This is a genomic window from Labrys sp. WJW, from assembly GCF_001676615.1.
GTDB classification, from domain to species: Bacteria; Pseudomonadota; Alphaproteobacteria; order Rhizobiales; family Labraceae; genus Labrys; species Labrys sedimenti.
The window spans coordinates 1-111,928 of the sequence record NZ_LYXZ01000038.1; the positions used below are offsets into that span (position 1 = coordinate 1).

Below are 111,928 nucleotides of genomic sequence, written 5' to 3' on the forward strand. Positions count from 1 at the left end.
CCCCGTATACCCACCGCCGATGACGGCGACATCGGCGGTGGCCGATCCATGGAGCGGTTCGGTTTGCGGCGCGCCGGGAGCGGTCTTTTCCCATAGGCCATGGGAGCGCAGGTCGTTCAGCACGATAGGGTCTCGCCAAGAGATACGGTTGTTGCGCAGATGCCCGATGCAGGCGCTCTCATTCGCCACAGGCATGAGACCTAGCCCTATCGCTTCCTTCTGCGCCCCGATATCCATGATTGGGCAAGAGGACATTCCGGTTTGGAATGACCGGAGTCGGCAATCCCACGATGTGGCAAGCCATCTGCCCGAGTGCCAAGTCTGCCGGCCGAAGGAGAGGGGGGCGCTGCCGCCCTCCTGATCCATGAGGTAAAGATAAGATATTAATTCCAATATCTTATCTAAATTTCTTGAAATATTTTAGGGTCCTTGCTTTCAAGTGATGGTCAGGCACTCGCCTTGGTCACGATCGGTGCCGCCTGCATCTCTTTGTCCTGAGTCAAATCCTCGAGGAAAGCGTCGCACCAGTGCGACACGTCATGCTCGAGCAGGAAGTTCATCATGTTCTGCCAGCGCTCGCGCCGCTCCTGCAGCGACATGCTCAAAGCGCGAGCGATTGCGTTAGCCGTCCCTTCGGTATCGTAGGGATTGACCAATATCGCGCCGTTGAGTTCGCGGGCAGCGCCGGCGAAGCGCGACAGCACGAGCACGCCCGGATTGTCGGGATCCTGGGCGGCGACGAATTCCTTGGCGACCAGGTTCATGCCATCGCGCAGCGGCGTGACCAGGCCAACCCTGGCGATGCGGTAGAGGCCCGCCAGGATGTGCCGGCCGACCGAACGGTTGACATAGCGGATGGGGACCCAGTCGAGCGTGCCCATGGCGCCGTTCACCCTGCCGGCCTCCTCGGCCACCATCTTCTGCATCGTCTCGTATTCAGGCACCTCCGACCGGGACTTCGGGGTGATCTGCAGATAGGTGACCTTGTTGTGATAGCCCGGATAGGCGCGCAGGAAGCGTTCGAAAGCGTCGATGCGCTGGGTCAGCCCCTTGGAATAATCCAGCCTGTCGACGCCGATGATGAGGTCTCGGCTTTCGACGCTCTGGCGCGCCTTGCGCACGGCCGTGTTGCCGATCGCAACCTGCGCCATCTGCGCGAAGGACTTGGTTTCGATGCCGATGCCATGCACGGCGGCCTTGAAATGCAGGCCGTGATATTCGAACTGGCCCGCCCCCAGGTTCCTGGCGATGCCTTCCCGAGCGAGATAGCCTGCGAAATTGTCGAGATCGTAGTCGGTCTGGAAGCCGATGAGATCGTAGTGAGACAGGCCGCGGATGATCTCCTCATGCATGGGCATGGCGGCGATCACATCCGAGGGAGGCCACGGAATGTGCAGGAAGAAGCCGATGGTGTTCTTGATGCCCATCTGCCGCAATTCAAAGGCGAGGGGGATCAGGTGATAGTCATGCACCCACAGGATATCGTCCGGCTGGATCAAGGGCGCCAGGCGATGGGCGAACAAGCGGTTGACGCGAAAATAACCCGCCATTTCCTTGCGACCATATTCGGCAAGGTCGAGGCGGTAGTGGCAAATCGGCCAGAGCACCCGATTAGCGAAGCCGTGATAATATTCCTCGACATCCGTCTCGGTCAGGTCGGTCAGCACATAGGAAATGTTGCCCTGCTGCTGGAACCGGGGGGGAGGGGGCTCGGCACCGGGGCTGGATTTCCCGGACCATCCGAACCAGATGCCACCACGCTCCTGCAAGGCAGCGTTCAGGGCAACCGCAAGGCCGCCGGCAGGGGCGTCTCCGTTGCGTGCGGGAACGGGAACTCGATTGGAAATGACGACAAGTCGACCCATGGGAACTTTCGAATATTGATGATTGAATCGAATTAAGCTGCGGTGCGAGCGATCAGGTCCCGCAGAGCTGCTGGCGATGATATGAACGCGCGAGCACGCGTTTGGGTCCCGGCCGACCCGACACGGATCGACTGACCGCCGAGGCTGTTGACGGTTTCGAACATCGCCTCGTCGGTGAGATCGTCGCCGATCGCGAGGGGAATCCTGCCTTTGAACGGCGCTTCCTGCAGGAAGGCCTCCAGCGCCTTGCCCTTGCTGGCACGCGCGGGGCGCAGTTCGACCACCATCTTGCCGTGCTGCAGCGTCCAGCCGGGAGCGATGGGCGCGAAGCGCGACATCAAGGCCTCGACATCGGGCTTGCGGTCGGTCGCCAAGCGGTAATGCACGCCAACCGCCGCGCCCTTGTCCTCGAACACGACGCCAGGCCACGCGCCGGCCTCGTCGGCGATGTCGCGCTTGAGCTGCTCGAAAGATGACGGGACGGAGAGGCTGTCCACGGCGCCGGACGCATCGCGCCGTTCGGCACCATGCAGCCCGGCAATGGGAAAAAGATGGGGGGCGAACAATTCGTCGGCGAGCACGATGTTCCGGCCGGTGACCAGCGCCATGGCGCCGCCGAGATGCCGTGACAGGGCGGCGAGGTCATCCGGCAGAGTCGGCGGGACGAAGATCGACAGCGGGGTCGCGGCAAGATCGATCAGCGTACCGTCGATATCCAGGAAAATCGCCCATTTATCGGGCTCAGATAGGGCTGACGCAAAGACCGTCTCACCAGCCGAGGGCGAATTGCCAGGGCTGTCCTGACTGTTTCTTTCCTCATACATGGCCCTTTAGGTAGGCGCGGAGTGCGGCCAGGGCAAGGAAAAAAGCCTGAGCGAGACGGAGAAGCGTGGGCAGGCCATGGTCGCTGGCGTGCGAAACCAGGCTCATTTCCGCCGTACGTAGCGCTCCAGCACAACCGCTGGCAGATATCCCTCATGCTGAACCTGGCTCCAGGGCATATGGCGGAAGGACTTGCCCTGAGGCCGAACGAAGCCGTCGAACAGGGCGCCGGCGCAATCGGGCCCGGTATTTGGATTGCCGATGGTTACCAAGGCCTTCGGGTCCTGTTCTCGCAGCAGATCGATGAGATCCGCCACAGTCATCGGTTCCGGCAAAACCGGCATTTTTTTCCCCTCTCCAACCCAGAATGTGCAAAGACACTCCAGGCGCCCCCTCGGAGGGTGTATTACAATACCTCCGAATATCGAGATGCAACTGCTCCGATACATGGCGTACCAAAAAGTCCGACGCAACTAGGATATCCTTCAGGCGCCTTGCCTGAAAGGGGAATCACAACGACAGAATTCTTCCCATCTTCTTGGCAAGAAAGGAGAAAGTGCCGTTTCATCAGCTCGGTGGATGGTGCTGCTGATACTCTTCTCAGAACAAGCCGGCCGCAGTTGCGTAGACAAGCCGGGTTTGATTATACCTCTTGTCCATCGAATCAGATTTTCGACCATATGGTCCAGACCTGAAAAGGCGCCGGTTCGCGTTAAGGCGGAGTGCTCGACTTGACCGCGCTACGATCGCTAGTCGGCACGAGTTCCGTCGCGGTATCTACCAATTCACCGGCAAGAATAGCCGCTATCGTACAATATGCCTGCGCTCAGCGCAGCACCGCGCTGGCAAGCTGCGCGCGCGAGCGGACGCCGAGCTTGTCATAGATGGCCTGGGTCTGGTTGCGGATGGTGGCAGGCGCGCTGCCCAGCATCTGTGCCGCCTGCTTGTGGGTTGCTCCGCCGGCGAGCAGATGCGCCACTTCGCGTTCGCGCGGAGAGAGGCGATCGAGCCTCGACAGCAACGAAAGTTCCAGCCTTAGGAGACTGGACTGCCGGCCCGCTTCACGATCCTTGCGGCAGTTCACCGCCACGCCCTCGTGCTCGAACAGATGGATGCCGGGGTGCAGCGCGACCTGGCGGAGCGGCCGGGGCAGGCGATCGCCGCTCCAGCCGGGCCAGATGGTCCTGAGGAAGCCTTGGGCTTGATCCAGGCCGAGATGGGCGAAGCCGGCCTCGTCGACCACAAGCGTCGCGCGCTCGCCTGGTCCAGATGCGATGCGCCGTTCGAAAGTGGCCTGCAGGGCCAGGAACAGGTGGTCGACCGCGCATTGCAGGAGCTGCAGGTCTTCCCCGTCCCAATGGGGATCGAGGCAGCGGGTGCGGTAGACCGAGACGAAGAAGGCGGTGGCAGCCCCCGGCCGATTATGCATGGCGGAGGCCCATTTGCGGATGCCGTAGCGTTCCGACAACTCGGCCATCTCGTCGGTCTGCCGAGGTTGCCCGCGGTCGTAGATGCAGACCCTGCCGCGATCCCGGCGCAGGGCGGTGGCAACGAGGTCCTGGCTGGCCATGGTCGACCAGAACGGGGCGAAGCCCTCCGGCAGACCGAGCGTGGAGGAAGCGGGCACTGTGGTGCGGTCGTCCAGGAAGCGGGCCCAGCCATACCAGGCGCAGTCGAAACCGAGGAGGGGGCGCAGCAGCTCGAGAGCATGGGCCGCCAGGTCGAGATCGGCGTCCCTGTCGGCGCGCCGGCCGGCCTGGTGAAGATCGACCACGAATTGCGAGAACATGGACAGTTTGGAGGTCACATGCGCCGGCCCGGATGGAGGGTTATGTTTTCGTCATACTAACCGTGGACGATGCTCGTCACAAGGTTGCTGCCCGCCGCCAATAGTGCATCTGCACCATTCTCCCCGCCATGGCATGCGCTAGCCTGCCTGAAAACATGCAGACGAGGGAGAATTGTGATGACCACGGGATGGGTGTGGCATGAGCGTTTCGGCTGGCACGACACCGGCACGGCGGCCGGCTTCCTGAAGGGCGAATTCATCCAGCCCCTGCAGCATGTCGAGTCGCCGGAATCCAAGGCGCGCTTCGCTTCCCTGGTGGAGGTTTCCGGCATCGCCAAGGCGCTGAAGCGCATCGAGATCACCAAGGCGAGCGACGAGGACATCCTGCGCATCCATACGAGCGAGCACCTCGACAGGATGAAGGCGCTCAGCGCCGACATCCGTGGTGGTGACATGGGTGACGGCGTCTCGCCCTTCGGTTTTGCCGGCGTGGACCTGGCCTGCCTTGCAGCCGGCGGCACCATCAGCGCATTGCGGGCCGTGGTTGAGGGCGAGGTCGCCAATGCCTATGCGCTGGTGCGTCCGCCCGGCCATCATGCCCGCCCGGAGAAGGGCATGGGCTTTTGCATGTTCGCCAATGTCGCGGTGGCGATCGCCCATGCGCGCGCCAGGCTCGGCATCGAACGCGTGGCGGTGGTCGACTGGGACGTGCATCACGGCAACGGCACCGAAGCCTGCTTCGAGGCCGATCCCGACATTCTCACCATCTCGCTGCACCAGGACGGCAATTTCCCACCTGATACCGGCAAGGTCGGTGATCGCGGCGTCGGTGCCGGCAAGGGCTCGGCCATCAACATTCCTCTGCCCGCCGGCTCGGGTGAGGGGGCCTATCTCGATGCCTTCGACCGGGTGGTGCTGCCGGCGATCGCCCGTTTCAAGCCCGACGTGATCATGGTGGCAAGCGGGTTCGATTCATCCAATGCCGACCCGCTCGGCCGCATGATGCTGGTCTCCGGTTCCTATCGCCAGATGACCCGACGCCTGATGGATCTCGCCGCTTCGATCTGCGGCGGGCGCTTGGTGATCAGCCATGAGGGCGGCTATTCGCCCTTCTATGTCCCGTTCTGCGGCCTTGCCGTGGTGGAGACTCTCAGCGGCGTCGAGACGGGGGTCGAGGATCCTTACCAGGCGTTCTGGAAGGACCTGCCCGGACAGGAACTGCAGCCGCACCAGAAAGCCTTGGTCGACGCGGTGGTCGGAGCCTGCGGCCTGTAACCCCTGTGGCACCGATCTGACGAACAAAAAGAATGGCGCGTGACGGGGCTCTGTGCAGGGGCACGGCGACGCGCCACCCACCCCCACCCAGCAGGAGAATGTCGAGATGGGAGGACGAAATGGAGAGGCAAGCGACTGACTTTGGCCGCACCCGCCGCCTTTTGCTGTGGCTCAACCTGATCATCATGTTGTTTCCGCCGATCCATCTGGCGATGGCGCGCGGCAGCATCGGCATGGCGATGCTCTTCTTCATGGGCAGCGGCCTGTTCCTGGTCGTCAGCCTGACCTATCTGCACCGGGCGAGCCCGGATCGGGAAGAGGAGTAGGGCCATGGATTTCCTGATCGGCTACGGGCTGCTGGCCCTGTTCTTCATTGGTGTCGTCGTGGTGCTGGAGCGCACCCGCCAGCAGGGCCGCGACTTCACCGACTATGCGGTGGCGGGCCGCTCCTTCGGCTCGTGGTTCCAGACCATGGCCTTCCTCAACACCTGGCTGCCAGGGACGATCTTCATCGCCTTCGCCGGGCTTTCCGCATCCGCCGGAGTGATCGGCTACTACGTGATTTCCTATTCGCTGCTGGCCGTATTGTTCATGTTCATGATGGCGCAGCGCGTGTTCGACTGGGGCAAGGCCTTCAACCTGCGCACCCAGGCCGATTTCGTTGGCATGCGCTACAATTCCACCAGCGTGCGCGTGATCGCCGCCGTGATCGGCGTGATCTCGGCTTTTCCCTGGCTGGTGCTGGCCTTCCAGTCGCTCGGCCTCGTCTTCTCCTATCTGTCCTTTGGCGCTGTCACGCCGACGACGGCGGTTTTCATCGGCATCGCGGTGCTGGCCGTCCGGCAGATCTGGACGGTGCGGCTCGGCATGCGTGGCATCGTGATCTCGGACATGATCCAGGGCGTATTCGCCTACGGCGTCGGCGGGCTGGTGGCGCTCGGCCTGATCGTCTGGCTGATGTCGCAGGGGCTGGGCTTCGCGGGCTTGCCGGAGAGCTTCGCCAGCTTGCCGGGCCTGAACAGCGAGCTTGGCCCGCTCTATTATTTCTCGCTGGTCTTCACCGGAGCGATGGGCTCGTGGTGCTGGCCCGATATCTTCGTGCGCCTGTTCACGGCCAGGAGCGCCCAGGCGGTGCGCAACTCCGCCCTTAAGGCCGCGCCGTTCATGTTCGTGTTCCTCGCCATCATGCTGACGATGAGCATGCTGGCCTCCCAGCTGCCGGAGGTGGCGAAAGCCCCGGACAATGTCTGGTTCCTGACGGCCGGGCATGGCGGGCCGTTCGTGCTGGCGCTGGCGGGCGTCGCCGTGTTCGCCGCCACGGTCGGCAATGTGAACGCCATCACGGCGGCCGTCGGCACCCATACCGCCCAGGACATCATTCATGTCGGTGGTGCCGACGAGGCGACCAACACCCGCACCGCGCGCATCACGATCATCCTCGCGACCCTGCTGGCGGTGGCCGGGGCGGTGGCGACCGCCAATGTCACGGCCGGCCTGCTCACTCTGGCGCTCGCCTCCTATCAGGGCATCGTCCAGCTCGCCCCGGCGCTCTATCTCGGCATCTTCTGGCGCCGGGGCAATGCGGCGGGCGCCGCCTGCGGCATGATCGCCGGTTTTGCAGTGGCCGTGATGCTGCAGTTCCTCTATCCCGTCGCCATTCCAGCCTTGGCCGGGATGACCTCGGGCGTGGTCGGCCTGATCGTCAACACGCTCGTCTATGTCGCACTGTCCTATGCCCTGCCGCAGGACGAGGCCGAGCGCCGGCGCATTGCCCGGCTGTTCGACGGCGTGGCAGAAGATTCGGCTGATGAGCTGCCCGTCGGGCAGACCCAGGCGCGGCCCATCTGATCCAACCGTGGTACCCCGCGCCATCTCTTCCTGGTGCGGGGACCTTATCGCGGCGCTCGTTCAAGGCTCCCGGCGGGCGGTGAGCAGGGGATCCTTGAGGGCCCTGATCCACCTGCGGCAGCGTTGCCGATCATGGCGCGGTTCGCCTCATCCCCAAGATCGAGCCTGACGCAGGTCCCGTCCGTCACCCGCCTGCGCAACGCCTCGGGATGGCTGTGGTCCAGACGAAGTCGGCCTTGGCGGTGGTTCGATTGCAGCCGTGTTCGTGACAGATTGAGTTCACGTGCCAACAGTCGATCGAGGCGGATCCCGACCGGGAGATCGACGACGAGTTCGACAAGCAGGATCGACCAGTCATCGGCTCGCTCGAGCACCTGCCTGTCGATGTCGATCTCGGTCGATTCCTCAATATGGAAGGCATGCGATCGCAAGGCCGTGAGATCGAAGGCCTGGCGACGGATCCAGGCAGATTCGTTTGCCTGCAAGGCGGCGAGAACGTCCGGTGGGATGTCCTGTACCGGCCGACGCTCGAACAGCGGTCTGTTCCAGGTCTTGTCGCAAACCGTACATTTATAGATGAGCCAGGCATCGAGCCGGCGGCCATTGGCGTTGAGCCTTGCCTTGCCGCTGCTACGGAACGGGCGGGCGATGCCGCATCCGGCGCAGGCCAGCCAGGGTTGTGGCGGGATTTGAGGCGTAATGGTCCAACGGACCTTGAGGAGATTGCACATACCGTCTCGGTCTTCCGTGAGGAAGTCCACCGGGACGGCGATCGGAGCGGCCCGTGAACGGGCGCGGCATGGCGATGTCTGCTGGGAAAGGAGTTGGGGCAGCGGTCAGTGCGCAGGGCACATTCGGACAAGCCAGACCGGTCTCGGACCACCACCCAGTGAACATGATCATCCGCCGGGCTGCCGGCTGGCTGCCCAAGTGGATGGGATGGAAAGGAAGAGACCGGTATTTACTTAGGCAAGATCGAACCTCGGCGCCCCAACGCTTGTCGATGACGTGCGTAATCGACCGGAAGCTTTCTGGCAATCTGGCAGTGATGAAAGGGCAAAAAGAAACCGCCGCACCATCCGAAGATGTGCGGCGGCTGCCCGACGTCGATTGCCGGCAAGTCCGCTGGTCAGCGCTCCGTGCCTGCGGGCAGGGGGAGCGGCTCGGCCTTGCCGACGATGAAGGCATAGGAGAACGCGCCCAGCACGGCAAAGCCGGCGGCCAAGGCAAAAGCCGGCGTGTAGTCACCGTGGAACATGTCGAGCAGGAAGCCGAACATGAAGGGGCTGATGATGCCGGCAATGTTGGAGGCGAAGTTCTGGATGCCGCCGATCGAGGCGACATGGCGCGAACTGGGCGCCACGTCGGCGGGCAGGGACCAGATCCCGGTCGCGGCGATCGCCAGGCTAGAATAGGAAATCGCCAGGAAGAACAGCGCCAGATAGATGGAGGAGGCGAAGGCGGCGGGCAGGATGGCAGCCCCGCCCAGCAGGCCGCCGACCATCACCACCTTGCGCACCTTGGTGACGTTGGCTCCACGACGGATCAGGCTATCGGCATAGGCGCCGGCAATCCAGGCGGTTACCACCGCGGCAAGGCCGGGCAACATGCCGAGCGTGCCGAGTTCCTTCAGATTGAGGCCGCGGGCATTCTTCAGATAGTCGGGAAACCAGGTCAGGAAGAAGTAGATCACGAAGTTGAGGCAGAAAAAGCCCAGCATCATGCCCCAGACCGTGCGGTAGCCGAACAACTGCGACCAACGGATCTTGGTGGCCTCGCTGTCGTCATTGGCCTCGGTACGGCCGCCATTGTCGGCGATGTACTGGCGCTCCAGGTCGTTGGCATCGCTGTGGTCGACCGGATCGCGATAATACCAGTACCAGACGAGCGCCCAGACGATGCCCAACGCGCCGAGGATTACGAAGGAATAATGCCAGGTAGCCACCAGGAGGAGGCTTGTGACGATGGGCAGCGAAAGCACGGTACCGACCCGAGAGCCTGAATCGATCACCGCGGTGGAGAAGGCACGCTCGCCCACGGGGAACCAGCGCGAGGCTGCCTTGGTGGCTGCCGGATAGGCCGGCGCCTCGCCGGCACCCAGCATGAAGCGGAAGCCGAAGAACCCCCAGAAGCCGCGGGCGAGGGGGGTGAGCGCCGTGAAGATCGACCACCAGATTGCCGCGATGGTGAAGGCCCGGCGCGAGCCCACCTTGTCGGTGAACCAGCCGGCGATCAGCATCATGCCGTCATAGGCCCAGAAGAAGGCGCCGAGGATGAGGCCCTTCTCGGTGTTGGTGAGATTGAGGCCAAGATCGGCATCGATATAGGGCAGCGCCACGCTCATATTCGCGCGGTCGAGATAGTTGATGACCAGGCCGGCGAAACACAGGGCCAGGATGATATAGCGGGTCCGAGAGGCACCAGGAGGTGCCTTCTGGCTACCGGCCCGGGCAGGCGAGCTGGCGGGTGTCGTATGCATGATCGGGGTCCTCCTCCCGTGAGCGTTTGTTGGTGGCGTTCGTCACGACCTTTCTGAGTGGCCGCAATTCATTCCGAGGGCGGTTCGCATAGGCGGCGAGCCGCGAGCAGGACCCAAGTCCTGGAGATGGAATCAAGCACGATCCGCCGGCCTGCCTGATGAAGAAGGGCGGGGGTATCTAGACGAGTGTTGAAAGGTGATCATGCTTCACGGCGCGTACAAACCGCCGACCGGCATCGAAGAGGCCCGCAACCAGCGTATATGCCGGCTTTGCCACATTTTCCTCCCGTCCCAACTTTGGTCGAAACCTTTAATGATTGCGCAATCATTTTGCAAGTTCTATCTTTATGATGGGAAACGCCATCGGGGCCCTTAATATGAAAAAACCCAAGAAACGTCTAGGTAAGAAACGCATAACATTGGTCGAGATTGCCGAGGTCGCGGGAGTTAGCGCTATCACGGTGTCGCGTGCTCTTCGCAATCCTCAATCCGTTTCTCATGAGCTCAGGCAACGCATCCAGCAAATCGTCGACGATATCGGATATGTGCCCGATCCCGCGGCAAGCGCGCTCGCCTCGGCCCGGACAAACGTCATAGGCGTGCTCATTCCTTCGGTGACCAACAATGTGTTCGCGGAGGTGATGCGCGGGATCTATGCCGAGGCAGAGACCACCACCTTTCGAGTGCAGCTGGGCAATACGCGCTATTCCCTGATCGAGGAGGAGAGATTGCTGCGCGTCTTCCTCAGTCAGCGTCCGGCGGGCCTGGTCGTGGCAGGCATCGATCAGTCGGAGGCAGCCCGTACCCAGCTCCTGCAGGCCGACTGCCCGATCGTCCAGATCATGGAGGTCGGCCATGATCCCGTTGATATGATGGTCGGCTTTTCGCATCATCGCGCCGCATTCGCTGCCACGAGGCATCTGGTCGAGCGCGGCTATCGGCGGATCGCTTTTCTGGGCGCGCGCATGGATCCGCGCACGCAGAGGCGCCTCCAGGGCTTTGTCCAGGCGCTGGACGAAGCCGATATATTCGATGAAAAGCTCATCGTCACGACGCCCCGGGCCTCCACCGTGTCGCTGGGCTGCGAGTTGATGTCCGAATTGCTGGCGCGCGCACCCGACGCCGACGCCGTGTTCTGCAACAATGACGACCTTGCGGTCGGCGTTCTCTTCGAGGCCCAGCGCCGCCGCCTTGCCGTCCCTCAGCAATTCGGCATTTGCGGCTTCAACGACCTTGAAATCATGGCAGTGGCCAATCCCGGCCTCACCAGTGTCAGGACCCATCGTGAAGAGATGGGCAGAAAGGCCATGAGAATGCTGATTGACAGGATCGGTGGAAAGCATGTCGAACCGCGGTTGATCGATCTGGGTTATGAACTGGTCGCGCGCGAGAGCACGGCCCGCAACAGGGGCGTGCCAACTCCTGCCTGAGGGCTCGATCGGCGGCTGAGCTCTTGGCCAAATAGGCTCGTGGAGCCAGCCGCTACTGCGTCAGCCGGCAAAGCGATAGTGCTGCAGGGATGCCGGTTTCATCTCGATCGAAAAGCCCGCGGCGAGGGGGGGCATATAGGCGGCGTTGCGGACGACGCAAGGCTCCTTGAAATGCTCATGCAGATGGTCGACATATTCGATCACCCGGCCTTCGCGCGTGCCCGACACGCAGACGAAATCGATCATCGACAGGTGCTGAACATATTCGCACAGGCCGACGCCGCCGGCGTGCGGGCAAACGGGGAGATCGTACTTGGCGGCCATCAGCAGGATCGCCAGGATCTCGTTGACCCCGCCCAGGCGGCAGGCGTCGATCTGCACCACGTCGATAGCGCCGCGCATGATGAACTGCTTGAACAAAATGCGGTTCTGGCACATCTCGCCGGTGGCGACCTTGACGGGTGCAACGCCCGTCCGGATCTTGCGGTGGCCCTCGACGTCATCAGGGCTGGTCGGTTCCTCGATGAACCAGGGCCTGGCGAAGGCGAGTTGCCGCACGCTGTCGATCGCCTGGTCGACTTCCCAGACCTGATTGGCGTCGATCATCAGCTGGCGATCCGGGCCAATCACTTCGCGGGCGATGCGCAGGCGGCTGATGTCATGCTCGATGTCACGGCCGACCTTGAGCTTGACGTGATTGAAGCCGGCATCGACGGCTTCCTGGCACAGCCGCCGCAGCTTGTCGTCGTCATAGCCAAGCCAGCCGGCCGAGGTGGTGTAGCAGGGGTAGCCTTCGCGCTCGAGGACGGCGATGCGCTCGGCCTTTCCGGTTTCCTTGTCGCGCAGCAAGGCGAGAGCCTCGTCCGGAGTGATGCAGTCGGTCAGGTAGCGAAAATCGATGGCGCGCACGAATTCCTCGGGCGACATGTCGGCGACCAGGCGCCAGACCGGCTTGCCGGCCATCTTGGCAATCAGATCCCAGACCGCATTGACCACCGCGCCCGTGGCCAGGTGAATGGCGCCCTTGTCCGGGCCGATCCAGCGCAGCTGGCTGTCCGAGGTGACGTGCCGCCAGAAGGCGCCGAGATCCGCGCGGACGTCTTCCAGGGACAACCCGACGACCAGATGGCGCATGGCCTTGATCGCAGCGCAGCAGATCTCGTTGCCGCGGCCGATGGTGAAGGTCAGCCCGTGCCCTTCGAGGCCTGGCCGGTCGGTCTTCAGGATGACATAGGCAGCCGAATAATCGGGATCGGGATTCATCGCATCCGACCCGTCGAGCTGCTGAGAGGTCGGGAAGCGCAGGTCGATCACTTCGATGTCGACGATCTCGGTCATTGCGTGTCCTCCGGTCGGATGATGGTCGCTACTGCAGGTCTCGACTGTCGTCGATTTCGCTCAGATCGTCACGCCGCCATCCACCAGCACGGCCTGGCCGGTGACGAAGCGGGATTCATCCGAGAGCAGGAAGACCACCATCGGCGCGATGTCGTCGACATTGGCGAGCCGGCCCATCGGCTGACGGGCGATGAAGTCTTTCTCGGCCTGGATCGGATCGGCAGAGGCTGCGATCCGTCCCGTAGCGAAGGCGTGTCGACCGTACCGGGGCAGATGGCATTGCAGCGCAGACCTTGCCGGACATGGTCGGCGGCGAGGGCCTTGGTCAGGCCGATGACGGCGGCCTTCGAAGCGCCATAGGCCAGCCGATTCGGGAAGCCCTTCACCGAGGAGGCCATCGAGGCCATGTTGAGAATGGCACTCGAGCCCGTCTCGCCCGCGCCGTGCAGAAGGCCCGGCAGCAGGGCCTTGATCAGGCGGAACATGCTCTTGACGTTGAGATCGAAGCTGAAGTCCCAATCCTCGTCGCTACATTCGGAGATGCTGCCATTGTGGACGAAGCCGGCGCAGTTGAAGAGGCCATCGAGACTGGGCACGGACCGGCCCAATTCGGCGATCGCGGCGGGATCGAGCACGTCAAGCGGGCGCATTTCGATACGGCCATCCGCCGCAGCGAGGGTTGCGAGCGCCTGCTCGTTGAGATCGGTGGCGATGACACGGGCTCCCTCGGCGGCGCAGGCGAGGGCCGAAGCGCGGCCGATGCCTTGCCCGGCAGCCGTGATCAGGATGCGTTTGCCGTCCAGACGCATGAGGCGATCTCCCGTTGAGTTCATGTCGCTGCGTGCAGCCTGTTGTTGACGGACCAAATATGAATAATATATTCATATGTCAACAAAAGAGAAGGAAACGCTTTGCCAAGGCCGCCGAGAGAGCAGGAGGAGGGTACAAGCCGGGAGGCTCTCTACCGGGCACCGGCGCTGGATAAGGGTCTGGACATCCTGGAGCTGCTGGCCAGCCGCCCCGACGCATTGACGCGAGCGGAAATCGTCAAGGAGCTCGGCCGCGGCGCCAGCGAAATCTACCGCATGCTCGAACGACTGGTGGCACGCGGCTATGTTTATCGCTCGGCCGAAGGCGACCGCTTCGCCCTGAGTATGAAGCTATTCGTGCTGGCACAACATCATCCGCCCATACGCCGGCTGACCTCGCGGGCCTTGCCCCTGATGGATCGGTTCGCCGAGGAATCCGGCCAGTCCTGTCATCTCGTCATGCGGGAACGCGACGAAGCCGTGGTGGTGGCCCACGCGGCGGCGTCCTCGGACTGGGTCTTCACCGTGCGCGTGGGCACGCCGATCGATCTGTTGACCACCGGTTCGGGCCAGCTTCTGCTGGCTTTTCAGGATCCGCTGGCCAGGGCGGAATTGCTGGTCCGGTGGAAGGGGAGCGAGAAGGCGGCTATATATGCACAGCTCGAGGCGCAGCTTTCTGCCTATCGCAAAGCTGCGTGCCGCATCGCCGAAAGCCAACAGATCTTCGGCGTCAATGATATCAGCGTGCCCATCCTGTCGGCCGAAAGACACGCCCTGGCAGTGCTCACTTGTCCGCATATCCGCCGAACGACCTCGGAGCAACTCGATGTCGAGCGCACACTCGTTCTGCTGCAACGGATGGCTGAAGCCCTCAGTTTATAGTGAAATTTTAAAAAAATTATGTAATATTCTGTAAAACAACATATTTATTAAAGTCTGTATGCTAGGTGCGGGTCGATATTCCGAGCAAGGTATCCATTCGCTGATGCTTTGTGGCGAGCCTGGCTCACTTGGCACGCTCCCTGCAGCCGATGCGGCCGACAGAGCGTGTGGACGCCGACAAATCGTTGAGGCTTCAATTTGGAACCGGCCCGGTTTGCAGGATCCGGGGCCCGTTGCCGGTCAGTGAGGTCGCGCAATGGGTCGACACATAGTCTCGCGAACCGCCGATACCGCGTCCAACGCCTGGCGTGAATCGATCCCGATCGATTTGATCTGACATTGATCATCCGGCGATCATCCGGCCCGGATCGGGCAACGAGACGCTTGCAGGAAGGGAGAAAAGCCCGGTTTATCAGGTCTTTGGGCCGGTTGGGGGATGGGTTTATGTTCCATAAGATATGTTATGCGAATAAAGTCCAGCCGTCATGGAAGGGTCGTGCCCCTCCTCATTGGACGGGTTCCCTTTTCAGAGGCGCGGCCTTGGCACGTAACAGCTTGCGAAGCGATCACCGTCGAGGCGATACAGGTCTAGGATTTGCCGGCGTCCTTGCCAAACACGAACTCACCCGTGGTGCCATCGCTCAAGGTGAAGGAGCCAGACCCGCTCATTAGACTTGGCCCATTGTGAACGGCGGCGTAGCCTTTGCGGCCATCGCTGCAAAGAACCGGAACATAGATCCGTTCCCTGACGCCCGACAGAGCATATGTACCCGAGCACGAAAACCTGCCATTGCTCACCGAATAGGAGCCTTGGGTTTGCTCTATACGGACAGATCCATGCAAAATTCCACCGAGTCCCTTGCTTATGACGGCAACAGGCAAACTTTTTACCGTTCCTGGGGAAGTTCGGATCGGAGTTGCACAGCCCCCAAGATTCGTCGCAACAAGAATCGTGGTAATAAGAAGATACGCAACGGCAGGATGAAGGCGCATGAGACCCCTCGAGCAAGAGCGAGGGTGAATTAGTACGATGACTGATATCGCAGGGGCAACTGGCTCCTATCGCATTTTGATCTGTGCCGCGCCTGAGAAGTAATGGACGCAGTTTCGAGAACGGGCGGCGCCGATGTCGCCGCCCTCGCCTGGACGGCTTATTTGCGGAGTTCGGTCCAGATCTTCTTGTAAAGCGCGTCGACCTCCGGCGGGCACATCAAAGCCACGGTGCCGTGCGCCTTGGCTTCCGCGGGAACGACGATCTCCTGAGCGTCCCTCATTTCGGCCGGCATGAATTTTTCCGAACCCGCGATGCCGTTCGCATAATGGTGGAAGACCGAGTTCAACGCGGCGTTTTCGGGATCCATGATGAAATTCTGGAACAATTTGGCGTTGTCGACATTCTTGGCCTCCTTCAGCACTGCTACATTGTCGGACCAGTAGGTAAAGCCTTCCTTGGGATAGCCGTAATGGATCTGGGGATGCGCCAGGCGCGTGCGCAGGGCCGCGCCGTTCCAGGTCAGCGAGGCCTTGAAGTCGCCTGCCCCCATCTTTTCGATGGCATTGTATTCCATGGCGATCCAGTTCGGCTTGGCAGCCGTCAGAAGGTCGCGGGCTTTCTTCAATACCTGCTTGTCGCCGGTGCATTGCTCGCCGCCGACATAGCGGATGGCGGCCGTAATGACGTCCTTCATTTCCGGAACGACGTTGACCTTGCCCTTCAGCTCGTCCGGCGTCTTGAAGATGATATCCCAGGTGTTGATATCGCCCTTGTAAGTGTCGGTGTTGACCACGACGCCGATCGTGCCCCAGGCCCAGGGCACGGAATATTTGCGGCCGGGGTCGAAATCGGGATTGGCCCATTCCGGCGTGACGTTCTTGAAATTCTCCATCTGGCCAGGATTGGTTTCCAGCAGCAGTCCCTCCTTGATCCAGATCGGCAGATATGTCTGCGAGGGCACGACGATGTCGAAGCCGGAGCCGCCCTGGCGAGCCTTGGCCAGAGCCGTATCGTTGGAGTCGTAGTCGGTGATGGTGACCTTGACCTTGTATTGCTCTTCGAACTTCTTGATGAGCTTGGGGTTGGTGTAGTTTCCCCAATTATAGATGTTGAGCTCGCCTTCAGCGTGAGCAACACCGGTGATGGCAAGAAGCACCAGCACCGATTTCGGAATGGACCATTTCAAATACACGGGGGATTCCCTCCAACACATTGCTCGACCTATCTGCCGCGAGGGCCCCGAACAGTCCAGAGGCCCAGCGCATGACTGTGAAGATATAGTCTGATCGGCTACGAACTCGACGGTCTATTGGAGCCACAAATCCGGGAGCACCGTGTCGCGTTTGCCCCAACGCGCCGCGAGCTCAAATGCCCCAGCAACCGATGCCGCGGCCAGCCTGCCACCTTCGTAGTCAGTAATTTGTTATATGAAACAAATTGTTGAATTAATTCATTGAACTGATATCTGATATTTAAAGGCGAGGAAATGGCGGAGCGGATTGCCCCTAGCGCCCAAATCCAGCCAAGGACGCATAGCCGCGTACGACGCGCTCACGCTCCTCATGGGTTGCGACGGCTTCGATGTCGTCAAAGCCGTCGGGCGCCCTGGCTTCCACCATATCGATCACGCCTTCCGGGCCGCCCCTGCGGTTCGCCAGGACGATCTTGGCGGTAACGGGCCGCCGTTCCGCATCATAGGCCGCCAAAGCCGCCTCGATTGTATCCACGGCACGGAGATGTTGCGACAAGGAGCAGGCATCGAGGATGGCCTGGCTCGCACCATTCGAGCCCACCGGATACATCGGATGGGCAGCGTCTCCGAGCAAAGTCACACGCCCGAACGACCAGCGTGGCAGCGGATCTCGATCACAATTGGGGTATTCGTAGAATGCGTCCGTACCCTGGATGATCGCGGCCGGATCGACATAATCGAGCTGGAAACGGTCGCGGACGAATGACAGGACCTCGTCGAGCAAGCCCGGCCTGCTCCAGTTCCCTAGGGAGAAGTCCTGCGTCCGGTCATGCCCCGCTCGGGCCATCACTGCCCAGTTGGTCAAGAGCGTTCCTGAATTTTGCTCATCTTTTTCAATGGGATAGAACACGAACTTGGCAAAGTTTCCCCCGGCGATCGCCATGGTGCGGCCGTCCTGCCATTTCGGCCAGGGGGTGGCCCCGCGCCAGAGCATGATGCCGCTCCAGATCGGCTGGCCCTCTCCGGGGTGGAGTGCGGCGCGCACCGCCGAATGGATACCATCGGCACCTACGAGCAAGTCGCCGATCGCGCGTGCCGGCCTGCCGGCACTATCCGATAGATGGGCCGTGACGGTATCGCCGTTCTGCTCGAATCCGTTCACGCGATATCCTGTGCGGATCACGCCCTTACCCATCCGCTCGATCACGGCTCGATGGATCAGGCCCAGCAGCTTGCCTCTGTGAATGCTGAACTGAGGCGCCGGAAGGCCCGCATCGATACCGCGCAACTCGCGCCAGACGACCTGCCCGAACCGGTTCGCGTAGATCAATTCGCGCGTCCGGATACCGGCAACATCGAGTTCGTCGATCAATCCCAGTTCCGTCAACAATTCAACGGCGTGCGGCAACATGTTGATGCCCACGCCCAGTTCACGAACCTCCTTCGAAGCCTCGAAAATTTCTACGTCGATCCCGACCCGATGAAGGAACAATGCCGTGGTCAGCCCGCCGATGCCTGCTCCCGCAATCAGTGCCTTCATCGTTCTTCTCCGTGTTGAGAATATCCATATGACAGCGGAAAACCTAACGTCTCAAGATCCAAGGTCATCGGTGGTTATCCGAGCCAGCCCGGCTTGCTCCCGCAGCAACGATCCTGGGCACAAATCTTCCCATTCTCCGCCTGTGCTTTTCTCGAAGACGAAGCGGCGCACGCTTTGCCGACATCTGGTGAGAGCTATTCTCACTCGTTTTGTGACAGAATGAATGATCCTCTTCCGTCGACGCAGGGGTAGCCAAGGGGGAGTTGGCAGGCTTCCGGCCCCCTACCCTGTTTCCCCTTTGGCCAGCATCGGTTGCCGCCTTGCGCGGCAGGATTCGGACAGGCCAGTTTGGCTTGCAAGCCGGAGGCATGACGGCATGGCATTTGCGATTAAAGCCGAGATACGGGATCCCGACGCGGCTAACTTCAGCTTCAATGCGCAGAAGACGATGTATGGTGGCAGGCATATCGCCGTGGGCGACATCATCTTCCTGTTTGCCAGCGAAAATGAAGGTGGCCGGGGGCTGTTCGCCCGCGGCATTGTGATCTCCATAGAGCCGATTGCCGGGAAACAACATGTGCCGCGACAAACCCCGCGTGTGAGCATTGTCGTGCGCCGCACGGCGTCCGCCCAAAGGCCGCTCGGGCGGCGCGAACTCAAGTCTTTCAGTACCTGGCAGGATGGCCAGCCCGGCACAGAGCTCAATTTCAAATTCTATCGGCAAGCGACGAACAAGATCGTCGGTATCTCGGACGAGGCGACGGCCTTTCTCGACCGTTTCTTTCGATACAGCGAGGAGGAGCCGAAGGACTCCTGAGATAATTGTTAAAAATCAATAGCTTGTCGAGGAGTTGTACTAATCTGGCAGCAGATGCGATGGCCTCGGAAAACTTGTGCACGCGGCTCGGCATCCAAGAATGCGTAATGACGCCCACACCGGCCGCTTCATGCTTCAGGTATGATCATCCTGTTCAGGCACTTGGCCAAAATAGGCATTGGTCAGAGCCACAACTTCTGTTCTGTTGCGGGCATTGAGGCGCTTCATGATGTTCCTGACATGCACCTTCACCGTGAACTCGCTCATCTCGAGTTCGGCGGCGATCGCCTTGTTCGGCAGCCCCTTGCGGATCAGGCCGATGACTTCAAGTTGCTTTGCCGTCACCAGATCGCGCAGCGATCTCCTGCCATCCGACAGGGGGGCGGCTGGGGTCCGAGACTGCATCACGCTGTGGGAGGGCACGAACATGCCGCCGCTACGCACCAGGCGAATGGCGGCAATGGCGACATCGACATTCGAATCCATCGCGATGAAGCCACTGGCCCCGTGCTCCAGGGCCTTCGAAACGTAGCCGGCCGATTTTGTATCGGAAATCACCACAACCCGAATGCCGGGTGCGGTGGCCAGTACTCGCCTCACCATTCGCTCGACGGCGATCGTGGTCTCCCGCGTGCCCGTGACGCACAACAAGGCGACGGAGGCCCCCTGCCCCTGCCGGCCCCACTCTTCGACGTCGGCATAGCCCTCCACGGCCAGGCCGGTTTCCGAGCCTGTGAGGCAATGCATGAGGCAGGTTCGGGTCAAGGTATTGGCGCAGATCACGACGATATGGGCACTGGCGTCCCGATAGATCTGGGCCACAGGCGCCGACGCCCCATGATCGAGCGGGAGTTCGACAGTCACGTCCTGCTTGTCGGCGACCGGCTCGATTGGCTTGCGGGACGCTGAGAAAGATAGAGTCATATAGCGCGGTCCCAGCAGAATGGTGGAGACTCAACAAAGAGCGGAATCGCCGGCCCTTGCAGTTTCGCACAGCCATCGCCTCAGCAGGGCGTGAGGTTGCTTGAACGACAGCCCAATGTCAAATCCGAATATGAAATTGACATTTTAAAGCTCGTGGGTAAAAAGTTACTTCTCAGAGACAGTATCCAAGCTTTCATGCCCAGATCCCTGCACGCCCGCCGTGTTTCGTCAGACAGCCAGGAACGTGGCGTCAAGACGCGCCAAAATCTGATCGAAACTGCCGGGCGGGTCTTTGCCGACAAGGGCTATCATGCGACGACGAGCCGGGAAATTTGCGACCTGGCCGGCGTCAATACCGCGGCGGTAAACTATTATTTCGGTGGCATCCGGCCGCTCTATGAAGCGGCGGTATCGGAGGCGCGGCGCGAGGTCGTCATCCCGCCCGAGGCCTTTGCAGCCATCCTGGAACATGAAGAGCCCCTGGATCAGCTCAAGGCCTATTATGGCTTGATGGCCCGGCGATTGCTGTCGTCCGCCGAACGCTCATGGCAGATCAGGCTGGTCACCCGTGAGATGGTGATGCCCACGATTTCCGCGCTGATCGTGGACGAGGACTTCATGGCGCCTCAGCTTCATTGGCTGCGCGACCTGCTTGCACGCATGCTCAATCGTCCGCTGGACCACCCCGATATTGGAAGGGCAGAACTGGCGCTCAATGCCCCTTTCATGGTTCTGGCAACCGTGGAACGCGGTGTACTGGAAGCCATTGCCCCAAGCCTGGCGGAGCGTGAACGGGAGATCGAACCAATGTCCCGCGCACTGGAGACATTCGCGCTTGCCGGTCTCCAGGCCCTGGCGCGCAGATGCTCCAGCCACTAGCACATTAGAGCGTTTCCGATCGGGTTGAAGGGCGCCGGCTCTCCTATAGGCCGGTTGCCGTAGCAGCTCGATTTCGACCGGACCTCTTGGCTTCATACATCGCCTTGTCGGCGGCCTCGATCAATCTTTCGGGCTGGTCGTTGCCAGCGGGAATGTGGGTTGCCCCACCAACGCTGATGGTGACTTTTTCAGCGATCGGCGAGGCTGCGTGTGGCAGCCCGAGCCCCTCGATGGCCTGCACCACCTTCTCCGCGAGAAAGGCGAGATCATCAGCCAGGGTTTGCGGCAGCACCACGGCGAATTCCTCGCCCCCCATGCGTACCGCCAGGTCCTTCGGGCGCTGGAAGGTGCTCCTCACCGCCGTCGCCACAGTTTTCAGCACCTCGTCGCCGGCAAGGTGGCCGTAGGTGTCGTTGTATTGCTTGAAGTGATCGACATCGATGATCAGCAGCGAGATCGGCTCCCTCGCGCGCATGGCCTGGCGCCATTCCGTATCGAGATATTGATCGAAATAGCGTCGGTTGCTGAGACCGGTCAGACCATCGACATTGGTCAGGCGCTGCAATTCGAGATTGGTCTCCATCAGCTCCTGCTGGCTTCGACGCAGGGCGCGATAGGCCTCGTCACGCTGGATCTGGGTCAGATAGGCAGCCGAATGGTAGCGGATACGGGCAATCAGCTCGATCCGGTCGGGCAGCTTGACGAGATAGTCATTTGCGCCGATGCGAAAGGCCTCGCTCTTGACGGTCGCCTCCTCCTCGGTCGAGAGCACGATCACGGGAATGGCCTTGGTGGCGGGATCGGAGCGATATTGGCGGACCAGCGTCAGGCCGTTCACGTTCGGCATCACCAGATCCTGCAGGATCACCGTCGGTTTCACCCGCTTGGCGACGGCGAGGGCTTCCAGCGGATTCGAGCAATAATGCAATTCGATCTCGGTCTCGTCGATCAGCGCTCTGCGAATGGCTTCGCCGACCATGAGCTGATCATCGACCAGAAGCACCATGATCGACTGGTGGATAGTGTCGAGGGAAGCGGCGCCGTGGGATTTGACATCTGCTTGCTGGCTCATGGGGCAGTTCCTCTTCTCAGGCGCGGAGAGCCGAGCAGTTCGGTCAGACGCGGGGCAATCCTGTCCAGCGGCAGAATGTCCGTCGCGGCATCCAAGGCGGCGGCCGCCTTGGGCATGCCATAGACCGCGCTCGTGGCCTGGTCCTGCGCGATAGTGTGATGTCCAAGTTCGCGGAGCGCTTTCAGGCCCCGCGCCCCGTCCGATCCCATACCAGTCAACAAGACACCGGTCACTGGACCATCCCATAGACGCGCGACGCTGTCGAAAAAGACGTCCACGGACGGCCGATAGACCTGATCGATCGGATTGGGAGTATAGCCCAATTGTCGGTTCAGCTTGAAAACCAGATGATTATCGGTGCCGGCAACCAGAACCTGGCCCGGCAGGGCGCGGTCCCCTTCGCTCGCCAGCCGGACGGGAAGGGTGGAATGCTGGCTGAGCCAATTGGCAAGCCCCGGCGCAAAACGGGCATCGACGTGCTGAACGATCACGATGCTGGCGGCAAAATTGTCGGGCAGGCTCTTCAAGACCGTTGCCAATGCGGTGGGACCACCCGCCGAGGCGCCTATCGCGACCAAATGCCGGGCCTGCGGCCGCGAATTGTCGACAGGCTTTTGCCTTGCACTGCCTTCATTGACCAGATTGGCGATCATGTCGATCTTCGCCAGGAGCGGGCGCACGCCCCACCGCGTTTCGCGCGAGGCGAGCAGCGGTGTGTCGACCGCATCGAGAGCTCCCTCCCCCATCGCCGCAAAAACGCGTGCCGCGTTGGTCTCGACATCGGCGGTCACGATCAGGATGGCGCAGGGAGACTGCGCCATGATCCGGCGGGTGGCTTCGATCCCGTCCATGCGCGGCATGATCAGGTCCATCAGCACGAGGTCGGGTCGGTCCCGGCTGCACAGCTCCACGGCCTGCACGCCGTCGGCGGCGACCCAGGCAAGCTGATGCTGGGGCGCCATGGCGAGCACCCGGCGCATCGCTTCCACTGCCAGGGGCAGATCATTGACGATCGCGATCCTCATGCAACTGCCTCGCCAATCAAGTCCACCACGGCATCGATCAGAGTATCATCCTGGAAACTGCCCTTGGTAAGATAATAATCCGCTCCGGCATCCAGGCCACGCTGTCGATCCTCCGCCCGATCCTTGTAGGATACGATCATCACAGGCAATGATTTGAGGTCCGGGTCCTGCCGGATGCGGTGGACCAGTTCGATCCCGTCGATACGCGGCATGTCGATGTCGCTGATGAGGAGATCGAAGCGGCCATTGCGCAAGGCATTCCAGCCATCCATGCCGTCGACGGCCACTTCGACCTCGTAGCCGTGATGATCGAGCAATTTGCGCTGCAGCTCACGCACGGTGAGGGAATCGTCGACCACAAGCACGCGCTTGCGCCTTTCCTCCTGCCGGCCTGCCGACTTCCGCCCGATCTGGGCGAGTTGATCGGCGGAAGAGAGCTTCTCCATGGAGCGGATGATGTCCTCGACATCGATGATCAGGAGCGGCGAACCGTCCTCCATCAGGGCGGCGGCACTGATATCCTTGATCTTGCCGAGGCGCGGATCGAGCGGCTGAACCACAAGTTCGCGACCGCCGAGGAAGCGCTCGACCACCAGGCCATACATCGCGCCGGGGCTGCCGACCACGACGATGCGCAATTCGCCGTCTGCATTGTCCGCCGGCGTGCAGCCGAGCACCTGATCCGCGCCGACCAGACCGACCAGCTGTCCATCCAGGCTGAAATGCTGCCGTCCTTCCAGGGTCTGCACCTGATCGCCAGCGATCTTGATGGCGCGCACGATATGGGCGAAGGGAAAGGCGTAGGGCTCGCCGCCGATCTCCACGATCAGAGAGCGAACCACCGAGAGCGTGAGCGGCAGTTCCAGCTTGAAGCGCGTGCCCTCGCCGAGCTCGGAGGTTACCCGCACCAGTCCACGGACCTGGCGGATCATCTCCTGCACGACGTCGAGGCCCACACCTCGCCCCGAAATGACAGTGACTTCTCCTTTCATGGAAAAGCCGGGCAGGAACAGGAATTCAAGCAATTCCTGGGTACCGAGTTTGCCTGCCGTATCAGGGTTTGCGAGGTTGCGGGCAATCACGGTTTGCCGAATCCGTTCGAGATCGACGCCACGCCCGTCGTCGGAGACGGTGATCTGCAGCGTGCCCGCACGATGCGACGCTTCCAGGCGCACGACGCCTTCGTCGGCCTTGCCGGCGGCAAGCCGCTCGCCGGCGCTTTCGATGCCATGATCGAGGGCGTTGCGCAGCAGATGGCCGAGCGGAGCATCGAGCCTGTCCAGGATGTCCCGATCCACCAGCGTGCGCTCGCCGACGATTTCAAGCCGCACTTTCTTGTCGAGTTCGCGCGCAACGTCGCGCACCATGCGAGGATAAGCCGCGATGCCGTCGGAGAAGGGACGCATGCGCATCGCCAGCGCCTGGTCGTAGAGCCGGTGGGCGAGCGTAGTGGCTTGATGGTCGGTGGTTTCCAGCTCCCCCAGGCGTTGCGACAGATGCTGCCGGCATTCCAGAAGGCGCTGCTGAGCCTTGTCGAGAGCCATCTTTGCCCGTTCGTCCAAGGTATGGGTCGGCAGGATGGTGCGCAACGACTCCAAGGCAGCAGCGGCTTCGAGCTGAAGGCGCTTGAGACGTTGCAAGGATTGGCCAAAGGGCCCCAGCCACCGCGACTCGACCAGCGACTCGCCGGCGAGGTCGAGAAGCCGGTTGAGATTTTCGGCACTGACACGCAAGGCGCGGTCGGTCGAGGCAGAGGCCGTGTCGTCGATTGCCGGCACGGGCATGGGTGCAGGCTCGGATATCGGCGCCGGCGCTGGCGTTTGCGGGCCTGCCTGCGGCGGCTGGTTGAGTTCCAGCACGAACCGGTCAGCTTCGGCTTGCCAGGCCTCGTCGCGCGAGCCACTTTCGAGATCCGGCGATCTGGCAAAAGACAGGAGCAGGTCGACGCCGCGCAGGAGCACGTCGATCCGGTCATGATCCAGTCGCGCACCGCGCTGCTGAGCCAGGACGAAAAGATCTTCCATTGCGTGCGCAATCGTTACGGCAGCATGGATCTCGACGATGCGGGCAGCCCCCTTGAGAGAATGGGCAGCTCGCATGCAGGCCTCGATTTGATCGGCCCGCATCGGGTCCTTGTCGAGCGTCAGCAAGGCCGTCGTCAGGGCTTCGGCCTGACCTTCCGCTTCGATGCGGAACAAGTCTCGCATGGAGAATTGGCTGAGATCTTGGGTCATCGTGCCAATCCTCGACCGAGAGCCTCAAACAGAGCATGCTCGTCGAGCCGGCCGACAGCCCTGTCGCGCCAGGACAGCAATCCCCGGGTGAAACCGGAGCTCGACTGGGCCACAGTGGCCGGTACCGGCTTCAAATCCGCTTCCGTGTAGAGATGGGTGTACTGAACCTCGTCGACCGGAAAGGCAAAGCGCGAACCGGCGTGGTGGGCGACGATCAGCCGGCCCTGCGGAGAATTCTGCTCCGCGCCGATGAGCAACTGGGCGATCGAGACGCAAATCACCAGTTCGCCCCGCACGTTGACCAGGCCGAGCAGCGCGGGATTGCGCCGATGCGGCAGCGAATGAATGGGGCGCAGGCCGGTCACTTCGTCCAGCACCAATGTGGGCAAAGCGAACCATTCGCTGCCCAGGCGGAAGACCAGCACCGATTGCGAATGCGACGAACGCGCGATTATGCCCGTTCCGGCTGGTGCAACGGCGGCTTCCTCTCCCACGGGAATGTCGCGATCGAGCAGCTGAGAGGCCGCTCGCGAAAACACCTCGCAATTGTGGCAATGAGCATGACGCCGGAGTTCGGGGCATGACTTGTCGCCCCGCACACCGATCCGCTGCCAGCAATTGTCGATCGCCGCAGGCGCCGCCGCGGAGGGGACGTCGAAGGCTGGGCTCGTCATCGCGCTCTCCGTTTGTCCAGACGCCGCAGGCGCTCATCAAGCAGTTTGGCACCGCTATGGTCGCCCTGTTTCTTGAGCAGGAGGGCAAGATGGCCGAGCGCCTCCGTATTGGCGGGGTCCAGATAGAGGGCTTTGCGGTAATAGCGCTCTGCCGCGCCAAGATCGTTGGAAGCATCGCTGATCAAGCCCAGCAGCGCGAGAGCATCAGGGGTGGCGCCGTCCCGACGGATCAGCGCTTCGCATCCTAGCGCGGCCTCCTGCAGCCGCCCCCTATCCGCCAGAAGGCGCAGCTCCTCGAGGTTTGGTAGTACTGCTTCCCTCTTCTCCTCGAGCCGAGGCGGTTGAGGCAGAACGGGCCTTGGCTTCGGCAACGGCGGTGGTTCCCGCCGCGGCCGGGGCACTGTCGGGGGTGGCGCGGGCTTGGCCTTGGGGGTATGTGGCTGGGCGCTTTCCTTATGAAAGGCGAACGCCATCGGAATCTTGGCCGAGGTGAAGCCGTTGGCTCCCATCAGCCCCGCCTCCGAATGGCCGACAAAGGCAATGCCATCGGGCGTAAGCAAGCGCCGGATCACGCCGACGACGTGCTTTTGCGTTGCTGCATCGAAATAGATCAGCAGGTTGCGGCAAAAGACGAAATCGTAGCTCGCCGGATCGGCATAGAAATCCGGTGCGACGATATTGCCCTGGCTGAATTGTACGAGGCCACGAACCGTATCCCGAAGCCTATGCCCATCCTTGGTAGCGTCGAAATAGCGGTCGCGGAAAGTCAGGTTTTGGCCCCGGAACGAGTTACGGCCATAGACACCCTGTCTGGCAAGGGCGAGTGAACGAGCGCTGAGATCGATGGCATCGATGCGGAATTGCCCGGCAGTCAGACCCGCGTCGAGCAACGCCATGGCGATCGTATAGGGCTCCTCTCCGCTCGAACAGGGCAGGCTGAGGAGGCGCAGGGGGCGAATGGAATCCGCCTGCGGTGCTCCGCGTGTCACCAGCCGCGCCAGGGCTGCAAAGGCTTGGGCATCGCGAAAGAACCAGGTCTCGGGAACGATGACCGCCTCGATCAACTCCTGCACTTCCTCATCGGAATTCTGCAGCAGTTCCCAATAGGCCTGGATGTCGTCGAGCTTGCATACCTTGCAGCGCGCCGTCACGGCGCGCTCGATCGCCGATGAGCCAATCGAGACCGCGTTCAGCCCGATGGCACGGCCAAGGAATTGTTCGAAGCGCGGATCGCTCATTGGCTGGTCACCGGCTGGCCGCGAATAGCCGCCAGAAGCGCGGCAGGAAGCAGGTCTTCCAGTTCCACACGCTGAACCAGGCCATGCGGGCCGGGGGCGAAAGGAGCGAATTCCGCTGGATCCAGCCTCAACATCTCCGTGGTTTTTTCCGCGATCAGACCCAGCAGCACGGTATCGTCCTGCGGATGGCGCATGACGATGATGCGGGTGCTGAGGCGCCGGCGCGCAGAGCGGCCGAGTTCAAGGGCACACAGATCGATGACCGGTACGAAGCGGCCGCGATATTCGAAGGAGCCGGCTACAGCGTCCGGCGCCCCACGCACCTTCTTCAATTCCGTCAACGGCACGACTTCGACGATCCGGTCGATCGCCATCGCAAAGCCTTCATCGCCGATCCGGAAGTAGAGGAAGAGCATTCTCGGTTCCGTCGTTCCTGGAGCAAGGTGCGCTTTGGCGAAAGCGCATGGCAGCTCCAACTCCTTGTTTCCGCGCACCTTTGTGATTGCGACGAATTCCGTTTCGCCGCAAACCGCTTATGGCCTCAGGCCATCTCGAGCTTGAAGCGTGCAATGCTCCCGCTCAGATTGCTGGCGACATGGTTGAGCTCATCGATGGCCGAGCTGGACTGGCGCAGGGATTCCACGGTCTGCTGCGTCGCTTCGGTCAGCTGGATGAGCGCCTCGCTGATCTGCTCGGCACCCGTCGCCTGCGCCTGCATGCCTTCGCTGACGGATTCATAGCGCGGTGTCAGTGCCTGCACTTGCGTGATGATTTCGGAAAGCTTGGCACCGATCTCATGGACATCCTGGAGACCGCGCCGCACTTCCTCCGAGAACTTGTCCATGCCCATGACGCTGGCCGATACGGCGGACTGGATTTCCTTCACCATCTGCTCGATGTCGTAGGTGGCAACGGCGGTCTGGTCGGCCAGGCGCCGAATTTCCGAGGACACCACGGCAAAGCCACGCCCGTATTCACCGGCCTTTTCCGCCTCGATCGCGGCGTTGAGCGACAACAGATTGGTCTGGTCGGCCACTTTGGTGATCGCAGTGACCACCTGGTTGATGTCGCTGGCCTTTTCGTTCAGCACGGCGAGCTTGGCGGTGATGGAGCCGGCAGCGCCCATCACCTGGTTCATCGTGTCCTCCATATGGGCCAGCTCGACCTTGCCCCCGGACGCGAGGTTAGCGGTATGCTCGGAGACCGTCACGACGTCGGACATCGTCCTGACCAGTTCCCTGGAGGTTGCCGCGATCTCGCGAGAGGTCGCTCCGATCTCCGTGGTGGTCGCGGCGACCTCCGAAGCCGTGGCTTGCTGCTGCTTGGACGTAGCCGCAATCTCGGTCATCGAGGTGCTGACGCGGATACCCGAGCGCTGGACCTGGCCGACGAGTTCCATCACTTCGTCGGCCATGCGGTTATAGCCTTCGCCGAGATCGCCCAGCTCGTCCCGGCGAACGATCTGCATGCGCTGGGTAAAGTCACCCTTGCGCATGGTGTCCATCAATGTCTTCAACTGCAACAGGGGCTTGGTGATGGCGCGCAGCAGCGAAAAGCCCGCGACGGCGGCGACCACCAAAGCCAATGCGAAGGCCACTATCATCGCGCTCAGCAGGGACAGGATCTCGTTGCCGACAGTGTCCGGCATGGCGAAGGCGCGTTGCTGGTTGAACGCAATCACGTCGGTAAGGTTCTTGAAGGCCGTGTTGAAGGCTGCATCGACGCCCGAAGCGGCAGAGGCTTTCGTCTCCCCATTCCCACCGGCCTGATTGAGAAAGCCCTCCTTCAAGCTCTGATAAGAATCGACCGAGTCCTTGAAGCGCGAGAAGAGCTGCCGATCGGCGTCCGCTATGATCGTATCCTCATAGCCCTTGAAAAGCTGAGCCATCTTGGTTCGGCCATCGGCAAGCTGATCTTGGGTCAAAGGCTTGGCTGTCGCCTCGCGTGACATGACGAAGGCAAGATAGTCTTGAAAAAGCCCGTCCTTGACGAAAGCGGCCTGTCGCAGCCCGGCCACGGAGTCCGACTTGAGGCTGGTGACGTGGTCATCGATCGACTTGAGCTGCCAATAGGCAAACAGTCCGATCGCCAAAACGACCAGGAGGATAATGCCGAAACTCAGCATTATACGTGCACGGATGGTTACTTGTTTCATGGAAATAGCCGCGTCATCTCAGTCTTGCAACGATCAGCACGTCGAGCATCGTAATATGGCTCGAACGTATGACGAAATCTGTAGGGAAGATTACATCGAAATCCACGATAAGTAAGGTCAGATTCCGCAAATGGAAGCATGCCGGACCAACGGACACTGGCGCCGACGCCATACATGATTCATCTCCCACCCGAGCGGCCTCTTGGCGACGCGCTCATTCGAATCGACGGATTCCCGGCTTCGTTCCTGCGATCATTGGTTCACACAGGCAACGCGACGGGACCGGAATTGCCCCTTGCGACCTTTGATCATGCTCGTCATTCGTTGTCGATGCGCACATTCAGCAGGATATGCCGGGAAAACATTAATCTCTTCATAATGAAGGACTTACTTCCGAAACATGCTTTTGCGAAGGAAGGCGCCCCATGCATGCCTGACAGATGCGGCACGTCCCGGCGAGGCTTCGTTCAAGGGGACGTGCGATGCTGGGCACGCCAAGGGTTCGAAGTGCCGTCGACCTGGGAGGCCCCATCGTCCGGATACCGTCCTCTCGGATCCCGTGTACGGCGGTGCCGGCTGCAGCTCATGATAACGAGGGCATCGCCCCTTGCCCTTGCCCCGTCAGTGTCTAATTCCCCACAAATAAGATAAAATTCACATGGATAATATCCTTGTGTTTGTTATTTCAGATTTAAAGATTATTTTTAGTTTTTTACTTTGTATAATATGAAAATTAATCAGATTAAAATTTAGATGTTTTTGCAATTCATATTGTTGAATTTGAAATTAGAATAATTAAAATATGCACTCGTTGACTTGAGTTGACAGATATTGTTAGGCGGGGCCGACTTTTTCTAAAGAAAGCTTGGGGCCCGTGAATCTCAAATCCCTCCTCCTGGCATCCGTGTCGCTTGTCCTGGTGCCTGGCGCCGTCCATGCACAATCCAGCGGTGCTGCACCGATCGAACTCGATCCGGTGGTGGTCGAGGGCAAGGGCCGCGGCGGAGTACCGGGTGTGATCAATACCACCGGCTATGTCGCGACTTCCGGCCGGAGTGCCACCAAGACCGATACTCCCCTGCTCGAGGTGCCGCAGTCCGTCTCCACCGTGACGCAGCCCCAGCTCGAGGAGCGCAAGCCGCAGAATCTGCTCGAGGCGATCGCCTACACCCCCGGCGCGGTCGTGGGCATGTACGGTTTCGACTCCCGCTATGACGGGTTCATGATCCGCGGCATCGACATGACCAACACCGGCGTGTTCCGTGATGGGCTCAGGCAGCTCAACAGCCCGAACGGCCTGTTCAGGCTCGAACCTTACGGCGTGGAGGCGATTTCCATCCTGCGCGGGCCGGCCGCTTCCATCTACGGCGCCAGCAGTACGGGCGGCATCGTCGACATCATCTCCAAGCGCCCGACCGAGACGCCCTTCCGAGAGATCGAATTGCAGACAGGGTCCTTCGGCCGGCTCCAGGGCAATTTCGACCTGTCCGGGCCTCTCGATGCCGAGAACACCGTCTTCTATCGGCTGACTGGCGTCATTCGCAATGCCAGTGCCGAGATCAGCGCCGGCCGAGACGACCGGGTCTTCATCGCGCCGGCCATCACCTGGAAGCCGAATGACAAGACCAAGCTCACGGTGCTCGGCGAATACATGGACTCCACCGTCGGCGGCACCCAGGCCTACCTCAACACCTATGCGCCCTATGTCGACGGCCAGGGCAACGTCACCGACAAATCGACCGGTGCCACCAAGCAATTCGTGGGCGACCGGCGCTACAACGACTTTCGCCAGCAGCAAGGGCGCGTCGGCTACGAGTTCGAGCACAAATTCAGCGACGCCCTGATCCTGCGTCAGAACGCCCGCTATTCGCAGCTCGGCACCAACCAGGAATACTACTATTTCGGCCCCGGTCTGACACGCGAGAGCACCGCCGGCTTCGCCAGCGATACCAGCCTGGAAAGCCACTTTGCCACCGGCCCGGTCGAACATACGCTGCTGACCGGTCTGGACACCAGCTATCTGCACTACCGTTCCGGGGAAGGATATGGCGGCGTGCCGCTCGGGGTCGACCCGCCGCTCACCACCCAGTCGAAGCAGACGCTGGCGATGACGGGCATCTACATCCAGGACCAGATCAAATGGCAGAACTGGCGCCTGACCCTCGGCGGCCGGCATGACTGGCTCTACAGCCGCTTCAGCACGGGCACCGTCGGCAGCGGCATGACGCAAAGCAAGAGCCGCGACACCAAGTTCACCGGCCGGGCGGCCTTGAGCTATGTCACCGACTTCGGCCTCGCCCCCTATGTTGCCTATGGCACCTCCTTCACGCCCAATCCGGGCACGGTGCTCAATGGCAGCGTGGCCACGCCCACCACTGGTGAACAGACGGAAATCGGCGTTAAATACGATATTCCCAACATGAACGCCTCGTTGCGCGCCGCCGTCTTCGACATGCGCCAGAACAATGCGGTGGTCTATGAAGTCGTCGACGGCCTCAACAAGCAGGTCCAGCTCGACGTGCGCTCGCGCGGTGTCGAGATCGAGGGCGTGGCCTCCCTGGCCAACGGGCTCAGCGTCCAGGCTTCCTATTCCTATAACGATGCCCGTATCCTCAAGCTTACGCCGGATACCGAGGGTAACCGGCTCTCGAGCGTGCCCTATCACATGGCCTCGCTCTGGCTCGACTATGCCTTCCAGGAGGGGCCTGCCACGGGCCTGGGCATCGGCGGCGGGGTGCGCTATGTCGGCTCGAGCCTGGGCGACAACCTCAACCGCGCGATCCTCGACAACAAGCCGCGCACCTTCGTCGACGCCTCGATCCGCTATGATCTCGAGAATATCAATCCCAAGCTCAACGGCATGCGCGTACAGGTCAGCGCTACCAATCTACTCAACGAGGTCAAGCAGGTCTGCACGGTCGGCTATTGCTATTTCGACGAGGGACGCAAGGTCATCGCCAGCCTGCGCTATCGCTGGTGAACGAACTCCAGCCCGGCACGCCGGCCAGGCGCGCGCTGTCTTCCCCGCTCGCGGTCGTGCTTGGTGTCGGCGGCCTCTATATCGGCCAGAGCATCATTGGCGGGCTCACCTTCATTGCCCTGCCGAGCGTGCTGCGCGAGCGCAATCTGCCGCTCGACCAGATCGGCCTGCTCTATCTGGCGGTGCTGCCCTGGGCCTTCAAATTCCTCTGGGCTCCGGCGGTAGAGCGCTATCGCTTGCCGCCCACTGGCCATAGCCGCTCCCGCTCGATCGTCCTGGTCGGAGGGCTGATATCGGCCGTCGGCCTCGTGTTGACGGGGCTGATCGGGCCAACCGACTTCATGCCCTTGCTCGTCGTGCTGCTGCTGATCGCCTTCGCCACCTCCACCAGCGATATCGCCTGCGACGGGCATGCGGTGGAGACCCTGTCCGAGCGCCATCACGGCTGGGGCAATGCGGCCCAGGTCGGGGGCGCCTATCTGGGATCGGCGATCGGGTCTGGGCTCTTCCTGGTGCTGGTCGCCCAATATGGCTGGGGCATCGCCTGCTTTGCCATGGCGGCCCTGCTGATCGTGCTCGGCCTGCTCTTCGTGCTGTCGCCGGCGCCGCCTTCGCCCGGGCGCGACCATCGGCCATCCCTGCGCCAGGCGCTGCGGCGCAAGGACATGCATCTCGGCCTGGCTCTGGCGGCCGTCAATGTCATCGCCCAGAAATGGGGCGTCAGCATGCAGGGCCCGTTCCTGATCGACAGCGGCCTCGACCTCACCTCGCTCGGCATCGTCAATGGCGTCGGCGGCATGGCCGTCGGCTTCGTCTGCGCCCTGATCGGTGGCGCCCTCGTGCGGCTGTGGAGTGCGCGGATCGTCCTGGCGCTGGCTCTCGTCCTCCAGGCCCTGGCACTGTCCGGCCTGGCCTATGCCGCCTGGAAGGGTGGTGTCGGCCAGCCCCTCCTGCTCGTCCTTGCCCTGGCAAGTTCGTCCGGCATCATGGCGCTGGGCTTCGTCGCACTCTATGCCCAGTTCATGGCGGTCTCCGATCCGCGCCAGGCCGGGATCGACTTCACGCTGCTGCAGTGCATGGATGCATTGGTAAGCATGGCCGGCGGCATGGGTTCAGGCTGGATTGCCCAGCATTGGGGCTATGGGCTCTATTTCGGCCTGGCAGCGTTCCTCGCCTTGGCTACCGCACCGGTCGCCGCGATGCTCAGCCATCGTGTCGCCGCACGGTCGGACGCCCGGAAAGGCCAGGGGGAGGCGCTGGCCGGCGTTCCATCCGGCCAATGATCGCATCCCTCGCGCCCTGCTTTGCCGGAAATCTGCACTGGTACAAGGAGACCTTGGCGCTGCCGGGCACGCATGGCGGTGTCATTGCCGGTCGCAGCCTGCTCGAAAAGAACGTGGCGGAAGAACTGATATCGCGATTTGCCGGTACCTATCCAGGCGGCGACCGCCATGCCCTCGTCTCGATGTGGACGCAATGGCATTTCGGAGCGCTGGTCATCCCGGCGACGGCTGCAATCGTGCTGCTCGACCGGGAACTGCCGGTGGATCTCGATGCGATCGGCATCGTTCCGCATGAAAGCGGGCGCACGGCCGCGCTGGTCATTCCGGATGACGGCAGGCCGCATCCCGGCAATGCCACCGAACGCTTCTCGCGCCTGTTCGAGGGACATGTCGAGCCGCTGATCCGCAGTTTCGCCGGGCGATTTGGCGTGTCCAAGCGTCTGCTGTGGACCAATGCGGCCGCCATTTTCGAGTGGACGTTGCAGCAGGCGCTGGAGGTTGGGGCTCCCTGCCCCGCCGCCCTGGAGGAAGGCCGCGCCCTGCTACAGCGGCGCAGTGGCGGCGATGGCCGCCCCAATCCGATCTGCGGAGCGGTAGGCTATCCACTGGAACAGGGGCAACCCGTGCGCCGGCGGAAAGTCTGCTGCCTGCGCTATCTCCTCCCCGGCGTGGAGGATTGCGGCAGCCTGTGTCCGCTGCCGCCGACAAGCCGGCAACAGGCAATCGTTTCCGCTTAGCACTACAGTCTTGATTTGGCGGGGACATTGGGCCTGCGTCATTGCGAGCGCAGCGAAGCAATCCAGAAGCCACGAGCGGCGCGTTTAGAGCATCGCGCCGAAAAGTGAGTACCGGTTTTCGGCAAAAAAGATGTGGCAACAAGGAATTACAGCATCGAGCCAAATTCAGAAATGAGGTTCGATGCTGTAGCAGGACTGGATTGCTTCGCTGCGCTCGCAATGACGGCGAAAACGTCAGCAAAATTGTAGTGATGATTGTCGCCCCAGGCCAAACACCTTGAGCGCTTTACCCCAGCCTCAGTGCATGATCTCGGCGACCCAGGCGCTATCCGGACCACGGGCGAAATAGACGCGGATCTCGTTCGCTCGCGCCTGGGGCACGTCCTTCACCATGGCAGTGCAGGTGACGCCCGGACGACCGACGGCCGGCACACAAGTGTTGATATGTGCAGTCTGTTGCTGCTGGGCGGCCAGCGCGGGTATTGCCCGCATGGCGGCAGTTGCCTCTGCATCGCTCGGTTGGTCCAGGAGCAGGGCGGTCGCGGACGCCAGGAAAACGAAAACCAAGCCATCCGCCAAAATCCGATTGATCGGCACGGCGGCCTCCTGTGTTCAACATCGGAAGAACAGGCGCAGTCATGCTTATAAACCAGCAAGGGGGCAGAAATCGGATTGGGGTGTCTCGCTAAGCGGTGCCGGAGATGTCCGGCGGCGTCTCTGATGTGCCAATGCGGCGGTTCAACCGGCGATATTCACCGGGCGGCAGGCCGAAACGGGCCCTGAAGCTGCGCGAGAACTGGGCCTGGTCGGTGAAGCCCCATTGATAGGCAATCTCCGCGGCGGTCTGGCCGTTGGCGGGATTTTCGAGCGCTGCGCGGCAGGCCGCCAGCCTTTGATCCCGGGTCCAGCCCGCCACCGTCTGGTCGGTGTCGCGGAACAGATCGTGCAGATAACGGATGGAAACCCCGCAGGCCCGCGCGATCATCTCGGGATCGAGGCGCCAATCGTTGAGATGGCCCCGGATATAGGCCTCGATTCGGGCAAGATGCGCCTCGCGCACCGTCGAACTGCCCGATGTCAGGATGCGCTCATCTGCCTTGACCGCCAGCACCAGGAGGTCGATGAGTTGGCGCCCCACGGCATTGCGGGCCTCCTCGTCCAGTGTCTCGAAACGCTGGGGCAGGAGATGCAGCATGTCGGCGAAGAGGCCGCCTGCGCCATTGGCCGCGTCGAATTGCAGCGAGCACAACCTATCCGGATTGCGGATGCGCTCCGACAGCGGTTGGGATGCCACCTTCAGCACCCAGAGATCGGCGGGGTCGGCATGGCTGAACTCGTAGGGCTCGTGGCTGCGCTCGAGGAAGAACCCGCCGGGCGAACAGCGTACCTCGCTGCCGCATTGGGAAAAATTGACCTGGGAACGGGTCGGCACCGTCACCAGGAACTCTTCCTTGCGGGCGCTGCGAAAATGATGCGGCAGGCGCAGATATTGCAGGCCGTCCGAAGACAGGCGGGAGATCGACACGTCGCCGAACTCCCAGATGGTAAGGTCGCCGAAGAAATGATCGGGATGGCGGAACGTCAGGTCGAGCGGGAAATAGGCTCCCGCGATGGCCTGGTGCCAGTGCCGGCTCCGATCCATGGTGCGGGTCGCGCTCGTGGTGACGGAAGTCTTCATGACAGCTCCACAGAACGGCTGCCGAGACTAGGCGCGCGGGACGAGGATGGCAATCGTCCGCCCCCGCCGCCCGGCCGATTGTGCACTCAGCGTCAAACCATTGCTCTCTCCCTGCAAAGACGGCCGCCGCCAAACCTGATTGGCTCATGGGACTAACGGTGCGCAGACGCCGCTGCAGGGGATCATGCGGAGAAGAAGCTCTTCTCCCGCCTTGCCTGCGGCCGGCCAGGGAGGATGGATGTCCACAGAGCGAGAAAAAGTAGATCCGATCACGCTGTCGGTGGTGCGCGGGGTGCTGGAGACCACCCAGCGCGAAATGACGCTGGCGCTGGAGAAGACGGCACGCTCCTCCGTCTTCAACCTGGCGCATGACTATTCGACCGCGCTCTTCAACGCCCGTCCGGAGATGATCCTGCAGGGCCAGGACATTCCCATCCATCTCGGCTCGCTGATCCCGGCCATGAAGGCCGTTGCCAAGTTCTTCGGCGACGACATCCATGAGGGCGATCTCTTCCTGCACAACGATCCCGCCTTCGGCGGCAGCCATGCCATCGATACCTGCATGTACAAGCCGGTGTTCTATCAGGGCGAGCTGGTCTACTGGACCGTGTGCAAGGGGCACCTCACAGATATCGGCGGCCCGGTTCCGGCCGGCTACAATCCCAACGCCACCGAGATCTACGCCGAATGCCTGCGCATCCCGCCGGTGAAGATCTGGGATCGTGGCAAGCCGCGCGAGGACGTACTCAACCTGATCTTCTCCAACATGCGGGCGCGGCGCGACCAGGAGGGCGATTTCCGCGCCCTGATCGGGGCCTGCCAGGTCGGCGAGCGGCGCCTGACCGCCCTCCTCGACAAATATGGCAAGCCGACCGTCGATGCCTGCATCGACACGCTGCTCGATATGGCTGACCGCCATATGCGCTCGCTGATCGCGAGCGTTCCCGACGGCACCTATGAGGGCAAGGCCATCCTGGAAGATGCCGGGCACGGCTTCGGCGACTTCGAGATCGGCGCCAAGGTCACCATCACGGGCGATGCCTGCCACATCGTCATCTCCAGCCCGCCCCAGGTGCCCTATTTCATCAATTCCTACGAGGGCAATTCCCATTCGGGCGTCTATCTCGGCCTGATGATGTTCGCGGCTTTGCCCCCGCCCTATAATGAGGGGCTCTATCGCTGCGTGAGTGTCGATTTCGGGCCGAAGGGCACGCTGTGCAATGCGCAGGAACCCGCCCCCCACATGAACTGCACCACCACGCCGATGGAGACGCTGACCGATGCGGTGCGCCTCGCCTTCGAGAAGGCGATGCCCTCCAAGGTCGCGGCCTCCTGGGGCCATGCCAACGGGCTCAATATCGCCGGCAAGGACGGCCGCACCGGCGAGGAGTTCGTCACCATGGTGCTCGCCACCATCATCTCGGGTGGCGGTGCCACGCCCCAGCAGGATGGCTGGCATGCCGTCGGCCCGGAATGCTGCTTCGGTGCCCTCACCTCGGGCGACGTCGAGCTCCTCGAATATTCCTATCCCATCATCATTCACCGCTACGCGCTGATGACCGATTCCGGCGGCGCCGGAAAATTCCGCGGCGGCTCGGGCACGGCCTGGGAGGTCGAACCCCTGACGGGCGACATGCTGTGCATCGGCTTCGGCGAAGGACGGCGCATTCCCGCCATGGGCGCGGCCGGCGCCAAATCCGCCCTCGTCGACAAGAAGGTCGGCCGCGTCGAGCTCCGGCGCGGCGGCGAGGTCACGGTCGAGCGCAAGAACATCATCGAAACCATCAGGCCCGGCCAGACCATCACCAATCTCAATCCCGGCGGCGGCGGCTATGGCGACGCCTTCGAACGCCCCGTCGAAAAGGTGGTGTGGGACGTGCGCAACGGTCTCGTCTCCATCGAGGGCGCTCGCGCCGATTACGGCGTGGCGATCAAGGATGCCGAGACGCTGGAAGTCGACCTCGCCGAAACCCGCCGGCTTCGGGCCGCCTGAAAGAAATCATCATGGAACATGCTTATCGTCTCGGCATCGATGCCGGCGGCACCTTCACCGATTTCGTCATCGCCAACCGCGCGAGCGGCGACGTCAAGCTCTTCAAGGCGCTTTCCACGCCGTCCGATCCGACCAAGGCGATCGAGAACGGCCTGAAGCAGATCGCCGAGAACTTCGGTACGACGCCCTCTGCCGTCGTGTCCGACTGTGACCTCTGCATCAACGGCACCACGGTCGGCCTCAATGCTTTGATCACCCATCGGGGCGGCAAGACCGGCCTGATCTGCACGGCGGGCCATGAGGATTCCATCGAGATCCGCAACGGCCACAAGGAAGACGGCTATCGCTACGATCCGGAATATCCGGCGGCCACCATGCTAGTGCCGCGCTATCTCCGGCGCGGTGTGCGCGAACGAGTCCTGTCGGACGGCTCGGTGCGCACCCCGATGCAGGAAGAGGATGTGCGCCAGGCCTGCCGCCTGTTCCTCGCGGAGAAGGTGGAGACGGTGGCGATCTCCTTCGTGTGGTCCGTGCTCAATCCCGAGCATGAGCGCCGCGCCGCCGAGATCGTGCGGGAGATGATGCCCGAGGCGATCCTCACCGTGGGCAGCGAGCTCTATCCGCAGATCCGCGAATATACCCGTACCTCTACCGCGGTGACCAATGCCTATCTGGCCCCGGTGATGCGGCGCTACGTCACCGCCGTCGACCGTTATTTCCGCGACCTGGGCGCCAAGCAGCCTGTGCGCTACTTCCAGTCCAATGGCGGCCTCGCCGTCGGCCAGGCGATGACCGACCGCTCCGTCTACGCCATCAATTCCGGCCCTGCCTCCGCGCCGCAGGCCGGTCTCTATGTCGGTGCCCCCTTCGGCAAGGAGAATGTCATCACTGTCGACATGGGCGGCACCTCCTTCGACATCACGCTCACCCGCAACGGCCAGACCAACCTCAACAAGAACATCGACTTCCTGCGCTACCGCGTCGGCGTTCCCATGATCCAGGTCGAGACGCTCGGCGCCGGCGGCGGCTCGATCGGCTGGATCGACAGCCTGGGCCTCTTACAGGTCGGCCCGCAGTCGGCGGGTTCGGAACCCGGCCCGGCCTGCTATGGCCGCGGCGGAACCGATCCCACGACCTCCGATGCCAATCTCGTACTCGGCTACCTCAATCCCGAAGGCCTGCTCGGCGGCAAGCTGCCGCTCGACGTCGCCAGGGCCCGCGACGCCATCGCCAGGATTGCCGAGCCGCTCGGCATCAGTGTCGAACAGGCCGCCTATGGCATGTTCACGATCGTAAACAGCGGCATGGTCAACGGCATCCGGCGCGTGTCGGTCGAGCGCGGCTACGACCCGCGCGACTTCGTCCTGGTCGGGGCGGGTGGTGCCACGGCCGCGCATATCACTGCCTTGGCGCGGGAGATGGGCATCGATACGATCATCCTGCCCAAGCTCGCCTCGGGCCTGTGCGCCTTCGGACAGATCATCTCGGACGTCAAATACAACTATATGGCCACCGCTCCGCTGCGGCTGGACAATGAGGGCGCCTGCCAGAAGATCGACACGCTCTTCGGCGAGATCGAAGCGCAGGGTATCCGCCATCTGGAGACCGACGGCTTTGCCGCCGAGCGCATCGCCATCAAGCGCAGCCTCGAAATGCGCTATGTCGGCCAGGTGCATGAATGCACCGTCGACATCGACAATTTCAGGATCGACGAAACCACGATCGACAAGGTGAAGGATGCCTTCCACGCCCGCCACGAGGAGCTCTACACCTATTGCGAGCGGCACAATCCCGTCGAAGTGGTGAACATCGAATCCACCCTGTACGGGCTGATCGAGAAGCCGAGGCCTCCCAGGCTGGAGGGAACCGGCAGCCTGCAAGGTGCCCTCAAGGGCAAGCGGTCCGCGATCTTCCAGGCCTCGGGCAAAGCGACGTCGACGCCTGTCTATGACGGCTCGAAGCTCGGTGTGGGAATGTCCGTCGCAGGGCCGGCGATCGTCGAAGAGGTCACCACCACCATTGTGATCGAGCCGGGCTGGACCGCAGCCTTGCATGAAAGCGGCAGCTATCTGCTGACCCGCAAGGGCTGATACGGATGGCAGTGATGTTTGACCTGTCATCCCCGGCCGAGCGCAGCGAGGGGAAGGGGATCCAGGGGCTGCAAGTCGAGTTCCCAAGCCCCTGGATCCCCTTCCCACGGCCTTTGGCCGTGCCGGGGATGACAGACGTGCTGATCCTGGTCGGTCAAAGCTCTTTGCCATTGGTATGACCGGCGATGCCTGCCTTTCCCGCCCTTCTTTTGTTCGCGATTCCCTCTCCGCTAGCGATGGGGCGGCAGGAAAAAGGCCTGGCGGAAATAGGAGCGGAAGGCTTCCATGGCGGGCGTGAACACCGCGTCCCGCCGCCAGGCCAGGCCGACATCCATCGAGGGAATCGGCTCGGTCGGCACGATCGTCTCGATGCGCTTGCCTTCCAGCGACCAGGGCCTGAGCACCATGTCCGACAGGATCGCCACCCCCTGCCCGTCGGCGACCAGCGAACGGACGGCCTCGACCGAGGAGGTCCGCAGCGTCACGTTCGGCCGGAAGGAGGACAAGCTCCAATAGCGCAGCGCGGTATGGGCGGCTTCGTCCACGGTCAGCATGATATAGGGTTCTTCCGCGATCTCCTTGAGGCTGACGGCGCCCTGCGCCAGCAGCCGGTGGCGGGCCGGGACCCAGAGCCGGCGGCGCGAACTCATCAGCGTCTCGGTGGTGAGATCGGGATTGATGACGTTGGAGGTCAGCAGCACCGCCATGTCGTAGCGATTGGCCAGCAACCCGTCCTCGATCGCCTCGCGGTTGAGCTCGAAGAGCTGGATGTCGAGATTGGGCCAGGCCCGGCGCAGGCGGCCGAGATGGTTGGGCAGGAAATAACCGATCACCGTGTAGGTGGCCGCAACCGTCAGCCGGCCGGCAAAATCATTGGCGGGCAGGAGAAGGCTGGTGGCCTCCTCGACCTTGTTCAGGATCTCATAGGCGTGGAACAGGAACTGCCGGCCCGCCGGCGTCATGTCCATGCCCTGGGTGGAGCGGGTGAACAATTCGACGCCGACGATCTGCTCCAGCTCCTTGATGGCGGTGGTGATGGCCGATTGCGAGATGCCGAGCTCGCCCGCGGCCTGGGACACCTGGCCATGTTCGGCCGTCGCCACGAAATAGCGGATCTGGCGCAGACTGACCGGCATGGACGACTCCCTTCATGTTTCAGATCGATCCCTACATCAATATTCGTAAATTCGATAGACGGTCGATTCAGGCTTCATCGAATTTCATGCTTCGCCCCCTATCTTTAGAAAATCTGTCCCACATGCGAGGAATTAGGAGGAAGTCAGGAAATCGCCTGTTTCTGAAAATCAGATAACAGGCATCTGAATATAGAATTTTTCAATCGAACCGTCTCGCCGTAACGTCAGAGCAAGACCGGCCGTGATGCCGGCCCAGGATGAATTTCACAGAGGGAGGCTGGCTTGGCGCTGGCTGCGGTCGACATCAATTGCGACATGGGCGAAGGCTTCGGCCAATGGCGCCTGGCGGAGGCGGACGACAGCGCCTTGATGGAGCTCATCAGCTCCGCCAACATCGCCACCGGCTTTCATGCGGGCGACCCTTCTCTGATGGACGCCACCGTCCGGCTGGCGGCGCAGCATGGCGTCGGCATCGGCGCGCATCCCGGCTATCGCGATCTCCAGGGCTTCGGCCGCCGTCGCATCGAGGGGGCGCCCGAAGAGATCGTCAACGACATCGTCTATCAGACCGGAGCGCTGCGGGAATTCGCCCGGCGCCATGGCGCCAGCCTGCAGCATGTGAAGCCGCATGGCGCGCTCTATATGGAGCTGGCTGTCAACGAGGACCTGTCGCGCTCCTTCGTCCATGCGATGCAGGCTACCGCTCCCAACACTTTCATCTATTGCATGGATGTCTCGCTGACCCATCGTGTCGCCGTCGAGGCCGGCCAGCCAGTGATCCGCGAATTCTATGCGGACCGCGACTATGGCCGTTCGGGCTCGATCGTGTTCACCCGCCGCACCGGCCGGCTCGATCCGGCCGCGATCGCCGACAAGGTGGTGCGCGCCTGCCGCGAACAGCGAGTGCGGACCGTCGAGGGCGACGACATCGACATCGCTTTCGATTCCATCTGCTTTCACTCCGATACGCCCGGCAGCCTTGCCATTGCGCGCGCCATGCGTGCAGCCCTGGTCGCCGATGGCATCAAGATCATGCCGGCGAGCGAGCTGGCGCACCCATCCAAAGCCATCACGAGGGGATGAAGAATGGCAATTTCGCAGATCATGTCACCCTTGCCCGGTGTCTTCTATAGACGCCCCTCCCCTGACAGCCCGTTCTTCAAGGAGGATGGCGAGACCGTCGCAGCCCCGGATGTCATCGGCCTGATCGAGGTGATGAAATCCTTCCACGAGATCAATGCGGGCATCGGCGGAGCCAATATCAAATTCCTCGTCGACGATGGCGACGCCGTGATGGCCGGCCAGGTTCTCGCCGAGGTGGAGGCATGAACATCCGCTCCGTCCTCATCGCCAATCGCGGCGAAATCGCGGTGCGTATCAATCGCGCGGCCAAGGCCCTGGGGTTGCGTACGGTGCAGGTCTACAGCGCCGCAGACAAGGACTCCCTCGCCGTACGGCTTGCCGACGAGGCCATCGAGATCGGGCCCCCGGCCGCCAAGAAATCCTATCTCGACATCGAGGCCGTGCTCACTGCCGCCAAGGCAGCCAAGGTCGATGCCGTGCATCCGGGCTATGGTTTCCTGGCCGAGAATGCCGATTTCGCCGATGCCGTCGTGGCGGCCGGCATGAAGTTCGTCGGCCCGGCAGGCTCTGCCATTCGCCTGCTCGGCGACAAGGTCGCGGCGCGGGCTGAAGCCGAGAAGGCGGGCGTTCCCACCGTGCCGGGCAGCGGAGGGCGTATCGCCGGTCTGGAGGCTGCCGAAGCGATCGTCGAGCGCATCGGCTTTCCAGTGATGATCAAGGCCGCGGCCGGCGGCGGCGGGCGCGGCATCCGCGTCGCTGCCGACATGGACGAGTTCCGCCGGCAGTTTCCCCAGGCCTCCGCGGAAGCGGCAGCTGCCTTCGGCGATGGCGGCCTCTATGTCGAGAAGGCCATTGAAAAGGCACGCCATGTCGAGGTGCAGATCCTCGGTGATGGCCGGAACTTCGTGCATTGCTACGAACGCGAATGCTCGCTGCAGCGCCGGCGCCAGAAGGTATGGGAGGAAGCGCCGGCCGTCGATCTGTCGCCTGAGGTCCGCGAGCGCCTGTGCCAGAGTGCCGTCGCCCTCGCCCGCTCGGTCGGCTACAGCGGCGCCGGTACGGTGGAATATCTCTATGACGAAGCCAGCCAGGACTTCTATTTCATCGAAGTAAACACGCGCATACAGGTCGAGCATCCGGTGACGGAGATGATCACCGGCCTCGATCTGGTCCAGGAGATGCTGCGCATCGCGGGTGGCGAGTCGCTTTCCGTCCGTCAGGAGGACATCGCAGTCACCGGCCACGCCATCGAATGCCGCATCAATGCCGAGGACCCGTTCAAGAACTTCATGCCCTGGCCCGGCGTGGTCACGGCACTGTCAGTGCCGGAGGCGGACGACATCCGTTTCGACACCATGCTCTTCGAGGGCTATGCGGTGCCGCCCTTCTATGACTCCCTGCTGGGCAAGCTCATCGTCCATGGCAGGGATCGCGCCGCCTGCCTGGCAACGCTTCGGCAGGCACTGGCCGCCCTGAAGATCGAGGGCATTCCCACCACCATTCCCCTGCACGAGGCCCTGGCCGCCGACTGCGATGTCGCGGCCGGCCGCTTTCATACGCGCTTTCTCGAAGGCTGGCTCGAGAGCCGTTTCGCGCCACCGCCAGCCGAACCGGCGAAGGAGGCCGCCCGATGAAGAGCCGATATTCCTTTGGCGGCGACGAGCACCTGTTCGTCGAATGCGACGAGAGCATGTCGCTGGAGGCCTTCTTCAAGAGCTTGTCGATGACCCGTGCTATCAGGGAAGCCGGCATTGCCGGCGTCACCGAGATCTGTCCGGCCAATGCCTCGTTCCAGATCCGCTTCGATCCCGACCGCATCAAGCCGGACGACATCCTGGCCGAAGTCAGGGACATCGAGACGGCGTCCGCGAAATCCGAGCCGGTGATCGGCACCCGCATCATCGAGATACCCGTGTTCTACCAGGATCCCTGGACGCATGAGACGCTGATGCGGTTTCGCGAGCGCCACCAGGATCCGCAAGCGACCGATCTCGAATATGCCGCCCGCATCAACGATCTCGCCTCGGTCGAGGATTTCGTCGCCGCCCATAGCGGTTCGCCCTGGTTCGTCTCGATGGTCGGCTTCGTGGCGGGCCTGCCCTTCATGTACCAGATGGTCGAGCGGGCAAGGCAACTCCAGGTTCCCAAATATCTCAGGCCCCGCACCGACACCCCGAAGCTGACGGTCGGCCATGGCGGCTGCTTTTCCTGCATCTACTCGGTGCGCGGTGCCGGCGGCTACCAGATGTTCGGCATCACGCCGATGCCGATCTTCGATCCCGAGCAGAAGACCGGCTATCTCCGGGATTTCATGGTGTTCTTCCGGCCCGGCGACATCGTCAAGTTCAAGCCGATCGGGCGCGACGAACATGATGCGATCGCTGCCGACGTCGCCGCCGGCCGCTATGCCCCCGAAATGCACGAGGTCACCTTCGACCTCAGGGAGTTCCAGAAGGACATCGACGGCTACAACGCCAAGCTGGAGGGCATGATCCATGGGCGTTAGAGTCCTCAATCCCGGCCTTTCCACCACCATCCAGGACCTCGGCAGGCCTGGTTATTTTCACCTCGGCATTCCCGTCGGCGGGGCGATGGACCGGCTGGCCTTGCGCGCCGCCAATCTCCTGGTCGGCAATGACGAAGGAGAGGCCTGCCTGGAGGCCGTCTTCCTCGGCCCCGAACTCGAATTCACCCGCGATGCGACGATCGCCATCACCGGGGGCGAGATGCCGATCAAGATCGGCGGGGTCGAGCAGCCGTCCTGGACCGCCCTCAGCGTCAAGGCGGGCCAGACCCTCAGCTTTGGCTTCCTCAAGGCGGGCGCGCGCATCTACATCGCCGTCGCCGGCGGCTTCGACGTTCCCGTGGCGCTCGGCAGCCGTTCCACCTATGTGATCGGCGCGCTCGGCGGCCACAAGGGACGCGCACTCGCCAAGGGCGACGAAGTCGCCATCGGCGAAGCGGGGGCCGTCAAGGAAGGGCGCAGCGTGCCCGAGCCCTTGCGCCGTCGTCCCGGCGCACCGGCGCAGCTTCGCGTCCTGCCGGGCCTGTATTGGCACCGCATCCAGGAGCAATCCGGGCGTGCCTTCTTCGAGGACCAGTGGAAGGTGGCGCCGGAAGCCGATCGCATGGGCTACCGCTTCCGCGGCGGGCGACCGCTGCACTTCGTCGAGCGCGAGCCGCCCTTCGGGGCGGGGTCGGATCCCTCCAACATCGTCGACAGCTGCTATCCCTATGGCTCGATCCAGGTGCCGAGCGGCACCGAACCGATCATCCTGCACCGCGATGCCGTGTCAGGCGGCGGCTATTTCATGCTCGGCACCGTGATCTCGGCCGACATGGACCTCATCGGCCAGATGCAGCCCAATACTCCGACGCAGTTCGTCGAGGTCGACATGGCCACGGCCTTGGCGGCACGCGGCGAACGCGTTGCGCTGCTGGCCTGCATTCGAGCCGTACTGGCCTCCAACTAGAACCGCACCGGTCGAAGCGGCTGCAAAGGCTGCACGACCCAAGAACAACAGAACGACGCCATCCAAAAGTACGACATCGATCGAACCACTGAGAGGGGATCCATCATGGCAGGCACTGTCGCGGCCGCCGAAGCCGATACGCTCGATTATTCCAACCGAGCCGTCCCGCCTAACGCACGCATGCCCAAGATGGCGCTGACCATGGCCTGGTGGGCCGTGTGCAGCGCCGTGTTCTACATCGTCGTCGGCGCCGCCCTGGCGCTGGGCTTCGGCACAAGCAACGCCATCATCGGCATGATCATGTCGGTGATCGCCTATGGCCTGATCAACGCCGTGCTCAGCCGCTTTGCCATTCGCACCGGCCTGTCCGTCGCTCTGTTCTCGCGCGTGCTGTTCGGCAATGCCGGCGCCGGGCTGGCGACCCTGATCTTCTGCGCGACCGCCATCTATTATGCCGTGTTCGAGGGATCGGTGATCGCGGTCGGCATCCACACCATCTTTCCGTCGGTGTCCTATGCCATAGCGGCCCTGATCGTGGTGCTCTATTCGGTGCCGCTGATCTTCGGCAGCATCCAGACCTGGCTCGACAAGTTCAACGGTGTGCTGCTGCCCTTTTACATTCTCGGCCTCGTCGTCGCCGTCGGTCTTGCCGTGGCCGAATATGGCTATAGCGACAAGTGGCTCAATCTCGGCCCGGCCGACGGCGCACCGGCTGGCGGCTGGTGGTCGTGCTTCGTCTACTATATGGGCGTGTGGGTGCTGATGATGTTCACCTTCGACTACGCCCGCTTCGGCCGCGAGGAGGACGCCGGCTACCACGCCTTCTTCAATTTCGGCATGCCCTTCTATGTCATGGTGTTCCTGGTCAGCGGCCTGTTCGGCATGTTCATGATCGGCACCGTGCCCGATCTCGGCACCGTCAGCGAAGTAACCGTCCTGCTCGCCTTGCTCAAGCTGATGGGCGTCTGGGGCCTGCTCTTCGTCTGGGTCACGCAGACGCGCATCAACACGGCCAATTACTATCTCGCTGCCGTCAACATGGAGGCCCTGGTCCAGCTCTTCGGTAAGCTGCCCTTCGGGCGCATTGGCTGGGCCGTGGTCGTCGGCCTGATCGTCTATCTCCTGATGCTGGCCGATGTCTTCGCCTATCTGCTGCAGGCCCTCGCCTATCAGGGAATCTTCGTGGTGGCCTGGGTTGCCGTGGCGATGGCCCATATCCTCAGCGATCGCTACCGGCGCCTGGCCGGCGACACGATCGAATATCGCTCCAGTCACGTGCCCGCCTTCAACCCGCTCGGCCTGGCCGCCTGGTTCGCCGGTGCGGCCATCGGCATCGGCCTGCATCTGTTCGGAGGGGCTTATGCGGAGTTGTCGGCACCGGCGACGGCGGTGGCTGCCTTCTGCATCTATACGGTGGGCCTCACCTTCGCCCGCCGCTCCTGGTTCCTGGTCGCGGATTGAAGCGCGTGATTGCAATGCTCCCGGCTGGGCGATCAGCCGGGAATTGCACCGGTGGCCGCTGATCGGTTGCACCCACTCGGGAACGATCGGAGCCGGCAGGCGTTTGACTGCAAGATGCGCATGCGTCAACCGGACCTGGCAGTAGAGGGAACAGGGATGGTTTTTCCGGTTTCCCGCCCTGACCAACGAAACGGTAGCCGAGCCCTTGTCCTGCCCGTGCGTATCGCCTCGGTTCGTGATGCAGGGACTGATTTCGAGCGCGTTCCGGTTGTTGTCGGAGTCGATTGGTCAGATTTTGCAGGAGCCGCATGGAAGTCGTATCCCGGGTGGTGTTTACCGTAGCCAGCATCTGCCTGATGATGTTGGCGGGCGGTCTTGTCGGAATGGCCGGATTTCGGGTCTTTCATGCCGCCTATTACGACGGCCAGTTCGACAACACCCTGCTCGATTCAATCGGCTTCGTGGTGGTCGGCGTCGCGGTCTTCGACGTGGCGCGCTATTTCCTCGAGGAGGAGGTGCTGCGCGCACGCGAAATGCGCAATGCCGTGGAGGCTCGGCGCAGCCTGACGAAATTCATGTCGGCCATCGTGATCGCGGTTTTCCTCGAGGCCTTGGTGACGGTGTTCAAGGTGGCCAAGCAAAGCCCTGAGCAATTGCTTTATCCGGCGCTCCTGCTGTTCGGGGGCACCGCAATGATCGCGGGCCTCGGCGTCTACCAAAAGCTGTCCGTCAGCGTCGAACGGGAAAGCCCGGCGGAACCCCGCAGGGAAAAGGGTGAAAGCAAGCGCAAGAGCGGCGAGCGGGAAGCGGAGCCGAGATAGGCTACAGCATCGAACCTGATTTCTGAATCAAGCTCGATGCTGTAATTCCTTGTTGTCGCATCTTTTTTATCGAAAACCGGTACCCGCTTTTCGGCGTGGTGCTCTAGGCTTCGTTTCGCGTCGGGATCGACATCACCGCACGACCGCTTGTGACATCCGCGACCATCTGCCGGACATCGGCCAGATCCTGTTCGCGGATCGCGGCGACGAACTCGCTTCCCGTCGCGGTATAGTCCTGCGTCAGGATCTGCACCGCCTCATGGGTGGACAAGCGAGCCTGGACCAGCGCCAGGTCGGTAAAGGTGCAACTGATGCGTGCCTCGACCCGCATGACGATCGGCAACTTCTCGGCAGCCCGCAGGCAGGCGGCTGCCGTGCCGCCATAAGCCCGGACCAAGCCGCCGCTGCCGAGCAGCACGCCGCCGAACCAGCGCGTGACCACGACGGCGACGCCGTCCAGGGCTTGGCCGTCGATCGCCTGCAGGATCGGCTTGCCGGCGGTGCCGCTGGGTTCGCCATCATCGTTGAAGCGGTAGAGGGGGCCGACTCGCCAGGCCCAGCAATTGTGATTGGCCCCCATGTCGGCATGATCCCTGATGAAGGCCTTGGCGGCTTCCTCTCCCGATACCGGAGCGGCCGTCGCCAGAAAGCGACTTTTCTTGACCTCCTGTCTGAAGGTCTCGACTCTCTGAAGGCTGAACAAATCCGGCATGCCTGCAATCTAAAGCATTTTCCTGGAAAGGTTGACAGATATGTCTACTGAAATAAACATAATTATAACAATTGGTTATGCGTAATTCCTGATATAGAGAACTCGAGACTTCTCTCTGCGGGGACGGTTCCTGCGCCAGGTCACCCCCCCTCCGACATGGCGGGATCCGCCATGTCGATCGCAGCGTGGCCCGGCAAGGTCGCTCGCCGCAGAAGCATGCGATGGCGCAACTGCGCTCGCCCAATGCTCATTCGGCGACAACAGGCACAAGCATTGGGCCTGCCTCGTAAACCCAAAATCGAAAGCATGATGTGGGCACCGTTCTGCATCGATTGACTTGACCGGGCGTCACTGCTGTAGTCGCCGGCAGCCTGGATGTTCTCAAAAAAGGGATTTGGATGAGCACGAGGATACATGTAGCGGCGCTGGCCGGAGCGGTCTTGGGCCTTTTCCAGTTTTCAGGCGGAGCCTATGCTGCCCAATGCGGCAAGACTGCAGCCGGCTATGAAGCATGGAAGCAGGAATTTTCTGCCGAGGCGCGCGCCAAGGGCGTCGGTCAGGCCGGCATCGCCGCGCTGATGAGCACCCATTACGCCACAGCCACCATCAACGCCGATCGTGGCTTGAAGAGCTTCCGGCTGTCCCTGGATCAGTTCCTTGCCAAGCGCGGTGGCAACACGATCGTCGCGCGCGGGCGCCAGCTCAAGAAGTCCCAAGGCGCGCTGTTCGCCAACATCGAGCGCCGCTATGGCGTGCCGGCGGGACCACTGCTGGCGATTTGGGGCATGGAGTCGGGCTTTGGTGCCGTCAAGGGCAACCAGAACATGCTCTCCTCGGTGGCAACGCTCGCCTATGACTGCCGCCGGCCCGAATTCTTTACCGACCAGCTCTATGCCGCGCTCAAGCTTGTCGACAGTGGCCGCTTCACGGCACAAACCCGCGGTTCCATGCATGGCGAAGTGGGCCAGACCCAGTTCATGCCCAAGACCGTGCTGCAATATGGCATCGGCAATCTCGACACGGCTGCGGGTGCCCTTGATTCGACCGCCAACTACCTGAAGGCCCATGGCTGGAGCGCCGGCCAGGGCTATCAGCCGGGCGAGCCGAATTTTGGGGCGATCCAGGCCTGGAATGCGGCCTCCGTCTATCAGCAGGCCATCGCCCATATCGGCCAGCGCATCGACGCTCAATAGGACAGACCCGCTGAGCTGGGTGCGAGAACCCCGAGTTCCCTCACCTGGCCGCGATCGGTCATCGATCCATGACGCCGTGGAGCACCAGCTTCCACGGCGTTTCATTTTGATTGACCTATGATCCGAGCGAATGGCCTTGATCGCGGCCTGCTGTCCGCCGCCGCATGTCACTTCCGAGCTGCCCGAGACATGCTTTCGGCTGGAGTCGTTCCCTCTCTGCCCGCCCGGCAGAATGTTCTATCGCCGATAAAAACTAAGCCCTTGCGCTAAGTTTTGAAGGCTGATAGTTAGCCTAAAGGATAGGTAATGGGTTTTCGCCCATATCCCGAAAAGCATGGTGGTCGAACCGCGAAAGGTGACGTGATGAAGCTGGTCTTGATGGAATTCTTGTCCCTCGACGGCGTGTATCAAGGGCCGGGGAGCCCCGATGAAGACACGACCGATAGTTTCACCCGCGGTGGCTGGTTCGTGCCCTTCATCGACGAAGCCCTGATGCGTGCCGTGACCGCCTGGGTCGCCGAAGCCGATGGCTTCCTGTTCGGGCGCCGGACCTATGAGAATTTCGCGCGCGACTGGCCGAAAATGGATGATCCGAACGATCCGATTGCCAGCAAGCTGAATGGCGCTCCGAAATATGTGGCCTCGACATCGCTCGAGCGTGCCTCATGGGCACCTTCGACCACCCTGTCAGGCGACATTTTCGGTGGCATCGCCGCATTGAAGGCCAAGCCCGGCCGCGAGCTCCAGATCCATGGCAGCGGGCGGCTTGCCTACTCGCTGTTGGAAGCTGGATTGGTGGACGAGCTAAGGCTCATGATTGCTCCCGTCGTACTGGGACAGGGCCGCAAACTCTTCAGGGATGGCGGGCAGCCTCTCGGCTTCAGGCCGCTGAAGACCGAGTTGACGCCGGCAGGCCTCACGATCCAGGTCTATGAGCAGGCCGGAACACCCACATTCGTGACTTACAGCCCTTCGTGATTGGTTGGGCCGAGCCGGGCCAGGCTTCGCGGGACGGGAGGCGCCGAAATGCCGCGATATCGCCATCGCGGCGAAACAAACGGAAATCGCAGGTTAAGGCGACGCGAGCATGGTGGTGGCCCCTTTCACCGGAGCCAAGCCGATGCTCGAAAGTGTGCTGTTTGCCCTGCTGTTCTCCTTCGTCACCTATTATCTCACCTTCGATCTGTGAAGGGAGGTCGATACTCCCGTCGATCAGCGCGCCGCTTCAGCCAGGATCGGATAGAGTGAGGCGACCAGCGCCCCCGCCATCACCACGTTGAAGACGCGCAGCCGCACAGGTCCGGACAGGAAACCACGCAAAGCGGTCCCCGCTGCCGCCCAGACCAGCAGGCAGGGACCATTGGCCAGAACGTAAATGGCCGTTACCACCAGGACATAGCCGAAAAAGCCGTCGGCCGGCGTATAGGTCGCAATCGCGCCGATTGCCATGATCCAGGCCTTTGGATTGACCCATTGGAAAGCCGCTGCCTGGAGAAAAGTCATCGGTCGATCCCGGCTCCCCTCCGAATCCGGCCCGCCCGCTCTCGCGATCTTCCAGGCAAGATAAAGCAGGTAGGCCGCGCCCCCATAGCGCAGCAACGTGTGAAGGAACGGGAAGGCCGTGAACAAGCTGCCTATGCCGAAGCCTGCGGCAAGCACCAGGACGCAGAAGCCGAGATTGATACCGAGAAGGTGAGGCATGGTGGCCCTGAGACCGTAGTTGGCGCCGGAGGCCAGCAGCATCGTGTTGTTCGGGCCCGGCGTGATCGATGTGACGAAGGCATAGATGATGAAGGCGGTCAGCAGGTCGGATGTCATGGCAGGGGTCGTCGGTTCCGAAGGGAATTGACGGCATCATAGAGGCGTGACACATTTTCAAAATATATAATAGTGTCATGTGACACAATTGATGAGTCCGCCGTGAAGCTTGCGTCACCATGGGCACCGCGCCTGGCGCCAGGCGATGAGCCGCCGTTCGAGCGGCTCGCCGCAGCGCTTGCCGACGACATTGCCGGCGGCCTGATCGGCGCTGGCGACCGGCTGCCGGCCCATCGCGACCTGGCCTGGCGCCTCGGTATCGGGGTCGGCACCGTCACCAAGGCCTATGCAAGGCTGGAACAACGCGGCCTGGTGCGATCCCTCCATGGCCGCGGCATGTTCGTGGCAGGCACGTGGGCCGCCACGGCCGGACGCATCGATCTCGGCATCAATGCCCCGCCGCAGATGTTGAGCGACAGGCTGCTGCAGGCGACATTGTCGATGCTGGCAAAGCGCCTCGATGCCGAAACTTTCGGAGCTTATTCCCATCCTGCCGGGCGCCCGGAGCATCGCCGCCTGATGGCACGGTGGCTGGCCAGATGGGGCTTTGACGCCGAACCGGATCTTATATTGCTGACCCATGGAGCCCAGCACGCCCTCGCCATTGCGATGGCGATGGCCTGCCCGCCGGGAACCCGTCTGCTGACCGAGACACTGACCTATCCCGGCGCCCTGCTGGTGGCACGGCAGGCCGGCCTCGATATCATCGGCCTCGCGATGGACCAGGAGGGCCTGACGCCCGATGCCCTGGCCGAGGCGCTCGGCGCCGATCACGGCCGGCCGAGGGTGCTCTATGTGACGCCGACCCTGCACAATCCAACGACGGCGACAATGGGCCCCGAACGCCGCCAGGCTGTGGTCCGCCTCTGCCGCGCCCACGACATCACCATCATCGAGGACGACGTCTACGGCATTTTCGCGCCAACGGGCGTCCGCCCACTGTCCTGCCTTGCACCCGAACGCACCTTCCATGTCACCAGCCTCTCCAAGGCCTTGAGCCCGGGGCTTCGCATGGGCGCGCTCGTCGTCCCGCCCGATCGCGTGGCCGAGGCAGAGGCGAGGCTGCAGGCAAGCAGCACCATGGCCTCTGCTCTCCAGGCCGAGATCATGGGGATGTGGCTGACGGACGGAACGGCGGAAGCCGTCGCCTCCTCGATCCGCGCAGATGCCGTTCGACGCTCAGCCTTCGCCGCCGAACGCCTGCCCAAGCAGGCGGTGCTCAGGATCAATGACGGTTTTCACGCCTGGCTGCCGATGCCGGCCGAAGCGGCGGATCGCTTCGTCGCTCGGGCCGCGATACGCGGTGTCGCCTTGATGCCGGCGCGCGCAGCAATGGCCGATCCCTCAGCACCGGATGGCGGGGTGCGAATAAGCCTCGGCACTCCTGCGATCGCTCAGCTCGACCAGGCACTCGACATTCTCGCCGACCTGTTCCTCGCCGACCGGTCGGTGCTCGTCTGAGCAGGCAAGCGTTCAGCCACGCATGCGCCTTGCCCTGACCGGCCGGCGGATGGCCCGGACCTTTCCGCTTTCGCCGCCACCGCAGAAGAAACGGTCACCTCCATCGGCTTCGAGCCCGGAGACGACCAGGCCAGCCGGCATCTCGATGCTGTCGAGGACCTTGCCGGTGGTCGGATCGACATGCCGCAATTCGCTCTGGTCATTTTCCCAGGTGGCGTGCCAGAGCTCTCCGTCGACCCAGGTCACGCCGGTGACGAAACGATTGGATTCGATGGTGCGTAGCGTGGCGCCGGTCTCGGGATCGATCTGGTGAATCTTGCGGTCCTGATATTGGCCGACCCAGAGGGCGCCTTCGGCCCAGGCCAGGCCTGAATCCTTGCCGCTGCCGGGCGCCGGAATGGTGGCGAGCACCGTGCCGGTGGCTGGATCTATCTTCTGGATACGATCCTCCGCGATCTGGAACAGATGTCGGCCGTCGAAGGCGGTGCCGGCATGCGCAGGGACGTCGAGAGCCTTCACCGTATTGCCGCTGTCGGGATCGAGCGCGTTCAGCTTGTCGCCCGAGGCAAACCAGACGTTCTCGCCATCGAAGCTGACCCCGTGCACGGCTTCGACGCCAGCGAAGGGGCCATATTCGCGAAGGATTTCTGCTGGTGTCCGTTTCATACGGCCGATCCTAGCTTCATGGCAGTGGCGCCGGGAGTAACAAGGTTGTCGCGAAACTGGGCACTGGCGGCGTCACCCAGCGGCGCGCCCTCCCTCGGCCGAAGAACTGCACTTTGGCGGCCAGGGCGAGTTCGTCGAGGGCACGCTGCACGGTACGCTGGCTGGCTCCGAGTGCAAGCGCCAGGGCCGAACTGGACCAGGCTTCGCCATCGGAGAGAAATGCCAACACCGCCGCATGTTTTTCTTCCACCGGCCGGGCCAATACCAGGACCTCGGCGGTGTGACTCGGCGCCAGCTCGAAGCCGCGCTTGGTTGCGTTGACGGCGGCCAGTCCCCGCAGGGTCGTGCGCAGGCGGCCGATCTCGACCCGCAAGCGGGCGCGATGAGATTCATCGGCCGACTTCGCACCGAAGGCGCGCGCCACCAGCTCGTCACGTGTCACATCGCGGGGCCAGGCCTCACCGAGGGCCCGGGCGAGGGCAAACAACACCGGCCGCCGGGCAAGCGAAGTCGTCTTGTCGGCATTGCGCACGATATGGCGGCAGGCGTCGATCATGAAAGCTTTCGATGTCTGCAAAGCCTCGACTTCATCGAGCAGAACCGGGCGTTCGCCGCCGGCCGTGATCAGGCGGGCGGCCGGCGTATCCAGGATCAGCGTGGCGCTTTCGACTTCCGCTGCCAGCGCAGGAATTCCGGCCTGACGTGCGGTGAGTTCCGCCCGCGCCAGCGCCGTACGGGCCTGTCGGGTCCTGAGCCGGCGCATCGCAATGCCGGCAACCACCAGATCATGCACCGTCCTCAGGGCCGGCGGCAGCGGCGCAGGAGCGAAATTGGCAAGTTCGGCCTCGGCGGCGTCAAGGCGTCCGATCAGCAGCAGGCGCCGGGCTTCGAGATATCTGGCATGGGCGGCATTCACCCGGTCGCCATGCTGCTCCAGCGTCATGCGTGCAGCATGAAGGGCCTTGGCAGGCCAGCCGAGGTCGCGCGAGACGAAGGCGATCTCGGCCTCGGCGACGATGCATCTTGCGCGCGCCACGGCCTGCCTGGCGCCGAAGGCGCGCGCGGCGTTCCGGATCAGGGTTCGCGCACGGTCGAGATCGCCGAGCTGCGCCATCGCGATGCCACGCAGGGCCAATGCGGGCGCATCGTCACGCAGGGCAACCCGGTTCAGGGCGCCAAGGGGGTCGCCGGCAGCCAGCGCACGGGCCGCGGCCGTTATCAGCGAGTCCATTCGAATCCCGCCAAACTCGTCACTCCCACCATCCGATAGTCCCGAACTACCACGAAATACCAGATCGTATCGAGAACGCTGTGAGTGCCGCCGTGAGCCTCATTACTGGATGGCGCATCGCATGCCGGGCGATCGGCGCCGGCGGCCCTTCCGAACCGCCTGCAACCGGGGACTCATTTCAGCCTGAATGTCGCCGGCCTGATCGCGATCCTGCTGGTGAGCAGCCTGATGGATCTGCGCAATATGGCGGCCGTCACGGCGTGCATCACCGTCCGAACGCCTCGCATCAAAGGACCCGCATCCGGATGCTCGTACCGGAGCTTTCAGGCTCGCATGTTTCAGGTCCTGCGGCGGGCGGTGAAAGCAGGCGGATCGCTGGCGGGGAAAGACTCGTCGCTCGCTTCATCGACCGCGTCCCAGGGATCGTCGGGTTGTATTGCCTTGTCCCGCCGCCGGCTGGCTGCTCTCAGCGCCTCGACTTCCTGGCGCAATCGATGATTGTCATCCAGCAGCTTGGCAATAGTGACCAATCCCGCGAATGAAGCCAGAAAGCCAAGCCTGCGCATGTTGTTCTCCTTTTCCAACCGGAGATCCTGCCCGAGCCGTCCTAGCGCTGAACCTGCGAACCGGGGTCATGGTTCCCGCCGGCCCTGCAAAGCCGGCCCGACAGCTTTGCTCCACTTCGTCGCAGGCAAGAAACCTTTCCTGTCCGCCGCCGTTTCGCCCTCGACAAACATCGAGGTGCCGATCCATGCAAGCCTATGACGTGCGCGCTCTTTTTTCACTCGCCGATAGGGCCAGTCGGCTGGATGGCAGCGCTTCCTGGCTCGATCGCGATATTTGCCTGAGCCTTCGCTATCTCAATGGCCGCATGTTCGCCGATTGGCTGGTCGTCCTGCCCGACCATCGCCTGTCGTCCGCCGATGGCTCGCATTGTAGCGAGCCTGACGCGCTCACGGCCTCCATCGATGCCGTCGAGAAGCTTCGGCGTTGTCTGCTGCCCAAGAGCAGCCTGAACGTCAGTACGCTCGATGGCCATGCGGAGCGGGTTCAATGTCAGGTACGATTGGGCTTCGGTACACGTGAAACCGGCAGAGCGATCGTCGCCAATTCCGAACCTTGCGCCCGGCTGGCGGCTCTCCTTCATGCCTTCGCCGTTTCGACCCTAGGCTGGCCGGATCCTGCAAGCGAGCCAGCCAGGCTGCGCTTTGCCCTGGTCGACAAATGAGCGCGCCCGACCGGAAATCGCTGCATGACGCCGTGTCGGCGCCTGCTCGATAGGTAGAAGGCTAGCGTCGCTCATTCCCGAGCAAGGTCGCACCGACGACGAGCCCAATGACAAATCCGACAATACCGGCCGAGGACAATATCGTCGCGGCCGTGCCGGGATGTTCCCTCGCCGCATCGGTCACGGCATGCGCCTGCTCGCGGGCCTGCTGGAAGGAGGCTCTCGTCTGTCCCCTGGCCCGATCCACGGCTTCGGAAGCCGCTTCACGTGTGCGTTCCAAGGTCTCGGCACCGCGATCCGCGATGGATTTGCCAAGTGCGCTGATTTCCTTGCGGAGATCGGCAATCTGCTTTTCCAGTTCCTTGCGCATATCGTCCGGGGAGATCGAGTCGGCCATCATGTTCTCCGTTCTGGTGATCCGTGACGGTGATGGTGAATACCTGCACCGCCCTTGGCCATAACGCCCGATCAGGCGCCATGTTCCCGGCATGCCACCAGCATACGAAAAAGGCTCCCATTGGGAGCCTTGACGTCTTGCTGCGCATTTACCCAGGCACGAACGCGTTTCGCTCGAGCGCAAGCCTAGCGCTTAGTTGAACAAATCCTTGGTCAGGATCGCCACTTCCGTGCGGTTGCGCGCCTTGATCTTGCGCATGATGTTGCGGATGTGGATCTTCACCGTGCTCTCGCTCATCTCGAGCTTGAAGGCGATGATCTTGTTGGACTCGCCGCGGCGCAAACGGTCGATGACGTCGATCTGCCGCTGGGTGAGGGCCTGGCCGAGTGGCCCCTTGTCCGCAGCCGGCATGGGCGCGGCCTGCGCCGCCAGGAGGCTGCTGACAGGGACAAACTTCTCGCCTGCCTGAACCAGGCGAATGGCGGCGGCCACCATGTCCAGATTGAAGGTCATGCCGACGAAACCCTGGGCTCCCTGTTCGAGGCTGCGGCGCACCAGAACGGGGTCCTCGACATCGGAGAGCACGATGATCTGGCTGTCGGGAGCCTTGGCCTGCAATCGGGCGATATCGTCGCAAATGACGCGTTCCGTCGCACCGTCCCCGGTCGCGCACAGCAATATCGTTACCGGAGCGGCAAGGTCTGCCGGACGCCATTCGTCGACCGATGCATAGCCGCTCGTGCTGCAGTTCAATTCTGCTTCGGCCAGGCAACGCGCCAGGCAGTCACGGATCAGCGTTGCGGCGCTGATAATGAGGATCGGGGTCGTCGCGACCCGGGGTGTGACGATCGGACCGGCAATGGGTGTCGGCCGCATGACTTCATTGCGCAGTCTTGGCAGACGGTCGAAGTCGACGCTCCTATAGGCGTCGGAAAGCACGGCAGCACCCATTACCATATTACCTTAAAACAGACTGCCGCTATCCAGCAGATCTCCAAACTTCATGGAGCCTTAGGGATAATTTCATGCCGCGGATGTGCGATTTTGCACATACAGCGCGGACAGGTCATCCGCCGCAATGGCGAATCCGGCTACGCGCACCACACTCTGAGACGGCATCGGCGGACTTCTGCGGCCGCAAGGCACAGGGTGCGCTTCGATAAGAATTTTCTATCTATATAAATCAAAAAACTCAGAATTCAGTAGAATATTGAAGTGACACATATTTATCGAAAATGTGTCATCATTGAGAAATCAAAGATAATTTGAAGGCATATGCCGTAATTATTATTTTCATCGAAATTCTATGGGAACAATTTCAGCTATGGTCTGTTGTATCGCTCATATCTGGAGTGGATACACTCGGAAACCATGGAGAAAGGTCATGACAAGCAGGTTGATGAACTTGATTGGCATATCTTTGGTGGCGCTCTGGCTGCCTGCTGCGGTCCAAGCGCAAGGCGTGATGGGCGGAGCCCAGGAAGGGGCCGAACGCGGCAATGACAATGCCGGCCCGATCGGCGGGATCGTCGGCGGTACGGTCGGCGCCGTGACAGGCGGCATCAACGGGTTGCTGGGAATCGAGCAGCGCCCCCGCTTCCGCAAATATGTGATTGAGCGGCATATTCCCTCCTATAGCTATGAGGAGCCCCTCAATGTGGGCGTCGTCCTGCCTGAGGAAGGCGTCGAATATTACGACGTGCCCGCTGACTATGGGGAAGTCCGCTACAAATATACGGTCATCAATGACGAGGTCGTATTGGTCGATCCCAGCACCCGCCGGATCGTGCAGATTGTAGAGTAGCGTCCGGACCTGCGAGTGGCTCGGTCACTTCGACCACCTTTGGAACAGACCGCGAGATCTTCCGGCTGCTGCAGATGCAGGGGTCGGAAGACCTCGATGTCTGCCCAAGGCACGGGTGGGAGCGGGTTTCGCATCATGTCCAAAAAAGCAGGCCAGATTGATAAAGCATCGATTTATGAATAGTACATATCATGTTGATATATATACATTTTTTGAAAACATGAGGAAAGATTCGTTCCTGCTCGGATGAAGAAACGTCTTGCCCAGTGGCACATGAGCCCGCCAGCTGGGCCGACTTATCGCCGCGGGATCATGCTCATCCTTAACTTCAGCAAGCTGGCCATCAGCCAATAGAAACGACACCCGCCGGCCACAGCGCGCGACCACCATGCCTGCGGCGAAGGCCGCTGGTCGCGAGCCGTTCCCGTCATTTCTTCCGATCCCCTCACCCGCCGAAACGCGGTTCCGGAATGCCCCTGATGCCGAGATCGTGGATCGCGAACAGGCTGCCACGCAGCACGCCGTCGCCTGGGAAGCGGGGCAAGGGGGGCTTGGCCATCGAGGTCACGTAGAGCACGTCGAGATCGGGGCCGCCGAACATCACGCTGGTCACCTTCTTGACGGGCATCTCGATCACCCGGTCGACGGAGCCGTCGGGCCGGTAGCGCACCAGCTTGCCGTCGTAGACCAGGGCATTCCACAGGCAGCCTTCGGCGTCCACCGTGGAGCCGTCGGCCGCACCGCCGCCAGAGCCGTCGACCTTGGCGAAGGTTCGCTTGTTCGACACGCCGCCCGTATCCTGGTCGTAGTCATAGGCCGAGATCTCGCCGGACCAGGTGTCGGTGAAATAGAAGATGTTGCCGTCAGGGCTCCAGCATGGCCCGTTCGAGCAGATGATGCCGGAATCAAGCTTTGTCACTTTGAAATCCGTCGACAGACTGTAGAGCGCCCCGTTCGGCCCCTCCTCCATGGTGTCCATGGAGCCGGCGACGAAGCGGCCGCGCTTGTCGACCTTGCCGTCATTGATACGGTTTTTGGGCAGGTCAGGCTCAGGATCGTGGATGAGCTCGACGTCCCCGGTCTTGAAGTCGAGGAGATGGAAGCCGCGCGCCAGCGAGACGACGGCGCCCGAGCCGTCCTTGCGCAGTGCCATGGAGCCGATCTTCTGCGGCACGTCCCAGGCCCGCACTTCCCGGCCGTCGGCCGTGGCGCGGAAGACGCGGCCGTCGAAGCTGTCGATCCAGTAGAGGCGCTGCTGGTCCACATCCCAGAGCGGCCCCTCCCCCAGGGTGGTCTTCACATCCAGCAAGACTTCGATGCGCATGGTCGTTCCCTCTCCTTCAACCGTTTTGTCTTCAGCCTCGCGGCTGCCTGCCCCCGGGCGAGGGCTCAAAAATTCACGGCATGACCGCCCTTGAGGCCCAGCATTTCGCGGGCCTCGTCCGGCGTTGCCACGGAGAGGCCAAGCCCTTCGATGATCTGGCGGACCCTCGCGACCTGTTCGGCATTGGAACGGGCGAGCACGCCGGGGCCATTCCAGAGCGAGTCCTCCAGCCCGACGCGGACATTGCCGCCCATCGCCGCCGCCATTGCCGCAATGTTGAACTGGTTGCGCCCGGCACCGAGAACCGACCAGCGATATTGGTCGCCGAACAGGCGATCAGCGGTGCGCTTCATGTGCAGCACGTCGTCGGGATGACCACCGATACCGCCCTGCAGGCCAAAGACGGTCTGGATGAAGAGCGGTGCCTTCACCAGGCCGCGATCGAAGAAATATTTGAGATTGTAGAGATGCGCCGTGTCGTAGCATTCGAATTCGAAGCGGGTGTCGTTGCCGGCGCAGGTGGTCAGGATGTGCTCGATCTGTCCGAAGGTGTTGCGGAAGATGATGTCCTTGTTGGCCAGATAGGTGCGTTCCCACTCATGCTTGAGATCGGTGAAGCGATCGAGCATGCCGAACAGGCCGAAATTCATGGAGCCGAGATTGAGCGAAGCGACTTCCGGCGCGAAGGTCGCCGCCGGCCGCACGCGCTCCTCGATGCTCATGGTCGGGGCACCGCCGGTGGTCAGGTTGATGACGCAGTTCGAGCGCTGCTTGATCTGAGGCAGGAACCTGGCAAAGGCTTCAGGCGTCTGGTCGGGTTCGCCGGTGACGGGATTGCGGGCATGCAGGTGCACGATGGCCGCGCCGGCTTCGGCGGCACCCACCGCGGCATCGGCGATCTCTTCCGGCGTCACCGGCAGATGTGGCGACATCGACGGCGTATGGATGGCGCCGGTCACGGCGCAGGTGATGATGACTTTATTGCGGGCCATGATGCCTTCTCACTTTCCGATATCCTTGGCGGCCTTGCGCTTGTGGGCAAGCAAGGCCATCAGCCGGCGGTCACGCCACATCTGGCGTTCGCCGAGCTTGTCGCGCGGAAGCAGGGCACTGCGCTCGGCCTCCACCTGCTCCATGACGGGCCCCGCCCAGTCGACGCGGTGCTGCACCGACGGGAAGATGTTGGCGTAGATCCCCTGGTAGCGCTCGGCATAGTCGCGCACGCCGCCGGGGGCATTGAGATCGATCGTCTCGAACGGCCCCATGAAGGACCAGCGCAAGGCCAGCCCATCGCGCAGGCCGACATCGATGTCCTCGACGCTGGCGATATCGTCTGCAACCAGGCGGAACGCCTCCTCCAGCAAAGCGCCCTGCAGGCGGTTCATGATGAAGCCATCGATCTCGCGCTTCATCACCAGAGGCGACTGGCCGCAACTGCGCATGAAGTCCGCCGCCTTGCCCATGGCCTCCTGCGAGGTCCAGGGCGAGGGACAGACCTCCACCGCCGGCACCAGATAGGGCGGATTGATCGGGTGGCAGACCAGGCCGCGCTGGCGGCCGGGAAGATGCTCCATGAAGGCGGACGGCAGGATTGCCGAGGTCGAGCTCGCCAGTACCGCCTTGGCAGGCGCCAGCCTGTCGAGATCGGTGAACAGAGTGCGCTTCAGCTCGACCTGTTCGGGCGCATTCTCCTGGACATGGTCGACGTCATCGAGGGCCGCGGCAAGATCGGCCTCGAGATGAATGCGTGCCTTGACCTCGGCTGGCTCTGAACCGCCCAGCAGGTCATTGGCGGCGAGATCCGGCAGCATCTCGCCGATGAAGGCCAAAGCCTTGGGCAAGGCATCGGCATCCTTGTCCCAGAGCCTGACCTCGTGGCCGGCCCTGGCGAAGGTGATGGCCCAGGCGCGGCCGATGAATCCGGATCCGATGATGGCTGTCTTCATGGGGGTGTTCCCGACTGAAAGGGCGTTCGCTCACAGGGATTCGACGTTGCCGTCGACGCCCAGGGACTGGCCGGAGATGTTGATCCCGGCCGGTGACAGCAGGAAGAGCACCATCGCCGCGACGTCCTCCGGGCCCGTCATCCGGCGCAGCGAGATGCGATCGAGATATTGCTTCTCCATCGCCTCATAGGGCACGCCGACCTGCGCGGCGCGATCGCGGATCACCCCTTCCATGCGTGGCCCGCGGATGATGCCGGGCAGGATGGCATTGACGCGGATACCCGAGGGACCGAGTTCCTTGGCAAGGCTCTGGGTGAAGCCGATCACACCCCATTTGGCGGCCGAATAGGGCGTGCGATAGGCATAGCCATAGCGCCCCGCCGCCGAGGACAGGTTGACGATGGCGCCGTCGCCGGCCTGCTTGAGCAGGGGCACGCCATGATGGGTGCACAGGAACTGGCCGGTGAGGCAGATATCGATGGTGCGGCGCCAGTCGGCGGGCGCGATCTCCTCGACGCCGCCGGTCGGCCCGGCGATGCCGGCATTGTTGATGAGGGCATCAAGACCGCCGAGCCCTGCTTTCACCTCGTCGAACAGCCTGGCGACCGCCTCTTCATCCGACACGTCGCACAGGCTGGCGCCATGTCCGGGATGGGCACTGCGGAAATCTGCCAGATGATGCTCGGCGACATCGCACACATGCACCCTGGCGCCGTTGGCGATCAAGAGGTCTGCGATGGCACGGCCGATACCGGAAGCACCGGCAGTGACGAGAACGCGAAGACCAGGTTTTAGGGCAATTCCGGACATTGGTATTTCCTTGGAAAGCAATAGGTTCAGGAGTTCTTTTCACGTAAAGTAATAACGGCGCAGAGGACCACGACCCCGTAGAGAATGGCTCGGGTCGCGTAAGGAAGCGTGGTGCCGGCCAGAAGGGTCTGCAGGGCCGTCAGCAGCAGGACGCCGCCGATCATGCCGATATAGCGCCCTCGCCCACCGGTAATCAGCGTTCCGCCCACCACCGCGACGGCGATGGAAGGCAGGAGATAATCATCCCCCATGCCGAGACTCGCCTGGCCGGAGAAGCCGGCGAGAAGGCAGCCGACGAGCGCCGCGCAGAAGCCCGAGAGCATGTAGACCTTGACGAGGGTCGCCCCGACGGGAACGCCTGAGAGCTGCGCGGCACGCACGCCATTGCCGATGGCATAGACACGCCGGCCGAAGGCCGTCCGGCCGAGGAGGACGGTGGCAAGGACGACGAACAGGATGACGAGGGGGACGATCGGCGTCACGCCCATCACCTGTCCCGTCATGATCCAGCGCAGTCCCGGCGCCGAAAAACCGTCAGGCGTCCCGCCGGAGTATACGAGCGCGAAACCTTGCAGGATGCCGTTCATCGCCAGGGTCATCACGATCGGCGACAGGCCGAGGGCAACGATACCGAGGCCGTTCACGAGGCCGATGAACGTGCCCATCGCCAAAGCCAGCGGCAGGGCATAGAGCATGGCACTGTCCGATCCCTTCATCAGGCCGGCGCTGACGATGCCGCAAAAGGCGATCGTCCACGGCAAGGAGAGGTCGAGGCCGCCGGTGAGGATCACGCTTCCCTGCCCAAGCGCGAGAATGGCCAGGAAACTCGCCAGCACGATCAGGGAATTGTAGTAGCCCCATGACGCCAGCGTGCTGCCGAGCACGAACTGGCTGACCACGAGAACGATGGCAAAGCAGGCAAAGGCCGGGAGGACCGTGCGCAGATCCTCCTGGCGGCGGACCCAGAAACCGGGACGCGCAACACGGGATCGTGCGGCTTGAGCCGGCTCGGCCGGCAGCCGCAACCGCGTTTCCGGAAGGGACAGCTGGCGCGGCAGACGCCCCTGGCGCCAGGCTGCCAGGCGATGGCTGCTCAGGCGCAGGGTGCTGGCGAGCACCGATGTGCGCGTGATTGACGCGCCGAGCACCGCCAGGATCAGGATAGTGCCCTCGACCACGGACGAATAGAAGGCCGGCACGTTGAGGACGAGCAGGATGTTGACCACCATCATCAGCACATAGGCGCCGAAGATGGTGCCGACCGGCCCCCCGCGTCCGCCGCCCAGCAATGTGCCGCCCACGACCACCGCCGCGAACATCTGCAGCAGCATGGGATTGCCGACCAGCGGGTCGCCCGAGCCGGTCTGCGCGCTGATGAACACGCCGGCCAGCCCGTAAAGCCCGCCGGCGAGGACATAGACGAAGAATTCGCACAGGCGGGTGTTGAGGCCCGCTGCCCGCGCCGCGTCCCGGTCGGAACCGATGGCATAGATCGCCTTGCCGAAGACCGTGTTCTTGAGGAACAGCCAGCCCAGCACCAGGAGGACAAGCATGAGAACCGGCCCGGGCAGCCAGTCAGGGATCGCGTCGGCCGTAAAGAAGGCGCTGAACCCTGCGGGAAGCTGGCCGCCCGGCTTGTCCATGACCAGCAGCGTCACCCCCTGCAGGATGAACATGGTCGCGAGCGTCACGACGATCGGCTGCAGGCGCAGAAAGGCGATGAAGAAGCCGTTGAAGGCGCCTGCTGCCGCCCCGATGGCGATGCCGGCGCAGGACCACAGCAGGATGCTGGAAGGGTCGTCCTGCATATGGCTCGCCAGCGTGACGTTGACCAGCGAGACCACGGCAGCGGCCGACAGGTCGAACCCGCCTGACAGGACCACGATGGTCTGGCCGATCGCGGCGGTCGCCAGCGTGGCCCCGCCCGTGGCGATGGTCGAGATGTCGTAATAGTTGAGGGATCCGCTGACGAGGCGGATCAGGCCGAGGCAGACCAGGAAGGCCGCAACGGCAATCATCGTGCCCCGATAGCGCGACCAGCGCAGGCCCGCGCGCTTGGCCGGCGACGGCTTGAGGGACATATCGGCATGGGCCGCGCTCATGATGCCTCCTGGATCGTGGAAGCGCTACCCAGCGTGGCGCGCAGAATGGCATCCTCGGAAATCGCGGGGCCGGAGAGATCGGCCGCGACCTTGCCGCGATAGAGCACGAGGACGCGATGGGCGAGATGGTCGAGTTCGGCGATCTCGGTGGAATGGAACAGGACGGCGCCGCCGGCAGCGGCATATTGCTGAATCAGCGCATAAATTTCATGCTTGGTGCCGACATCGATGCCGCGGGTCGGATCGAACAACAGCAGCACACGGCTTTGTGCGAACAGCCATTTGGCGATGGCGATCTTCTGCTGGTTGCCGCCGGAGAAGGATTTCACGCTGGTCCATAAAGCGCGCATCTGCACGTTGAGCCGCCCGAAGACCTGGATGACATCCCTCTCCTCGCCGGCCTCATCGATCAGGCCGAACCTGGTATAGCGCTCGACCACCGGCAGGGAGACGTTGCGCTGCCCGTCGAGCTTGAGGAAGAGGGCCTCGGTCTTGCGGTCCTCGGGAACCAGGCTGATGCCGATACGTGCCTCGATGGCATCGCGCGGGGAGGTCAGGGTCACCGGCTGTCCATCGATGCGGATCTCGCCGCGATATTCCTCCATGCCGAACAGGGCCGAGAAAAGCTCGAGCTGGCCCATGCCCTGCAGGCCGGCGACGCCGAGAATCTCGCCTGCGCGCAGATCGAAGCCGACATGTTCGAGCCTCTTATGCGTACCCAGGGCGTTTACCGATAGCACGGGATCGCCGGTCAGCGACGGCACCGGCGGCTTGGGCGGGAAGGAGCGGCCCAGTTCCCTGCCCGCGATCATGCCGATCAGGTCCTCGTCGGCGACATCGGTAAGGCTGGCGGTGGCGATGTGCTTGCCGCCACGCAGGACCGTGACCCGATCGCAGAAGGCCCGCACCTCCGCCATGCGGTGGGAAATGAAGACGACCGTGACGCCGTCGCGCTTCAGGCCATCGATCAGGCCGCCCAGCCAATCGATGTCGCGGCCCGAGAGCGTGGAGGTCGGCTCGTCGAGGAGGAGGATTCTGGGGCGGCGGAACAAAGCGCGCGCGATCTCGATCTTCTGGCGCAGATTGAGATCGAGATCGCGCAGATCGGTATCGAGGTCGATTGCCGCCAGGCCGAGCGCATCCAGATGCTCCGCCACTTGGCGGCGCGCCTCGGAGCGGCGGATCTGGCCGAGCAGGGTCGGCGGATAGGGCAGCAGCATGTTGTCGAGCACCGTCAGGTCCTTGACGATGGTCAACTCCTGGAAGGCGGTCTGGATGCCGCGCCGATGGGCCGCACGCGGACTGCCGAGCACGGCCTGCTGGCCGAAGATCTCGAAATGACCTGCGGTCGGCACGATCAGGCCGGACAGCAGCTTGACGAGCGTCGACTTGCCGGCGCCGTTCTCACCCAGCAGCGCATGGGTCTCGCCGGCCAGGATCTCGAAGGAGACGCCGTCGACGGCAATGGTCGGCCCGAAGGAACGGCTGATATCGCAGGCCGCGACAGCGGCTTTCGCTGGCGCGGCCTGGACGGATAAGGACGACATACGAATCGGTCCCTGCAAATTTGTGTCACCCGGATAGAAAAGCGGGTCCGCCGGGATGGCACGGACCCACTTCGCCCTCAGTTCTCGGGCTGGCCGACCAGCGCCGCCGACAGGCCGAGCTCCGGCGTCTCGGCCGAATAGATCGAGGCGAACCAGCCGGGATTGGAAACCAAAGAGGGCTTGAAGGCATTGCAGCCGGCCTTCATCTCGGCCCAGCTGCCTTCCTGGCAGAGCTTGATCGTCTCGTTCGTCACGATCGGCAAAGGCAGCACCGTGTGCTTGGGAATGTCCTTGCCGTCGAGCTTGGCGACCGCGAGCTTCAGGGCCAGCCCACCCGAATAAGGCGGCGAGGCATAGGAAATGCGGGGAGCGGCCATCGGCGTGTAGGTGCCGTTGGCGCCCTCGACCTCGGTGCCAACCGGCAGCATCTGGATGCGGCCGCCGTTCGAGCCCTCGCCCGCGCAGGGCTTCAGCTTGTCGGGGGTGGCGCCTGCCTCGATCTGCATGGTGTTGGCGGTATAGCAGCCCACCTGCATCCACAGCCCGTCGATCTCGTCCCATTTGCGGGTGGCCATGATCTTGGACAATTCGGTGCGGGCGACCGCCTGGCTCCACATGCCGACGGCTTCGTTGACGATCTTGATGTCGGGATATTTGGCGAAGACTTCCTTGGCGGCCTTGGTGCGCAGTGTATCGACCGAGGTGCCGGGCACGCCGGTGATGGCGATGATATTGCCCTTGCCGTTCAGTTTCTTGGCCAGCCATTCGGCCGTGACCCGCCCTGCCTCGCCCTGGTCGATGGTGACGTTGTAGGCGCAGGGCTCGGTGATCTCGCCGTCATAGGCGATCACCACCACGCCCTTGCCGCAGGCATTCTTGACGGCCGCGTTCAGAGCGGTGGGCGAGATCGGGAAGACCACGATGGCCTTAGCGCCGGCCTGGACCATGGCGTTGATTTGCTGGATCTGGCGCTGGGCGTTGGGCCCGGCGACCTGGACCTGGAGGTCGACCTTGTCGGCCATTTCCTTGCTGGCGGCCATGGCCTTGACCATGTTGGCGGCCTCGCCCTGCCAGTCATTGCCGATATAGCTCATCGACAGATAGATCTTATATTTGTCCTTGGCTTCGGCCTGCCCGCCAAGGGTGCATAAGCCGAGCAGTCCCGCGCCCAGCAGGGCAGCGCCGCGCTTTACCAGTCCCATTCTTCCCTCCCTGTCAGCCCGCTTCGTTGCGGCGGGCACTTCGACTCGTTGATAAGTCAGCTTCTGTGAGCTACTTTTGATCATAAATCAAAGATCAGAATTTTAGCAAGCCCGGCGACGCTTTCTCCAAACGCCGAACCGACCTACAAGACGAGAACCCGGCATCGGGATTTGCAACGCGGAGGTGTCATGAGCGAAATCAGGTCCAAGGCGCGGGAGCCGCTCTCGGTCGTGCGTGTGCAGCGCGCCACCATGCAGGAGGACGTCTATCGCCAGGCCAAGGAACTGATCCTCAACGGTGACCTGGCACCAGGCCAGTCGATCACCATCCAGTGGCTGGCGGATGCCTTCGGCGTCAGCGCCATGCCGGTGCGCGAGGCGATTCTACGCCTGACGGCGGAAAAGGCGCTCACCGTGGTGGCCGGGCGCAGCCTCGGCATTCCCCATCTGACCCGCGAGCGACTGGCGGACCTGACGCGGACCCGCCTGGAGATCGAGGGACTGGCGGTGTCCTGGGCCGTGCCCAGCCTCCAGCCCGCAACGCTGGCCCGGCTCGATGAGCTGGTCGAAGAGATGGACAACATCAAGCCGAACAAGGAAGCCCGGAAGATCTATCTGCGCGCCAACCGGGCGCTGCATTTCGAGATCTACCAGGCGAGCGGCTCGGAAACCCTGTTCGGCATCATCGAAACGCTCTGGCTCCAGGTCAGTCCCTATTTCAACCTGCTGCAGGAACGCGGCAATTTCGTCGTCTCGAACAAGCACCATCGTGTCCTGGTCGAAGCGTTGCGATCAGGAGACCAGGGTGGCGCGGTCCGCGCCATCCAGGCCGATATCAGCGATGCGGCCGATATTCTCGAAACCATTCTCTGACAGGCTGTGTTTTGCTGAAGAGACCGGCTTCTAGCTGGTCCCAACTCTTCGTTTCGATGTGCCTTTGCGAATTCGGGCGAGGTTGTAGGATTGCAAATACCTTGGCTCAGACACTTTCACAGCTGTGTCACATGGTCTGACAATAGTGTCCGCCATGCCGCAAATCGGCGGCATAGCAACCAACTTCCGACCCGGCGCCCGACACGCCGGGTTCTTTGTTTTCCGAGCGACACGATCGGCATACAGCCTCAAAGCCGACGTCGTTTTCACAGCCGCCCTCAGGCCGCGCGGATGTCTCTTGAGCAAAGGCCAGCGAGGTTGCATCCTGCCTGAGACGCGGTATGAACAAGGCACGACACCGGGATTGGTTTGGGCATGCAGGCGGATCTATTGAGCTTTGCCGGCGAGTGGGGAGCGGCCCTGATGCTGCTGCTCTTCTTCGTCAGTGCCGTCTCGCTGCTGCCCCGGCCTGCGCTTTGCATCGTGGCCGGTTCCGCCTATGGTCTTTACGGCATCCCGCTTGCGCTGATCGGATCCATCCTTGGCGCATCCGTGGCCTACTGGCTCGGCCAGGTGGCTGGCCGCCGCTACGGCCATCGGCTCACCCGGCGCTGGCACCTGCTGGATGCACTTCGTGAAGCCATTCGGACAAGTGGCTGGCGTATCGTGCTTTTATGCCGTTTCGCGCCGATCGCACCGTCAAGCCTGATGAGCTTCATGTTCGGCTCGACGTCGACGGCCTTCGGCCCGTTCCTGGTCGCGACCGGGCTTGGCATTCTGCCTGGAATCGCCCTGCAGGTCGCTGCCGGTGCCGGACTGCGCGCGGGCCTCGATGGTCACCTGTCCACGTTGCAGATCGTCACCTTCGGCATGGGCCTTTGCGCCGGCCTGGCGGCTCTTCTCTTGCTGGGGCGCAAGATGCGGCAGGTTCTGGCGTCCTATCAGTCTGATCTGACGGCCGAAGACCGGGTTCGGTAGTCCTTCCGCGCGCATAGTGCCGGCACTGACCCAGCCCAAGCTCGTCAACCGCGTTTTCTTCGCCGGATTTTGGCTGCTACCGCCCCCACTACCAGCAGGCCCGCCGCCGTCAGGGCCACGATGCCCGTTACGCGGATGGCTGCCAGGGCGAGGATGATCGATGTCAGGGAGTGGATGAGGGCGTCGGCGATACTCAGCAAGGGCGGCGCATACCAATGGAATGGGAATGAAGGAGATCAAATCTCGATTACACCGCAAGGATGACAGGAGAGTTGGGCGCTGATGGGGCACTGGCGGAACGAGCCTGGCCTTCGCTCGCCTTGCCTCCGTCGAGCGGTATTGGGTTCCGGACAATCGGATCACACCCCTGTCACGCCGGTGGCCGATCTAATGGCGGGCAAGGAAGGTCTGAGAAGACGCCCTGAAGCGTTTTGCGATTTGGCGGCCACGCCAAGCATCACAAAGACGCGTCGAACCAAAGAGTGAGAGCAATGCGGCGTTTCCGTCCAAACGCGCTGTGCTCTGGAGATCGAAGACGTTCTGCTCAAGAAAATGCGCCAACGCGCATCATGACTATAGAAAAACTGCGATCCAACACGGTCGCAGGTCCCGCCGGTGGCACCCATGACGATCGACATGCACAATAGATATCTCGCGCCGGCTCCGGGCGAGGAAACCATGAGCGGGCCGCCAGCCAAGCCCAGGACGGTCCTCGTCTGTGGCGACGAGGCTATCGACCAACGCCGCGTCTTCGCCATCCTGGATCGCCTTCTGGCGGATGAGGGGGAATTTCGTATCGTTCATGCCGGCAAGCGTGGTGCCGACCTGCTGGCCGCCAAATGGGCGGTTGCCCATCGGGTCAGGTCGATTGTCGAGCGCGCGTCCTGGCTCAGATATGGCACATCCGCGGGACCGCTGCGCAACGAGCATATGCTCAATTTCTACGAGCCCTTCGTGGTGATTGCCTTTCCGGGCGGCAAGGATTGTGCGGACCTGGTTACGCGGGCCCGGCGATCCGGCGTCCGCATCGTCGAAGCGGCTACCTGCTGAAGCCTGCAATGTCACGGTTCAGGCGACCGCAGCCGGTCTCGAGTTCGGTCGCCCTTCCGATTGGATCAGTGAGCGTCGCCGTCGAAAAGATTATTGGTCATATAGGCGATTTCCGTGCGATTGCGCGCCCGGATCTTCTGCATGATGTTGCGGATATGCACCTTGACGGTGCATTCCTCCATATTGAGCTTGTAGGCGATGATCTTATTGGATTCGCCCTGGCGCAGGCGCTGGATCACCGCCAGTTGCTTGGGTGTAAAGGCCGCCTGCCGAGACAGGCCCTCATCCTGGCTTTCCTCGCTCCCGAAATCGGCCCGTGACTTCGACGGAAGCAGGCCGCTTGCCGGGACGAAGATGCCACCCGCCGCCACCAGGCGTATGGCCGCCAGGGCAACATCGAGGCTGGAGCTCATGCCGATATAGCCACGGGCCCCCTTGCCGAGAGCCGCCACGACCAGCCGGGGATCCTCGATGTCGGAAACCACGATCACCCGAACGTCGCCGCAATGATGGGCCACACAATCGAGATCGAGCTCCGCGATCGCCTCGGTTGCCTTCTGACCCGTGACACAAAACAGGACAATGCAGGGCCCGTAGCCTTCCTCACTCTGGTGCCAATCCGCCAAGCTGGCATATCCCAAGGCAGAAAAGGCAGGGGCGGCAGAGATGAGGCTGTGTATCAGGCAGCTACGGGTGAGCTGCTTTTCGTCGATGACGGCAATCGTCCAGGGCACACCCTGCCGGTCGTGTTCGGGAGCATGGGGAGTGGGTATCGGTTCCACGGGAGGGGTCTTTCAGCAAGAAAATGGACCATGAGAACTTCGGCAGCGAATTGTCGAAGTACATAGTGCGCCACCCTGTCACGCCGGCCACCATTGGAAGGGCAGCCCGCTTGATCTGGATCGGCGAAGATCGATGAGGTGAAAACCTCACTCGTCCGCTTCTCTTGCGGCAAGCGCCTTAGCCGTAATGGCTGGCAAGCTCGTCGTGAGACCAATCCCGCCTAGTTGCTCCATTCAACTCCAACTCGTTGGTCAAAGCGACTTTAGAAAACTCTTAGCTCATTTTCCATAGTCTGTCTTGGACTAGTCTGGATGGACTAATGGTCTAAGGTCAGCAACTAGCCTAAAGTAGGGTGTCATGCACGCCCCATCACCGTTGCACTTGCTCCTGATCGACGATCACTCGCTCTTGCGCGCTGGCTTGCGCCTTGTGCTCGAGCAAGGCCTGCCGCATGCCATGATCCGTGAGGCCGGTTCGATCGCCCAGGCCATTGCCGAGGACCAGGTACGGCCTCATGCAGTGCTGCTCGACATCGAGATGCCTGGCCTCAGCGGCATGGAAGGGTTGGCCGTGTTCAGGCGACGCTGGCCGGGCGCACCGGTGATCATCCTCACCTCGCATGACGATGTCGGCACACGGGCGGAAGCCCTCGCCAAGGGTGCGGCGGCTTTCCTGTCCAAGGCCGAGCCGACCGATCGTATCGTCGCTACCGTCGAAGGCGCCCTGCGAGGAGAGTCGGGCCCCAGCGAGGTTGCCCATCCGGTCGCCAGAAGCCAGGCCCAGCTCACCCCGCGCCAATACGAGGTTCTCGACCATTTGGGCCGGGGCTATTCCAACAAGGTGATCGGGCGGCATCTCAACCTGTCGGAAAATACGGTGCGTGTGCACGTCCAGGCCCTGCTGGCGGCTTTCGACGTAGCCAGCCGGGCGGAGGCGGTGGCTGTGGCCCGCGAACGCGGCCTGATACGCTGAATGGCAGCGCTCTTGTTCAAGCCGGTTCCCGCTCGCATCGCTGCAGAGCAGCTTCGCTTCATGCTTGGCACGGCTCCGTTTGCCTTCATCATCGGCGGTATCGGCAATGCGGCGATGGCCGTCATCTTTGCCCTGAATGCCCCCGTGCTTCCCTTGGCGATCTGGGCAGTCTGCGCTTTTCTCCCCGTGCCTTTTCTGCGCCTGCTCGCCAATCGCTTCCGCGACAGTCCGGATCCTGTTGCCGAGGCTGGCCGCTACCAGCGCTATACCATCCTGCTTGCCACGGCGATCGGCATCCTGCGGGGCATATTGCCCTGGATCGCCTTTGATCAGGCTTCTCCCCTCGCCATCGCCCTGCTTCTGTGCTTCATGGCCGGCATCCAGGCTGGCTCCCTCTCCTTCATGGCGCCCGTGCTGCCGGCCTTTGTCGGCTATTCGGTCGTGTTCATCGCCATGCTTGCCCTCAAACTGGTCACGCTCGGCGATCCCATGTATTGGGGCATGGCGATCGGCAGCGTCTTGTTCTGTATTGCCATCATCGCTTCGGCGCGAAGCGCGTCGCAGACCTTCCAGAAATTGGCGGAGCTGCGGTTCGAGAACAACGAATTGGTCGAGCGCCTGCGCCAGGAGACGGCGATCGCCCAGGCTGCCCGCCTTGAGGCCGAAACTGCAAACCAGGCCAAATCGAAATTCCTGGCGGCCGCCAGCCACGATTTGCGCCAACCCATCCATGCCCAGGGCCTGTTCCTGGAAGTGCTCGCCCGTGGCCAGTTGACGGCGCAGCAGCGCGAGATCCTGGACAATGCCCGCGCCGCCTCGATCGCCTCGGGCGACATGCTCAACACACTGCTCGATTTCTCCCGGCTGGAAGCGGGCGTGGTCACGGTGAGCAAGCGCTGTTTCGAGCTCCAGCCGCTGCTCAACAGGATCGGCACCGAACTTGCCCCTTCGGCGGATGAGAAGGGCATCGTCTACCGCCAGCGCGATACCGATGTCATGGTGGAATCGGACCCCGCACTGGTGGAGCTGATCCTGCGTAACCTGATCTCCAACGCCATTCGCTACACCGAACGCGGCGGCGTATTGATCGGCTGCCGACGCCGTGCCGATCAGGTGCATGTCGAGGTCTGGGACAGCGGAATCGGCATCGCCGCCGACAACCAGCAGGAAATTTTTCGCGAATTCCATCAGCTCGGCAACCCCGAGCGCGATCGTCGTAAAGGGCTTGGCCTGGGATTGGCCATCACCGAGCGTCTCGCCCGGGCCGCCAATCATGAATTGCGATTGCGCTCGGTGGTCGGCCGTGGCAGCAAATTCGCTCTTATCCTGCCACTTGCAGCCGGACGGTCCGGCATGCACGCCGATCCCGAGCCGTTCGCGTCCGCGAACGACCACACGACGCTGGGCAGACCGTGCCGGATCCTCGTCATCGACGATGACGAAGCCGTTCGTGAAGGCATGTTGCGCCTGCTGAAAACCTGGGGCGCGCGGTGCGAGGCAGTGGAGGGCATCGAGCAGGCGCGGCTTAGCCTCGGCCGCCTGGCGCCGGATCTGGTGATCTGCGATTACCGTCTACGCGAGCAGCGGACCGGTGCGGAAGCGATAGCCATCCTCCGGGAACAGATCCCCGACCTGCCCGCCATCCTCATCACGGGTGACACCGCGCCCGAGCGGCTGCGCGAAGCGGAGGCCAGCGGCATCCCCCTCCTGCACAAGCCGGTTCTGCCAGCCGCCCTCTTCGCCAAGATCCGCAGCACCTTGCCGCTTGGGCCAAAGCGTGCCCATGGCTGAACGGCGCTGGTAGCGGCTGGCACTCCCTATATCTTTCAACCGAACCGATTCATTGCAAAGGGCGTCGGATCGGCAAAAGTGGGCAATCCCGCCATCATTTCCGACAGCAGCCGCCCCGTGGCTGGACCGAGCGTCAGGCCATGATGGTTATGGCCGAAGGCGAACCAGAGGCCCTTGTGGCGCGGCGCCGGCCCGATCACAGGGCGCATGTCCGGCAGGCAGGGGCGCGATCCCATCCAGGGCGCATCCTCGACGCGCTGCCCAAGCGGGAACACTTCGCGGGCATGCGGCTCGGTCCGGTCGAGCTGTACGGGCGTCGGCGCGTGGTCGCGCGAGGCGAACTCGATTCCCGTCGTCAGCCGGATGCCCCGGGTCATCGGTGCCAGCAGATAACCACGCTCGATGTCGACGATGGGTCGATTGAGGACGGCGCCGGGTGCCGGCTTGAAATGCACGTGATAGCCGCGCTTGACTGCGAGCGGCACGCGATAGCCGAATTTCGTATAGAGCCGGTCCGACCATGGCCCGAGGGCAACGACGGCCTCGCGGGAGCGATAATGACGCTCCGGCGTCTCCAGGCTCCAGCCATCCTCTTCCTGCTTCAGGGCGGTTGCGTCGGCCTCGACGAAGGTGCCGCCCTTGCGGCTGAAAAGCGCGGCATAGTCCTTTACCAGCCGGCCTGGATCGGCAATCGTGGCGGGATCGCGCCAATGCACCGCTCCCGCAAATACACCCGCCAGGCTCGGTTCCCTCTCACGCAGTGCGGAAGCGGCTAGCAGATCATAGTGCAGGCCGAACTCGTCGAGCTGCCTGGCGGCCGAGCACGCCTTCTCGAAGGCCCCGCTGGTACGATAGGCCTCCATCCAGCCAGTCGGGCGCAATTGTTCGGAAATGCCTGCGTCGGCCATCAGCCTGGCATGTTCCTCCACCGAATGCTCGATCAGGGGCAGCATATCGAGGGCAGCCCGGCGCAGCCGCTTGGGCGAGGATTCCCACCAGAAGCGTGCGAGCCACGGCAGAGCCTTGGGCAGGAAACGCCAGTGGTAGCGCACGTCCGCGGAAAGATTCAGCCCATAGTGGAGAAGCGTCGAGAGCTCACGCGGAAAGCCGTAGGGAATGACGCTGGCCCGCTCGATCAGACCCGCATTGCCGTAGCTGGTTTCCTCGCCCGGAGGACGGCGGTCGACGAGAACGACGGATCGCCCCAATTTCTGAAGATGCAGAGCAACCGAAACGCCGACGATGCCGGCACCGAGCACCAGTACGTCGCCCGATTGCCTGATGACCTGAACCATGGACCGCTGCCCCCAAGCAATTTCGTGGCCAAGACCTGACCGCTGCATCGTGGAGCCCATGACTGCCGGCCGTTTCCCGATTGTCCTTGCGCCAAGCGCTGTCGTGCCCGCAAGCAATTTCATCGCATGATGCGGCAACCGCGCTGCTTTGACGCTTGGTCTATGAGAAAGGCAGGGATCGCCCGGATCATTCCACGGGCCCTGCAGTTGTCCGGAGATATCGAAGGGATCGTCATCGCGCACAAAGAAGCGGCAACAGAGGGTCAGGTTACGGCCCTTCCCGCAAGAATGCCGTTTGCTTTAGGCTTCTCCCTTCGAATCAGCACAATCCGATCGGAGTGAGACGAAATGGACCGTTCAGCGGACGAGGCCCATTGGACGCGTATCGCCGAACAGTGGATCGCCTGGGCGCGTTCGCCCGGCCACGACGCTTTCTGGGCCTATCGCCAGTCCTTGCTCGCCTTTATCGGCGCCGGTCGGGGCAAGGCCCTGGAGATAGGCTGCGGCGAGGGCCGGGTCAGTCGCGAACTGCGTAAGCTGGGCTACCATGTGACGGCAACGGACGCCGTGGCGCCGATGGTCGATGCCGCGCGGCAGGCAGAATCGGCCGACGCCTACGCTGTTGCAGGGGCTGCAAAACTGCCCTTCGCCGCTGCCAGCTTCGATCTGGTGGTGGCCTATAATGTCCTGATGGATGTCGAGGATGTGCCGGCGGCCGTCGCAGAAGCCCGGCGTGTTCTCAAGCCGACCGGCGAGTTCCTGATATCGCTGGTACACCCCTTTCGGGACCGTGGCCGCTTCGCAGGCCCTGGGCCGGATGCGCCCTTCATCCTGGAAGGCAGCTATTACGGCCGGGTTCGCTTCGAAGGCGAAGAAGAGCATGACGGGCTTCGCATGCACTTCGCCGGCTGGTCGCAGCCGCTCGAGAACTATGTCGCCGCCCTCTCGCAGGCAGGTTTGGCGATCACGGCTCTGCGCGAGCCCATTCCCGACACGGCGAATGCAGACCGCCTCGAACAGTGGACCCGCCTGCCGCTCTTCCTATGGCTCAAGGCCAGGATCCTGGCTTGAAGGATTTTATTCAAGATATTAGAACTTAAATATAAGTAATTGATATTTATAGAAATAATGAACATATTTCATAGTGCTGTGCGAAACCGGGAGCCAGGCTGACGCCCTCGGCTCATTTTACACCGCCCATTCGACATCTGTGGTGAAGGCGATGGTCAACCAACGATCCCGGCTTTCGCCGCCGATCGCTTCGCCGATCTCGTCACGGATGCGATCCCATTCCTCCAGGCGCATGGCGGGCCGGCCGGGCGGCACGATGAAATAAAGCTCGATCTGCCGCCCCCGGCCGACCTTTGCGACATAGGCCTTGTGGGTCAGGAAATCATATTTGGCGACGAAGGTCCTGGCGACGGCGTCGACATGGTCCTTGAGAGAGGCCGGTGTCACCAGGAGGATCTCGGACAGGGCCTGCCTGACGGTCGAAACCGGCAAGGGGATGATGACCAGGCAGAGCAGAAGCAGGACCGCGGGATCGACATAGGGTGTGAGCCAATCGAAGCGTGTGCCTTCGATCGCATAGCCGATGCAAAAAGCAAGGAGAAGCGCCCCGGTGATCGAGGCCGACATGATCCAGGCCTTGGCATCGAGCGCGACGAAATCGGAGCGTATGGTCCGGTTCATGCGGGTTTCGAACACCGCCATGCCGATGCAGGCAGCCAAGGCCACGGCGGCATAGAGGATGGCGTATCCAAACGCCAGATCCCTGCCGCCAACCATCAGACTGCCAATGGCATTGATCATCGCATAGATGGCCGCCCCGATCAGCATGGCGCCGTTGAGGCCGAGAACCATCGGCTCCAGGTGCCAAAAGCCCATGGTGAAGCGCTCATGCAGCTTGCCCACGGCGGTGGCGGGAGACGAATTGGTGGCAATCAGGCTGGCCACGATCAGTGCAAGGCCGCTCATGCTGGCATCGACCAGCATGTAGACGCCGTCGAAGACGATGGAAAAGGAACCGGAGAGCAGGCCGAACACCACGCCGAATCCAGCCACGAAAATGGTGACGGCGATCGAGACTTTGAGGATGCCCTGTTCCGTGTGCACCGTCATCCCCGCTTTGCCGGACTGCCGAAGCTTCGGCTTCCTCGGCATCGACACAGGCAAACACGACCCACCAAGCTGATGGATCGTATCAGCAATGCCGCTCAAAAGGCGATGCCCCCGGAGGGCTATGAGCGTAATTGTCCGATACGGCCCGAGCCCAGATTCCGGCGGACATGCCGCAGCCGGCAGGTCCAGCGTTCAGCCGGCTTGGCGGCGGAGCGGGCAGCGCGTGCCGACAAAGGCCTGCGCCCCCCCTCTTCAGTCGCATCCTCGGCGGAGGTCTCGTCCGGAAGCGAATTCGAGGCGGGGGGCGCTTTGCGCAGCCGCCCCTTCGTTTCTTCCGGCTGATTGGCGGACGGCGACGGTTCCAGGCCGTTCGGGGCCTTCGCATCAGGCGCTGCCCGCGTATCTATGGAAAGCCGTTCTTCCTGTGGTGCCTTGGCCCTGCGAGGCTTCTTTGCCGGAACAGCCTTTGCTTCCTCCGGCTGAGGCATCGGAGCCTTCACCACTTTCTGGCCGCGTTTAACGGCGGCCTTGTCGCCTTTCCCATCGCGCGCCTGGGTTTGGACAACCTCGTCCTGCCGCTCGACCGGCACTAGGGCAGGAACGGGCGCAGGCTCCACAGGAGCGGATACCGGGCGTTCGGCCTCGGGTGCAGGATCGGAGGCTCGAGGCTGAAAGAATTGTTCAGCATGTTGCCAGGCCTTGGATCGCGCACCGGCAGGCTCAGGCGTATCCTCCCAGGACGACGTCGGTCGCGGGGGTGGAGAGGGCTGGGCCTGGGCCGGAATCGATCGCGAACGCCTGACCTCGACGAAGAAAGGCTTGGACGGGGGCTTCATTCGGGAATGTATGTTGTTTGCGAGTCGTGGAACTCAGGCAGCATTACACCCTCGATCGTGCTTGGCAAACCGCCAGATCAGGTGAAATGCGAAATACCCCTGCTTCTCCCCACCAAGAAGTGGTCATTCTGCGCTCCGCGCCGGATCATTGCACCGTCGGTGGTGCGTTCCTGCATCGTGCACCGAGCCAGCCTCTTCAATGTTTTTCGCCTCCTTTGCCGGCGCTAGAGGGCGATCACGATCGGCCGGCTCTTCCGTCTCAATGATTTTGCGCGGTAAACCAGGAAAGACGCCAAGGTCGACCGAGGGAGTATTCTGGCTAAAGCGCTTCTCCCAAAAAGTTGATAGACTTCTCGACCAATAAAACCCGTCAAAATGGGATCTAGAGAAAAAGTTCGGTTTGGGGATTTCCCGCTTCGCTCGGGCATGTCGCGATTTGAGGGAGACGTTTCAAACCGCAAGACCGCACCGAACCAACACGTTAGCGCAAAAATGTGCGGTCTTGCCGAAGGGTCGAGCCATTCCAGGGAGAAATTGTCATGGCTGCCAAGGACGTGAAGTTTTCATCCGAAGCGCGTGAGAAGATGTTGCGGGGCGTTGATCTGCTCGCAGATGCAGTCAAGGTGACCCTCGGCCCCAAGGGTCGCAATGTCGTCATCGAGAAGAGCTTCGGTGCTCCCCGCATCACCAAGGATGGCGTGACCGTCGCCAAGGAAATCGAACTCGCCGACAAGTTCGAGAATATGGGCGCGCAATTGGTCCGCGAGGTTGCCGCCAAGACGTCGGACGTCGCCGGCGACGGTACCACCACAGCCACCGTCCTGGCCCAGGCCATCGTCAGAGAGGGGGCCAAGGCAGTGGCCGCCGGCATGAATCCCATGGATCTCAAGCGGGGCATCGACATGGCGGTGGAAGCCGTCGTCGCCGATCTCAAGAACCACGCCCGCCAGGTCACCAAGAACAATGAAATCGCCCAGGTCGGCACGATCTCGGCCAATGGCGATGCCGAGATCGGCGAGTTCCTCGCCAAGGCGATGAAGAAGGTCGGCAATGAGGGCGTGATTACCGTCGAGGAAGCAACGGCGCTGACCACAGAACTCGAAGTGGTGGAGGGCATGCAGTTCGACCGGGGTTACATCTCGCCCTATTTCGTCACCAATGCCGAGAAGATGCGGGCCGAGCTCGAAGAGCCCTACATCCTCATCCACGAAAAGAAGCTTTCCAGCCTGCAAGCCTTGCTGCCCTTGCTGGAAGCCGTCGTGCAAAGCGGCCGTCCTCTGCTGATCATCGCCGAGGACGTGGAAGGCGAGGCGCTTGCTACCCTGGTGGTGAACAAGCTGCGTGGCGGGTTGAAGGTCGCTGCCGTCAAGGCGCCGGGCTTCGGCGACCGGCGCAAGGCCATGCTCGAGGACATTGCCATCCTCGCCGGCGGAGCCGTCGTCAGCGAAGATCTCGGCATCAAGCTCGAGAATGTCGGGCTGCCAATGCTCGGGCAGGCCAAGAAGGTGGTGATCGAAAAGGAAAGCACCACGATCGTCGACGGCGCCGGCAAGAAAGCGGAGATCCAGGCCCGTATCGGCCAGATCCGCGCTCAGATCGAGGAGACCAGCTCCGACTACGACCGCGAGAAACTGCAGGAGCGCCTGGCCAAGCTGGCGGGCGGCGTGGCGGTGATCCGGGTCGGCGGTGCCACCGAAGTCGAGGTCAAGGAGCGCAAGGACCGGGTCGATGATGCGCTCCATGCGACCCGTGCGGCCGTGGAGGAAGGCATCCTGCCCGGCGGCGGCGTGGCCCTGCTGCGCTCGCTCGGCGCCCTGGGCACCCTGAAACCGGGCAACAGCGACCAGAAAACCGGTATCGACATCGTCAGGCGCGCAATCGAAGTGCCGGCCCGGCAGATCGCGGCGAATGCCGGTGCCGACGCCAGCATCATCATCGGCAAGCTTCTGGAAAAGGACAGCTATAATTGGGGCTACAATGCCTATACGGGCGAATATCAGGATCTCGTCCGAGCCGGCGTGATCGATCCCGCCAAGGTGGTGCGGACGGCCCTGCAGGGGGCAGCATCGATCGCAGCCCTATTGATCACCACCGAGGCGCTGGTGGCTGAACTGCCCGGCAAGGAAGCCCCACCGGCCATGCCGGGCGGCGGTGGCATGGGCTTTTAAGAGCCGCGATATCGCGCCCAGGACGGGGCACCGGAGGGAAACTCGCGCCGTGCGGGTTCCGCGATGGTGCCTTGTCAAACGTCGCCCGCAGCCTGGTTCCAGCTGTTTTCCAGCCATTGTGATCGGGTGATGGTCGCAATGTGCGAAATCGCACTGACGAGCCCTGCCGCGTCCTGCCTTGTCGTTACGTCATGTCGGCAGTTCGAGGGCAAGATCTTGGTGCGGAAAGAAACGTTGCTGGACCTTATCGAGGGACAATCCCAGGCCGGGAAAGCGGGCCGAAGGATTGCCCGTCGCCAGTACTGTTTCGCCGCCTGCACCGTCGCGACGCTCGCAGTGGCCATGGTGACCACGGCTATTGCCGGCGTCTCGGCCTATCAGGGCCAGACGACCTATTGGAACCATCCAGCCCACAAGCGCGCATCGCTGGCCAGGCCTTAGAACCGGGATCTTCGGTGCCGTGAGCAGTATTCGGGCACGAACATACTGCTGCTGATGCGTCAGGCTTTGTCGGCGAGCCAGGCCGCCGCAGACGATCCCAGCTTCGATGCGGGTAAATCCCATGCCGCGGGATTGTCCGCGATCGCAACCGGTGGGCGGATACGCCGGGCTGGGCCCCAGCCTGTCTGCTCGACAAGGTCGGACCAGTCGGCGGGCTGTTCGGGTGCCAACGCTTCCATACTGTCCTGGTTTCCATTTGAAACTAGGAGGCGAGCCGTTCGCGCCAGCGATCCCCGAACCTCGCATCCCCGCCCCGTCTGCAGCCGCTCCACCAGGCCGCGGACGGCCGCTGCGGCCAGGATATAGCCCGTGGCATGGTCGAGCGCCTGTCCCGGCAGCGGTGTCGGACGATCGCGCCCTGACGCCCGCATGCCTGCGTCGGCAATCCCCGTGCTCATCTGAATCAGGCTGTCATAACCGCGACGCCCCTGCCACGGCCCGTTCCAGCCATAGGCGTCGAGGCAGACATCGATCAGCCCGGGATTGAGGTGACGGCGGCGCGCGGAGCCGAGCCCGAGGCGGGCCAGGGCATCGGGCCGATAGCCGTGAACGAATATGTCCGCTTGGGTGAGCAACCGCTCGAGCACATGCAGGCCATCCGGGTTTTTCAGGTCGAGCCGGGCACAGCGTTTGCCGAGCACCACCTCCGGCACCGTGGCCGGTTCTTCCCACCCAGGAGGATCGATGCGCAGGACCTCGGCCCCGAACCCCGCGAGGAAGCGCGTTGCGACGGGTCCGGCAAGAATGCGCGTCAAGTCCAGCACGCGGATGCCCTGCAAGGGCCGGCCAGCCGACAATGTCGCGCGCAGTCGGTTACCGCCGGTGCTGCTGCTACGATGCAGCAGCGGCTCCGCATTGACGGCCCTTCCCTGCGCGTGATCGGCCCATTGTTCGAGCGTGCGCATGGCTGCGGCACAGCCATTCTCGGTGACGATGGCCGTCTCCAGCGCCTCTGCCTGCCATTGCCTCACGGCCGCAGCCACCACCTCGCGATCGGCTGCTGACTTTAGGACGTCCAGGGCCGCCTCGCGGTGATGCGGGGCGTTTGTATGCAGCCGGATCCAGCCATCCGCGGCCTGATAATCGCCGGCCACGGCATCCCATTGCGGCGGCATCGACCAGCCCTGGGGTCGTAGCGAGGTGAGGAACCAGAAAGAGGCCAGCCGTCGATCGACCTGCACGGCAGGGAATCTGCCCCGCTGCAGCGATACCAACTCGGCGACGGCGAGGCCGGCGGCTCCTACCGCAGCGCTGGCGAGATCGGTGACGTGGAATATCGAGGGGAGAGCGCCGGCACCGCTTATCGTCAGATGGCTGAGATGCGCAGGATCCCCGCCGACAGCGCTCCAGATTTCGCTGACGAAACAAGCACCGGGAGCAGAAACCGTCGAGGAAAGCAATGTCGCAGCGATGTCGTCATGCATGGAAGCCTCAATGTGATCTTGTTCGATGAACAACTCTGCAGGTGTCGGGGCTCAGATGTCGCCCGATGCTGAAACCTGCAAGCCGAACTGGTAGCGCACAGAGCTTGAATGAACGACATGGCATGCTAGGTACGCTTGTCCTGCCTTCTCACCCTCGACCTTCTCCCTACTGCTTCCAGAGGGTGAAATTTCTATGATTTCAATGTTCTTTCTGGAATTTTTCTTCAAAGCACTCAATTCGAATTACCTGGAATCGACAGTATGAACTCGTTTGTCCGCCCCATGGCTTTTCTGGGGATTCTGCTCTGCCTTGCCCTTTCCGCCTGCGGGGACCAGGAACCCAGCCAACGCAAGGAGTTCATCGAATTCCTGCAGACCCGCATTCTCGACAAGCCCGGCGCTCATGTGCCGCAACTGAGCGGCAATCAGAAGGACGCCTTCGGTCCCTACGTCAAGGATTACGCCATCATCACCGACTTCGCGGCAGGCCCGTCCGGTGAGCCAGGCAATCTGCAGCAGCGCTTCAGCGCCATCATGGCGAAGGGCTCCATCCGTTCGATGAGCGATCTGGCGTCACGGCGCGAGGATCTGGTCGCAGTGCAAAATCTCATCGGAGAGCTCGGTGGCGCCATCGACCAGGCCCTTGCCAAGGCCGGTGCCGCAAAGGCTCAGCTCAAGCAGCCCGAGGATCTCAAGGCCGTTTTCGACAGGGCCTATGAGCGTGACGTGACGAACGTGGCCAGCAGCGTCAAGCAGATGCTGCCGCCGGTCCAGGACATGATTGCCGCTGCGTTGCAGCTCTCCGATTTCATCGCAAGCCACAAGGACAAGCTCGAAGTCACCGGCATGATGATCACTACCAAGGATCAGAAGACCCTGGCATCCCTGCAGCCTCTGCTCAACGATTTCAACGCCAAGGGACAGGCTGTGATGGCACTGCAACAGAAATTCCGTTCTTCCATGCTCGGCACGGGAAACTGAGCCAACCTTCCTTCGATTTCATCAGGCCATAGGTATTTGATATGCTGATATTGCGAAAACTCGTCATGATCGTGGTGGTGGCCGTCATCGCCATCGTCGGCACGGCCGGCTATCGCTGGTATGACTATGTGACGGCCGCCAAGGACCCGCTCGACGAAGTCGGCATCGAACTCAACAGCCGCATGCCGATGGCCTTGCGCAAATGGGGCTGCTACCAGTTGCAAAAGCGTTTTGGAGACCGCCTGCCGCCTTATGGCTGCTCCAGCGGCGACGGCCGGAGCTGGATGTAGCCAGACCGCCACATCGCCCCGTCCGAGCGGTGGAAGGGTGGCCTTTCATCAGCCGCAGCCGGCGCTGACCACCCGCCCGGTCGCCGGGTTGGTGGTGATGGTGACCCGGTCCGGACGAAAATCGAAGGTGACGGCCTGGCCCGGCTTGATCTGGCGCACAATCCGGGCGCCGGTCAGTTTCCTGGCCTCGTCATCGCTTGGCCTGGGCTGGCCGACCAGACGTTGCGCCGCCGCCGCCACGCAGGCCGGAGGTTGTCCCGGCTGCGCTGCATTGGAGGCACAAGCCGCCAGCGCCAGCATGGCGATGGCCAGGAAAGGCAGGAAGGGCTTGAACTGGCCTGCGGGCATGACGAATTCCTCATCGCGGCATTTGATCACCGATAAACCGATCGAACGCTGTCCTGCCGGACTCTGCCCCGGCGGCCTCGCCGCCGGATCCAATATGGCAAGAATTGCAAATTACATCATATTTTTCAATATATTATATATATTCGTGCATCTTAAAAATTCGGAAGATCTCTTGCCGTTCTAGCCTGGCGGCATGGCCTCGATATGGCAGACCTTACGCCTCGCATGCGCTGTCGCCGCGTCCCTTCGCAGAGCTGGGAGCATCCGCATGCAGGAACGTCGCGGTGCTGTCGAATGATCACTACAGGAGCAACTACGCGGCCTCAGGATCGCTGAATGAAATCGCGGATCAGATCGGCGACGGTGTCCGGAGCATCTTCGAAGCAGTAATGCCCTACTCCCTTAAGCCGCTCGATGGGCGCCCGAGGGAAAAGCTCGGAGAACAAGGGCAGGAAATGGTCGGCCTGGAGCGTGCGATCCGCCTCCCCCCAGATCGCCAAGGCAGGCTTGTCGCGGATGATCTCGATGGCAGCCAGGCTGGGTTGCTCGAACCGGTGGATGCCAAGGGCAAAGCCCGCGGCCCAGCCGATTGCGCCCAGGCATTCGGCCGGCTCCGAAAAGGGCGCGCCATAGGCCGAAAGCCAGGTATCGGTGATGGCGGCATTGTTCTCGAAGCCGTTGAGCTTCAACGTGCTCAAAATGTTGAAGCCGAGTTGGCCAAGCACGCTTCTCAGCACGCCGCCGGCATGGGCCTGAGCAATCCACTGGAACCACGGCGATGCCGACGCATTGGCGGTGAGGCGCTCGACGAGATCGGCCTGCCCGAAGGGCGTCGGCCCATTGGCCGAGATGATCCGGCGGATCCGCTGCGGCTGCCGCGCGGCAAGCCCCATGCCGACGGGACCGCCGAAATCATGCATGACGAGAGTGATATTGCCGAGGTCGAGTGCAAGGACGAAGTGCTCGAGATTGTCGATGTGATCCTGCAGCCAATAGGTGCGCCCTGTCGGGGTCTCGCTCTTGCCGAAGCCCATGTGATCGGGAACGATCACGCGATGCGTTCGGCTCAGGCCAGGGATGATGTGGCGGAAAAGATACCCCCAGGTCGGTTCGCCATGCAGGCACAGTATGGGCTCGCCATCACCGGGGCCTTCATCGACATAGTGCATTTGAAAGCCGGCCGCGTCGGTGAAGCGCGGGGCGAATGGAAAGGTGTCGTCGAAGGTGGCCTGCGCCTCGATCATGGGAGTATCTGCCTTCATGGTTTTAGATTGAAACCACGAAAGGATTAGACCTTGTGGTTTCAGTTTGCAACCGATATGTTGCGAGACGGGAGCCCACGCCGGGTGAACGAGAATGATGGACGAATGTCATGGCCAAGCGGATAAGCCACCAGCAATCCCTATGCGGCGTTGCCCGGCCGCTGGATGCGATCGGCGACTGGTGGTCGCTGCTGATCGTGCGTGACGCTTTCGACGGCCTGCGCCGGTTCGGAGAATTTCAAAAGAATCTCGGCCTGGCCAAGAACATTCTCTCGGCACGTCTGCGCAATCTGGTGAGCCATGGCATCATGGATCTGGTGCCCGCCGGCGATGGCAGCCCCCATCACGAATATATCCTGACCGAGAAGGGCCGCGGCCTGTTCCTGGTGCTGGTCGCCCTGCGGCAATGGGGGGAGGATTTCTTCTTCGAGCCGGACGAGGCGCATGTGCTGCTGGTGGACACGAAGACCGCCCTCCCCGTGCGCAGGCTTGAGCTGCGCGCCCAGGACGGACGCGTGCTTGGCGCACAGGACACGTTCGTCCGCAGCCCACCGGGACGGATGGATGCGGAGAAGGCGGGTTGAGCCCTCCTCGCACACACAACGGCCGTTCTAGCATTCCTCCCGATGCGCATCGCACCGGCGGTCGCCATGAGTGGCCAGGCGGGCTTGGAAATCGGCGGAGAGATCCGCCAGCGTGACCTTGGCAAACTGATCGAGCAACAGTTGGCGCGCCTGACCGAGCGCATCGTCGAGGCGGGCATTCACCGCCTGCTCGACCAGGCATTGCGCGTGGTCCTCGGCAAGACCCAGGGCGAATATGGGTGGCTCGCCGATGGCAGCATAGACATCGAGCAAGGTGAATTCACCGAGAGGCCGGGCCAGTTTCCAGCCGCCGCCATGGCCCTTCTCCGAGGTCACATAGCCTTGCTCCCGCAGGCCCGCCATGGTGCGGCGGATCACCACGGGATTGGTGTCGAGCATCCTGCCGATCTCGTCCGAGGTCAGTCCGCGTTCGGCCTGGTCGATATGAAGCAGCACATGGAGCATGCGTGACAACCGGCTGTCGCGAGCCATTCTGTCCCCTTTCCTTGCAGCATTCCCGACCGGCTACCGCACCGTGGCGATGATGGGCTGCCGCCATCAGTGATAACCGGAATTGCGTCTCGTAACAATAAAAGTTGCGTTCCTCGTCGGCCGAGCTATCATGTAACTCTCAATGATACATATCTGGCAGGCGCGCCAGCGAACCGCTTTTCAACCTCGACACATAGGTGCTTCAATGACTGCATCGCCCCTCGACGATGCCGACCGCCCCCCTCACGACGTCATCATCGTCGGCGGCAGTTTTGCCGGCGTCTCTGCGGCGATGCAGCTCGCCCGCGCCCGACGCCGGGTGCTGCTCATCGATGCCGGCCTGCCGCGAAACCGTTTCGTGGAGAGCGCCCATGGTTTTCTCGGCCAGGATGGACGCCCGCCGCGCGAGATCATCGGCACCGCTCTTGCTCAGCTCTCCGCCTATCCGACTTTCGGTTTCCTTGCCGGCCAGGCCCGGCAGGCACGCCGGAGCGGAGCGGTCTTCGAGGTCGACCTCGGAGACAAGGGCATCGCCCTTGGCCGGCGGCTGATCCTGGCGACCGGCGTCGGGGACGAATTGCCCGAGATCGCCGGCATGCGCGAGCGCTGGGGCCTTTCCATCTTCAGCTGCCCTTATTGCCATGGCTATGAAGTCGCGGATCGCCGCCTCGGCGTCATCGCCAACCATCCGATGTCGGCGCATCAGGCCGTGCTGGTGTCGGATTGGGGCCCGACGGTCTATTTCACCCAAGGGCGGTTCGAGCCCGACGAGGACCTCCTCCCTCTGTTCCGCGCTCGCAACATCGAGGTCGAGCAGAGCCCGGCCGTCGAGATCATCGGCACCGGCACGGCGATCGAGGCCGTCCGATGCACCAATGGCCTGACGGTGCCGGTCGGGGCCATCTTCACTGCGCCGCGAACCTGCTTGACGTCACCGCTGGCAGAACAGCTCGGCTGCCGGATCGAGGACGGTCCCCTCGGGCCTCTCGTCAGCGTCGATGACCAGAAGCGTACCAGCGTCGAGGGTGTCTTTGCCGCCGGCGACGTCACCAGCATGATGGCGAATGCCACGATGGCTTCGGCTGCCGGCGTAATGGCCGGCGTATCCGCCCATCGCTCCCTCGTGTTCGAGGGCGCGATGCAAGGCTAATCCATCGCACGTGGCAGCAGGCCGGAAGCGGCCGGCCGCCAGGTGCAAGCCACCGGACGGCCCGACCGATCACATCGTTCGAGCAAGGCTGTCGGCGACATCCTTTGCAGCCGACAGCGTCACCGCGACGTCCTCGCTACTGTGGGCCGTCGATACGAACAGGTTCTCGTAAGCGCCGGGATGGAAGAGCACGCCGCGCTCCAGCATGCCCTCGAACCAGCGCCGGAACAGGCCCTGGTCGGCGTAGCGTTCGGCGTCGCGATAATTGTGGATCGGCTTGTCGGCGAACCACACCTGCATCAAGGGGCCGAGACCGACCGTGTAGGCAGGCAACCCTGCCTGCTTCAGGACGAGGTCGAGCCCCGTCCTCAGTTCATCCGAGACGGCATCCAGTCGCTCATAGACCCCGCTTTGGCCGAGCTCGTCCAGAGCCGCATTGGCGGCAGCGACCGCAATGCCATTGGCCGTGTAGGTGCCGGCCATCGACACGGTGCCGTCGGCGACCAAGCTCATGATCTCCTTCCTGCCTCCGAGCGCCGCCACCGGGAAGCCGCCGCCGAGCCCCTTGGCGAACACCGACAAATCAGGCCGGATGCCGAACCGCGCCTGGGCGCCGCCGAGGCCGAGCCGGAAACCGGTGATGACCTCGTCGAAGATCAGCACGACGTCGTGACGGGTGGCGAGATCGCGCATCGCCTCCAGGTAGCCGGGCTTGGGCAGGATGCAGCCGGTATTGCACATCACCGGCTCGGTGATGATGCCGGCGATCTCCTCGCCGTGTTTGGCCAGAACGTCGGCCAGCACCTGCGCGTCGTTCCAGGGCAGGATGATCAGGTTCTCTTCCACGCCGCGCGGCATGCCGGGACCCTGGGCCACCGCTTTGGGGCTATGATCGGGCCCGGCCTTGTCGATCGGGGGATGCTTGCTCCAATACACCCCATCCGAAAAGCCATGATACATGCCCTCGAAGCGGATGATCTTGCGCTTTCTGGTGAAGGCCCGAGCCAGGCGGGTGGCATAGAGCACGGCCTCGGTGCCGGTATTGCACAGGCGTACCTGCTCGACGCCGGGGACCGCGGCCACGATCTTTTCGGCCAGGACCGCCTCGTCGGCCGTCGGCAAGGCGAAGACGGTGCCACGCTGCTCGATGAAGTCGACGACCGCCCGGGTCACCTGGGGTGGGCGATGCCCGAGGATCATCGGGCCGAGCCCGAGGAGATAGTCGATATAGTGATTGCCGTCGACATCGACGAGCCGCGATCCTTCCCCCTTCTCGACGAACAGGGGATAAGGCAGCCAGCCTGACCATTGGGCCCGGGCGGTCGAGTTTACGCCACCGGGAATGACATGGCGCGCCGTCTCGAACAGGGAGGCACTGGTGGTGGTACGCGTGAGGGAGGGGCTGATGTAATTCACGGGATTGTCTCGATTGAGGAGGGTTTTGGCGGGCGCGTCACATTGGAACCGACGAGCGGGCGTCAGTGCTGGGCGAGATCGGCGTCAAGGAAGCCGAGAGGATGGGGTGGGCGGATCACCCGCGTGCCGGCCTGTTCCTGATCCGCGGCAATGGTGCGGTGCAGCTCGGGCATCTTGGTCCAATGAACCTTGGGCCTGTAGTGATGCTCGGCGTGATAGCCATTGTTCATCCAGGTCCAGTTGTAGAACTTTTCATAGGTGCTCACGCCCCAGGCCAGCGGCTTTTCCGGGTCGCCGCCGAAATGCTCGTAGTAGCCGTTGAGGGACGACAGGCATTGGCCCAGATAGTTGAAGGGCAGCATGCAGACGATGAAGCGCCAGTCGAGCAGTGCCAGCACCAGGTAGAAGCCGATCATCACGGCGAGTTCGAACTTGGCCTGCCGGGCCTCGCCCGGACGCCGCACCGCCATGGCCCGGAGGATTTCGGCCGGGTCATCGCGGAAATAGCTGAGGAAGGTATAGGCCCAGACATTTTCGGGCTTGCCGTCATGGCCATGCTTGTAGATCGATAGGTAGTCGATGGTTTTTCCGGCCTCGTCGGGCCTGTCCATATTGCCGCTGTGATGGCGCATATGGACGAAGTTGTACATGGCTTGCGAAAAGCCGAGCGTGATCGACAGCATGAAGCTGAAGACGACGTTCAGAGTCTGGCTGGCAAAGAACGAATTATGGATGAAGTTGTGCGATATACTGTTGATATTCCAGGATATCGATAGCGAATAGATCAACGCCAAGCAGATGAAACTCCACCAGGACAAATGCGGGAAGACGAGAAACAACCCGATCACGGCGAGGAAATGAGCGGTTCCGAGCATGACGGGTACCCAGTCCCACTTTGAATATTGCAGAATGCGCATCTTGAACGTTCCTGGTTCGGCCGCCTTGCCAGGCGACCAACAGAGCGGCTGTCGCATCAACCGCAAGGAACGTGCCAAGATCGCCAAAGCCGGGAATGCCCTCATTCCGCCAAGGCTTTGGCGTGTTGCGCGCTGCGACCGGCAATGGGAGGGCGGCCGGCACCCCGACATTTCCTGACGCGAGCTACAAAACTTGTAGCTCGCAATTTGGAGGAAGCCGAGGAAATCGAGGTGGTGTGCCGATCTCCAGATCGGCATTTTTGCCGGCAGGCGCTTGTCTCCATGGCGGTCTGAAGACCAGCACACCGGTTCGCGGCCGCGCAAAGCTGGCTGGCATGCATCTTGCCATGAAGGAGGCAAATCTCCTGCCGGCGGATCGTGAAATGGCGTATCGGATATATTGCGACTTCGATGGAACGATCGCGACAAGCGACGTGACCGACGTGCTGCTGGAAGCCTTTGCGGCACCCGGCTGGCGCGACATCGAAGCCCAGTGGCAGGCGGGCCTGATCGGTTCCGCCGTTTGCATGGCCCGTCAGGTCGCGCTGCTGCAATGCAGCCGCCCTGCCCTCGATCATCTGCTCGACGCCATCGACATCGATCCCGGTTTCGTCGACTTCGTCGCCTTCTGCCGAGACCATGACATCGAGCCGATCATCGTCAGTGACGGCCTCGATTACGCCATCCGGCGGATCCTGTCGCGCGTCGGCCTAGGAGACCTGCCGGTTATCGCCAATCGCCTGATGTTCCTGGCCGAGGATCGTCATGCCATGCTCAGCCCGCATGCCTCTCCGGCCTGTCATTCCGCGGCCGGAACCTGCAAATGCGAAGCCGTGCGTTCGGCCGGCAGCGCGGAGGCGTACACTACCATCCTGATCGGCGACGGACGTTCCGACTACTGCGCGGCGGGGGTCGTCGACCTCGTCTTTGCCAAGGCAGGCCTGCGGGAGCACTGCCGGGCCAACGGCATCGTGCACCTGCCCTATGCGGATTTTGCCGCGGTCACTCGGCTCCTGGCCGAGCGGCTGCCAAACCTCGGCGTCGCCGGCTTGGCCGACCTGCCCACACACGCTCCCAGCGGCGCCTTTCTCGGACAGGAAAAGCAAACCGTCCTGCTCGAAGCCGGCATCCCCGGCAGGGTGCTGCCATGATGCCGATCCGGGTCCTGGATCTCGACGGCAGCCTGCCCAGCCAGGGGCCGATCGCCCGGCGCCTGCAGTCCGGCCAGGCTGTCCTGCATGACCTGCGCTCGCTCGGGCCGGCCTTGCGCCTATGGGCGCGCCGCCAGACCTATGCCGCCTTCGAGAGCTTCTGGGCCAGCCTGTCGGCCTCATCGAGACCGGCGCTGACGCTGGTCGGTTCCGGCGATTTCCATCACCTTACCGCCAGTTTCATTGCCTCCGCTCCGGGGCCGTTGACCGTGCTCCATTTCGACAATCACCCCGACTGGTGCTGGACCATGCCCCGCCGCCATTGCGGATCCTGGGTCAACGAGGCGCTCGCTCTGCCGCATGTCCAGCGCGTCGTCACCATCGGCCCCTGCAGCGACGATCTCGTGCGTCCAGACCGCAAGGGCGCCAATCTGGAGGCTTTGTCGAACGGACGGCTGGAACTCTTTCCCTGGTGGCATGGTCCCTCGGAAACCCGCAAGGCCGTCCGCAGCGGCGCCGGGCATGTCGCCGCCGACGGGCTGATCCGCTGGCACAACCTGGTGGACCAGGACTGGGGCGACTTCCTCTGTGCCCTGATGGAACGCGTGTCGACCGAGCGGATCTGGATCACCATCGACAAGGACGTGCTGCCGCCGACCGAAGCCGTGACCAATTGGGACCAGGGCGGACTGCCGCTGCAACGCCTGATCGAAGCCATCCGACGCCTGGCAGCCAATTTCAGCGTGGTCGGTGCCGATATCTGCGGCGAATACGCGCCGATCCGCCATCGCAATCCCTTCAAGCTCATCGAATCCCGGCTCGACCAGCCGCGTGTCGAGGCGGCGCCCGATCTCTCCGTCAATGCCCATACCAACGAGCGGCTGATTGCTGCCTTCGAGGCTGCCCTATGAACGGTTTCGCCCTTCTCGTCCTCTTCGGCACGATCCTGTGCGACGTCGTCGGCCAGCTCTGCTTCAAGGCGGGCCTCGACGGCGTCACGGGCGGGGATTCCTCGCGGCCGGTCTGGCTCAAGGTCGCGACCACGCCATTGATCTGGCTGGGCGTGGCGACCTACGCCATCGAGATCGGGGCCTGGCTGTTCGTGCTGTCACGCATGCCGCTGAGCCTGGCCTTCCCGCTGGCGAGCCTCTCCTATTGCGGCATCGCGCTCGCCAGCCGCTTCATCCTCAAGGAACCGGTATCGCGTCGGCGCTGGCTCGGAACCGCCCTCATCGCCGTAGGCGTCGCCATTGTGGGGACCTCGACATGAATGTCCACACCCCGATCGGCCAGCCCGAGGCCGAAAGCTCTCCGTCTACTGCCCAGCCCCATGCCTTTCACTATGCTGGCGGCCCGACTGCCATTCTGTTGATCCACGGGCTGACCGGCACGCCGACCGAGTTGAAGCTGGTCGCCAAGGGCCTCGCACGGGCCGGCTATTCGGTCTATGGCGTGCAGCTTGCGGGCCATTGCGGCAGCGAGGCCGATCTCACCGCAACCGGCTGGAAGGACTGGCTCGCCAGCGCGCTCGAAGCCTTCGACCGGATCCGCCAGGACCACGACGCCGTGTTCGTCGGCGGCCTATCGATGGGCGCGCTGCTGGCCCTGCTGGTGGCATCCCACCGGTCCGACCGGGTGGCCGGCTGCCTGCTCTATTCGCCGACCATGTTCTATGACGGCTGGAGCGTGCCGCGCGGCAGCGTGCTTTTGCATGTGGCGATCCTGCTCGGGCTCGGACGCTTCTTCCGCTTCCGTGAGAATTTTCCCTACGGCATCAAGGACGACCGGCTGCGGGCCAGGGTGCAGGCCGCCATGGAATCCGGCCGCAGCGAAGAGGCGGGCCTGCTCTACATGCCCGGCCGCAGCCTTGCCCAGCTTCTCTACCTCATCCGGGACCTGAAACCGCGCCTGCCCGCCCTGCGCACGCCGGTCCTGGTCCTGCACGCCCGCGAGGACGACGTCACCAGCATCCGCAATGCCAATTATCTGGCGGCCCATCTTGGCGGCAATGTCGAGAAGATCCTGCTGGAGAACAGCTACCACATGATCACGCTCGACCAGGAGCGGGAGCTGGTGATCGATCATTCCGTCGGTTTTCTCAAGCGCACCGAGCCTCGCCGGCTTGCTGCGCCCAGCCTGAGCCTGGCGCTCAATCGAGGACGATCATGACGCTCACCGCCGTCGTCGAAAACTCGATCACCGCCTTCGACAGCGCGGACTGGAACCGCTGCTTTCCGTCCGACCCGGAAAACTGGGCCTTCTATCGCGCCTGCGAGGAAGCCGGGCCTCCCGGCTTCACCTGGTACTACACGGCCATCCGCGACGATGGCCGCCTGATTGCGGTCGTACCGGCCTTCGGCACCGAGTATCGCCTCGACACCACCGTGCAGGGCGTCTTGAAGCGGATCACCAACCAGATCCATCGCCTGCTGCCGGCCCTGCTGTCGCTGCGCCTGATCGCCTTCGGCTCGCCGGTTGCTGAAATCTGCCATCTCGGCTTCGCACCGGAGGTGCCGGCCTATGACCGCCCCGCGCTGCTCAGGCGTATCGTCGCTGCGCTCCAGGAATTCGGCGCGGCCAAGCGCTATGGCCTGCTCGGCATCAAGGACGCCCCCTCCCGCGACGACGGCCTGTGGCGCGGCGCGCTTGCGCCGAACGGCTTCACCCGCTTGCCCGGCCTGCCGACGGCCGTGCTCGACCTCCCCTATGGCAATTTCGACGCCTATCTCGAAAGCCTGAGCAAGGCCACCCGCAAGGACATGCGGCGCAAGCTCAAGGCCTTCAAGGATATCCGCGTTGAGCAGCGTCGCCAGATCGACGACGTCATAAGCGAGGTGTCCGCCCTCTATGAGCAGACGGTCGCCCATAGCGACCTCCAATTCGAATATCTGCCGCCGGACTATTTCCCGCAGCTGCTGCGCTTCCTGGCCCCCGAGGCCAGCGTCTTCCTCTATTGGCACGGCAGCGAGCTGGTCGCCTTCAATTTCGTGATCGAGACGGCGGACCGCCTGATCGACAAATATATCGGCATGAACTACGCCGTCGTTCCGAAATTCAGTCTCTACTTCAACAGCTGGCTGCACAATGTCCGCTATTGCATCGAGCGCGGCATCCCCGTCTATCAGAGCGGCCAGGCATTCTACGGCCCCAAGCTGCGTCTGGGCTGCCGCTTGCAGCCCAATTGGCAATATTTCCGCCATCGCAACGCGGCAATTAACACCATATTGCAAGTCGTCGCCAAATTCGTGCGGTTGGACCGTTTCGATCCCGCGATCGCCAATCTCGTGAAGGAAGCGGCATGACCAACGCGATCTCCACCATGCGCCCAGGCTACCGCAATACCCTGTTCGCGTGGCTGCTCCTGCTGGTGTTCGAGACCACCTCGCAGCTTGCCCTCAAGATCGGCGGGGAGGCGCTGGCGCATCTGCCATTCGGCCTGGCCTGGCTCATGCAAGCGGCAAGCAATCCCTGGGTCATCGTCGGTGTCTTCGCCTATCTCGGGGCCTTCTCGGCCTGGATGGTCATCCTCGATCGCATTCCGCTCAGCTTCGGCTTTCCCCTCACCGCCGTGGTGATGCTGGTGGTTGCCATCGCCTCCCACTACGTCTTTGGTGAAGAGCTCACACCCTGGCGCCTGGTCGGCATCGGCCTGATCGTCGCAGGGGTGGTCGTCATGGGAGGAGGCGACGGGTGACGATGCTCACCGTTCTCTATAAGTGGTGGAGCCGGTCGATACGCTGGAAGCTTGTCGGCGTGTTCGTCATCATCAGCGTCATCCCGATGCTGATCGCGACCAAATTTGCCACGCAGGTCGTCTCCACCACCTTCGAGGACAATGTCGAGGCCTGGCTGTTCCAGACCTCGCACTTCTTCGTGGCCAACATCCTCGACCAGCGCAGGGAAACCGCCAGCATCGCCGACGTGCTCGCCGAGAACGGCAGCCTGACCGCCCTCGTCACCGGGCAGTCGCGCGAGATGCCGCCGGCCGTGTCGCATATGATCAACGCGCTCGGCTACGATCTCCTGCTGATCTCCGACAATGAAGGCAGGGTCGTCTTCTCCTCAAAGCCCGCCACCAACATCACCAGCGTGCCCTTCGGCGAGGGCCAGAAGCTCTATCTCGACGTCATCGACGGTACGCCGACCCTGATGGCAGCGGGTTCCAGCACCTTCGACTATCAGGGCCAGCGCTACCACGTGCTGATCGGCACGTTGGTCGACCAGAGCTTCGTCGCCAATATGGGAGCGCTGTCGTCGCTGACCGTTCGCCTCTACTACAAGGTCAATGGTCAGTTCACGCAGGTCTACGCCTCCGGCGGCCAAACATCAGTGGCCCTGCCCCCGGCAACGCTGGCCGAGGTCGCCGGCAATGCCGCCGACGAGTATACATCCGCCGACATCGATGGCGAGGATACGTCCATCGGCATCTATGCGCCGATCCGTGACGGTAACAATCTCATCGGCGTGCTGTTTTGCGGCCTCAGCTCGGACTCGGGTATTGCCGACTGGGTGACGAGCAAGAACCTGTTCATCGCCATCTTTGCCTTCGGCATGCTGCTGTCGCTCGGTGCCGGGCTGATCATGTCGCGCCTGCTCACCAGCCCGGTCATCCGCCTTGCGGAAGGCGTCAACGCCATTGCGAAGGGCGATTTCACCCAGCGCGTGCCGACCCGCCGGCATGACGAGCTCGGCCAGTTGTCCGTCGCCTTCAACTCGATGGCCCAGCAATTGGAGGGCCTGCGCAAGATGGAGGCCAAGCTCAGACGGCGCGAGCGCATGACCACGCTCGGCGAGGTCGCCGCCGGACTCGCCCATGAGGTGCGCAATCCGCTCGGCATCATCAAGACCTCCGCCGAACTGCTGCAGAACAGCGCCAACCTGTCGGAGGTGGAGACACGGCGCCTGGGCTATGTCATCGACGAGGTCCGCCGGATCGACCAGCTCATCCGCGACTTCCTGGCCTTTGCCCGGCCGCCGCAACGCATGATGGACCTGGCTCCCATCGATCTGATCGACCGGGTTCTCGGCAGTTGCCAGAGCGAGATCGAGCACCAGCAGGTCCTCGTCAATGTCGAGGACGAAAGCGGCGGTGTCCGTATCCATGTCGATCGCGACCAGATGATCCAGGCCTGCCTCAATCTGGTGCTCAATGCCCTTCAGGCGATGGAAGGAGCACCCGAACTGGCGACGGCTCCCGGTCTTGCCGTTCGCCCGCGCCTCGACATCCGTATCGCCAGCGAAGGAGACGAGGTGCATTTCATCTTCGCCGACAACGGGCCGGGCATCCCGCCAACGCTGATCGACCGCATCTTCGATCCCTTCGTCACCACCAAGGACAGCGGCACGGGCCTCGGCCTTGCCCGCGTCTTCGCGGTTGCCGAGGGCCATGGCGGCTGGATCGAGGCCCGCAACGCCGCGCATGGCGGCGCCATTTTCGAACTCGTGATACCCGCATCCCAACGGAGGGCAGGCGATGTCCCAAACGATCCTGCTCGTTGACGACGAGATCAAGCTGCTCGACGTGCTGAGCGGCGTGCTGGAGGGGCTGGGCTATCGTCCGCTCACCGCAAGCAGCGGCGCCGCCGCGCTCGAACGGCTCGAACAGGAACCCGTCGATCTCGTGCTCACCGACCTGCGTATGCCCGGCATGAGCGGGCAGGAATTGCTGGCGGAGATCCACCGCCGCCATCCTTCGATGCCGGTGGTGATCATGACGGCTTATTCGACGGTACGCGACGCTGTCCAGGCCATCAAGGACGGGGCCTTCGACTATATCGACAAACCGATCGAGCAGGAGGAACTGGCGACGACCCTCGCCAACGCCCTGCGCCTGCACGAGGCCTTGCGCGACAATGAGCGCCTGCGCCAGGAATTGGCGGGGCGCTACAAGTTCGACACGCTGGTGGGCAAGTCCCCCGCCTTCCAGAAGGTGCTGCGCGCGATCAGCGAAGTGTGCGAGCAGCGCACCACCGTGCTGCTCACCGGCGAAAGCGGTTCGGGCAAGGAAGTGGTGGCGCGCGCCATCCACTTCAACAGCCCACGCCAGCGCAAGCCTTTCGTCGCGGTCAATTGCGCCGCCATTCCCGAAGCGCTGCTGGAAAGCGAGTTCTTCGGCCATGTGAAGGGCAGCTTCACCGGCGCGGTCAGCAACCGCGTCGGTCGCTTCGCCCAGGCCGAGGGCGGCACGCTCTTCCTCGACGAGGTCGGCGACATGCCGCTCAACCTGCAGGCCAAGATCCTGCGCGTGCTGCAGGAACGCCAGTATGAGCCGGTGGGCGCGACGGGTTCGCGCACGGCCGATGTGCGCATCATCGCGGCGACCAACCGCGACCTCACCGCCATGGTGGCCGAGAACAAGTTCCGCGAAGATCTCTATTACCGCCTCGCCGTGTTCCCGATCGCCTTGCCGCCCCTGCGCGAACGGGCCGAGGATATCCCGCTATTTCTGGACCTTTTCGCCGATGACCTCGCGCCAACCCTCGGCAAGCGCGACATCCGCTTCAGCCCCGATGCTGTCCGGGTACTGACCGCCTATCGCTGGCCCGGCAACATCCGTGAATTGCAGAATTGCGTCGAGCGCTCGCTGATCTCGGCCCGCAGCCCGGTGATATCGGCTGCCGACCTGCCGGCCTACATCGCCGAAAAGCCGGGCAACGGCACGGCACAGGATTTTCCCATTCAACTCGACGATGTCGCCGCCGCCTTCGAGCGCGCGCTCATCGTCGAGGCCCTGAAGCGGGCCGAGGGCGTGCAGGTGCGCGCGGCCGAACTGCTCGGCATCAATGAGCGCAGCCTTTGGCACCGGCTGAAGAAATACGAGATCACCGTCTCCAAGACGGTCGGGCCGCGTTCCTAGCGTCGCCCAATAGGAGATTATAAGATGGCTTCCACCTTGGACCGCATCCTGCGCTGGGCCTTTGCGAGGATCGTCAGCCGCGGCAATCTGACGGTGGTGACGCCCGCCGGAACCAGGCTCGCCTTCGGTGACGGCAGCGGCGAGCCGGTCACTGTCCGCCTGACCGACCGGGCGGGCGTCATCGCTCTACTGACCGATCCCGACATGCGGCTCGGCGAACTCTATATGGACGAGCGCTTCCTGGTCGAACAGGGCTCGATCTACGATTTCATCCATCTCATCCTGCGCGAGGGGCAGAACCAGACCCATCCCCTGCCCGCGCGCCTCATCGATCGGGCCCGCGCCGGGCTGCGCCGGTTCCGGCTACGCAACCTGCCGGGCCGCTCCAAGCGCAATGTCGCCCATCACTACGATCTCGACGGACGCCTCTACAATCTGTTCCTGGATGCCGACCGGCAATATTCCTGCGCCTATTTCGAATATCCCGGCCAGTGCCTGGAAGATGCGCAGACCGCCAAGAAGCAGCACATCATCGCCAAGCTGCGAATCGGGCCGCAGCACAAAGTGCTCGACATCGGCTCGGGCTGGGGCGGCCTCGCCTGCTCGATGGCCGAAGCGGGTGCGAGCGAGGTCCGCGGCGTCACCCTGTCGGAAGAACAACTCGCCTTCGCCAGGGAACGCCCCAAGGGCACCGCCGAAGGCCGCGTGCATTTCGACCTGATCGATTATCGCAGCGTCCAGGGCCGTTTCGACCGCATCGTCTCCGTCGGCATGTTCGAGCATGTCGGCCTTGCCCACTACGAGACCTTCTTCAAGACCGCAGCCCGGCTGCTCGCCGATGACGGCGTCATGCTGCTCCACACCATCGGCTGTTCGGCCGAACCCGGCTTCACTACGCCGTGGCTCGACAAATACATCTTCCCCGGCGGCTATATTCCCTCACTCTCGGAGATCCTGCCGGCCATCGAGCGGGCCGGTCTGATCGTCACCGACGTGGAGGTATTGCGCCTGCATTACGCCGAGACGCTGAAGGCCTGGCGCGAGCGCTTCCTGGCGCACTGGGACGAGGCAGAAGCGCTCTACGACGCACGCTTCTGCCGGATGTGGGAATATTACCTCGCCGCCGCCGAAGTCGCCTTCCGCTGCGAGGACCTCGTGGTCTTCCAGATCCAGCTTGCCAAGTCCAACCAGGCCCTGCCGACGACGCGCGACTATATCGCTGCCGGACACCCGCCGGCAGCAAGCAATTTTACGACCGTAGACACGCAACTCGAAAGCGCAGCCTGAAACGGCACGCCAAGTTCTTCCCCCCGGGGGCTCGCCGCCGGGCAAACCTTCGAACGCAACGAACTGATGGAATAGCCGCAAGAACATCCTTCAACACCACTGAACGGTGACGACCATGGCCCATATCGTGCTGATCAATCCGCGCTTCGAGGCTTCCTATTGGGGATTGGAACATGCCTTGCCCCTGTTCGATGCCAAGGCCAATTTGCCGGTCGCCTGCCTGCCCTTGCTGGCGGCGCTGACACCATCCGAACACACCGTGACCCTGATCGACGAGAACGTCGAGGCGATCGACTACGAGCTCTGCGCTCGCGCCGACATCGTCGGCCTCACCGGCATGATCGTGCAGCGTTTCCGCATGCGCGAGATCCTCGACGAGTTGAAGCGCCGCAACTGCTTCGTGGCGGTCGGCGGGCCCTGGATCACCGTGCGGGAGGACTATTTCGGCGACGATGCCGACGTCACCTTCGTCGGGGAGGCGGAGGAAAGCTGGCCGCGCTTTCTGGATGACTGGGTCCAGAATCGCCATGCCCGCCGTTACGAACAGGCCGACAAGACCGACATGGCCACGGTGCCGGTGCCGCGCTTCGATCTCTTGAAGATGGACGATTATGCGGTCGGCAGCGTGCAATTCTCGCGCGGCTGCCCGTTCACCTGCGAATTCTGCGACATCATCGTGGTGTTCGGCCGCAGGCCACGCATCAAGACCAGCAGGCAGGTCATCGCCGAACTGGAGGCGTTGCTGGCAACCGGGATGGATACCGCCTTCATCGTCGACGACAACCTGATCGGCAACAAGAAGGCCATCAAGGAAGTTCTGCGCGACGTCATCGCCTGGCAGGTCGCGCATGATTATCCGATGACCTTCGTGACCGAGGCCTCCATCGACCTTGCCGACGATGCCGAGTTGATGGAGTTGATGGTCGACGCCAATATCAGGGTGGTGTTCATCGGCATCGAGACGCCCAACGAGGCCGCCCTGCGCGAGACCAAGAAGCTGCAGAACGTGCGCAAGGGCGCCAGCATGCTGGAAAAGGTCCATACCATCCAGCGCAGCGGCATCGAGGTGTGGTGCGGCATGATCCTGGGTTTCGACAGCGACGATGCCACCATCTTCGAGGCCCAGCGCCGGTTCATCAAGGACTCGCGCATCGTCAACGCCATGGTCGGCATGCTCGCCGCCATTCCCAAGACTCCCCTCTATGCCCGCCTCGCCAAGGAGGGGCGGCTCGATCCCACCGACCGCCAGATCTATGGCACCAATGTCATCCCGCTCAATTTCAGCCGCGAGGCGCTGCGCGACGGTTATCTCGATGTGATGGCCGACCTCCATCGGCCCGAGGCCTATTTCGATCGTCTCGATGCCCTCTATCTCGACGAGCGCATCGAGCCGGAACGCTCCAGGCTCAGGCATCTGCGCCGCCACCCCCTGCGCCTGGCCAAGCTCAATCTGATGTGGATGCTCGAAGCCGCCGGCATCTTCCTGCGCCTGATGCGCCGGGTGCCCCAGAAGGAGTTGCGCCGAATCTACCGCCAGCGTCTGTGGACGATGCTCAAGCGACGGCGATCGCCCGTGGTGATGCAGATCTACGCGATCAAATGCGCGATGCATTATCACGCCCACACCATGATCACCGACATGCGGGCCGGGCGGATCGTCAACTCATTCTGAAAAATGTGGAGCAAGCCTGCGCTCGGCCTAGTACTACAGTTGCTTCTTTGTTCGAAGGGTATTTGGAATGTCAGCCCCGCTCCATCACTTGATGGAGCTGTGGAGGCTGACACTCCCCTTTTCCCGTGCTCCTTCATGCAGACGCAACTGCAGTGCTAGCAGCACCCGCCGCCGCTTGCTTTCGAACTGCAGCACGCCGTCGCCCCGGCCGGTTGCTCGAGCCGATGGCGCGGCTTGCAAATTGCCGGGCGCCCTTCGAGTTTGAGGACGATCTGCTCGCCACCGGCGATTTCAAGTGCACCGACATCGAATATCTGCATGGGCTCGCCAGGCTGGCCCACCTCGAAGGTAAGCCGGGCATCCGCTTCGAGGTCCACCCTCTCCGCGACCCGCTGCAGGATTCGTTCAAACTTGGCGACGGGCATGAAATCCCCGCCGGCGGTCGCCTCGATGTCCTCCACCTGCAGGATCGTTTCCCGCCAGGCATCCGGGGAGCCACCACAGTCCAGGGTGACGAACGCGCCCGCCTTGACCTCGGTGACATGATAGCCGGGCCGTATCGTCCGCCCGCCATAATTCAGCACCAGCGCCTTGCCGGCATGGGGTTTCAACGCAGCGAGGAAACCGCCGAGCGAGGCATCGCCGCCAAATTCAATCATCAATGGGCTGGTAGAAGCGTTCATGGTGGTGTATCCATCATTTCAATGATTCTTGAGATGTTGAGATAAAGATGGACGAAAAGCAAGCCCTCGATGCCTTCGCCGCCCTATCCCAGGAAACGCGGCTCAGGATCGTCAAGCTCCTGGTGACGGCTGGCCCGGACGGCATGGCGGCTGGCGCGATCGGCGAGGCCATGGATAGAGCTTCCTCCTCGCGCATGTCGTTTCACCTCAGCCACCTCGAACAGGCTGGCCTGGTCGAGTCACGCCGGGAGGGGCGCTCGATCCTCTACAGCGCGGCCTATCCGGCGCTCTCCGGCCTGATCGAGTTCCTGATGCGCGACTGCTGCCAGGGGCACCCGGAAGTCTGCAATCCTGCCGTCGCCTCGCTCTCCGCTTGTTGTGCTCCTCGAAAGGATGTCACTCATGCCTGACCCGCACACCTACAATGTGCTGTTCCTGTGCACCGGCAACTCGGCGCGCTCGATCCTGGCCGAAAGCATCCTGCGCAAGGACGGCGCAGGTCGCTTCAATGCCTTCTCGGCGGGAAGCAAGCCCAAGGGCAGCGTCAATCGCTTCGCGCTGCATTGCCTGGAACGAGCAGGCTATCCCGTCGACGACCTGCGTTCGAAGAGCTGGGACGAGTTCGCCGGGCCGGGTGCCACGCAGATGGATTTCGTCTTCACGGTCTGCGACGACGCTCACGGTGAAGCCTGCCCGGTCTGGCCCGGACACCCGATGTCGGCCCATTGGGGCATCGAGGACCCGGCCCGCGTCGAGGGCAGTGACATCGAGAAGGAAACGGCCTTCGTTACGGCGTTGCGTTTTCTCAAGAACCGCATCGGTACCTTCACAGCGCTGCCGGTCTCCAGCCTGGACAAGGCCTCGCTTCGGGCACAGCTCGTCGAGATCGGCCAATCCGAAGGGGCAACCTCGCCCCGCAACAGCGCAGCGTGACTGCGAGCATGCACATCGTCATCTATCACAACCCGGATTGCGGCACCTCGCGCAACACGCTGGCCTTGATCCGGCAGTGGGGGATCGAGCCCCATGTCATCGAATATCTGAAAACGCCTCCCTCACGCGCCCTGCTGGCGCAACTCGTCGAGCAAATGGGCATCGGCGTACGAGGCCTCATCCGCCAGAAGGGCACGCCCTATGCGGAACTCGGATTGGATGCGCCTGATCTGACGGGAGACGAACTCCTGGATGCGATGGTCGCACATCCCATCCTGATCAACCGCCCCATCGTCGTCAGCCCTCTTGGCGTGAGGCTCTGCCGGCCGTCCGACGTCGTGCTCGATCTCCTCCCTACGATGACAGTCTCGTCGGCGGTCGAGAAGGAAGAGGGCGCGCCTTTCCTGAAAGACGCTCCGGTAGCTCCGACCGATCCGGCCCTGGTCGCAAGCCTCCAGGCGGCGAATCTGCCGACCGACGATCTTGCCGAGCCCGGCCGCACCTTCTTCGCCTATGAAACGCTCAACGGCCGGCCAGTCGGATTTGGTGGCTATGAGTTGCAGGGTGAGCACGTCCTGATCCGTTCGGTCGTGGTGTCGCCGGAGGTCAGGGGAACGAGGGTCGGCCGCAACATCCTGCCCCTGCTCCTGTTCCGGGCTCACCAGGCCGGAGCAAAGCGCGCCTGGCTCCTGACGACATCGGCACCCGACTTCTTCTCCCGCGCCGGTTTCAAGCCGGTGGAGCGGGCAGAAGCCCCGACCGCGATCCTGGCAACGCGCCAGGCCGCATCCCTTTGCCCCGCCAGCGCGGTCCTCATGACCCGCGAGATCAGTTTCTGACATGTCCACATTCGAACGCTACCTGACGCTCTGGGTTGGCCTTTGCATCCTCGCCGGCATCGCACTCGGTCACATGATGCCGGCGGCCTTCCAAACGATCGGCGCCGCCGAGATCGCCAAGGTCAACCTGCCGGTGGCCGTGCTGATCTGGCTGATGGTCGTCCCGATGCTGCTGAAGATCGACTTCGCCGCCCTGCGCGAAGTCGGTCAGCATTGGCGGGGGATCGGTGTCACCCTCTTCATCAACTGGGCCATCAAGCCCTTCTCGATGGCGCTGCTCGGCTGGTTGTTCATCGGCTGGCTGTTCCGGCCCTATCTGCCGGCGACCCGGATCGACAGCTATATTGCCGGACTGATCATCCTCGCGGCCGCACCTTGCACCGCCATGGTGTTCGTCTGGTCGAACCTGACCAAGGGCGAGCCGCATTTCACCCTGAGCCAGGTCGCGCTCAACGATGCCATCATGGTCGTCGCCTTCGCGCCGATCGTCGGCCTGCTGCTCGGCCTGTCGGCGATCACCGTTCCATGGGGCACGCTCGTCCTGTCGGTCGGGCTCTACATCGTCGTTCCGGTGATCGTGGCGCAATGGCTCCGCCGTCGTCTGCTGACTGCCGGAGGCCAGGCGGCGCTCGAACGTTTTCTCGCGCGCATCGGCCCCGTCTCCCTGCTGGCGCTCCTCGCCACGCTGGTGCTGCTGTTCGGCTTCCAGGGCGAGCAGATCATCGCCCAGCCGCTCGTGATCGGGCTGCTTGCCGTACCGATCCTGATCCAAGTCTATCTCAATGCGGGGCTTGCCTACCTGCTCAATCGCGTCGCAGGCGAGCAGCATTGCGTCGCCGGTCCCTCGGCCCTGATCGGCGCCTCCAACTTTTTCGAGCTCGCCGTTGCTGCCGCCATCAGCCTGTTCGGCTTCAACTCCGGGGCAGCCCTGGCAACCGTCGTCGGTGTGCTGATCGAAGTGCCGGTCATGCTGTCCGTCGTGTGGATCGTGAACCGGTCAAAGAATTGGTATGAGCGGGGTTCCTCTGCGACCGCCGCGGAAGGACGCAATTGATGATCAACGACCTGCCCAACATCGCCGCTGATTGCGTTGAAATCCCCTCGCTCGATCGTCTGCGGCCGAAGGCGTCGACACATCCGCCACGCATCCTGATGCTTTACGGCTCGCTGCGGGAACGCTCCTACAGCAGGTTACTGACGCTGGAAGCCGAACAGCTCCTCAAGCATTTCGGCGCAGAGACCCGTATCTTCGATCCTCATGGCTTGCCGCTGCCGGACACCGAGCCGGCAGACCATCCCAAGGTTCGCGAACTACGAGAATTGTCGGAATGGTCGGAGGGTCAGGTCTGGTGCAGCCCCGAGCGCCACGGCGCCATGACCGGCATCATGAAGGCACAGATCGATTGGATTCCCTTGTCGATCGGGGCCGTACGCCCGACGCAGGGCAAGACGCTTGCCGTCATGCAGGTCTCTGGCGGCTCGCAATCCTTCAATGCGGTCAACCAGATGCGCGTCCTCGGCCGCTGGATGCGAATGATCACCATTCCCAACCAGTCCTCGGTCGCCAAGGCTTATGAGGAGTTCACGCCCGGCGGCCGCATGAAGCCTTCATCCTATTACGAGCGCGTCGTCGATGTAATGGAAGAACTGGTCAAGTTCACTTTGCTGACGCGAGATGCCTCCGATTACCTCACCGACCGCTATAGCGAGAGGAAGGAAGCTCACGCCGCCCTCGAAGCCCGTCTCAAACTGGCAGAAGTCCGATGACCCAATCCCACGCTGGCCCGTGATCACCATCATCGGAGCGGCACAGATCTTTGCGCGGGGCGTCCTAACAGCCAAATCGCAAAACGCTTCAGCGGAATTTCAGGCCGAAGGAATAGCTCAGGCTGAGGCCGACCGTGTTCTGGTTGAGCGAACCGAAACGCTTCGTGACCGGACTGTCCGCGGCATCGCCCGTCAAGCGCTCGAACTTGTCGTAGAGCGTCGCTTTCCAGGCCGGCGAAAACTGGTAGGAAACCGAAGCCAGGGCGCCATAGGCCTTGATGCCGGCTGAGGGATCGTAGGGTATCACCTGGCCGTTGCGCGCGGCGTCGCGCTCCGACACGCCGAAGGAAGAGCGCATATAGGTGCCGTTGCCGACCGACAGGCGCGGGCCGATCGAAAAGGTGAAGGCGTCGTAGGGCTGCACCCAATCGGCCGAGAAATCGGCGACCAGCCCCTGCCCGGCCCGCAGGGCCTGGCGTACCTCCGCACGGGCGCGCAACTGGTTCTCGATCAGCCAGTATTCCATGAACAGGCCGGCATCCAGCGTTGCGGGCACCGTATGCACCCCGGCGAGGTCCCGCTCATCCGATCGCGAGCGGCCGCCACGGAAATCGGCAGCGGGCCCGATGGCAAGGCCGTGGCTCTCGAACACCGAAAACGAGAACGCGTCATCAGGCGCGCCCCATCCGGGTGCCTCCCCCGCCCGCCTGATGTCGAAATCGGAGGGCAGTACGGTGACGCTGGTTTTCGAGGCTCCCTCATAGGTCGGTCCGTACTGGGTCCCGACACCCACCGTCACGATCCAGTCCGGACCGGCGTCGGGCTGCGAGGAGAAGTTCAGCACCGAATAGGGAGAACGTTCATCGGCTTGCACTTGGGAGCCGGGCGTGAACGCGCCGGCGGCAAGGCCAAGGAGAGCCAGAACGGGCAATACTCTCGTACGCATGGACGCGGCATCCTCAAACTGGATCGTACTTGCGGCGCGTTCCGTCGCGTTGACAAGCAAAATCAGGCTAGAGGCTTAAGATTTCATGGGCATGACGCGTTTGTGCCACGGGAGAAATCTGCCGTTCATCGCCTCGTCTTGAGTGTCAATCGTCACGGCCGAGCCGGCGTCAGCTTGGCCCCCAGATAGAGACGGTTCATCAATCTGAGCTGGTCGGGCGCGCCCGGCGTGGTCGGCGCATCCTTGCGCATCATGCCGACCATGGTCTTCATATTGTTGAGCACCACCGCGGCAATGTCGTCGGCCTCGGCCTCCGCCAACCCCGGCGCGTTGGCCTTCAGCGCGGCGCGTACGCCGGCGAGCGCCTGGGCGCGAAAGCGCAGGCGGATCTGCGTCCAATCCGTCCTGGAATCCAGCAACGCCGTGACAGCACGTGCCTGGGGATGGAGTTGCACCAGGAGTTCGATCAGAATGTCCGCCAGTTGCTCCGGCGTGGCGCCTCCTGCCTGGTCGCGCACGGCGTCATAGGCCCCAGCAAGAACCGTCGCATAGTGATCCATCAGGGCGTCCGCCACCGCGTCCTTGCTGGGAAAGAAACGATAGAGCGAACCGATGCGGGCATCGGCGCGCTGAGCGATCTCCGCCATCGTGGTCGCCTCGAAGCCACGCTCCTGGATCACCTCCGCCGCCGCCTCCAGAAGTTCAGCCACGCGTTGGCGGCCGACCTCACGCTGTGGCGCCAGGGTTCTGCGTTTCTGGCTTGACAAATTTGAGTCCATCCTCAAATAGATGCTATGCTTGAGTAATTCCTCAAATAGATAGCCGCCTTCCTGCCACCGCGCAATCCGGCGCGAGCCGGGCGGGAACTCGGCGAAAGGATGGTTCCATGCTTGCTTTGCCTGCCAGCACCACGGCCCTCATTCTGATCGATCTGCAGAATGGAATTGTCTCTACACCGGCCGAGCCCTATTCCGGCCCGGATGTGCTCGCCCGGGGACGTCTACTCGCCCAGCGCTTTCGCGCAGCCGGAGCGCCCGTCATTCTCGTCAATGTCGCCTTTTCCGCCGATCGCGGCGATGCCCTCAAGGCCCCCGTCGACCAGCCGATGAAAATGCCGCCCGGCGGATTTCCCGAAGGCTGGGCGGATCTGGCCGAGGGTCTTGCCGAGCCCTCCGATCTCAGGGTCACCAAGCATCAATGGGGCGCCTTCTATGGCACCGAGCTCGATCTGCAGCTGAGGCGGCGCGGCATTACTACCGTGGTCATCGGCGGCATCGCCACCAATATCGGCGTCGAGTCGACCGCCCGCGCTGCGCACGAACACGGATATGCCGTCGTGCTGGCGGAAGACGCCTGCACGGGCCGCGCCGCCGACATGCACGCCTTCGCCTTCCAGCGCATTTTCCCCTTGCTCGCCCGCGTCACCAAGGCCGACGACATCGCGCTGCAGCCATGAGAAGCCCACAGGCACGGTCGGGGATACGCAGCTAGAAACCCAAGCCGGCGACGGCGGGACAAGGCCATGGCGCTGACAGTCGCCATGGCCTTTCGTTGCGTTGTCGCTCAGTCATAGATCGGGAAGCGGGCGAGCAGACTGTGCACCGCCTCGCGCACGCCGGCTTCCACAGCTGAATTGCTCGCCTCACCATTGGCGGCGAGACCGTCGATCACCGCCAATGTGAGGCGGGCGACCTCCTTGAATTCCTCGACCATGAAGCCGCGGGTCGTGCAGGCCGGCGTGCCCAGGCGTACGCCGGAGGTGACCATCGGCCCCTGGGGATCGAAGGGAATGCCGTTCTTGTTGCAGGTGATATGGGCCCGGCCGAGCGCGGCCTCCACCGCCTTGCCGGTGAGGTTCTTGCGACGCAGGTCCACCAGCATCAGATGGGTATCGGTGCCGCCCGACACGATGTCGACGCCACCCGAGGACAGGGCCTCGGCGAGCGCCCTGGCATTGTCGACGACATTGGCGGCGTATGTCTTGAACGCGGGCGTCAGCGCCTCGCCGAAAGCCACCGCCTTGGCGGCGATCACATGCATCAGCGGACCACCCTGCAGCCCGGGGAAGACGGCTGAATTGATCTTCTTGCCGATTTCCTCGTCATTCGACAGCACCATGCCACCCCGCGGGCCGCGCAGGGTCTTGTGCGTCGTGGTCGTCACCACATGGGCATGATCGAGCGGGTTGGGATGCACGCCGCCGGCGACCAGGCCCGCGAAATGCGCCATGTCGACGAAGAGCTTGGCGCCGACCTCGTCCGCGATCTCCCGGAAGGCCTTGAAATCGATGATGCGCGGATAGGCCGAGCCGCCGGCCAGGATGACCTTGGGCTGGTGTGTCCTGGCAAGGTCCCGCACTTGGTCGAGGTCGATGCGATGCGTCTGCGGGTCGACGCCATAGGAAACCACGTTGAACCACTTGCCGGACTGGTTGACCGGCGCCCCATGGGTGAGATGTCCGCCTGCCGCCAGATTGAGGCCGAGGAAGGTATCGCCAGGCTGTATCAGGGCCATGAACACCGCCTGGTTGGCCTGGCTGCCGGAATTGGGCTGCACATTGGCAAAACTGCAGTTGAACATCTGCCGCGCCCGCTCGCGGGCGAGTTCCTCGACCTCGTCGACATGCTGGCAGCCGCCATAATAGCGCCGCCCGGGATAGCCCTCGGCATATTTGTTGGTGAGGACGGAGCCCTGTGCTTCCAGCACGGCCCTGGATACGATGTTTTCCGAGGCGATCAGCTCGATCTCCTCGCGCTGGCGATGGAGCTCGCGGCCGATGGCGCCGCTGACCGCCGGATCGGCCTCGGCCAGGTTATCGTGAAAGAAATGGCCGGTATCCGTACCAGCGGATCTGACAGGGCTGTCCATGAAACTCCTCCCTTGTGGCGCCCGGAGGCGCTGATATGACCATCGTCAGCCGGTCCAACCGAGCCCGGCCGAGATGCAGTTGATCGAAAGCAGCAGGGCATTGACCGCCCGCTTGGGGCTGGCGGACTTGCCGTCCTGGGCGCGCACTTCACGCAAGAGCTGGACCTGCAGGCGGTGGATCGCATCCATCTGCGGGCGGATCTGGTCGAAATGCCGCTTGAAGGAGGGAAACCGCTCCGAAAGGGCCAGCCCGCCATTGACCTCGCCGATCATCTTGCGGGTCAGCTCATATTCGGCAGCGATCTTGCGATAGATGCGTTCGCCCACTTCGCCGTCCTGCACCAGCGAGGCATAGAGGCGCCCGATTTCCATGTCGGTCTGGTAGAGGCCCTTGTCGACCTCGTCGACGACGAGCCGGAAGAAACGGGAGCGCTCGAACATCTGGCGCAGGAGGTCGAGTCCGGCCTCGCCGCGAACGCTGACGAAGGAGTTGAGCGCACTGCCGATGCCGTACCAATTGGTGATCAGGTGCCGGTTCTGGCTCCAAGCAAAGACCCAGGGAATGGCGCGCAGATCGGAAATGTCGCGGGCGCCGAAGCGCCGGGCCGGCCGAGAGCCGATCTTGAGCAGCGACAGCTCCTCGACCGGGCTCGCCTGGTTGAAATAGTCGATGAAGCCCGGCTCGCGGATCAGGCCGGAGTAGGTAGCCTGCGACATGCCGGTGAGCGCTTCCAGCGCCTCGTTGAACTCGGGATTGTCCTTGAGCTGGCTCTCGTTGCGCGACTTGACCGAGTGCGCGAACACACTCGCCGCCAGGATCTCCAATTGGTAGAGGCCGGTGCCGCGATTGGCGAATTTCGACGATACCACCTCGCCCTGCTCGGTGACGCGCATCACCCCGTCGATGGTGCCGGCCGGCTGCGCCGCGATGGCCCGGCCGGTGGGCGCCCCGCCGCGGCTGACCGAACCACCCCGGCCATGGAAGAAGCTGATCTTGACCTTGCGCTTGACGCCGAGGGCGGTGATGCGCCGCTGGGCCTTGCTCAGCTCCCAATTGGACGCAAGGAAGCCGCCATCCTTGTTCGAGTCGGAGTAGCCGAGCATCACTTCCTGGCGGTTGGCGAATTCGCGCACCGATCGGCGCACGATCGAAATGCCGAGCAACTGATCGAGAATGTCGGGGGCGGCACGCAGGTCCGCGATGGTCTCGAACAGCGGCACCACGCGCAGATTGATGGTGCCGCTGCCATCGGAAGCGGTGGCGAGCCCGCTATATTGCGCAAGGAGATAGACGGCGAGCAGGTCGTCGCAGGACCGCGTCATCGACAGGATAAAGGCACCGATCGCGCCCGTGCCCGGATCGGCGGACGCCTCGCGGATGACATCGAAGAGGTCGAGCAATTCCCGGGCTTCGTCCGACAAGGCCGCCCGGTCGAAAGCCGGCCTCCTGCCCGATTGCAGCTCGGACCGCAGGCGCGCGCTCCAAGGGCCGGTTTCCGGCTGCGGCGCCTCGCTTCCCGCGATCTGGCCGAACAGCTCGGCCAGCACGCGATTGACCACGGTGGAATTCTGCCGGATGTCGAGCGAGACGGTGCGGAAGCCGAAACTCTCGACCTGCTGGCGCAGGGGACGAATGAGGCGCCGTGCCGTCAGGGAGCCGCCCAGCCTGACGAGGACGTTTTCGAGTTCGCCGAGATCGGCGTTGAAGGCATCCGCGCGGGTATAGGGCTCCGCCATGGATTCGCTGCGCATGGCACGCAGGCGCTCCAGCATGCCTGCCGCGAACTGACGCAGGGGCTCTCCAGGGTTGCGGGCCATGACGGCCGACACCGCGCCTGTCGAGCGCAGGAGGCGCTCCAGGGCCTGGCCGAAATCCTCCGGAATATCGACGACATTGGCGCTGACGCTGAGCACGGTCACCAGACGGCGCACCTGCTGAATATACCAGCCGATGATGGCCTGGCGGCAGGCATCGAGCGCATAGGCCGTGGTCTTGGCCGTGACATTGGGATTGCCGTCGCGGTCGCCGCCGATCCAGGAGGCGAAATGCAGGAAGGGCGGCACCTTGATGTCATATTCCGGATAGTGGCGCGCCAGGGCCTCCTGGGCCGTCTCGTAGATCCGGGGTGTCGCCTCGAAGATGACCTCGCGGAAGAAGTGGAGGCCCCAGGCGATTTCGCGCTCGACCGAGGGGCGTTCGAGCCGCAACTCGCCGGACATCCATAACAGCTCGATCTCGCTTGCCAGATCGTTGACATGCTGCTCGCGCTCGCGCGGGGCCCAGCGATGCTGCTCCAGTTCGGTGAGCTTGCGATAGATGCGCCGGTGGATCTCGAGAACGGTGACGCGCTTGGCTTCGGTCGGATGGGCCGTCATCGTCGGCCCGACCCACAACTGGTCGAGCGCGGCCTGCACCTCCTCGGCCGGATAGCCGGCCGAGGCGATCTCGCCCATCACATTGGAAAAGGAACCGACGATCTCGTCGGCGCCGCCGACCTGCTCGAGCTCGCGCCGGGCGCGCATGGCCAGCAATTCGTTGGCGATGGCAACCAGCTGGAACCAGATCCCGGTCGCCTGCAGGGCACAGATGCGTTGCTTCTTGTCGAGCGTATCCAGTGGCTCGGTGCCGGCCAGCACCGCAGCCAGGGATGGCTCGCGTTCGCTGACGACGGACAGGAGCAGCCTGAACAACAGGCTGCGTACATCCTCGCGGAAACTGAGTGGCCTGCTCTCGTCCAAGGCGTCCCCCGTTCGTCTAGCGGTGATCCCGCAGGCAGGAGGCCCGATACCGGCCCTTCGCCTGTTCCCCCGAATGCTTCGTTCTGGGGATTTTTGGTTGGCTTAGCAGACCGCGTTTTGCCTCGGTTGGGAACGCCCGGACGGGTAGAAATCCTGCTCGTTCGGGTGGTGGAAAGACTGGCCGCCCGGATGACACCGATTGCCCTGCCGAGGAATGGCGGACCCTCGCCTCGCCCAGGGCGTGGTGGACGAGGGGTGTGCAACGGCAAGCCAGCAAAAGAAAACGGGGGCGACCGATGTCGCCCCCGCGTCTTTGATAAACTGCGATTTTCCTGAAGATCAGGCGACATCGAAGCGATCTGCGTTCATGACCTTTGTCCAGGCAGCGACGAAGTCGGTGACGAACTGGGCCTTGGCATCATCGCTGGCATAGACCTCGGCCAGAGCGCGCAGCTGGGAGTTGGAGCCGAACACCAGGTCGGCCCGGGTGCCGGTCCA

Annotated in this window: 101 protein-coding genes and 4 pseudogenes; 53 read left to right on the top strand and 52 right to left on the bottom strand. The window is 62.9% G+C overall.

Going from position 1 to position 111,928, the window contains the following annotated elements; genetic code table 11:
* The 5 genes and pseudogenes from BA190_RS36690 to BA190_RS22040 all read right to left on the bottom strand — a co-directional run.
* A pseudogene (locus tag BA190_RS36690) lies at positions 1 to 195 on the bottom strand (hypothetical protein); the annotation flags it as partial.
* A 251-nt stretch (positions 196 to 446) separates the two neighbouring features.
* Complete coding sequence (gene otsA, locus BA190_RS22025) at positions 447 to 1,865, bottom strand: alpha,alpha-trehalose-phosphate synthase (UDP-forming) (protein WP_068292304.1); 1,419 nt, start codon at positions 1,863 to 1,865, stop codon at positions 447 to 449.
* 32 nt (positions 1,866 to 1,897) lie between these two features.
* Positions 1,898 to 2,689, bottom strand: a complete 792-nt coding sequence (otsB, locus tag BA190_RS22030; RefSeq protein WP_068292307.1) for a trehalose-phosphatase — start codon at positions 2,687 to 2,689, stop codon at positions 1,898 to 1,900.
* A gap of 102 nt (positions 2,690 to 2,791) precedes the next feature.
* Positions 2,792 to 3,031, bottom strand: a complete 240-nt coding sequence (locus tag BA190_RS22035; protein ID WP_068292309.1) for a hypothetical protein — start codon at positions 3,029 to 3,031, stop codon at positions 2,792 to 2,794.
* 482 nt (positions 3,032 to 3,513) lie between these two features.
* Entirely contained in the window at positions 3,514 to 4,494 is a 981-nt protein-coding gene (locus BA190_RS22040; RefSeq protein WP_156771649.1) for a LuxR C-terminal-related transcriptional regulator, read from the bottom strand.
* Positions 4,495 to 4,653: 159 nt separating this feature from the next.
* On the opposite strand from BA190_RS22040, the gene BA190_RS22045 reads away from it, so the two are divergent.
* The 3 genes from BA190_RS22045 (at position 4,654) to BA190_RS22055 (ending at position 7,599) form a co-directional block, all read left to right on the top strand.
* Positions 4,654 to 5,751, top strand: coding sequence for a class II histone deacetylase (locus tag BA190_RS22045; RefSeq protein WP_068292312.1), 1,098 nt, complete (start codon positions 4,654 to 4,656; stop codon positions 5,749 to 5,751).
* Between the two features lie 119 nt (positions 5,752 to 5,870).
* Positions 5,871 to 6,077 (top strand): hypothetical protein, encoded by a 207-nt coding sequence (locus BA190_RS22050; RefSeq protein ID WP_068292315.1) that lies wholly within the window; start codon positions 5,871 to 5,873, stop codon positions 6,075 to 6,077.
* Positions 6,078 to 6,081: 4 nt separating this feature from the next.
* Positions 6,082 to 7,599 carry a sodium:solute symporter gene (locus BA190_RS22055; RefSeq protein ID WP_082979958.1) on the top strand — a complete coding sequence of 506 codons (1,518 nt, stop codon included), beginning with the start codon at positions 6,082 to 6,084 and terminating at the stop codon, positions 7,597 to 7,599.
* A gap of 44 nt (positions 7,600 to 7,643) precedes the next feature.
* Here BA190_RS22055 and BA190_RS22060 read toward each other — a convergent pair whose 3' ends face one another.
* Positions 7,644 to 8,330: a DUF1062 domain-containing protein gene (locus BA190_RS22060; protein WP_068292318.1), complete on the bottom strand. Its 687-nt coding sequence runs from the start codon at positions 8,328 to 8,330 to the stop codon at positions 7,644 to 7,646.
* 398 nt (positions 8,331 to 8,728) lie between these two features.
* On the bottom strand, positions 8,729 to 10,078 hold the full coding sequence (locus BA190_RS22065; RefSeq protein WP_068292321.1) for an MFS transporter: 1,350 nt from the start codon (positions 10,076 to 10,078) through the stop codon (positions 8,729 to 8,731).
* Between the two features lie 377 nt (positions 10,079 to 10,455).
* Here BA190_RS22065 and BA190_RS22070 point away from each other — a divergent pair, with 377 nt between their 5' ends.
* Positions 10,456 to 11,508, top strand: coding sequence for a LacI family DNA-binding transcriptional regulator (locus BA190_RS22070; protein WP_068292325.1), 1,053 nt, complete (start codon positions 10,456 to 10,458; stop codon positions 11,506 to 11,508).
* A 60-nt stretch (positions 11,509 to 11,568) separates the two neighbouring features.
* On the opposite strand, the gene BA190_RS22075 is transcribed toward BA190_RS22070, so the two are convergent.
* On the bottom strand, positions 11,569 to 12,846 hold the full coding sequence (locus tag BA190_RS22075) for an L-fuconate dehydratase (RefSeq protein ID WP_068292328.1): 1,278 nt from the start codon (positions 12,844 to 12,846) through the stop codon (positions 11,569 to 11,571).
* 60 nt (positions 12,847 to 12,906) lie between these two features.
* Positions 12,907 to 13,655: pseudogene (locus BA190_RS22080) on the bottom strand (SDR family oxidoreductase).
* Between the two features lie 102 nt (positions 13,656 to 13,757).
* On the opposite strand from BA190_RS22080, the gene BA190_RS22085 reads away from it, so the two are divergent.
* The gene (locus BA190_RS22085; protein ID WP_068292330.1) at positions 13,758 to 14,537 is read left to right on the top strand and encodes an IclR family transcriptional regulator; all 780 of its coding nucleotides are present in this window, start codon (positions 13,758 to 13,760) and stop codon (positions 14,535 to 14,537) included.
* A gap of 1,151 nt (positions 14,538 to 15,688) precedes the next feature.
* Here the strand turns inward: BA190_RS22085 and BA190_RS22090 are convergent.
* Positions 15,689 to 16,717: an extracellular solute-binding protein gene (locus BA190_RS22090; protein WP_245314905.1), complete on the bottom strand. Its 1,029-nt coding sequence runs from the start codon at positions 16,715 to 16,717 to the stop codon at positions 15,689 to 15,691.
* Between the two features lie 319 nt (positions 16,718 to 17,036).
* Entirely contained in the window at positions 17,037 to 18,263 is a 1,227-nt protein-coding gene (locus BA190_RS22095) for a flavin-dependent oxidoreductase (protein WP_068292335.1), read from the bottom strand.
* A 376-nt stretch (positions 18,264 to 18,639) separates the two neighbouring features.
* Here BA190_RS22095 and BA190_RS22100 point away from each other — a divergent pair, with 376 nt between their 5' ends.
* Entirely contained in the window at positions 18,640 to 19,080 is a 441-nt protein-coding gene (locus BA190_RS22100; RefSeq protein ID WP_068292338.1) for a hypothetical protein, read from the top strand.
* A 135-nt stretch (positions 19,081 to 19,215) separates the two neighbouring features.
* Here the strand turns inward: BA190_RS22100 and BA190_RS22105 are convergent, their stop codons facing one another.
* Positions 19,216 to 20,004, bottom strand: a complete 789-nt coding sequence (locus BA190_RS22105) for a response regulator transcription factor (protein ID WP_068292341.1) — start codon at positions 20,002 to 20,004, stop codon at positions 19,216 to 19,218.
* A gap of 96 nt (positions 20,005 to 20,100) precedes the next feature.
* On the opposite strand from BA190_RS22105, the gene BA190_RS22110 reads away from it, so the two are divergent.
* Positions 20,101 to 20,883, top strand: coding sequence for a TetR/AcrR family transcriptional regulator (locus BA190_RS22110; protein ID WP_156771650.1), 783 nt, complete (start codon positions 20,101 to 20,103; stop codon positions 20,881 to 20,883).
* A 43-nt stretch (positions 20,884 to 20,926) separates the two neighbouring features.
* Here the strand turns inward: BA190_RS22110 and BA190_RS22115 are convergent, their stop codons facing one another.
* The 7 genes from BA190_RS22115 to BA190_RS22145 form a co-directional block, all read right to left on the bottom strand.
* Positions 20,927 to 21,955, bottom strand: coding sequence for a diguanylate cyclase domain-containing protein (locus BA190_RS22115; RefSeq protein ID WP_202908504.1), 1,029 nt, complete (start codon positions 21,953 to 21,955; stop codon positions 20,927 to 20,929).
* Positions 21,952 to 22,980, bottom strand: a complete 1,029-nt coding sequence (locus BA190_RS22120) for a chemotaxis response regulator protein-glutamate methylesterase (protein ID WP_068292348.1) — start codon at positions 22,978 to 22,980, stop codon at positions 21,952 to 21,954. Before BA190_RS22120 ends, BA190_RS22115 begins: the two co-directional genes overlap by 4 nt.
* Positions 22,977 to 25,214: a hybrid sensor histidine kinase/response regulator gene (locus BA190_RS22125; protein ID WP_068292351.1), complete on the bottom strand. Its 2,238-nt coding sequence runs from the start codon at positions 25,212 to 25,214 to the stop codon at positions 22,977 to 22,979. Before BA190_RS22125 ends, BA190_RS22120 begins: the two co-directional genes overlap by 4 nt.
* Positions 25,211 to 25,888, bottom strand: a complete 678-nt coding sequence (locus BA190_RS22130; protein WP_068292353.1) for a chemotaxis protein CheW — start codon at positions 25,886 to 25,888, stop codon at positions 25,211 to 25,213. Before BA190_RS22130 ends, BA190_RS22125 begins: the two co-directional genes overlap by 4 nt.
* Complete coding sequence (locus tag BA190_RS22135; protein WP_068292355.1) at positions 25,885 to 27,126, bottom strand: CheR family methyltransferase; 1,242 nt, start codon at positions 27,124 to 27,126, stop codon at positions 25,885 to 25,887. Before BA190_RS22135 ends, BA190_RS22130 begins: the two co-directional genes overlap by 4 nt.
* Positions 27,123 to 27,542, bottom strand: a complete 420-nt coding sequence (locus BA190_RS22140) for a chemotaxis protein CheW (protein ID WP_068292357.1) — start codon at positions 27,540 to 27,542, stop codon at positions 27,123 to 27,125. Before BA190_RS22140 ends, BA190_RS22135 begins: the two co-directional genes overlap by 4 nt.
* 125 nt (positions 27,543 to 27,667) lie before the next feature.
* The gene (locus BA190_RS22145) at positions 27,668 to 29,281 is read right to left on the bottom strand and encodes a methyl-accepting chemotaxis protein (protein ID WP_068292359.1); all 1,614 of its coding nucleotides are present in this window, start codon (positions 29,279 to 29,281) and stop codon (positions 27,668 to 27,670) included.
* Positions 29,282 to 30,155: 874 nt separating this feature from the next.
* Here BA190_RS22145 and BA190_RS22150 point away from each other — a divergent pair.
* From BA190_RS22150 to fhuF, 3 genes are read left to right on the top strand one after another with little or no spacing between them, the layout of a single operon-like run.
* Positions 30,156 to 32,261 carry a TonB-dependent siderophore receptor gene (locus BA190_RS22150; RefSeq protein WP_162275179.1) on the top strand — a complete coding sequence of 702 codons (2,106 nt, stop codon included), beginning with the start codon at positions 30,156 to 30,158 and terminating at the stop codon, positions 32,259 to 32,261.
* Positions 32,258 to 33,544, top strand: coding sequence for an MFS transporter (locus BA190_RS22155; protein WP_082979959.1), 1,287 nt, complete (start codon positions 32,258 to 32,260; stop codon positions 33,542 to 33,544). Before BA190_RS22150 ends, BA190_RS22155 begins: the two co-directional genes overlap by 4 nt.
* Positions 33,541 to 34,281: a siderophore-iron reductase FhuF gene (gene fhuF / locus BA190_RS22160; RefSeq protein WP_068292368.1), complete on the top strand. Its 741-nt coding sequence runs from the start codon at positions 33,541 to 33,543 to the stop codon at positions 34,279 to 34,281. The genes BA190_RS22155 and fhuF overlap by 4 nt, the downstream gene beginning before the upstream one ends.
* A 297-nt stretch (positions 34,282 to 34,578) precedes the next feature.
* Here fhuF and BA190_RS22165 read toward each other — a convergent pair whose 3' ends face one another.
* Together BA190_RS22165 and BA190_RS22170 are read right to left on the bottom strand one after the other, a co-directional pair.
* Positions 34,579 to 34,878: a hypothetical protein gene (locus BA190_RS22165; RefSeq protein WP_068292374.1), complete on the bottom strand. Its 300-nt coding sequence runs from the start codon at positions 34,876 to 34,878 to the stop codon at positions 34,579 to 34,581.
* An 88-nt stretch (positions 34,879 to 34,966) separates the two neighbouring features.
* The gene (locus BA190_RS22170; protein WP_068292376.1) at positions 34,967 to 35,959 is read right to left on the bottom strand and encodes a helix-turn-helix domain-containing protein; all 993 of its coding nucleotides are present in this window, start codon (positions 35,957 to 35,959) and stop codon (positions 34,967 to 34,969) included.
* 238 nt (positions 35,960 to 36,197) lie between these two features.
* On the opposite strand from BA190_RS22170, the gene BA190_RS22175 reads away from it, so the two are divergent.
* Positions 36,198 to 37,952 carry a hydantoinase B/oxoprolinase family protein gene (locus BA190_RS22175; protein ID WP_068292379.1) on the top strand — a complete coding sequence of 585 codons (1,755 nt, stop codon included), beginning with the start codon at positions 36,198 to 36,200 and terminating at the stop codon, positions 37,950 to 37,952.
* Positions 37,953 to 37,963: 11 nt separating this feature from the next.
* Positions 37,964 to 40,042: a hydantoinase/oxoprolinase family protein gene (locus BA190_RS22180; protein WP_068292381.1), complete on the top strand. Its 2,079-nt coding sequence runs from the start codon at positions 37,964 to 37,966 to the stop codon at positions 40,040 to 40,042.
* A 230-nt stretch (positions 40,043 to 40,272) separates the two neighbouring features.
* On the opposite strand, the gene BA190_RS22185 is transcribed toward BA190_RS22180, so the two are convergent.
* Complete coding sequence (locus BA190_RS22185) at positions 40,273 to 41,178, bottom strand: LysR family transcriptional regulator (protein WP_068292383.1); 906 nt, start codon at positions 41,176 to 41,178, stop codon at positions 40,273 to 40,275.
* Between the two features lie 282 nt (positions 41,179 to 41,460).
* On the opposite strand from BA190_RS22185, the gene BA190_RS22190 reads away from it, so the two are divergent.
* The 7 genes from BA190_RS22190 (at position 41,461) to BA190_RS22220 (ending at position 48,016) form a co-directional block, all read left to right on the top strand.
* Entirely contained in the window at positions 41,461 to 42,261 is an 801-nt protein-coding gene (locus BA190_RS22190; protein WP_068292386.1) for a 5-oxoprolinase subunit PxpA, read from the top strand.
* 3 nt (positions 42,262 to 42,264) lie between these two features.
* Positions 42,265 to 42,507 carry an acetyl-CoA carboxylase gene (locus tag BA190_RS22195; RefSeq protein WP_068292389.1) on the top strand — a complete coding sequence of 81 codons (243 nt, stop codon included), beginning with the start codon at positions 42,265 to 42,267 and terminating at the stop codon, positions 42,505 to 42,507.
* Positions 42,504 to 43,895: an acetyl-CoA carboxylase biotin carboxylase subunit gene (locus BA190_RS22200; protein WP_068292396.1), complete on the top strand. Its 1,392-nt coding sequence runs from the start codon at positions 42,504 to 42,506 to the stop codon at positions 43,893 to 43,895. The genes BA190_RS22195 and BA190_RS22200 overlap by 4 nt, the downstream gene beginning before the upstream one ends.
* Positions 43,892 to 44,767, top strand: a complete 876-nt coding sequence (locus BA190_RS22205) for an allophanate hydrolase subunit 1 (protein ID WP_068292399.1) — start codon at positions 43,892 to 43,894, stop codon at positions 44,765 to 44,767. The genes BA190_RS22200 and BA190_RS22205 overlap by 4 nt, the downstream gene beginning before the upstream one ends.
* The gene (locus BA190_RS22210; RefSeq protein ID WP_068292401.1) at positions 44,757 to 45,734 is read left to right on the top strand and encodes a biotin-dependent carboxyltransferase family protein; all 978 of its coding nucleotides are present in this window, start codon (positions 44,757 to 44,759) and stop codon (positions 45,732 to 45,734) included. Before BA190_RS22205 ends, BA190_RS22210 begins: the two co-directional genes overlap by 11 nt.
* Before the next feature lie 105 nt (positions 45,735 to 45,839).
* Complete coding sequence (locus BA190_RS22215) at positions 45,840 to 47,195, top strand: cytosine permease (protein WP_068292403.1); 1,356 nt, start codon at positions 45,840 to 45,842, stop codon at positions 47,193 to 47,195.
* Between the two features lie 308 nt (positions 47,196 to 47,503).
* Positions 47,504 to 48,016 carry a hypothetical protein gene (locus BA190_RS22220; protein ID WP_068292406.1) on the top strand — a complete coding sequence of 171 codons (513 nt, stop codon included), beginning with the start codon at positions 47,504 to 47,506 and terminating at the stop codon, positions 48,014 to 48,016.
* A gap of 103 nt (positions 48,017 to 48,119) precedes the next feature.
* Here BA190_RS22220 and BA190_RS22225 read toward each other — a convergent pair whose 3' ends face one another.
* The gene (locus BA190_RS22225; RefSeq protein WP_068292579.1) at positions 48,120 to 48,719 is read right to left on the bottom strand and encodes a YigZ family protein; all 600 of its coding nucleotides are present in this window, start codon (positions 48,717 to 48,719) and stop codon (positions 48,120 to 48,122) included.
* 407 nt (positions 48,720 to 49,126) lie between these two features.
* Here BA190_RS22225 and BA190_RS22230 point away from each other — a divergent pair, with 407 nt between their 5' ends.
* Positions 49,127 to 49,921: a lytic transglycosylase domain-containing protein gene (locus BA190_RS22230; RefSeq protein ID WP_068292408.1), complete on the top strand. Its 795-nt coding sequence runs from the start codon at positions 49,127 to 49,129 to the stop codon at positions 49,919 to 49,921.
* Positions 49,922 to 50,299: 378 nt separating this feature from the next.
* The gene (locus tag BA190_RS22235; protein WP_202908505.1) at positions 50,300 to 50,899 is read left to right on the top strand and encodes a dihydrofolate reductase family protein; all 600 of its coding nucleotides are present in this window, start codon (positions 50,300 to 50,302) and stop codon (positions 50,897 to 50,899) included.
* A 234-nt stretch (positions 50,900 to 51,133) separates the two neighbouring features.
* Here BA190_RS22235 and BA190_RS22240 read toward each other — a convergent pair whose 3' ends face one another.
* Positions 51,134 to 51,739: a LysE family translocator gene (locus BA190_RS22240; RefSeq protein WP_068292411.1), complete on the bottom strand. Its 606-nt coding sequence runs from the start codon at positions 51,737 to 51,739 to the stop codon at positions 51,134 to 51,136.
* A 102-nt stretch (positions 51,740 to 51,841) separates the two neighbouring features.
* Between BA190_RS22240 and BA190_RS22245 the strand changes: the two genes are divergently transcribed.
* Entirely contained in the window at positions 51,842 to 53,200 is a 1,359-nt protein-coding gene (locus BA190_RS22245; protein WP_068292413.1) for a PLP-dependent aminotransferase family protein, read from the top strand.
* Between the two features lie 12 nt (positions 53,201 to 53,212).
* Here BA190_RS22245 and BA190_RS22250 read toward each other — a convergent pair whose 3' ends face one another.
* From BA190_RS22250 to BA190_RS22260, 3 genes are all read right to left on the bottom strand, one after another.
* On the bottom strand, positions 53,213 to 53,866 hold the full coding sequence (locus tag BA190_RS22250; protein WP_068292415.1) for a glutaminyl-peptide cyclotransferase: 654 nt from the start codon (positions 53,864 to 53,866) through the stop codon (positions 53,213 to 53,215).
* Between the two features lie 16 nt (positions 53,867 to 53,882).
* Complete coding sequence (locus BA190_RS22255) at positions 53,883 to 55,097, bottom strand: DNA-binding protein (RefSeq protein WP_068292417.1); 1,215 nt, start codon at positions 55,095 to 55,097, stop codon at positions 53,883 to 53,885.
* Between the two features lie 338 nt (positions 55,098 to 55,435).
* Positions 55,436 to 55,681, bottom strand: a complete 246-nt coding sequence (locus BA190_RS22260) for a hypothetical protein (protein WP_156771651.1) — start codon at positions 55,679 to 55,681, stop codon at positions 55,436 to 55,438.
* A 167-nt stretch (positions 55,682 to 55,848) separates the two neighbouring features.
* Here BA190_RS22260 and BA190_RS22265 point away from each other — a divergent pair, with 167 nt between their 5' ends.
* Positions 55,849 to 56,325 carry a hypothetical protein gene (locus BA190_RS22265; protein ID WP_068292423.1) on the top strand — a complete coding sequence of 159 codons (477 nt, stop codon included), beginning with the start codon at positions 55,849 to 55,851 and terminating at the stop codon, positions 56,323 to 56,325.
* Between the two features lie 61 nt (positions 56,326 to 56,386).
* On the opposite strand, the gene BA190_RS22270 is transcribed toward BA190_RS22265, so the two are convergent.
* Both BA190_RS22270 and BA190_RS22275 read right to left on the bottom strand, forming a co-directional pair.
* Positions 56,387 to 56,725, bottom strand: a complete 339-nt coding sequence (locus BA190_RS22270) for a YqjD family protein (protein WP_210185279.1) — start codon at positions 56,723 to 56,725, stop codon at positions 56,387 to 56,389.
* Between the two features lie 189 nt (positions 56,726 to 56,914).
* The gene (locus tag BA190_RS22275) at positions 56,915 to 57,673 is read right to left on the bottom strand and encodes a response regulator transcription factor (protein WP_068292430.1); all 759 of its coding nucleotides are present in this window, start codon (positions 57,671 to 57,673) and stop codon (positions 56,915 to 56,917) included.
* A gap of 433 nt (positions 57,674 to 58,106) precedes the next feature.
* Between BA190_RS22275 and BA190_RS22280 the strand changes: the two genes are divergently transcribed.
* Entirely contained in the window at positions 58,107 to 58,526 is a 420-nt protein-coding gene (locus tag BA190_RS22280; protein WP_068292433.1) for a DUF1236 domain-containing protein, read from the top strand.
* 445 nt (positions 58,527 to 58,971) lie between these two features.
* Here BA190_RS22280 and BA190_RS22285 read toward each other — a convergent pair whose 3' ends face one another.
* The 7 genes from BA190_RS22285 to BA190_RS22315 form a co-directional block, all read right to left on the bottom strand.
* Positions 58,972 to 59,850, bottom strand: a complete 879-nt coding sequence (locus tag BA190_RS22285; RefSeq protein WP_068292434.1) for an SMP-30/gluconolactonase/LRE family protein — start codon at positions 59,848 to 59,850, stop codon at positions 58,972 to 58,974.
* 65 nt (positions 59,851 to 59,915) lie between these two features.
* The gene (locus BA190_RS22290) at positions 59,916 to 60,842 is read right to left on the bottom strand and encodes a 3-keto-5-aminohexanoate cleavage protein (RefSeq protein WP_068292438.1); all 927 of its coding nucleotides are present in this window, start codon (positions 60,840 to 60,842) and stop codon (positions 59,916 to 59,918) included.
* 9 nt (positions 60,843 to 60,851) lie between these two features.
* Positions 60,852 to 61,796 (bottom strand): 3-hydroxyacyl-CoA dehydrogenase, encoded by a 945-nt coding sequence (locus tag BA190_RS22295; RefSeq protein ID WP_068292441.1) that lies wholly within the window; start codon positions 61,794 to 61,796, stop codon positions 60,852 to 60,854.
* 30 nt (positions 61,797 to 61,826) lie between these two features.
* Complete coding sequence (locus BA190_RS22300; RefSeq protein WP_156771653.1) at positions 61,827 to 62,606, bottom strand: SDR family oxidoreductase; 780 nt, start codon at positions 62,604 to 62,606, stop codon at positions 61,827 to 61,829.
* 26 nt (positions 62,607 to 62,632) lie between these two features.
* On the bottom strand, positions 62,633 to 64,708 hold the full coding sequence (locus BA190_RS22305; protein WP_068292446.1) for an ABC transporter permease: 2,076 nt from the start codon (positions 64,706 to 64,708) through the stop codon (positions 62,633 to 62,635).
* Positions 64,705 to 66,255 (bottom strand): sugar ABC transporter ATP-binding protein, encoded by a 1,551-nt coding sequence (locus BA190_RS22310; protein WP_068292449.1) that lies wholly within the window; start codon positions 66,253 to 66,255, stop codon positions 64,705 to 64,707. Before BA190_RS22310 ends, BA190_RS22305 begins: the two co-directional genes overlap by 4 nt.
* 77 nt (positions 66,256 to 66,332) lie before the next feature.
* Positions 66,333 to 67,457: a sugar ABC transporter substrate-binding protein gene (locus tag BA190_RS22315; RefSeq protein WP_068292452.1), complete on the bottom strand. Its 1,125-nt coding sequence runs from the start codon at positions 67,455 to 67,457 to the stop codon at positions 66,333 to 66,335.
* Positions 67,458 to 67,646: 189 nt separating this feature from the next.
* Here BA190_RS22315 and BA190_RS22320 point away from each other — a divergent pair, with 189 nt between their 5' ends.
* Positions 67,647 to 68,330, top strand: coding sequence for a GntR family transcriptional regulator (locus tag BA190_RS22320; protein ID WP_068292455.1), 684 nt, complete (start codon positions 67,647 to 67,649; stop codon positions 68,328 to 68,330).
* Positions 68,331 to 68,753: 423 nt separating this feature from the next.
* Positions 68,754 to 69,308 (top strand): TVP38/TMEM64 family protein, encoded by a 555-nt coding sequence (locus tag BA190_RS22325; protein WP_162275181.1) that lies wholly within the window; start codon positions 68,754 to 68,756, stop codon positions 69,306 to 69,308.
* A gap of 44 nt (positions 69,309 to 69,352) precedes the next feature.
* Here the strand turns inward: BA190_RS22325 and BA190_RS36080 are convergent, their stop codons facing one another.
* Positions 69,353 to 69,508, bottom strand: a complete 156-nt coding sequence (locus BA190_RS36080) for a hypothetical protein (RefSeq protein WP_156771654.1) — start codon at positions 69,506 to 69,508, stop codon at positions 69,353 to 69,355.
* A 424-nt stretch (positions 69,509 to 69,932) separates the two neighbouring features.
* Between BA190_RS36080 and BA190_RS22330 the strand changes: the two genes are divergently transcribed.
* The gene (locus BA190_RS22330; protein WP_068292461.1) at positions 69,933 to 70,358 is read left to right on the top strand and encodes an SLOG family protein; all 426 of its coding nucleotides are present in this window, start codon (positions 69,933 to 69,935) and stop codon (positions 70,356 to 70,358) included.
* Between the two features lie 65 nt (positions 70,359 to 70,423).
* Here BA190_RS22330 and BA190_RS22335 read toward each other — a convergent pair whose 3' ends face one another.
* Positions 70,424 to 71,140, bottom strand: a complete 717-nt coding sequence (locus tag BA190_RS22335; RefSeq protein WP_156771655.1) for a response regulator transcription factor — start codon at positions 71,138 to 71,140, stop codon at positions 70,424 to 70,426.
* A gap of 358 nt (positions 71,141 to 71,498) precedes the next feature.
* On the opposite strand from BA190_RS22335, the gene BA190_RS22340 reads away from it, so the two are divergent.
* Together BA190_RS22340 and BA190_RS22345 are read left to right on the top strand one after the other, a co-directional pair.
* Entirely contained in the window at positions 71,499 to 72,113 is a 615-nt protein-coding gene (locus BA190_RS22340) for a response regulator transcription factor (RefSeq protein WP_068292466.1), read from the top strand.
* Positions 72,114 to 73,904 carry a hybrid sensor histidine kinase/response regulator gene (locus BA190_RS22345; RefSeq protein WP_068292469.1) on the top strand — a complete coding sequence of 597 codons (1,791 nt, stop codon included), beginning with the start codon at positions 72,114 to 72,116 and terminating at the stop codon, positions 73,902 to 73,904.
* Positions 73,905 to 73,939: 35 nt separating this feature from the next.
* Here the strand turns inward: BA190_RS22345 and BA190_RS22350 are convergent, their stop codons facing one another.
* Positions 73,940 to 75,199, bottom strand: a complete 1,260-nt coding sequence (locus tag BA190_RS22350; protein WP_068292472.1) for an FAD-binding oxidoreductase — start codon at positions 75,197 to 75,199, stop codon at positions 73,940 to 73,942.
* Positions 75,200 to 75,547: 348 nt separating this feature from the next.
* Here BA190_RS22350 and BA190_RS22360 point away from each other — a divergent pair, with 348 nt between their 5' ends.
* A complete protein-coding gene (locus BA190_RS22360) occupies positions 75,548 to 76,270 on the top strand; it encodes a class I SAM-dependent methyltransferase (RefSeq protein ID WP_068292478.1) in 723 nt (240 codons plus the stop codon).
* A 117-nt stretch (positions 76,271 to 76,387) separates the two neighbouring features.
* Here BA190_RS22360 and BA190_RS22365 read toward each other — a convergent pair whose 3' ends face one another.
* Positions 76,388 to 77,320, bottom strand: coding sequence for a cation diffusion facilitator family transporter (locus tag BA190_RS22365; protein WP_371260370.1), 933 nt, complete (start codon positions 77,318 to 77,320; stop codon positions 76,388 to 76,390).
* Between the two features lie 1,375 nt (positions 77,321 to 78,695).
* Here BA190_RS22365 and groL point away from each other — a divergent pair.
* Entirely contained in the window at positions 78,696 to 80,324 is a 1,629-nt protein-coding gene (gene groL, locus BA190_RS22375) for a chaperonin GroEL (protein ID WP_068292483.1), read from the top strand.
* A gap of 234 nt (positions 80,325 to 80,558) precedes the next feature.
* Positions 80,559 to 80,765: a hypothetical protein gene (locus tag BA190_RS36085; protein WP_156771656.1), complete on the top strand. Its 207-nt coding sequence runs from the start codon at positions 80,559 to 80,561 to the stop codon at positions 80,763 to 80,765.
* A 59-nt stretch (positions 80,766 to 80,824) separates the two neighbouring features.
* On the opposite strand, the gene BA190_RS22385 is transcribed toward BA190_RS36085, so the two are convergent.
* On the bottom strand, positions 80,825 to 82,249 hold the full coding sequence (locus BA190_RS22385; protein WP_068292489.1) for a CoA transferase: 1,425 nt from the start codon (positions 82,247 to 82,249) through the stop codon (positions 80,825 to 80,827).
* Between the two features lie 261 nt (positions 82,250 to 82,510).
* Here BA190_RS22385 and BA190_RS22390 point away from each other — a divergent pair, with 261 nt between their 5' ends.
* Positions 82,511 to 83,230 (top strand): DUF3053 family protein, encoded by a 720-nt coding sequence (locus tag BA190_RS22390; protein ID WP_068292491.1) that lies wholly within the window; start codon positions 82,511 to 82,513, stop codon positions 83,228 to 83,230.
* Positions 83,231 to 83,271: 41 nt separating this feature from the next.
* Positions 83,272 to 83,520 (top strand): hypothetical protein, encoded by a 249-nt coding sequence (locus BA190_RS22395; RefSeq protein WP_245314901.1) that lies wholly within the window; start codon positions 83,272 to 83,274, stop codon positions 83,518 to 83,520.
* 48 nt (positions 83,521 to 83,568) lie between these two features.
* On the opposite strand, the gene BA190_RS22400 is transcribed toward BA190_RS22395, so the two are convergent.
* Together BA190_RS22400 and BA190_RS22405 are read right to left on the bottom strand one after the other, a co-directional pair.
* The gene (locus BA190_RS22400) at positions 83,569 to 83,868 is read right to left on the bottom strand and encodes an I78 family peptidase inhibitor (protein ID WP_068292590.1); all 300 of its coding nucleotides are present in this window, start codon (positions 83,866 to 83,868) and stop codon (positions 83,569 to 83,571) included.
* 323 nt (positions 83,869 to 84,191) lie between these two features.
* Positions 84,192 to 85,130 carry an alpha/beta fold hydrolase gene (locus BA190_RS22405; protein WP_245314903.1) on the bottom strand — a complete coding sequence of 313 codons (939 nt, stop codon included), beginning with the start codon at positions 85,128 to 85,130 and terminating at the stop codon, positions 84,192 to 84,194.
* Between the two features lie 110 nt (positions 85,131 to 85,240).
* Between BA190_RS22405 and BA190_RS22410 the strand changes: the two genes are divergently transcribed.
* On the top strand, positions 85,241 to 85,714 hold the full coding sequence (locus BA190_RS22410; protein WP_068292499.1) for a helix-turn-helix domain-containing protein: 474 nt from the start codon (positions 85,241 to 85,243) through the stop codon (positions 85,712 to 85,714).
* A gap of 27 nt (positions 85,715 to 85,741) precedes the next feature.
* Here BA190_RS22410 and BA190_RS22415 read toward each other — a convergent pair whose 3' ends face one another.
* Positions 85,742 to 86,206: an Rrf2 family transcriptional regulator gene (locus tag BA190_RS22415; protein ID WP_068292502.1), complete on the bottom strand. Its 465-nt coding sequence runs from the start codon at positions 86,204 to 86,206 to the stop codon at positions 85,742 to 85,744.
* 205 nt (positions 86,207 to 86,411) lie between these two features.
* Between BA190_RS22415 and BA190_RS22420 the strand changes: the two genes are divergently transcribed.
* Positions 86,412 to 87,356, top strand: a complete 945-nt coding sequence (locus BA190_RS22420) for an NAD(P)/FAD-dependent oxidoreductase (protein WP_068292505.1) — start codon at positions 86,412 to 86,414, stop codon at positions 87,354 to 87,356.
* A 69-nt stretch (positions 87,357 to 87,425) separates the two neighbouring features.
* Here the strand turns inward: BA190_RS22420 and BA190_RS22425 are convergent, their stop codons facing one another.
* Both BA190_RS22425 and BA190_RS22430 read right to left on the bottom strand, forming a co-directional pair.
* Complete coding sequence (locus BA190_RS22425) at positions 87,426 to 88,772, bottom strand: aspartate aminotransferase family protein (RefSeq protein ID WP_068292507.1); 1,347 nt, start codon at positions 88,770 to 88,772, stop codon at positions 87,426 to 87,428.
* 62 nt (positions 88,773 to 88,834) lie between these two features.
* Positions 88,835 to 89,689, bottom strand: coding sequence for a fatty acid desaturase (locus BA190_RS22430; RefSeq protein WP_068292513.1), 855 nt, complete (start codon positions 89,687 to 89,689; stop codon positions 88,835 to 88,837).
* 383 nt (positions 89,690 to 90,072) lie between these two features.
* Here BA190_RS22430 and BA190_RS22440 point away from each other — a divergent pair, with 383 nt between their 5' ends.
* From BA190_RS22440 to BA190_RS22485, 10 genes are all read left to right on the top strand, one after another.
* Positions 90,073 to 90,840 carry an MtnX-like HAD-IB family phosphatase gene (locus BA190_RS22440; protein WP_162275182.1) on the top strand — a complete coding sequence of 256 codons (768 nt, stop codon included), beginning with the start codon at positions 90,073 to 90,075 and terminating at the stop codon, positions 90,838 to 90,840.
* Positions 90,837 to 91,751, top strand: coding sequence for an arginase family protein (locus BA190_RS22445; RefSeq protein ID WP_202908506.1), 915 nt, complete (start codon positions 90,837 to 90,839; stop codon positions 91,749 to 91,751). The genes BA190_RS22440 and BA190_RS22445 overlap by 4 nt, the downstream gene beginning before the upstream one ends.
* Entirely contained in the window at positions 91,748 to 92,110 is a 363-nt protein-coding gene (locus BA190_RS22450; RefSeq protein ID WP_068292525.1) for an EamA family transporter, read from the top strand. The genes BA190_RS22445 and BA190_RS22450 overlap by 4 nt, the downstream gene beginning before the upstream one ends.
* Entirely contained in the window at positions 92,107 to 93,009 is a 903-nt protein-coding gene (locus BA190_RS22455) for a carboxylesterase (RefSeq protein ID WP_082979962.1), read from the top strand. The genes BA190_RS22450 and BA190_RS22455 overlap by 4 nt, the downstream gene beginning before the upstream one ends.
* The gene (locus BA190_RS22460) at positions 93,006 to 94,142 is read left to right on the top strand and encodes a GNAT family N-acetyltransferase (RefSeq protein ID WP_068292528.1); all 1,137 of its coding nucleotides are present in this window, start codon (positions 93,006 to 93,008) and stop codon (positions 94,140 to 94,142) included. Before BA190_RS22455 ends, BA190_RS22460 begins: the two co-directional genes overlap by 4 nt.
* On the top strand, positions 94,139 to 94,534 hold the full coding sequence (locus BA190_RS22465) for an EamA family transporter (RefSeq protein ID WP_068292531.1): 396 nt from the start codon (positions 94,139 to 94,141) through the stop codon (positions 94,532 to 94,534). Before BA190_RS22460 ends, BA190_RS22465 begins: the two co-directional genes overlap by 4 nt.
* A gap of 2 nt (positions 94,535 to 94,536) precedes the next feature.
* A complete protein-coding gene (locus BA190_RS22470) occupies positions 94,537 to 96,339 on the top strand; it encodes an ATP-binding protein (RefSeq protein ID WP_068292534.1) in 1,803 nt (600 codons plus the stop codon).
* Complete coding sequence (locus tag BA190_RS22475; RefSeq protein ID WP_068292537.1) at positions 96,314 to 97,696, top strand: sigma-54 dependent transcriptional regulator; 1,383 nt, start codon at positions 96,314 to 96,316, stop codon at positions 97,694 to 97,696. The genes BA190_RS22470 and BA190_RS22475 overlap by 26 nt, the downstream gene beginning before the upstream one ends.
* A gap of 24 nt (positions 97,697 to 97,720) precedes the next feature.
* Positions 97,721 to 98,983: a cyclopropane-fatty-acyl-phospholipid synthase family protein gene (locus tag BA190_RS22480; RefSeq protein ID WP_082979963.1), complete on the top strand. Its 1,263-nt coding sequence runs from the start codon at positions 97,721 to 97,723 to the stop codon at positions 98,981 to 98,983.
* Between the two features lie 115 nt (positions 98,984 to 99,098).
* Positions 99,099 to 100,655: a DUF4070 domain-containing protein gene (locus tag BA190_RS22485; RefSeq protein ID WP_068292600.1), complete on the top strand. Its 1,557-nt coding sequence runs from the start codon at positions 99,099 to 99,101 to the stop codon at positions 100,653 to 100,655.
* A 155-nt stretch (positions 100,656 to 100,810) separates the two neighbouring features.
* Here BA190_RS22485 and BA190_RS22490 read toward each other — a convergent pair whose 3' ends face one another.
* A complete protein-coding gene (locus BA190_RS22490) occupies positions 100,811 to 101,338 on the bottom strand; it encodes a DUF6428 family protein (RefSeq protein ID WP_068292539.1) in 528 nt (175 codons plus the stop codon).
* Positions 101,339 to 101,385: 47 nt separating this feature from the next.
* Between BA190_RS22490 and BA190_RS22495 the strand changes: the two genes are divergently transcribed.
* The 6 genes and pseudogenes from BA190_RS22495 to arsH all read left to right on the top strand — a co-directional run bounded on the left by BA190_RS22495 (position 101,386) and on the right by arsH (position 104,877).
* The gene (locus BA190_RS22495; protein WP_068292543.1) at positions 101,386 to 101,748 is read left to right on the top strand and encodes a helix-turn-helix transcriptional regulator; all 363 of its coding nucleotides are present in this window, start codon (positions 101,386 to 101,388) and stop codon (positions 101,746 to 101,748) included.
* Positions 101,741 to 102,271, top strand: a complete 531-nt coding sequence (locus BA190_RS22500) for an arsenate reductase ArsC (protein ID WP_156771658.1) — start codon at positions 101,741 to 101,743, stop codon at positions 102,269 to 102,271. Before BA190_RS22495 ends, BA190_RS22500 begins: the two co-directional genes overlap by 8 nt.
* An 8-nt stretch (positions 102,272 to 102,279) precedes the next feature.
* Positions 102,280 to 102,666 (top strand): annotated as a pseudogene (gene arsC / locus BA190_RS37240) (arsenate reductase (glutaredoxin)); the annotation flags it as partial.
* 48 nt (positions 102,667 to 102,714) lie between these two features.
* Positions 102,715 to 103,110, top strand: a pseudogene (gene arsN2, locus BA190_RS37245) (arsenic resistance N-acetyltransferase ArsN2); the annotation flags it as partial.
* 1 nt (position 103,111) lies between these two features.
* Complete coding sequence (gene arsB, locus BA190_RS22510) at positions 103,112 to 104,164, top strand: ACR3 family arsenite efflux transporter (protein WP_068292551.1); 1,053 nt, start codon at positions 103,112 to 103,114, stop codon at positions 104,162 to 104,164.
* Positions 104,164 to 104,877 (top strand): arsenical resistance protein ArsH, encoded by a 714-nt coding sequence (arsH, locus tag BA190_RS22515; RefSeq protein WP_068292554.1) that lies wholly within the window; start codon positions 104,164 to 104,166, stop codon positions 104,875 to 104,877. The genes arsB and arsH overlap by 1 nt, the downstream gene beginning before the upstream one ends.
* Positions 104,878 to 104,965: 88 nt before the next feature.
* Here the strand turns inward: arsH and BA190_RS22520 are convergent, their stop codons facing one another.
* Positions 104,966 to 105,823 (bottom strand): MipA/OmpV family protein, encoded by an 858-nt coding sequence (locus tag BA190_RS22520; protein WP_156771659.1) that lies wholly within the window; start codon positions 105,821 to 105,823, stop codon positions 104,966 to 104,968.
* 152 nt (positions 105,824 to 105,975) lie between these two features.
* On the bottom strand, positions 105,976 to 106,533 hold the full coding sequence (locus tag BA190_RS22525) for a TetR/AcrR family transcriptional regulator (RefSeq protein ID WP_202908507.1): 558 nt from the start codon (positions 106,531 to 106,533) through the stop codon (positions 105,976 to 105,978).
* 176 nt (positions 106,534 to 106,709) lie between these two features.
* On the opposite strand from BA190_RS22525, the gene BA190_RS22530 reads away from it, so the two are divergent.
* Positions 106,710 to 107,279, top strand: a complete 570-nt coding sequence (locus BA190_RS22530; RefSeq protein WP_068292560.1) for a hydrolase — start codon at positions 106,710 to 106,712, stop codon at positions 107,277 to 107,279.
* 107 nt (positions 107,280 to 107,386) lie between these two features.
* Here the strand turns inward: BA190_RS22530 and glyA are convergent, their stop codons facing one another.
* The 3 genes from glyA to BA190_RS36925 form a co-directional block, all read right to left on the bottom strand.
* Entirely contained in the window at positions 107,387 to 108,691 is a 1,305-nt protein-coding gene (glyA, locus tag BA190_RS22535) for a serine hydroxymethyltransferase (protein ID WP_068292563.1), read from the bottom strand.
* A gap of 45 nt (positions 108,692 to 108,736) precedes the next feature.
* On the bottom strand, positions 108,737 to 111,430 hold the full coding sequence (locus tag BA190_RS22540) for a phosphoenolpyruvate carboxylase (RefSeq protein WP_068292566.1): 2,694 nt from the start codon (positions 111,428 to 111,430) through the stop codon (positions 108,737 to 108,739).
* A gap of 339 nt (positions 111,431 to 111,769) precedes the next feature.
* Positions 111,770 to 111,928 (bottom strand): catalase (peroxidase I)-like protein (locus BA190_RS36925; RefSeq protein WP_202908508.1); only part of this gene is annotated, 159 nt, incomplete at its 5' end.

Excerpts from the sequence above, each read along its gene's own strand:
- otsA (WP_068292304.1), bottom strand. The coding sequence starts at position 1,865 with ATGGGTCGACTTGTCGTCATTTCCAATCGAGTTCCCGTTCCCGCACGC.
- otsB (WP_068292307.1), bottom strand. The coding sequence starts at position 2,689 with ATGTATGAGGAAAGAAACAGTCAGGACAGCCCTGGCAATTCGCCCTCG.
- BA190_RS22035 (WP_068292309.1), bottom strand. The coding sequence starts at position 3,031 with ATGCCGGTTTTGCCGGAACCGATGACTGTGGCGGATCTCATCGATCTG.
- BA190_RS22045 (WP_068292312.1), top strand. The coding sequence starts at position 4,654 with ATGACCACGGGATGGGTGTGGCATGAGCGTTTCGGCTGGCACGACACC.
- BA190_RS22050 (WP_068292315.1), top strand. The coding sequence starts at position 5,871 with ATGGAGAGGCAAGCGACTGACTTTGGCCGCACCCGCCGCCTTTTGCTG.
- BA190_RS22055 (WP_082979958.1), top strand. The coding sequence starts at position 6,082 with ATGGATTTCCTGATCGGCTACGGGCTGCTGGCCCTGTTCTTCATTGGT.
- BA190_RS22060 (WP_068292318.1), bottom strand. The coding sequence starts at position 8,330 with ATGTGCAATCTCCTCAAGGTCCGTTGGACCATTACGCCTCAAATCCCG.
- BA190_RS22065 (WP_068292321.1), bottom strand. The coding sequence starts at position 10,078 with ATGCATACGACACCCGCCAGCTCGCCTGCCCGGGCCGGTAGCCAGAAG.
- BA190_RS22070 (WP_068292325.1), top strand. The coding sequence starts at position 10,456 with ATGAAAAAACCCAAGAAACGTCTAGGTAAGAAACGCATAACATTGGTC.
- BA190_RS22075 (WP_068292328.1), bottom strand. The coding sequence starts at position 12,846 with ATGACCGAGATCGTCGACATCGAAGTGATCGACCTGCGCTTCCCGACC.
- BA190_RS22095 (WP_068292335.1), bottom strand. The coding sequence starts at position 18,263 with ATGAAGGCACTGATTGCGGGAGCAGGCATCGGCGGGCTGACCACGGCA.
- BA190_RS22100 (WP_068292338.1), top strand. The coding sequence starts at position 18,640 with ATGGCATTTGCGATTAAAGCCGAGATACGGGATCCCGACGCGGCTAAC.
- BA190_RS22105 (WP_068292341.1), bottom strand. The coding sequence starts at position 20,004 with ATGACTCTATCTTTCTCAGCGTCCCGCAAGCCAATCGAGCCGGTCGCC.
- BA190_RS22115 (WP_202908504.1), bottom strand. The coding sequence starts at position 21,955 with ATGAGCCAGCAAGCAGATGTCAAATCCCACGGCGCCGCTTCCCTCGAC.
- BA190_RS22120 (WP_068292348.1), bottom strand. The coding sequence starts at position 22,980 with ATGAGGATCGCGATCGTCAATGATCTGCCCCTGGCAGTGGAAGCGATG.
- BA190_RS22125 (WP_068292351.1), bottom strand. The coding sequence starts at position 25,214 with ATGACCCAAGATCTCAGCCAATTCTCCATGCGAGACTTGTTCCGCATC.
- BA190_RS22130 (WP_068292353.1), bottom strand. The coding sequence starts at position 25,888 with ATGACGAGCCCAGCCTTCGACGTCCCCTCCGCGGCGGCGCCTGCGGCG.
- BA190_RS22135 (WP_068292355.1), bottom strand. The coding sequence starts at position 27,126 with ATGAGCGATCCGCGCTTCGAACAATTCCTTGGCCGTGCCATCGGGCTG.
- BA190_RS22140 (WP_068292357.1), bottom strand. The coding sequence starts at position 27,542 with ATGCTCTTCCTCTACTTCCGGATCGGCGATGAAGGCTTTGCGATGGCG.
- BA190_RS22145 (WP_068292359.1), bottom strand. The coding sequence starts at position 29,281 with ATGAAACAAGTAACCATCCGTGCACGTATAATGCTGAGTTTCGGCATT.
- fhuF (WP_068292368.1), top strand. The coding sequence starts at position 33,541 with ATGATCGCATCCCTCGCGCCCTGCTTTGCCGGAAATCTGCACTGGTAC.
- BA190_RS22170 (WP_068292376.1), bottom strand. The coding sequence starts at position 35,959 with ATGAAGACTTCCGTCACCACGAGCGCGACCCGCACCATGGATCGGAGC.
- BA190_RS22175 (WP_068292379.1), top strand. The coding sequence starts at position 36,198 with ATGTCCACAGAGCGAGAAAAAGTAGATCCGATCACGCTGTCGGTGGTG.
- BA190_RS22180 (WP_068292381.1), top strand. The coding sequence starts at position 37,964 with ATGGAACATGCTTATCGTCTCGGCATCGATGCCGGCGGCACCTTCACC.
- BA190_RS22185 (WP_068292383.1), bottom strand. The coding sequence starts at position 41,178 with ATGCCGGTCAGTCTGCGCCAGATCCGCTATTTCGTGGCGACGGCCGAA.
- BA190_RS22195 (WP_068292389.1), top strand. The coding sequence starts at position 42,265 with ATGGCAATTTCGCAGATCATGTCACCCTTGCCCGGTGTCTTCTATAGA.
- BA190_RS22200 (WP_068292396.1), top strand. The coding sequence starts at position 42,504 with ATGAACATCCGCTCCGTCCTCATCGCCAATCGCGGCGAAATCGCGGTG.
- BA190_RS22205 (WP_068292399.1), top strand. The coding sequence starts at position 43,892 with ATGAAGAGCCGATATTCCTTTGGCGGCGACGAGCACCTGTTCGTCGAA.
- BA190_RS22210 (WP_068292401.1), top strand. The coding sequence starts at position 44,757 with ATGGGCGTTAGAGTCCTCAATCCCGGCCTTTCCACCACCATCCAGGAC.
- BA190_RS22215 (WP_068292403.1), top strand. The coding sequence starts at position 45,840 with ATGGCAGGCACTGTCGCGGCCGCCGAAGCCGATACGCTCGATTATTCC.
- BA190_RS22220 (WP_068292406.1), top strand. The coding sequence starts at position 47,504 with ATGGAAGTCGTATCCCGGGTGGTGTTTACCGTAGCCAGCATCTGCCTG.
- BA190_RS22230 (WP_068292408.1), top strand. The coding sequence starts at position 49,127 with ATGAGCACGAGGATACATGTAGCGGCGCTGGCCGGAGCGGTCTTGGGC.
- BA190_RS22235 (WP_202908505.1), top strand. The coding sequence starts at position 50,300 with ATGGAATTCTTGTCCCTCGACGGCGTGTATCAAGGGCCGGGGAGCCCC.
- BA190_RS22240 (WP_068292411.1), bottom strand. The coding sequence starts at position 51,739 with ATGACATCCGACCTGCTGACCGCCTTCATCATCTATGCCTTCGTCACA.
- BA190_RS22250 (WP_068292415.1), bottom strand. The coding sequence starts at position 53,866 with ATGAAACGGACACCAGCAGAAATCCTTCGCGAATATGGCCCCTTCGCT.
- BA190_RS22255 (WP_068292417.1), bottom strand. The coding sequence starts at position 55,097 with ATGGACTCGCTGATAACGGCCGCGGCCCGTGCGCTGGCTGCCGGCGAC.
- BA190_RS22265 (WP_068292423.1), top strand. The coding sequence starts at position 55,849 with ATGCAAGCCTATGACGTGCGCGCTCTTTTTTCACTCGCCGATAGGGCC.
- BA190_RS22270 (WP_210185279.1), bottom strand. The coding sequence starts at position 56,725 with ATGATGGCCGACTCGATCTCCCCGGACGATATGCGCAAGGAACTGGAA.
- BA190_RS22275 (WP_068292430.1), bottom strand. The coding sequence starts at position 57,673 with ATGGGTGCTGCCGTGCTTTCCGACGCCTATAGGAGCGTCGACTTCGAC.
- BA190_RS22280 (WP_068292433.1), top strand. The coding sequence starts at position 58,107 with ATGACAAGCAGGTTGATGAACTTGATTGGCATATCTTTGGTGGCGCTC.
- BA190_RS22285 (WP_068292434.1), bottom strand. The coding sequence starts at position 59,850 with ATGCGCATCGAAGTCTTGCTGGATGTGAAGACCACCCTGGGGGAGGGG.
- BA190_RS22290 (WP_068292438.1), bottom strand. The coding sequence starts at position 60,842 with ATGGCCCGCAATAAAGTCATCATCACCTGCGCCGTGACCGGCGCCATC.
- BA190_RS22295 (WP_068292441.1), bottom strand. The coding sequence starts at position 61,796 with ATGAAGACAGCCATCATCGGATCCGGATTCATCGGCCGCGCCTGGGCC.
- BA190_RS22300 (WP_156771653.1), bottom strand. The coding sequence starts at position 62,606 with ATGTCCGGAATTGCCCTAAAACCTGGTCTTCGCGTTCTCGTCACTGCC.
- BA190_RS22305 (WP_068292446.1), bottom strand. The coding sequence starts at position 64,708 with ATGAGCGCGGCCCATGCCGATATGTCCCTCAAGCCGTCGCCGGCCAAG.
- BA190_RS22310 (WP_068292449.1), bottom strand. The coding sequence starts at position 66,255 with ATGTCGTCCTTATCCGTCCAGGCCGCGCCAGCGAAAGCCGCTGTCGCG.
- BA190_RS22315 (WP_068292452.1), bottom strand. The coding sequence starts at position 67,457 with ATGGGACTGGTAAAGCGCGGCGCTGCCCTGCTGGGCGCGGGACTGCTC.
- BA190_RS22320 (WP_068292455.1), top strand. The coding sequence starts at position 67,647 with ATGAGCGAAATCAGGTCCAAGGCGCGGGAGCCGCTCTCGGTCGTGCGT.
- BA190_RS22325 (WP_162275181.1), top strand. The coding sequence starts at position 68,754 with ATGCTGCTGCTCTTCTTCGTCAGTGCCGTCTCGCTGCTGCCCCGGCCT.
- BA190_RS22330 (WP_068292461.1), top strand. The coding sequence starts at position 69,933 with ATGACGATCGACATGCACAATAGATATCTCGCGCCGGCTCCGGGCGAG.
- BA190_RS22340 (WP_068292466.1), top strand. The coding sequence starts at position 71,499 with ATGCACGCCCCATCACCGTTGCACTTGCTCCTGATCGACGATCACTCG.
- BA190_RS22345 (WP_068292469.1), top strand. The coding sequence starts at position 72,114 with ATGGCAGCGCTCTTGTTCAAGCCGGTTCCCGCTCGCATCGCTGCAGAG.
- BA190_RS22350 (WP_068292472.1), bottom strand. The coding sequence starts at position 75,199 with ATGGTTCAGGTCATCAGGCAATCGGGCGACGTACTGGTGCTCGGTGCC.
- BA190_RS22360 (WP_068292478.1), top strand. The coding sequence starts at position 75,548 with ATGGACCGTTCAGCGGACGAGGCCCATTGGACGCGTATCGCCGAACAG.
- BA190_RS22365 (WP_371260370.1), bottom strand. The coding sequence starts at position 77,320 with ATGACGGTGCACACGGAACAGGGCATCCTCAAAGTCTCGATCGCCGTC.
- groL (WP_068292483.1), top strand. The coding sequence starts at position 78,696 with ATGGCTGCCAAGGACGTGAAGTTTTCATCCGAAGCGCGTGAGAAGATG.
- BA190_RS22385 (WP_068292489.1), bottom strand. The coding sequence starts at position 82,249 with ATGCATGACGACATCGCTGCGACATTGCTTTCCTCGACGGTTTCTGCT.
- BA190_RS22390 (WP_068292491.1), top strand. The coding sequence starts at position 82,511 with ATGAACTCGTTTGTCCGCCCCATGGCTTTTCTGGGGATTCTGCTCTGC.
- BA190_RS22395 (WP_245314901.1), top strand. The coding sequence starts at position 83,272 with ATGCTGATATTGCGAAAACTCGTCATGATCGTGGTGGTGGCCGTCATC.
- BA190_RS22400 (WP_068292590.1), bottom strand. The coding sequence starts at position 83,868 with ATGCCCGCAGGCCAGTTCAAGCCCTTCCTGCCTTTCCTGGCCATCGCC.
- BA190_RS22405 (WP_245314903.1), bottom strand. The coding sequence starts at position 85,130 with ATGAAGGCAGATACTCCCATGATCGAGGCGCAGGCCACCTTCGACGAC.
- BA190_RS22410 (WP_068292499.1), top strand. The coding sequence starts at position 85,241 with ATGGCCAAGCGGATAAGCCACCAGCAATCCCTATGCGGCGTTGCCCGG.
- BA190_RS22415 (WP_068292502.1), bottom strand. The coding sequence starts at position 86,206 with ATGGCTCGCGACAGCCGGTTGTCACGCATGCTCCATGTGCTGCTTCAT.
- BA190_RS22420 (WP_068292505.1), top strand. The coding sequence starts at position 86,412 with ATGACTGCATCGCCCCTCGACGATGCCGACCGCCCCCCTCACGACGTC.
- BA190_RS22430 (WP_068292513.1), bottom strand. The coding sequence starts at position 89,689 with ATGCGCATTCTGCAATATTCAAAGTGGGACTGGGTACCCGTCATGCTC.
- BA190_RS22440 (WP_162275182.1), top strand. The coding sequence starts at position 90,073 with ATGGCGTATCGGATATATTGCGACTTCGATGGAACGATCGCGACAAGC.
- BA190_RS22445 (WP_202908506.1), top strand. The coding sequence starts at position 90,837 with ATGATGCCGATCCGGGTCCTGGATCTCGACGGCAGCCTGCCCAGCCAG.
- BA190_RS22450 (WP_068292525.1), top strand. The coding sequence starts at position 91,748 with ATGAACGGTTTCGCCCTTCTCGTCCTCTTCGGCACGATCCTGTGCGAC.
- BA190_RS22455 (WP_082979962.1), top strand. The coding sequence starts at position 92,107 with ATGAATGTCCACACCCCGATCGGCCAGCCCGAGGCCGAAAGCTCTCCG.
- BA190_RS22460 (WP_068292528.1), top strand. The coding sequence starts at position 93,006 with ATGACGCTCACCGCCGTCGTCGAAAACTCGATCACCGCCTTCGACAGC.
- BA190_RS22465 (WP_068292531.1), top strand. The coding sequence starts at position 94,139 with ATGACCAACGCGATCTCCACCATGCGCCCAGGCTACCGCAATACCCTG.
- BA190_RS22470 (WP_068292534.1), top strand. The coding sequence starts at position 94,537 with ATGCTCACCGTTCTCTATAAGTGGTGGAGCCGGTCGATACGCTGGAAG.
- BA190_RS22475 (WP_068292537.1), top strand. The coding sequence starts at position 96,314 with ATGTCCCAAACGATCCTGCTCGTTGACGACGAGATCAAGCTGCTCGAC.
- BA190_RS22480 (WP_082979963.1), top strand. The coding sequence starts at position 97,721 with ATGGCTTCCACCTTGGACCGCATCCTGCGCTGGGCCTTTGCGAGGATC.
- BA190_RS22485 (WP_068292600.1), top strand. The coding sequence starts at position 99,099 with ATGGCCCATATCGTGCTGATCAATCCGCGCTTCGAGGCTTCCTATTGG.
- BA190_RS22490 (WP_068292539.1), bottom strand. The coding sequence starts at position 101,338 with ATGAACGCTTCTACCAGCCCATTGATGATTGAATTTGGCGGCGATGCC.
- BA190_RS22495 (WP_068292543.1), top strand. The coding sequence starts at position 101,386 with ATGGACGAAAAGCAAGCCCTCGATGCCTTCGCCGCCCTATCCCAGGAA.
- BA190_RS22500 (WP_156771658.1), top strand. The coding sequence starts at position 101,741 with ATGCCTGACCCGCACACCTACAATGTGCTGTTCCTGTGCACCGGCAAC.
- arsB (WP_068292551.1), top strand. The coding sequence starts at position 103,112 with ATGTCCACATTCGAACGCTACCTGACGCTCTGGGTTGGCCTTTGCATC.
- arsH (WP_068292554.1), top strand. The coding sequence starts at position 104,164 with ATGATCAACGACCTGCCCAACATCGCCGCTGATTGCGTTGAAATCCCC.
- BA190_RS22520 (WP_156771659.1), bottom strand. The coding sequence starts at position 105,823 with ATGCGTACGAGAGTATTGCCCGTTCTGGCTCTCCTTGGCCTTGCCGCC.
- BA190_RS22530 (WP_068292560.1), top strand. The coding sequence starts at position 106,710 with ATGCTTGCTTTGCCTGCCAGCACCACGGCCCTCATTCTGATCGATCTG.
- glyA (WP_068292563.1), bottom strand. The coding sequence starts at position 108,691 with ATGGACAGCCCTGTCAGATCCGCTGGTACGGATACCGGCCATTTCTTT.